Genomic DNA, 114,520 nt, shown 5'->3' on the forward strand with positions numbered 1-114,520 from the left:
GACCAGAGGTCTTGGAGTTCCGGCTATCGAAGGTGGGTTTCCCCATTCGGAAATCCGCGGATCAAAGCTTCTTCGCAGCTCCCCACGGCTTATCGCAGCGTAGCACGTCCTTCATCGCCTCTCAGCGCCAAGGCATCCACCGAACACCCTTAAGGCACTTGATTGCTCTCATTATCAATGTCCACACACTCGGCAGAATGTTGTCCGTACGATTGCCTTGCGGCACGCGCCCTCGATGAACGCTACGTACAGCCGGACATTGACTAGAAAGACCAGCTTGCTTCGTAAGATCGTTCCGATAGCGAGGCGGTCAAGCTTCGCTAAAAGGATCATTTTACAACTCGCATTCAACCTCACGGCTGAAAGCGAGCGCCGAAAATGATCCGGAGATAATGAAGGATCCGCGCAACAATCTGCTGCACGACCCAACTCGGATCGATCTCCTCTTTACGATGTCAGAAAACACGCATCTTGCTGTCTATCCAGACTAGCAGGATGCGAAGTGATGTTTCGCGGACGACGGTACAAGATCTCGGTGATCAAACCATCTGGTGGAGCCAGACGGGATCGAACCGACGACCTCATGCTTGCAAAGCACGCGCTCTCCCAGCTGAGCTATGGCCCCGTAACCAGAAGACGAATGCTCACTCGATGAAAGTGGTGGGCCTGGGAAGACTTGAACTTCCGACCTCACGCTTATCAAGCGCGCGCTCTAACCAACTGAGCTACAAGCCCCTAACGCATATCCCGTCAGGGACCGTGGGATCCTGCTTGATACAGGCCCAGCGCGTGTTCGTCCGCGAAGAAAGAGAAACGAAGACGGCGAAATCCCGCCAATGCAGCTCAACGATCTGGCGATCTGTTGGCCACTGATGTTTCTAAAACGATCCGATAGTGAGCGTGAGCTCGCTGAAGGATCATCCTTAGAAAGGAGGTGATCCAGCCGCAGGTTCCCCTACGGCTACCTTGTTACGACTTCACCCCAGTCGCTGACCCTACCGTGGCCGGCTGCCTCCCTTGCGGGTTAGCGCACCGTCTTCAGGTAAAACCAACTCCCATGGTGTGACGGGCGGTGTGTACAAGGCCCGGGAACGTATTCACCGTGGCGTGCTGATCCACGATTACTAGCGATTCCAACTTCATGGGCTCGAGTTGCAGAGCCCAATCCGAACTGAGACGGCTTTTTGAGATTTGCGAAGGGTCGCCCCTTAGCATCCCATTGTCACCGCCATTGTAGCACGTGTGTAGCCCAGCCCGTAAGGGCCATGAGGACTTGACGTCATCCCCACCTTCCTCGCGGCTTATCACCGGCAGTCTCCTTAGAGTGCTCAACTAAATGGTAGCAACTAAGGACGGGGGTTGCGCTCGTTGCGGGACTTAACCCAACATCTCACGACACGAGCTGACGACAGCCATGCAGCACCTGTGCTCCAGGCTCCGAAGAGAAGGTCACATCTCTGCGACCGGTCCTGGACATGTCAAGGGCTGGTAAGGTTCTGCGCGTTGCGTCGAATTAAACCACATGCTCCACCGCTTGTGCGGGCCCCCGTCAATTCCTTTGAGTTTTAATCTTGCGACCGTACTCCCCAGGCGGAATGCTTAAAGCGTTAGCTGCGCCACTAGTGAGTAAACCCACTAACGGCTGGCATTCATCGTTTACGGCGTGGACTACCAGGGTATCTAATCCTGTTTGCTCCCCACGCTTTCGTGCCTCAGCGTCAGTACCGGGCCAGTGAGCCGCCTTCGCCACTGGTGTTCTTGCGAATATCTACGAATTTCACCTCTACACTCGCAGTTCCACTCACCTCTCCCGGACTCAAGATCTTCAGTATCAAAGGCAGTTCTGGAGTTGAGCTCCAGGATTTCACCCCTGACTTAAAGACCCGCCTACGCACCCTTTACGCCCAGTGATTCCGAGCAACGCTAGCCCCCTTCGTATTACCGCGGCTGCTGGCACGAAGTTAGCCGGGGCTTATTCTTGCGGTACCGTCATTATCTTCCCGCACAAAAGAGCTTTACAACCCTAGGGCCTTCATCACTCACGCGGCATGGCTGGATCAGGGTTGCCCCCATTGTCCAATATTCCCCACTGCTGCCTCCCGTAGGAGTTTGGGCCGTGTCTCAGTCCCAATGTGGCTGATCATCCTCTCAGACCAGCTACTGATCGTCGCCTTGGTGAGCCATTACCTCACCAACTAGCTAATCAGACGCGGGCCGATCTTTCGGCGATAAATCTTTCCCCGTAAGGGCTTATCCGGTATTAGCACAAGTTTCCCTGTGTTGTTCCGAACCAAAAGGTACGTTCCCACGCGTTACTCACCCGTCTGCCGCTGACGTATTGCTACGCCCGCTCGACTTGCATGTGTTAAGCCTGCCGCCAGCGTTCGCTCTGAGCCAGGATCAAACTCTCAAGTTGGACTTGAACTTTGAACCGGCTGATCACAACGTTTGACGAGGTCCCACCATTATCGACCGAAGTCGATGTGCTGCCCGCGATTCACATCGCTGGCAACGATGGTGTTTCCTTTAAACGTGTACCGCCGAAGTCTTTCGTCCGGTCTCGATCAGAAAAGCCGAAGCTTTTCGGAAGCGAGACCCGCAAGGACTCCGCCGTCCACGTTTCTCTTTCTTCATCTTCACTTGTCAAACAGCCCGAGACCGTGGAGGTCTCAACCTTCCTGAGAGGAAGGGTTCCGACACCCTTACCGACGATGGATGAACTCCAACCGACTGGTGTCGGCTGTTGTGTCACTCAACAAGGTGAGGAGCATCAGTGGCGCGTTCGCTCGCCTTGGTCAGTGACCCGGCGGCGCCGCGCTCAGTGGTTGGGGTTATAGGCCCCACCTTCCGGCCTGTCAACGCCAATCGTCAACAAATCGTCGCACAGTGGAGCAGCGATAAAACATCCGCGATTCCAGCCAGTTAGAAGGCCGCCGGGCGCGTCGGACGAGCCCACCCGGCAAAAAATCTGAAAAAAAGTTTGCCCGCCGGCGGGCTCCGGAAGGCGCCTTGGGGCCCCTCCCCGGACCCCTTCCTCGCCGCCCCCGCAACCCTGGGCAGGCGTGCCCCGTTCCCAGTCTGAGGGCTCCCGGCCAAACGCCCGCTCCCCCGCTGGATGGGACCCTGTCCCCGCCCGGCCCGAGCTCCGCCAGTGGTCGCACGGAGGGGTCTTTACGGCCCGGCGTTCAGGAAACTTTTTCCATATTTGGCGCCGTACTTGAGCCACAATCCCGCGGCGTTCTGATAAGAGACAAGCTTGAATCGCGGGGATGCCTGTGGGGGCTGCCGGCGATTTTCATGGGGTCAGAGGAAGGCGATCTTGCAAATGACGCGACCTTCCTTCGGCATTCGAAAGACATCGAGAGAGCTTTACCCGTCCAGCTGTTCGTAATTTCGGCCGCCCCATCAAGGGGCGTTCTGGGCGCGGACGGCTGTGCGGCTTGCCTTTTCCGGCGATCCCCGTTCAAGAGGGCAGCCGGGACCAGGTTCGAGAACGGGCATCTTGGGTCGTTGAATTGGGGGACTTGGGTTGAACCACAGGACGTCACGCGGCGCTTACGGGCGTGAGACCGGGATCATCGATCTCGGCCACGAGCCGCCGCTGTCCGTCGATGGTTCTGAAGCCGCCGTGATCGACCGCCGCCGCGTCTCGGTGCAATGGTTCAGCGGGACAATTTTGACCGGACTTTGCGGCGCAGCCCTGATCGGCGGCGCCGTTTTCGCTTCGCTCGACGGCGAGATGACCTTCGCCAAGGTGCCGGAGCGGGTCGAAGGCGCGCTGCGCGGAGCATTCGGCGCCGCCGATCGCGCCGCCACGCTGCACAAGAGCGACCGCCTGCCGCCGCCGAGCGAATCCACGGCCTCGCGCAACGTGATGCGCGTCTCGACCGTGGCCCGCGTCGGCAACCGTGACGTGATGCGGGTGCGTCCGTTCGTGCGGATCGCCGGCAATCTGTCGATGACGACGAGCGATCTGTCGGCGAAGATCCCGCCGTTCAACGCCCAGCGCCTGCTGACCGATGTCGGCTCCGATCCGAAGACGGCGTCCGACGATCCCAACAATCCCGAAGCCGTCGAGCCCGACGCGGAAGTGTCTTTCGTCACCAAGGACCTGTCGCCGGTGCTGCCGAAGGCCAAGATTTCCGCGGTGGTGGCGCTCGACGACATCCTGATGCGGGTGCGCGATGCCGCCAATTGGCGCGGCAATGGCGGGGTGCGCTACGCCTCGCTCGCCAATGCGGCCGCCGACATCTCCGGCGCGACCGGTCCCTCCGAGATCAGAACCGCCTACGCCGCCGAGGTCTCGCCGTCCGATCCCTATGCCGGCTTCGAGACGCGCGTGGTGCCGGAAAACGTCACGCTGCTGCCCAAGACCAAGGAGCAGATCACCGGCGGCAATCCCAACGGCGAACGCGTCCACATGGTCAGGAAAGGCGACAGCGTCGCTGGCGTGTTGCGCGATCTCGGTGCCAACGCCGACGAGATCAAGGCGATCACCGCGACGCTCGGACCGCGCGGGCGCGACGGCGGCCTCAAGGAAGGCGAGAAGCTTCGCATCCTGATGGCGCCCGCAAGCCCCGGCGCCCGCCTGCAGCCCTATCGCGTCGTGGTTGCAAACGACACGATGGTGGAAGCGATCGCGGCGCTGTCCGATCTCGGCAAATACGTCGCCGTCGACGTCTCCAGCATGAACACCGTCGCCGATACTGCGGCCAACGCCAGCAGCGACGACGATGATGACGATGACGGCTCCGGCGTGCGGCTCTACCAGAGCATCTACGAGACCGCGATGCGCAACAAGGTCCCGATGCCCGTCATCGAGGACATGATCAAGATCTACTCCTACGACGTCGATTTCCAGCGCAAGGTGCAGCCCGGAGATTCCTTCGACGTGTTCTACGCCGGCGAGGACGAGGGCGTGACGTCGAGCGAAAAGAACGAGGTGCTGTTCGCCTCGCTCACCGTCGGCGGCGAGACCAAGAAATACTACCGCTACCAGAGCCCCGACGACGGCCTGGTCGACTATTACGACGAGACCGGCAAGAGCGCGAAGAAGTTCCTGGTCAGGAAGCCCGTCAACAACGCCATCATGCGTTCCGGCTTCGGCGGCCGCCGCCACCCGATCCTCGGCTACGTGAAGATGCATACCGGCGTCGACTGGTCGACCAGCTACGGCACGCCGATCTTCGCCTCCGGCAACGGCGTTATCGAGAAGGCGGGCCCCGAGGGCGGCTACGGCAAGTACATCCGCATCAAGCATTCCAACGGCTACGAGACCGCCTACGGCCACATGTCGGCCTTCGCCAAGGGCATGGAGGTCGGCAAGAAGGTGCGGCAGGGCCAGGTGATCGGCTTCGTCGGCTCCTCCGGCCTGTCGACCGGCCCGCACGTCCATTACGAGATCCTGGTCAACGGCCGCTTCGTCGACCCGATGCGCGTGAAGCTGCCGCGCGGCCGTTCGCTGGAAGGCCCGATGCTGGCAAGCTTCGAGAAGGAGCGCGACCGGCTCGACGGCATGATGAGCGGCCGCGGCGGCGCCATCGCCCGCATGTCGGACGCGACCGGCGGGCCACTGCAGGTCACCAACCGGTAAATCGGCAGCCCGCCGGCATCGGCCGGCATTTTCAAACGGAATTTCAAACAGGAACGCTGCGCAGCCGGGCCGCTTTCGCGGCGTTTCAACGTCAAGTTTCGTTTGCCAAAGCCGCAGGACGGGCGAATACTTTCCAAAAAACGGGAGGTCACGCCATGAAGAGCAGGCTCGCCTGCGCAGCCCTGGTTGCTGCGCTGTTCTCCACAACGAGCGCATCGGCCGACGGCTGGGAGGTCACGAGGCTGGTGCCGGGCTCGGCGTTCCACGGCGTGCACGGGCTCGGTGTCGACAAGGCCGGCCATTTGTTTGCCGGCAGCGTCGCGGGCGCTGCGCTCTATGAGGTCGACATCGCCGGCGGCAGCGCCAAGGTTGCAATCCCGGCACCGGTCGGGATGGCCGACGACATCGCATTCGCACCCGACGGCACCATGGCCTGGACCGGCTTCCTCGCCGGCGATCTCTATGCGCGCAAGGGCGACGGACCGATCAGGAAGCTCGCGTCCGGGCTTCCCGGCATCAACTCGCTCGCCTTCCGCAAGGACGGCAGGCTCTACGCCACCACCGTCTTCCTCGGCGATGCGCTCTACGAGATCGACGTCGAGGGTGTCAAACCGCCACGCCAGATCATGGAGAAGATGGGCGGCCTCAACGGCTTCGAGTTCGGTCCCGACGACAAGCTCTATGGTCCGCTCTGGTTCAAGGGCCAGGTGGCAAGGGTCGACGTCGACAAGGCCGAGCTGACCGTCGTCGCTGACGGCTTCAAGATCCCGGCCGCCGTGAACTTCGATTCCAAGGGCAACCTGTTTGTGATCGACACCGCGCTCGGCCAGCTCGTCCGGGTCGATCCCAAATCGGGCGCCAAGACCATGGTCGCGCAGCTGAAGCCCTCGCTGGACAATCTCGCCATTGACGACAAGGATCGCATCTACGTCTCCAACATGGCCGACAACGGCATCCAGGAGGTCGATGCCGCGACGGGCCAGGCCAAGCAGATCATCATCGGCAAGCTCGCTTTGCCCGGCGGGCTCGGCGTCACCTCGGAGAACGGCAAGGACACCATCCACGTCGCCGACTTGTTCGCCTATCGCACGGTGGACGGGGCGACCGGCGAGGTCACCGAGAAGGCGCGCATGCATGCCGCAGGCACAACGCTCGAATATCCGATGAGCGCGACGGCAAAGGGCAACGACGTGGTCCTGTCGAGCTGGTTCACCGGCACCGTGCAGGTGATCGACGGCAAGACCGGCGCGACGCGCGAGATGCTGCACGACTTCAAGGCGCCGCATGACGCGGTCGTGCTCGCGGACGGCAGCATCCTGGTGGCCGAGCTCGGCACCAAGTCGCTGGTCAAGGTGAGCGGCGAGCACGGCAAGGACCGCACCACGCTGATCGGCGCGCTCGAAGGCCCGGTCGGGCTCGTTCGCGGGAAGACCGACGAAGTCTACCTGACCGAGGCGTTTGCGGGCCTCGTCTCCAGGATCGACAGCAACGGTGAAAAGACCGTCATCGCCAAGGAGCTGAAGATGCCGGAAGGCATCGCAAGAGGTCCCGAAGGCCAGCTCATCGTGGCGGAGGTCGGCGCCAAGCGGCTGATCGAGATCGCACCGGAGAGCGGCAAGATCACCGAGATAGCCGCCAATCTCCCGATCGGCCTGACCGGCGCACCCGGCGGTTTGCCGACACATGTCCCCACCGGCGTCGCCGTCGGCGCGAGCGGCGCGATCTACTTCAGCTCGGACGTCGAGAATGCGATCTACAAGGTGGTGAAGAAATAGCAGAGGCGTGCACCGGCCTGGCCCGGGAACCGGCACGCCGGTTCCCGGTTAGACGCTGACCGAAGCCAGCAGGAGGATCGCCCATGACGCGCCTCTCACGCGACGATGTCGTCAAGGCCGTGGACCGTGCCGATGACGTGACCATTGCCCAGATCATCGGAACCGGCGCGACCGCCGAAGAGCTCGCTGAAGCCCAGGCCTGGCTCGCCAATGACGAGCCGATGATCAACGATCTGCGCCCGCTGGCGCAGGGCCGGGTGCGCGAGCTGGTGGATATACTTTCGGAGCTGGAGGAGGACGAGGAGGACGGCATTGAGCCGGGGCCGGCGGCGGCAGGCGGGTGAGGATGGGCGGGCCAGGGAGGCGAAATCGCCCGCACACCAGAGAGCTGAAGGCTTCGAACTCTCTGTTGGACACCGAGGGCGGGACCAAGCGCCGGTCGAGAGAGTACTGAAAGCAGCAACATCTCCAATATCTCAGTCTATCTCTCGGTCTGCCCATGCTGCGCCCGACAGCCAGCCGACGTACATCCGACCGACATTGCCAGCTAAAGCTGAAGGTTCTGGACTCGAAGCTTTCCTGGGAAGGATGAATAGGCATCGAGCACTTTTGCGCAGCGTTGGACCAGGCAATCAATTGGTACAACTTAAGAGCAGATTTCTGCAACAAGCTATATCGGCTTCTGAAGCTTCTCAGCTATGCCCATGCGCTTGATAATCGCAGCTTCTGGATGCTTCGGTCTTTCTATGAACTTTACGAATGCACGAATAGCATCCGCAACCGTATGCGCGGACGTGAACTCCGTGAACTTCTTTGATTCTTTGATGATGATGCCAATGTTGATCTCAGGATTCGTCAGCTGCTCAACGGTAAATCCAATTCCGAGTCCAGCCTCTTGATTACATTGAAATAGGCCGAAGCTCTTCTCCGGTGCCGGTGAGACACAATTTGGATCCAGTCCCGATTCACCAATTGCGTTCGCCAAAGCCGCCAGTTGCTGCACTTTCGAGAAACCAGAGCGACTAAATCGATCGACGATCATGTCGCCGAATTGATGAAATTTTTTGGGAATGCCTGCCGCCTTTAGATTGAACTGCGCGTCACCGGCGGCGTCAGTGCTGGACGGCTCCGTTTCGAGCCATCGGATCGCAGCTATACGTGAAATCGAAAACGCAGTCTTGTTGACCTCGTCGTTCTGATTGCCACCCAAGAGCCTGATTTGCTTGGTCGCTGGCATGTCCTCCGAAAAGAACGCGACGTGCCCGCTCGTATTGGTATTCTCGCCCGGCGTTAGAACGACGACCGCACCCACGGGAATCTTTGACGATCCAAGGGGAACGCTTTGGCCCCATTGCTTCCAATGTGCCGCGAGCGCAGCTCCTTTGGGTACTGTATCTCCATGGCCGCTCTGCTTGATGCAAAAGGCCGCAAACGCCCCGCACCAATGGGGTAAGCCTCCCTGTACTGGACCGAAATCCGTAGCCGCAAAGTAACTCTTGATCCGCGGCGCCGAACTAGCTTCAGAAACCCCATTCTGCATTTCTTGTTCTGCAAAGGGCAACCAAGGCGCTTCACCCGGATTTGCCTGGGGCAATTCATCAGGCGCAACCTGCTTGATCAAATCAAATGCTTTCTTCAACTCGCTGTTCAGCAGGGCCTCTGTAATCGCGACGAAATCAGGAATCGTATCGTCTTCGTCCAGAGCACTGAACTGCTCTCGTGCCTTGAGACTCGCAAACTGATTGTGAGTCAGGGCGTCGCTAACTTTTTTTGTGGCGTCCGTTTGGCTTTTGCGTATCATCAGCGCAGCGTTGACGTCCGCCAGATAGGCATGGAACAGGTCCAGATAGCTGGGTATGAACGGATCATCGCCTTCGGTCGGGCTTTGCTCACTCATCGCTTTCGCATCTTTCCTCATGCGATGCCCGGCGGCGTAGACTTGAAGCATTGGATAATCAAAGTCCTTAGGACCATAACCGTCTGATATCGGCGTTCCTTCTGTCAGAAAATCGTTCCATTCAGAAGATGAAACCCTCAAAGGGCCGACTGCATCGGAGCCCGATACAGGCCCAGGATTCTTGATCTTGGTTTCGATCTGCGCACGAGCTATCAAGAAATCTGCAGACACGAACCAGGGTGCACTCTTCGGAACGACATTGAAGCTTCGTTCTACCAGAATGCACTGCCTCACGAAGTCCTCAGGATCTATCTCCGGCCGTTCTGGATCAGGCACTTCGTCGACGTTCGATCGTTGCAACCAACCGTCACCCTGACCAGGCGGCACAATGACGTTCAACCAAACATTTGCGGGATCGCTATCAACTTTCTTGCCCGTCGCCAGCAAGACTTTTCCCGGTCCGAAAACAGAAAAGACCTGGGCATCGATCGCGGGATTTGAACGGACAATGGTCAGTACCTTGGTTTGATAGGCCATTTCGCGCCCTTTCAATTCGACGCTAGAGCATTCACCAAATCGGAAGTCAGCTGATCAGATAGATCCGCCGTCAATGGATCTGCCGCGTTCTTGCTCTTAAGAACCAGCTTTGAGTCCAGGATGGTTCTCACATCGCAATCCGATTCCTCACATCCTTCATGCTCGGATTGGTCGGGAGCTGCTTGTTCTTGGGCAACTTGCTATTCATCAACTCCGAAACGCTGGTGATACCTTGTGGAAAACTCTCTGCTTCATACAGGTTCTCGAATTGCTGAGTCGCACATTCCTTCCTTGATTGGATGAGCCCTAGCTGTCTCGGGTTCAGCTTCCCTGTGACCTGTGTCGTGGTATCTCCGGTGTCGCGCAGGCTCTGTTGATAAGCGGCAATACGTGCGTTGGTCTTTGTCGTCACATGAAGAACTTCAGACTTTGGAGCACAAAGTTTCTTCAGAATCCCTTGGACGAAGCCGATGCTGTGCACCTTGGGATTAAAATTCGCGATGATGGCTTCGTGCGCGGGGTCAATTTTGGGATCCGTAGTCCCGCTTGGCGTCACTCGATCTCGGGCGCTATGTGCTTCCGCGATCGTGCTTGTCGAGACCAGCGGCTGGCGCCTACCAGCAGCCGCAGCACCGGCCTGCTCAAATACCGTGACTGTGGAATTGATGTTCGCCGAGATGGTCATCGGCATGCAGATCGTCAAATATGACCTTAACGCGTGGACCGCGATAGGCTTGTTGCTAATGGCCAATCCAAGGAGATCCTCTCGGAACTTGCGGCGGTTGACGAGGACGACGGACTGCACCGTCGTATGATCGACCTGAAGCAGCAACGAGTTGAGGTTCTTTACGGTATCATTGGCCAATCCGAAGGCCGCCGATATCGCCGCCAGCCCCACGGCGCTGACACCGGTTACGTTTGGATTGGTGAGCGCATCGACTGCGAAGCGGACAGCGCCAATCTCAGCAAGTACGGCAGCATTCTCACGTCTTTTCGCGTCGAGCCATGCCAAATAGGAATCGCAGCGGGCATCGATATCATTCAAACCCGCTTGAACGATGATTGGCCAGTAGTTAGCCGGAATTGCTTGTTGCGCGCAGCTGGGCACGTCAGGACCGACGTAAGAGTTTGCTTGGCGACACAGGTAGTCCAGATAAATGTTCTGGAGCTCGGCGGCTGAGGCCGTATCCGCCGTGTAGAGTTGAGTACCAATGCCATCACGAAAATAAGTCCTGTCGTTTGGATCGCAGCCCGCAAGGGCTAGCCCCAGACACACGAACGCAACGATTCCCCAAACGCTACGCATCGACGCAATCCCGTGAGACAAATGAAACTTTTGGCGAGCCCCGATAAAATTGCTCAAGACGATTCACGCGCCCCCAACCAACGAAGCATCGCGTGGATGGCAGCTGGCAGCTCATTGCGTGATCGATCTTGCGCACGACCTGTCTCTCACTGTTCGGGCGTTGGCGGTTCAACGGTCCAAGTCGCCTGCTCTTCATGTGCCTCCGCCGCCACGTTCAGATTGGCGGTGACGATTGCGAAAGCGCGTTGCACGTCGTCGACCACATCCCGCCGCCGCGTATTGATATTGCGGACCAGAACCCGCCAACGGCCGTCTCCGCTGCCACCGGCGGCTTCCCGCCAGAAGCGCAGAATGAAAACCTGATCCGAGAGCGGCTGTTGTGAGCTCATGGCCGAGCCTCGCATGGTGCGAACTCGGGAGGATTGCGCGAACGTTCCGGGATGGTCGCCGCCTGGTCACAGCGGCTCGCGGCGAGAATTCCGCAGCGATCGCCCCGCGATCACGGCAGGATCACGATGCGGCCGGGCAAGGCAGAGTCCCGCCGGCAATGGCCATGCCAAGCCCTGGTCAGGCTCGCGATAGAAAACGGATACGACTGCGGCGCCTAGTTTGCAGCGCGCCGCCTCTCGTCGCGGCTCATCAGCTGTACGCGCAAATGCTGGGCGTCATCGGCGTTATGCAGATTCCTGATCTCGTCAATGACCGCACGCGTTGCTGGAAGCGGAGAAATTCCCAGCTCCTGCTGGATCATGGCGATCCAGTGATCGTAGTACCTGATGGCGTCGATACGCCTCTCATCGAGTGCAAGCAACGTCAGGAGATGTCGAACCAGTTCCTCGCGATAGGGATCAAAGCGCAGCGCGTGACGAGCGAGCAGGATCGCATCATGATAGTGGCCACAAAGTCCCAGATGACGAACGATGGTCATTGCCGACTGCACAAAAAGGGAATGCAATCGCTCGCGCTCCTCCAATATCCAGTCGGCATCTTCGCCATCCAGGAATGGCCCCTCGTAGCGGTACAGGACGGCGAGGACCTGCTTCATCCAGGAGGGATCCACAGGCGCTTCAGCGCCGCTGAGAGCCGCCTGCGCCGCTTCAAGCAGGGCCCAGGTGTCGACGTCCAGCCAAGACGTCCTCTCGAGAATAGTCTCCGAGCCGACGGTCCTGAGGCCATAGCCCTCTCGGTACTCCGGCGCCGACGCGAGCAGTTTTCGCAAACGCCAGATCGCGGAGTTCACGGCTCGGCGTCCTCTGTCCGTATCGAGCTCCGGCCAAAACAGGTCGATAAGTCGCTCGCGACGGTGCGGACGGTCCGGAAAGGTGAAAAGGAAGCCGGCCAATCTCCGTCCTGCTGGACCGAGATCCAACCAAATCTGCTCGTTACCGCGCGTAACCCGGCTGGCCCCCAGCAAACTAACGGTCAACACCGCCGCCCCTCCACGCAAAACACAACAAAAATTGCCTGTGGCGTTAAGTCATCGCAGCTCGAAATTGCGAGCTCAGTCTAAAATTGTCGGTTGCTCAAAGACTCGCGTGAAATCCTTGAGCACTCGACCGCGGGAATGCCGCGCCGACCGAGATGGAATTATGGCAACGGAGCCTATGGTTGTTCAACACCAATTTGCACCCTGAACGGATAACCGCAGTGCGTGTGGCTTTTCAACGACACAACACTGCATTGATACCCGGCCTCTCTTGCAAAAGCGAAAGCCCTCTCCGCGGCAGCGGAGAGGGCTCTGCAATATCCGAATGCCCGATCCAGGGTCAGTTCAGCTTCCGCTTCGGCACCGGCGTCTCGAACTGCGCAATCTCCGCGGTCTGCGGCGCCTTGCCGTTGAAGGTCAGCACGTTGCCTTCGGACGAAATCGCGACGTTGTCGCCGTCCCTGACGTCGCCGGCGAGGATCATCTCGGCGAGCGGGTCCTGGAGGTAGCGCTGGATCACCCGCTTCAGCGGCCTTGCGCCGTAGGCGGGATCCCAGCCCTTGGCAGCTAACCAGTCGCGGGCGGCGGCATCGAGGCTGAGCACGATCTTGCGATCGGTCAGGAGCTTCTGCAGACGTGCGAACTGGATCTCGACGATCCGGCCCATCTCGCTGCGCTGCAGACGGTGGAACAGGATGATCTCGTCGACGCGGTTGAGGAATTCGGGGCGGAAGTGCGCCCGCACCATTCCCATCACCTGCTCGCGCACGGCCGCGGTGTCCTCGCCCTCCGGCTGGTTCACCAGATATTCCGAACCGAGGTTGGAGGTCATGATGATCAGCGTGTTGCGGAAGTCGACGGTGCGGCCCTGGCCGTCGGTCAGGCGGCCGTCGTCGAGCACCTGCAACAGGACGTTGAAGACGTCGGGATGCGCCTTCTCGATCTCGTCGAACAGCACGACCTGGTAGGGCCGGCGCCGCACCGCTTCGGTGAGCGCACCGCCCTCGTCATAGCCGACATAGCCGGGAGGCGCGCCGATCAGCCGCGAGACCGAGTGCTTCTCCATGTATTCGGACATGTCGAGGCGGACCATCGCGGTCTCGTCGTTGAACAGGTATTCCGCGAGCGCCTTGGTCAGCTCGGTCTTGCCGACGCCGGTCGGGCCCAAGAACATGAACGAGCCGGTGGGGCGGTTCGGGTCCTGCAGGCCGGCGCGCGAGCGGCGCACGGCGGTTGCGACCGCACGCACGGCCTCGGCCTGGCCGACGACGCGCTTGCCGAGCTGCTCCTCCATCTTCAGGAGCTTCTCCTTCTCGCCTTCCAGCATCTTGTCGACAGGCACGCCGGTCCAGCGCGAGACCACCTGCGCGATGTGGTTGGCGGTGACCGCCTCCTCCATCATCTCGCCAGCGTTCTCCTTGGCCTCGATGTCCGCGAGCTGCTTCTCGAGCTGCGGGATCCGTCCATAGGCCAGCTCGCCGGCCTTCTGGAATTCGCCGCGGCGCTGCGCGTTGGCGAGCTCGACACGAAGTGCGTCGAGCTCGGCCTTCAGCTTCTGGGCGTCGGAGAGCTTGCTCTTCTCCGCGCTCCAGCGCGCCGTCAGCGCCGCCGACTTCTCCTCGAGCTCGGCGAGATCCTTCTCCAGGGTCTGGAGCCGGGACTTGGAGCCGGGATCGCTTTCCTTCTTCAGCGCCTCCTGCTCGATCTTGAGCCGGATGATCTCACGATCGAGCGAATCCAGCTCTTCCGGCTTGGAATCGACCTGCATCTTCAGCCGCGCCGCGGCCTCGTCCATGAGGTCGATCGCCTTGTCGGGCAGGAAGCGGTCGGTGATATAACGGTTGGACAGCGTCGTGGCGGCGACGAGCGCGGAATCGGTGATCCGGACGCCGTGATGCTGCTCGTACTTGTCCTTCAGCCCGCGCAGGATCGAGATGGTGTCCTCGACCGAGGGCTCGCTGACGAAGATCGGCTGGAAGCGCCGCGCCAGCGCGGCATCCTTCTCGACGTGCTTCTGGTACTCGTCGAGCGTGGTCGCGCCGATGCAGTGCAGCTCGCCGCGGGCGAGCGCGGGCTTGAGCAGGTTGGAGGCATCCATCGCGCCGTCGCCCTTGCCGGCGCCGATCAGCGTGTGCATCTCGTCGATGAACAGGATGAAGGTGCCCTCGCTCCCTGTCACTTCCTGCAGCACGGCCTTCAGCCGCTCCTCGAACTCGCCGCGGTATTTCGCGCCTGCGATCAGTGCGCCGAGGTCGAGCGAGAGCAGCTTCTTGTCCTTCAGGCTCTCCGGCACGTCGCCGTTGACGATACGCAGCGCGAGACCTTCGGCGATGGCGGTCTTGCCGACGCCGGGCTCGCCGATCAGGACGGGGTTGTTCTTGGTCCTACGCGAGAGCACCTGGATGGTGCGGCGGATCTCCTCGTCACGGCCGATGACCGGATCGAGCTTGCCGTCGCGCGCGGCCTGGGTCAGGTCGCGGGCATATTTCTTCAGGGCGTCATAGGCGTTCTCGGCGGTGGCAGAGTCGGCCGTGCGGCCCTTGCGCAGCGCCTCGATCGCCGCGTTGAGGTTTTGCGGCGTGACGCCGCCCTTATTGAGGATGGTGCCGGCCTCGCTGGTCTTCTCCAGCGTCAGCCCGAGCAAAAGCCGCTCGACGGTGACGAAGCTGTCGCCGGCCTTCTCGCCGGCCTTTTCGGCGGCATCGAAGGTGCGGGCCAGCTCGGGCGCGAGGTAGATCTGCCCGGCGCCGCCGCCGGAGACCTTCGGCACCTTGTTGAGGGCGTCCTCAGTCGCCTTCAGAATTGCACGGGAATTGCCGCCAGCGCGGTCGATCAGACCGGCGGCGAGCCCCTCATTGTCGTCCAGCAGGACCTTCAGCACGTGCAGGGTGGAGAACTGCTGGTGCCCCTCGCGCATCGCGAGCGACTGCGCGGACTGGATGAAGCCCCTGGAGCGTTCGGTATATTTCTCGATGTTCATCTTTTCTGTCCCTCGGCCTGCCCTCGGGGCCCTCTAAGGCACCCCAAACGGCATCTTCATTGGGTTTCCAATTACCGCATTGACGTTTCTCAACCGGTAACGGTCGTCTCTTGCCGGCGTTGCCGCCGGCCTGAGCCAGATGTGGGAAGCACGTTGCGGATGCGAAAGAGGCAACTTCACAATTTCGTGCGCACGGGGGCGGGCTTGGCGGTGGCAGGCCGAATCCCTTAAGTAGCGGCATGACAGCCAGCCATACCGCCGAGATCACCGGCCTCTACCGCTATCCCGTCAAGGGCCTGACGCCGGAACGCCTGCTGCGCGCCCCTTTGCGGGTGGGCCAGACGCTGCCGGCCGACCGCCGCTACGCCATCGAAAACGGCCCGAGCGGGTTCGACCCCGAGGCGCCCGAATGGCGGCCGAAAATCCAGTTTCTGATGCTGGCGCGCAATGAGCGGCTGGCCGCGCTCGACAGCCGGTTCGACGACCAAACCAACGTGCTGACCATCCGCAAGGACGGCCAGATCGTCGCCAGCGGCGATCTCGAGACCGCCACCGGGCGCGCCGCCATCGAGGCCTATTTCCGCGACAACTTCCAGCCCGAGTTGAAGGGCCCGCCCAAGGTTCTGTCCGGCCGCGACCACAGCTTCTCCGACGTCGCCCGCAAGGTCGTCTCCATCATCAATCTCGGCAGCGTCCGCGCCATCGAGACCATGCTCGGCGGCGTCGCCGTGCATCCGCTGCGCTTCCGCGCCAATCTCTACGTCAAGGGCTGGCCGGCCTGGTCGGAGCTCGACCTCGTCGGCCAGACGCTCGCGATCGGACAGGCCCGGCTGAAGGTGATCAAGCGCATCGTCCGCTGCCCGGCCACCAATGTCGACCCTGAGACCGCAAAGCGCGATCTCGAAATACCACCGACGCTCTCGCGCCATCTCGGCCACATGGACTGCGGCATCTATGCCGAGGTGATCGCCGATGGTGAGGTCGGCATCGGCGATGTCGTGGCGATGGAAGAGCCGAGACTGGTGTGAGCTTGCGCTGGCTCAACACGTTCCGTCATTGCGAGCGCAGCGAAGCAATCCAGAGATCTATCCGCTGAGACAGTCTGGATTGCTTCGTCGCTTCGCTCCTCGCAATGACGACGACTCTCAATTCGGCATCACGTAGGCATAGATCCGGCCGCGCGAGACCGGGGCTTCGCGGACGCGGTTGCCGTTGTTGCCGGAGATCATCATCGGATTGCCCTGCGCGTCGACGCCGGTGATGATTCCGACATGGCCGCCGCGGCCGCCGCGCGACATCACGGCGATGGCGCCGACCTGCGGACCGGAGATGCGCGTGCCGTAGCGCGCGAACGAGCTCGCCATGTCGGAGCCGGTGCCTCGATGGCCGGTATGCTCCAGCACCATGTTCATGAAGCGCGCACACCACAGGCTGCCGCGCCCGGTCGGATTGCCGCCGATATAGCGGCGCGCCTCGGACACGAGGCCCGATCCGCCACCGAAGCCGCCGCTTGCGACGAGCGCGTTGCCGGCCACGCCGCCATTGTTGGCGCTGGGATCGTAGCTCGCCTGGGTGTCGGCGAAACCGCTCGCCTGCAATTGCGCCGCGCTGCGCTCGAAGCGCGAGCCTCTCGCATGGTGGCGATGATAATGATGTCTGGCGTGGTGCACGTACACGTGCCGCTCTGCGCTATGACGATGATGCGGCCGCGCCGAGGCCGGAGAAACGAACGCGGCGACCGCCGCGAAGAGAAGCGCCAGCGCGACAACACAACGCAACAGGCGATACGCAAACAACTCAACCATTCTTCATCCCTAGTTGACACCCCCACTTCCCGCCGGCCCGTGCAACGACCGACATCCGTTTGGCCGTTAAGCCGCCCGATGTGGCGAGAAAAAGACGCGATGTCGGCGAATAGCTGCGATGATTTTGTGGTTGTGCTCGGCTGCTGCTGCCGCATTGCCGACAACAGCGTTAACTGCGATCCTGAAGCACGGCTTGAAACAGAGGGAAACGGTTAATGCCCCACGCCACGACCAGGGACGGCGTCCGCATTTATTTCGAGGAGGCGGGCCAGGGAACGCCGATCCTTTTTCTGCACGAGTTCGCGGCCGACTACACCAATTGGGGGCCGCAGATGCGCTACTTCTCGCGTGGCCATCGCTGCATCACCTATTCGGCGCGCGGCTACACGCCCTCGGACGTGCCTGACGGCGAGGTCTACACCTTCACGCATTTCTACACCGATGCGCTTGCCGTGCTCGATCATCTCGGCATCGAGCGCGCCCATCTCGTCGGCCTGTCGATGGGCGCCTATTCCTCGCTGCAGATCGGGTTGAACGCGCCGCAGCGCGCGCTGTCGATGACGCTGGCCGGCGTCGGCTCCGGCTCGGAGCTCGATAACCTGGAGGCCTGGCGCAAGCAGTGCCGCGCCGATGCCGAGCAGCTCGAGACGCTGGGCTCCGCCGAGGTCGCAAAAGTCACGCGCGAGGCGCCGAGCCGGATTCCGTTCCTGGTGAAGGACCCGCGCGGGCACGCCGATTTCTACGCCGCGCTGGCGCGGCACGATGCCAAGGGTTCGGCGCGCACGATGCGCGGATTCCAGGGCGGCCGTCCCTCGATCTACACGATGACGGAGGCGATCGCGAAGGCGGCAACGCCGGCGCTGATCATCTGCGGCGACGAGGACGATCCGTGCATCGGGCCGAGCCTGTTCCTGAAGAAGTATCTGCCCGCGGCGGGGCTGACGATGTTTCCGAAATCCGGCCACGTGCTCAATCTGGAGGAGCCCGCGCTGTTCAATGAGAATGTCGAGCGGTTCGTCACGCTGGTGGAAGCGGGGCGCTGGCCGGTGCGGGATCCGCGGTCGCTGGCGGCGCATTAGCTGTCATTCCGGGATGCGCCGAAGGCGCAGGCCCGGAATCCATCGGGCTGCAGGCGCTGTTGGACGATGGATTCCGGGCTCGATGCTTCGCATCGCCCCGGAATGACGACGGGGACTACTTCCCCCCGCCTCTGCTCAGCAAGAACACCGCCTGCTCGCCGAACATGTTCCACACCCACCAGGGCAGGTTCAGCGGCACCGGGCGGCCGTAGAGATCGAGCGCGACCGAGCGCTCCATCTTGACGTTGATCTCGTCGCAGAGCTGCACGAAATCCTTGATGGTGCAGAAATGGATGTTGGCGGTGTCGTACCAGGTCGCCGGCAGATTCTCCGTGCGCGGCATGTGGCCGCCGATCAGGAGCTGGAGCCGCATCTTCCAGAACCCGAAATTCGGGAACGAGACGATGGCGCGGCGGCCGATGCGCAGCAGATTCTCCAGCACGACCTTCGGCTGCCGCGTCGCCTGCAGCGTCTGCGACAGGATCACGTAGTCGAAGGCATCGTCGGGATAATTGACGAGATCGGTATCGGCATCGCCCTGCACCACCGCGAGCCCCTTGGCGACGCAGCGGTTGACGCCCTCGCGGGACAGCTCGATGCCGCGGCCGTCGATGCCGCGGGTCTCCAGCAGCTGAAGCAGATCGCCGTCGCCGCAGCCGACGTCGAGCACCTTCGAGCCCGGCTTGACCATTTCGGCGACCAGCAGATGATCGGCGCGAAACTGGCCCGACGGCGCGGCCGCAACGCCGTTCAGCGGCAGCACTTCCTGGACGGACATCGCTAGCGGTCCTCGAGGCTGAGCCCGCGGGCCTTGCCTGCCGATTGCAGGAAGGCGCGGGAGATGTCGAAAAATTCGGGCACGTCGAGCAGGAAGGCGTCGTGGCCGCGATCGGTCTCGATCTCGGCGAACGACACCCGCGCGCTCGAAGCATTCAGCGCGTGCACCAGCGCGCGCGATTCCGAGGTCGGGAACAGCCAGTCGCTGGTGAAGGAGACTACGCAGAAGCGGGTCTTGATGTCGGCGAAGGCCTTGGCCAGCACGCCGCCGTGATCGGCGGCGATGTCGAAATAGTCCATCGCGCGCGTCAGATAGAGATAGGAATTGGCGTCGAAGCGCTCGACGAAGGACGAGCCCTGGTAACGCAGATAGGATTCGACCTGGAAGTCGGCGTCAAACGAGAAGGTCGGCAGCTCGCGGTCCTGCATGCGCCGGCCGAACTTGCGATGCAGCGCCGCGTCCGAGAGATAGGTAATGTGCGCCGCCATCCTCGCCACCGCGAGCCCGCGATGCGGATGGATGCCCTGATCGGCATAGCCGCCACCGTGCCAGTCGGGGTCGGCCATCACGGCCTGGCGGCCGAGCTCGTGGAAGGCGATGTTCTGCGCCGAGTGCCGCGTCGCGCAGGCAATCGCCAGCGCGGAGTACACGCGCTCCGGATAGGCCGCGGTCCATTGCAGCACCTGCATGCCGCCCATCGAGCCGCCAACGACGGCAAACAGCGTGTCGATGCCGAGCCGGTCGATCAGCATCGCCTGCGCGCGCACCATGTCCGGAATGGTGATGACGGGGAAGTCCAGGCCCCAGACCTTGCCGGTGGCGGGATTGATCGAGGCCGGCCCGGTCGAGCCCATGCAGCCGCCGATCACGTTGGAGCAGATGATGAAGTAGTGCTTGGGATCGATGGGGCGGCCGGGGCCGACCAGCGTCTCCCACCAGCCGGGCTTGCCGGTGACGGGATGCACGTTGGCGACATGCTGGTCGCCGGTCAGCGCATGGCAGATCAGCACGGCATTGGAGCGATCGGCGTTGAGCTCGCCATAGGTCTGATAGGCGACCTGGAACGGCGAGAGATCGACGCCGCAATCGAGCCGCAGCGGCTGCTCGGAGCCGAAATGCGCAACCAGCGAGCTTGGATGGTCCACTTCGTGCGACCGCTCGTCGGCGCTGATCGCAGGACTTGGTATCGACTTGACGCTACCCATCTCGGACATCGACCTCGTTTGCGACTGGCTGCTCGACCGCGCCGCTGACATCAGGCCATGAAAAACCCGGCCTGAACGATAGGTTCGGCCGGGATCGGAAGCGTCCCCGGCCTGTTTAGCGAGTTTTTTAACGTGGCTGCAAGCCGGCCGGCTCAAATGACCACGGAACGGGCAAAAGCTACCGTCTTGGGCGGTTTTCGTCAAGTCGCGGCCCGGATCGGCCCAATTCGCCTCAGTCGCGTCGCCCGCAAAGCACGTCATTTCTCTTTGCTTTCGCCGCCACGACTGCCTAATCAGGACATCCCCCATCGGAACGATCGACGACCAGACATGTCCCAACGTCCGCCCGCGCCACCATCGCTGCAGGAACTGCGCAAGGAGATCGACGCGATCGACGAGGGCATGCATCGCCTCCTCATGCAGCGCGGCGACATCATCGACCGGCTGATCCAGGTGAAGCAGACCCAGGAGGTCGGCTCGGCGTTTCGGCCTGCGCGGGAGGCTTCCATGATGCGCGAGATCGTGCAGCGTCATCGCGGCATCCTGCCGCTCGACACGGTCGAGAGCATCTGGCGCGTCATCATCTCGACCTTCACCTATGTGCAGGCGCCGTTCTCCGTGCATGCCGACATCTCGGTGAGCGAACCGGCGATGCGCGATTCCGTGCGCTTCCATTTCGGCTTCACGGTGCCTTACGTCGCGCATTTCAGCGCGCAGGCCGCGGTCGAGGCGGTGGCGAAATCCAAGGGCGACCTGGCGCTGGTCTCGGCGACCTCCAGCCGCACGCCGTGGTGGCTGGAGCTGGAAGCCGACGGCGCGCCCAAGATCATCGCACGGATGCCATTCGTCGAGCGTGCCGACCATCCGGCCTCGCTGCCGGTGTTCGCGATCTCGCGCGTCGCCGACAGCGCCCTGGTGACAGAGGTCGAGACCTTCAGCGTGCGCGTCTCCGGATGGAACGCCGAGGTCGCCCGCGCGCTGTCGCCGCTCGCCGAGATCGTTGCGGTGCCCGATACCGCCTTCGACGGCGCGGCGCTGCTGGTCTCGGTCACCAGCGCGACCAGCATCGACAAAATCAGGGCTGCCCTGATCGAGGCGGGGGCCTCGGTTCGCTCTGTGGCCCTCGTCGGCAGCCACGCAACGCGCTATACGGTGCCCCCGACCGGGCCGAAATCGTAAATCGCGAGCCGCCCAGCCTATCCGGAGTCCAAGATGTCCCGCCCCGTGCCGAATCCCGGCATTCTCGATATTGCGCCCTACACGCCCGGCAAGAGCCCGGTGCCGGAGCCGGGCCGCAAGGTGTTCAAGCTCTCCGCCAACGAGACGCCGTTCGGGCCCTCGCCCAAGGCGATCGAAGCCTTCAAGCGCGTGGCGGATCATCTGGAAGACTATCCGGAAGGCACCTCGCGCGTGCTGCGCGAGGCGATCGGCCGCTCGTTCGGGCTCGATCCCAACCGCATCATCTGCGGCGCCGGGTCGGACGAGATTCTCAATCTGCTCGCGCACACCTATCTCAGCCAGGGCGACGAGGCGATCTCCACCACGCACGGCTTCTTGGTCTACCCGATCGCGACCATGGCGGTCGGCGCCAGGAACGTCATCGCCAAGGAGACCAACCTCACCGCCGACGTCGACGCCATCCTGAAGGCGGTGACGCCGAAGACGAAGCTGGTTTGGCTCGCCAACCCCAACAACCCGACCGGCACCTATCTGCCATTCGACGAGGTCAAGCGGCTGCGCGCCGGCCTGCCCTCGCACGTGCTGCTGGTGCTGGACGCCGCCTATTGCGATTACGTCTCGCGCAACGACTATGAGATGGGGATCGAGCTCGTCGCCACCACCGAGAACACGGTGGTGACGCACACCTTCTCCAAGATCCATGGCCTGGCTGCACTGCGCATCGGCTGGATGTTCGGGCCCGAGCACATCATCGACGCGGTCAACCGCATCCGCGGTCCCTTCAACGTGTCGACGCCGGCGATGTATGCCGCGGTCGCCGCGATCGAGGACACCGCGCATCAGGCGATGTCGAAGCAGTTCACCGAGACCTGGCGCAACTGGCTCACCGAGGAGATCGGCAAGCTCGGGCTGAAGGTGACGCCGAGCGTCGCCAATTTCGTGCTGATCCATTTCCCGACGGACAAGGGCAAGACCGCTGACGACGCCGACGCCTTCCTGACCAAGCGTGGACTCGTGCTGCGCGGCCTGAAAAACTACGGCCTGCCGCATGCGCTGCGCATGACGATCGGCACCGAGGAGGCCAACCGCCTCGTGGTCGACGGCTTGCGCGACTTCATGGGCGGCAAATGAGCGCGCAGGCGCACTTCCAGCGCGTTGCGCTGATCGGCTTCGGCCTGATCGGCGGCTCGATCGCGCGCGCTGCGAAGCTCCAGGGGCTGGCCGGTGAAATCGTCACCACCGCACGCTCCGAGAAGACGCGCGCACGCGTCGCCGAGCTCGGCATCGTGGATCAGGTCGTGGCAACCAATGCGGAGGCCGTGAAGGATGCCGATCTCGTCATCCTCTGCATTCCCGTCGGCGCCTGCGGGCTCGTGGCGCAGGAGATCGCGCCGCATCTCAAGCCGGGTGCGATCATCTCCGACGTCGGCTCGGTCAAGGGCGCGGTGGTCAGGGACATGGCCCCGCACCTGCCGAGCGGCGTTCATTTCGTGCCGGCGCATCCGGTGGCGGGGACCGAGCATTCCGGCCCGGATTCCGGCTTTGCCGAGCTCTTCATCAACCGCTGGTGCATCCTGACCCCGCCCGACGGCACCGACGCGGCGGCGACCGAGCACCTGCGCGCGTTCTGGGCCGCCATGGGCGCCAAGGTCGAGGTGATGACGCCCGATCATCATGATCTCGTGCTCGCCATCACCAGCCACCTGCCGCATCTGATCGCCTACACCATCGTCGGCACCGCCGACGAGCTGGCGCAGGTGACGGAATCCGAGGTGATCAAATTCTCCGCCGGCGGCTTTCGCGATTTCACCCGCATCGCGGCCTCCGATCCGACGATGTGGCGCGACGTCTTCCTCGCCAACAAGGAGGCCGTGCTGGAAATGCTCGGCACCTTCACCGAGGATCTCGCCAAGCTCACCCGCGCGATCCGTCGCGGCGACGGCGAAGCGCTGTTCGACCACTTCACCCGCACCCGCGCCATCCGCCGCGGCATCGTCGAGATCGGCCAGGATTCCGCCGCGCCCGATTTCGGCCGGCCGCATGCGGCGCTGAAGAAGCCGTAGCTCCTGTCATTCCGGGGCGCCCGAAGGGCGAGCCCGGAATCCATTGCATCGCCCCGGAATGACGAGAGAGGCTTCAATACAGCGGCGGGATCTGACCGACCTTGACCGGGCCGAGCAGCACGGCGCCGTCGACGAATTTCAGCGGGAAGCTCCGCGCCTTCTTGCCTTCCAGCGTGCTCTCGGTGCCGATCGAATTGATGCCGGCGGCAACGCCGGCATTGGCGTTCTGCTTGATCACCTTGCCGAGGCCGGGCACGGCGCGGTCGAGTGCGCCGAACAGATTGTTGAGGTCCTGCGACTTCACGCCGGGCGCGAGGCGGTCGAGCGTTGCCTGCGGCACGCCCTCCTCCAACATCTTCTCGATGCCGAGCGCCGGGATCACGCGCTCGAGGCCGGTCACCGTCATCTGCAATTCGCCGTCGAGCCGGCCGTTGGGCGACAGACCGAGCGTGCCGGCCGCGACCGCGATCATCTCGCCCTGCTGGATGCGCGACTGCACGATCTCGATATGACCGCCGGCGGCCTGGATCTCGCGGAAGCGCTGCGGCCACGGTTTGGGCGTGAGGTCGGAGAGGCCCGTGATCTTGGCGCGGGCGTCCGCCTCGAACGGTTCGGCGAGCAGCGGATGCACGCCCTGGATGCTGCCCTGCGCGACATGGAGCACGGTCTCGATCACGGGATGGTCCGATGGTGATCCGTCGGCGAGACGGCCATGCAGCTCGACCTGCTTGGCGCGCGCAAGCGGCACCTGCACGCTGCCATCGAGACGGTTGAGGCTGGGCTCGTCGAACACGATGGAAGCGCGATCCGGCACCGCCGGCAGGCCCGCCACGCTGACGCGGCCCTTGCTCCAATTCACCGTGAAGGTGTTTTGCGTGACGCCGTCGATCAGCGTCGCGGGCGCGGAGAATTCGGCGATGATGCGCTTGGGGTCGTAGACCTGGGCCACGACCAGGATGTTGTCGAGCTTGGCCGTGAACGGCGTCTTGCTCGCATTCTGCGAAACCAAGGCGACGCTGGCACCGGTGCACTGGACCTCGAAGCGGAACGGGAAGCCGGCGATCGAGCGCTTGGCACAATCGTAGATGCGGCCGGCCTTGGCCTCCTGCGCTCGCCAGGCGTCGGCGGCGATTTCGGCCTGCGATGCTGCATAGAACCAGAAGCAGCTCCAGCCGACGGCAAGGACCAGGACGAGAACGGGGGCGATGAAAAGGCCCCAGCGGGAGCGGCGGCCTGTGGCAACGGGCATATTGGACATGCGGCGACCCTTTGACGCCAGATTCAGGCAAATGTAAGCGGGGCCGGCCTGCGACGAAAGGCGCAGAAATCGCTTCGCTTGGGCGCAGGGTTCTGGTAGCCGTGCCCGAAATGTCGGAAATCACACTTCCCTCCGTCACCACAGCCACGGGCGACCTCTGGGTGTTCGGCTACGGCTCGCTGATGTGGCGGCCGGGCTTCGACTTCGAGGAGCGCGTCCCGGCGCGGCTGGTCGGCGAGCACCGCGCGCTCTGCGTCTATTCCTTCGTGCATCGCGGCACGCCGGAGAAGCCGGGCCTGGTGCTCGGGCTCGACCGGGGCGGCGCCTGCCGCGGCATCGCCTTCCGCGTCGCCGAGAAGAACCGTGCCGAGGTGATCGCATATTTGCGCGCACGCGAGCAGGTCACCTCGGTCTATCGCGAGGTGATGCGCTCGGTGTGGCTGGAGAACGATGCGCGCCAGCGCGTCTCGGCGCTCGCCTACGTCGTCGACCGCGGCCATGTGCAATATGCCGGCCGCCTCTCGCTCGCCGAGCAGCACCGCCACGTCGTCCAAGGCCACGGCCAGTCCGGCGCCAACCGCGACTACGTCACCGCGACGGTGAAGGCGATCGAGGCCGAAGGTTTTCGCGACACGCAGCTGCATCAGCTTGCATCGATGCTGCATGGTGATGCGCATTCGCTGCACGCGGCGGCTCCGAACGAAGATCGCGAAAGCCGCTAGCCCGTCGGCGCGTAGCTCGGCGCCGAGCCGATCAACTGCTCCTGCTCCTTCCGCCCCGCTTCGACGAGACGACCGGTCGCGTCCTCGATCGCCGCTTGCACGCGCGCGAGAAACTCGTCCTTCGTCAGGCCCGGCGGCAACGGCTCGAGAAACTCCACCACCAACGTGCCGGGATAGCGCATGAAGGTGCGGCGCGGCCAGAACAGGCCGGAATTGAGCGCGATCGGCAGGCACGGCACGCCACAGGAGGAATAGATCTGCGCAAAGCCGGTCTTGTAGTCGGGCGGCGCGCCCGGCGCGCGGCGCGTGCCTTCCGGAAAGATCACGAGCTGCTTTCCGCTGCGCACCGCCTCGCGCGCGCGGCGCGTCATGTCCAGAAGCGCCTTCACGCCGGCGTTGCGGTCGATCCCGATCATCCCGGTCTTGACCAGGAACTGGCCGAACACCGGGATCTGCATCAGCTGGCGCTTGAGGATGAAGATCGGCCGGTTGAAGAAACCCGGCAGCACGAAGGTCTCCCAGAACGACTGATGCTTGGCCACGATCAGCAGCGGTCCTGTCGGGATCTTCTCGACCCCGCGGAATTCCACCTTGATGTTGCAGACCACCCGCATCAGGACCAGCGTCGCCTTGGCCCACCATTGCGCCACCGTGAGCATGGCGCGCGGCGGCAATGCAAAGGTCGGCAGCGCAACGATCGCGAGAAGGACCAGCACGGCATAGAACAGCACGTTGAACACGAGCGAGCGCAGGAAAATCAGAAACATCGATGGTCCGATCAATTGGCCTGTGCGGTGGCGGGCCGCTTCGGTTGCTGACCTGCAGGCTGCTCCGACATCTCGGGCCAAAGGTCAATCCCGAAATCCTCCAGCCGCACCCTGAGCTCGGCCGCAACGTACTTGACGTATTCGGACAAGAGCAGCCGCAGCGTCGAGCCCGAAGTCCACCACGGCTCCTCGCGCCATTTTTCGCCGACCACCGCGAACGGGATCAGCGTCGTCCGTGGCATCGCATGCGAGAATTCCACCAGCGCGCGCGGCATGTGATAGTTCGAGGTGACCACGATCAGGGATGTAAATCGGCGCCCCTCGGCCCAGCGCCGCGCCTCCGCCGCGTTGCCACGGGTCGACAGCGCGGTGCGGTCGAGATCGACGCAGCAGGTCATGAAGGACTGGTTCTCCGGCAAGGTCCGGGAGATGTCGCTCGCCGTCGAGGTCGGATGCACGCCGGAGATCAGGAGCCGCCTGCCGTAGCCGGCAGCCAGCAGCTCCATGGCGTCCGATACCCGCGAGGAGCCGCCGGTCAGCACCACGATGCCGTCCGCCTTGCGGTCCGGCACCGCCTCGGCGCCGCGCAATTGCGACAGGAATGCAACGAACCCCGCCGCCGCGCCGACGAAGGCGAGCGCGATCGTCGACACGATTGTCGCGCGCAGCCAGCCGCGCGGCAGTTTCGGCGATCGATCGTCGGTCGGCGAGGTCATGCGATGTCGGTGATCCCTTCCCGATGTGATTTTATGACGTTTTGAGGCGAAGTGGAGTCCGGTTATCAAGCCTAGTCGACGTCATTCAACGTCGCGAACAGCGTCTGGCGCGAGGCGACCGCGGTGATGCCGCCGATCAGCACGGCCTGGACCGCGAGCACGATGTAGCCGGACGGGCGCAGCGAGAAGGTGCCGAGCAGCGCGGCGAACTGGTCGCCGACCGGCGTCCCGGAAAACCAGCCTGCGATGGACTCGGAGAAGCCGAACATCAGCATGGCGGCACCGCCGCCGATCACGCCGCCCTCCAGACCCAGCCTGAGGAAATGACGTAGGAAGTGGTTGGCGATGTAGCGGTCGCCGGCGCCGACGAAATGCAGGACCTCGACGATCGGACGGTTCGCCGCCATGGCGCCGCGCGTCGCGAACGACACCGAGATGATGGTTGCGACGATGACGAGCGCGAGGATGCCGAGGCCGGCCAGCACGGTGGCGTTCGTCATCAGGCGCATGCGCTCGATCCAGGCGCGGTGATCGTCGACGCTGGCGCCCGGCGCGACCTGCGTGACGCGCGCGCGCAAGGCGCCGAGATCGAGCGGCGTGCCCGGCTGCACGCGCGCGATGATCACGCGCGGTACCGGCAGATCGTCCATCGACAGGCCGGTGCCGAGCCAGGGCTCGAGCAGCTTGCCGCTCTCCTCCCTGGTGAACGGCTTGACCTCGACGATGCCGGCCTGCGCGCGCATCGCCTCCGCCACGGCTGCGGTGTCGCGCTCGAGGTCGCGGCCGGCCTGCGGACGAATCTGGATCGTGATTTCGCTTGCGACATCCGACTGCCATTCGGCGGCGGAGGCGCTCACCAGCAGCACCGTGCCCGTGGCCATCGAGGCGAGGAACGTCATGATGGCGACCACCGCAACCAGCGCTCTGCCGTGGATCGAGGCGCGCGGCACGATCGGCGACATGTTGCGCGCCTTGGCCGGAAGCTGCGGACGCTCCTGTCCGAGATCGACCAGCACGCCGCGCTCGTCCAGCCTACTCATAGACGTGCAGCCGTCCCTGGTGCAGCACCAGCCGCCGTGCTTCGTACTGGTCCATCAGGCCGATGTCGTGGGTGGCGATGATGACGGCGGTGCCTGATTTGTTGAGCTCGATGAAGAGTCGCAGCAGGCGTCGGCCGAGCGTCGGATCGACGCTGCCGGTCGGCTCGTCCGCGAGCAGCAGCTGCGGCCGCGAAATCACGGCGCGCGCGATCGCCGCGCGCTGCTTCTCGCCGCCCGACAGGATCGGCGGCAGCGCGTCCATGCGATCGCCGAGGCCGACCCAGCGCAACAGGTCGATCACCTCCTTGCGGTAGCTCGACTCGCTGCGGCCCATGACGCGGAACGGCAGCGCGACGTTCTCATAGGTCGTCATGTGATCGAGCAGGCGGAAATCCTGGAGCACGATGCCGATGCGCTTGCGCAAATCCGCGATCTCGTCCTTGCCGAGCTGCGAGATGTCGTGGCCGAACAGGTTGACCAGACCGCGCGTCGGCCGATGCGACAGGAACAACAGGCGCAGCAGCGACGTCTTGCCGGCGCCGGACGGTCCGGTGAGAAATTGGAAGGAATGCGCGGGAATCTGGAAGCTGAGGTCGCGCAGGATCTCCGGCCCCAGACCGTAACGCAATCCGACATTTTCGAACCGAACCAAGCTCAGCTCCGTTCGAGAGGGGGCGCGGGTCGCATTGCGACGCTCCGCCATACGCGATCAACGGGTTTTGCCGCCGTTATGGTTTCCGGTTCGTTAACGGTCGCCCTATAGCATAAAGGGCGCCCGGTTCTCCGCGACCATGGCATCGTCAAGACCTTCGTTCATGCATCAAGGCTCGTCCATGCATATCGTCTGCCCCCATTGTATGACATCCTACGCCATCAAGCTCGCGAGCCTTGGGGCGAACGGGCGGGCGGTCCGCTGCTCCCGTTGCAAGGAGACCTGGATCGCCCATGCCGAGGACGCCATCGAGGAGGCATCCGTTCCGGCCATGGCCGCGGCGAGCCGAGCTGACGACCAGTCCGACCTCGCCGAACAATGGAACTCCTATGCCAAGGACGACGGCGCCACTGATGCACCCGTCGTCGATAGCCCCTCGATCGCCAGCGACTGGCCGGACGAGCACGCCCGCGAAACCGAGGACGAGTGGTCAGCAGCGGCCCGGCAAGCCGAAGAGGAGGTCGCCGGCGCGCAGCACCAGTCCTGGTTCCGCGGCCTGTTCCCCCGCCGCGGCGCGCGGGTGAGCCGTCCGGTCGCCCCCGCGGCTCCGCGCAAATCCTATCTTGGCCCGCCCACCGCCTGTGCCGCGATGGGCGCGCTAGTGCTGGCACTGGTGATCTGGCGGGGCGACGTGGTGCGGCTGCTGCCGCAGACGGCGGCGTTCTACCAGATGGTCGGGCTCGAGGTGAACCTGCGGGGCCTCGCCTTCAAGGACGTCAAGCTCTCCAGCGAGACCGTGGACGGTAAGCAGGTGCTGGTGATCGAGGGCGTGATCGTCGGCGAGGGCAAGAAGCCACTCGACATTCCGCGGTTGCGCTTTGCCGTGCGCGACGCCCAAGGCGCGGAGATCTATGCCTGGAACGCAGTGCTGGAGCAGACCGTGCTGCGGCCCGGCGAGCGCGCCTTCTTCCGCTCGCGCCTGGCCTCGCCGCCGCCGGAGGGCCGCAACATCGACGTTCGTTTCTTCAACCGGCGCGACATTGCCGGCGGCAGCGTATAATCGCCCCCGCAAGGGCGTTTGTCCCAAGGTTGGTCTCATGCCGAAAATCCTGATCGCCGACGACGAGGATTCGATGCGCACGCTGGTGGCGCGCGCCATCGCCATGGACGGCCATGAGACCGTCACCGCCCAAGACGGCGCCGAGGCACTGGAGATCCTGACCCGCGAGGATGGCGCCTTCGACCTGTTGCTCACCGACATCCAGATGCCGGTGATGGACGGCATCGCGCTGGCGCTTTCCGCCGCGCGCGATTTCCCTGACCTGACCATTTTGCTGATGACCGGCTTTGCCGACCAGCGCGAGCGGGCCTCGAACCTGAACGCGCTGGTGCATGACGTCGTGACCAAGCCGTTCTCGGTCGCGGATATCCGTACGGCGGTTGCCGATGCGCTGGCCGCGAAGAAGGGTTAGCGTCCCAACGACAGCCGCTTCGCCGTTGAAGGACTGGCGCGCAAAGCCTCCATCGTCATTGCGAGGAGCCCTTGCGACGAAGCAATCCAGAATGCCTCGGCGGAAAAACTCTGGATTGCTTCGCTTCGCTCGCAATGACGAGGACGTAGCGGGCTATCCTCTCAAAACTCCTTCAGCAGCCGCTCGAGATAGTCGAGCTCGATCTGCGGCCGCGAGGGATCGCCGAGACGACGGCGGAGCTCTTCGAGAATGCGGCGGACACGCTGGGTGTCGATCTCGCCGGGAATCTTGACCGTATAATCGTCGCCATATTCGCGCCCATGAAGCGGCCGGCCGAGCGGATCGGTCTGGTTGCCGCCGCTCTGCTGACGGCCGGCGCGCTGGCCGGGGCCGTCGCCCTGGCCGTCGCCATCGCCCTGCTGCATCGCCTCGGCCATCTTCTGCGCACCCTTGCGCATCGCGTCGAGTGCCTTGCCCTGCGAGTCCACGGCGCCGTCGGCATTGCCCTCACCGAGCTTTGATCCGGCATCGCCCATGGCACCGTCGGCTGCGTCCAGACTGCCGTCGTCATCACCCTGGTCGCCGTCCTGATCGCCGTTCTGGCCGGGCTGGCCCTGATCGCCTTGCTGACCCTTCTGGCCCTTCTGTGCCTGCTGGCCTTTCTGCCCCTTCTGGGTGAGGCCGCGCTTGGCAAGCTCGTCCTGCAGCTTCTTCAGCCGGTCGCGCAGCCCCTGCTGGTCCTGCTGCAGCTCCGACATGGACTGGTCGCCCTGCTGCTGCTTGCCGCGCGAGCGGTCGCGCCGGGAATCCTGGCCCTGCTTGAACGTCTTGTCGCGCAATTGCTGCTGCTTGCGGATCATGTCCCCGAGCTCATTGAGCGCCTGCTCCATGTCGCTCTCGCCGGACTGGCCCGGTTGCGCCATCTGAAGGCCTTCCAGCATCTGCTGGAGCTGGTCGAGCAACTGCTTGGCGGCATCCTTGTCGCCGGAGCGCGACAGGCGCTCCATCCGGTCGATCATGTTCTGCAGATCCTGCTGACGCAGGACCTTGGTGTTCGGATCGAGCGGCCGCGCCAGCTGCTGCGGGTCATTGTTGTTACGGAACTGCTCGGCGAGCTGACGCATGAAATCGTTCAGTGCCTGACGCAGATCCTGCGTGAGCTTCTTGATCTCCTCGTCGCTCGCGCCACGCTCCAGCGCCTGCTTCAGCGCGTCCTGGGCCGCGCGCAACGCCTTCTCGACGTCGGAGATCTTGCCGTCCTCGATCGTCACCGCAAGCGCCCACAGGCTCGCCACGACCTCGCGCAGGGCATCATCGGTACGCGCGGCCTCGAGCTGTCGGGCCACGCTGTGCAGGCCGAGATATTGTCCGGGCTCCGGCGTGAACATCTCAGGGGCGATCATCAGCCCGTCGAGCGCGGCATATACGTCCGAATTCTTGTTGGCATCGAGCGCGAGGATGCGGCGCTGCTCGATCAATGCACGGGCCAGCGGCTTGGTGAAGAGCCGTTCGGGCAGGCGCATGTTGAACGGCTCGCTTGCGGCCTCGTTGCCGGCCTCGTCCTTGGCCGTGAGAGTGAGCGTAACCTCGGCGCCGGCATAGGGATCCTCGCTGAGATCCTTCACGGATTGCCCGACGCCGTTGCGGGTGCGCGCATTCGGCAGCGCGAGCGGGAATTGCGGCGGCTGGAACAGCGGCCGGGGCGCCGTCCTGCTGTCGCCGTCGCCGGCAGCGGCCTTCGCAGCATCCTTGGTACCGTCTTTGCCGCCATCTCGGGCGTCGGTCGACCGCGTGGCGAATTTCGCCTCGGCGCCGGTGACGCCGTAATCGTCCTCGATCTTGTAGGAGAGCTGGAGCGCGCCGCGCGCCTGGCGCTCGGGGTCCTTGGCGAGCGCGATCGTCGGCGGACGGTCCGGCGTGGCGGCGAAGGCCCATTGCGGCTGGCCGGAGGGTGCCCGGACATGGGCGGTGCCGTCGCCGGTAATCGCGAAATGCTTTTCGTTGGTCCCCTTCGGGCTGGCTTCGGTCGGGGCGACCTCCTTGAGGCCGCCGGAGACGACGACATCCAGGTTGCCGCCGGAGGAGCGCACGATCAGGGTCGAGCCGGCGGGAACGGCGAGCGGGCCGCCGGCGGGCAATGCCGCAGCTTCCTTGTTGGCGGCCGACAGGATGACCGGGGGCTTGCCGGTGTAGAGCGGCGGCGTGACCCAGGCATCGACGCGAACATTGGCCGGCGCCAGCACCCCGTTCCAGTCGAAGGCGGCGCCAAGGCGCATCGTACGCTCGTCACCCGCGGCGAAGAAGGTCGCAACCAGCATCACCATGACGAGGGCACGCAGCGCCCAGGGGTCGTGAAGCGCGAGTCGCGGGTGCGGCACACCGGCGCGGATGCGCTTGATGGAGGCGAGCGTCCGCTCGCGCTGCGCCTGCCACAGCGCCAGCGCGACCGGGTCCTGCGAGGTCAGCGTGTCCGTGAGCGCGGTAGCCGGGCGGTGACGGATGCCGGAGCCACGGTCGAGCCGGGCGAGCGCTTCCTCGCGGCTCGGCCAACGGAAGCGAATCAGCGGGAACAGGGCGGCCGCCGCGATCGCGGCAAAGAGGGCGAGGCCGACGGCCCTGGCCATGAACGGCAGCGCCAGCCAGAGGCCGGCCCAGGACACCACCAGGAACAGGCCGACGACGGTCAGAAGGCGCGCCGCATTGGGCCAGGCACGCTCCCATGCGATGGCATAAGTTGCCCGATCAAGGGCCTGCGCCAGCTTCAGCCGCGACAGCGCATCACTGCCGCGGGTCGGGTCTGACGGCTCGGGGGTGAGGCCGTTCAATCAACTCTCCAGGTTGCCCGGTAGAGAAGAGCCTATCACAACGGCAGCACTGAGGCATCCGTTCCTGTACGGGAGCGCCTCCTTTTCCCGCATAACACGAGGACGTGACTGGCCGGGTGCAACCCCGTAATTTCCGCGCGCACAATCTCGAGGGAAATGAAGGAAACGCCATGGACAAGAAGATGCACGACAAGGGCCTGGAAGTCCGCAAAGCGGTGCTGGGCGAGGCCTATGTCAACAATGCCCTGAAGAACGTCGACGATTTCAACCGCCCGTTCCAGGAGATGCTCAACGAATATTGCTGGGGCACGGTGTGGGGCCGCGAGGAGCTGCCGCGCAAGACCCGCAGCATGCTGAACATCGCCATGATCGCGATCCTCAACCGCCAGCACGAGTTTCGCGCACATCTCAAGGGCGCGCTGACCAATGGCGTCACCCGCGAGGAGATCCGCGAGATCCTGATGCAGGTCGCGATCTATGGCGGCATGCCCGCCGCGGTCGACAGCTTCCGCATTGCGCGCGAGGTGTTCGCGGAGATCGACGGGAAGGCGTGAGACAGGCTAACCGCTCTGAATCGTATTGCTCCGTCATTGCGAGCGAAGCGAGGCAATCCAGACATCCTCCGCGGAAACATTCCTGGATTGCTTCGTCGCTTCGCTCCTCGCAATGACGACGGGAGGAAAGAACACCATGGACATCGGATTCATCGGGCTCGGAAACATGGGTTTCCCGATGGCGCGGCGGTTGATCGAGGCGGGACACAAGCTCGTCGTGTTCGACACGCGCAAGGAGGTCATGGACAAGCTGGTCGCGCGCGGTGCCAGTGCCGCGTCGTCGCCGAAGGACGTCGCCGATCAGGTCGAGACCGTGATGGCGAGCCTGCCCTCGCTGCAGGCTTCCCTGGACGTTGCCACCGGCGCTGGCGGCGTGATCGAAGGCAAGCGCGCCAAGCGTTTCGTCGATCTCTCAACCGTCGGCTCGGCGATGGCCGCGAAGATTCACGGCCTGCTCGCCAAGCGCGGCATCGTGCAGATCGACTGTCCCGTCTCCGGCGGCGTCGGCGGCGCCGAGAAGGGCACGCTGGCGGTGATGGTGTCGGGCCCGAAAACCGAGTTCGAGCAGCTCGAGCCCGCGCTCGAGGTGATCGGAAAAGTGTTCTTCATCGGCGAGAAGCCGGGCGCGGCGCAGACCATGAAGCTCGCCAACAATTTCCTGTCGGCCACCGCGATCGTGGCGACGTCGGAAGCCGTGGTGATGGGCGTGAAAGCCGGGCTCGATCCCGCCGTGATGATCGACGTCATCAATGCCGGCTCGGGCATGAACACCGCCAGCCGCGACAAGTTTCCGCGCGCGGTGCTGCCGCGCACGTTCGACTTCGGCTTCGCCACGGGGCTGATGGTGAAGGACGTGCGGCTGGCGCTGGAGGAGATGAAGCAGCTCGGCCTGTCGATGGAGGTTGCCGACGCCGTGGGGCGGCTGTGGGAGACCGTGATCAGCGCGGAAGGCGCCGAGTCCGATTTCACCGCGGCGATCAAGCCGATCGAGAAGAAGGCGGGCGTCGTGGTGGGCGGAGCGAAGGGCGGATTGGCGGGAAAGTAGCCGTCCCACACTCTCCCCGTCGTCCCGGGGCGCGCGAAGCGCGAGCCCGGCACCCATCACCACAGGCGGATGTGATTACGAGGACTCGGAGTTACAGCTTCGCCAAGCAACCACTCCCCGTGGTTATGGGTCCCCGCCTTCGCGGGGACGACACCGAGGTTGAGTGGACGTCGTCACCTCAAAGCCACGGCGCCGGCGTATCCATCGCGATCAGCTGCTCGACCTCGATGCGCGGGCGCACCACGGCGTATTGGTCGCCCTTCACCAGCACCTCGGGCACCAAGGGCCGGGTGTTGTAGGTGCCGGCCTGCACCGCGCCATAGGCGCCCGCGGTCATGATGGCGAGGAGATCGCCGGGCACGGGCGTCGGCAGCGTGCGGTCGAGCGCGAGATAGTCGCCGGTCTCGCAGACCGGGCCGACGACATCGGCCTTGATGGTGGCGGCGCCCTTGGCGGGCTGCTTCACCGGCAGGATGTCGTGATGCGCCTCGTACAGCGTCGGGCGAATGAGGTCGTTCATCGCCGCATCGATGATGACGAAGTTCTTGCCGTCGCCGTGCTTCACATAGATCACCTTCGTCACCAGGATGCCGGCATTGCCGACGATCATGCGGCCCGGCTCGAACATCAGCGTGCAGCCGAGATTGTGGCTGACGCGCTTGACCATGGCGGCATAGGCGGCCGGCGCCGGGGGCGCCTCGCGGTCCATGTAATAGGGAATGCCGAGACCACCGCCGAAATCGACGTGGCTGATGTCGTGGCCGTCCGTCCGCAGCGTCTGCACGAATTCGGAGAGGATGCGGAACGCGGTCTCCATGCCGGAGAGATCGGTGATCTGGCTGCCGATATGCACGTCGGTGCCGGTCACCTTGATCCCGGGCAGCTTCGCCGCGCGCGCGTAGACCTCGCGGGCATGGACGATCGGAATGCCGAACTTGTTCTCGGACTTGCCGGTGGAAATTTTTGCGTGCGTGCCGGCATCGACGTCGGGATTGACGCGGAGCGAGATCCGCGCGGTTTTGCCCATCTCGACCGCGAGGCGCGACAGCAGCTCGAGCTCCGGCTCGGATTCGACGTTGAGGCAGAGGATGTCGGCGGCGAGCGCCGCGCGCAGCTCCGCTTCCGTCTTACCGACGCCGGAGAAAACGATCTTGCTGGCGGGAATGCCTGCGGCCAAAGCGCGCTTGAGCTCGCCGCCCGAGACCACGTCGGCGCCGGCGCCGAGCTTGGCCAGCGTCCGCAACACCGACTGGTTGGAGTTCGCCTTCATGGCGTAGCAGACCAGCACCTTCTCGCCGGCAAAGGCCTCGGTGAAGACGCGGTAGTGCCGCTCCAGCGTTGCGGTCGAATAGCAATAGAACGGCGTGCCGACGGTGGCTGCCAGCTCGGACAGGTTCACCGCCTCGGCGTACAGCACGCCGTTGCGATAGTCGAAATGGTTCATGGCTTAGGCTCGGTTGTCCCGGCTTATTTCCTGCCGGGAGGTTCGTCCAGGAGCGGGTCGAGAATAAACGGTTTCTTCCGGCCCTTGGGCGCTGCGGGCGCGGCATCCGCGCCGGCAGTCGGGTCGAACAGGCTCGGCGTCTTCTGGGCTGCGGTCTCGGTATCGACGGGCGCGGCGCCGGCGGCCGCAGGCGCGTTGGAGGCGGTCGGCGGCAGATCCAGCGGGCCCTTGCGGCCGCAACCGGCAAGCGCGAGCGCCGTCAGGCTCAAGACAATGATGGCCCACCCCGAGCCGGCCGGGCGAAACTTTGACGTCACGACGAATTCCCCACTACGCGCGGCGCACCATACAGAGATTGGCGCGTTCTGGCGAGAGCCGGATGACCATGAAACATAAGCGAAATTTTGCCTTCAGCCCAATTTTTGCTCTTTTTCCAGCCGCTTCGCCCAGGCCTTGGCCTGGGACGTCACGTTCTTCGGCGCGGTGCCGCCGAAGCTGGTCCGGCTCTTCACCGACGATTCGACCGAGAGCACGCCGAGCACGTCCTTCGTGATCTTGGGCTCGATCGCCTGCATCTCCTTGAGCGGCAGCTCGTGCAGCGCGACGCCCCCCTCCGCGGCCTTGGCGACGATGCGGCCGGTGACGTGGTGGGCCTCGCGGAACGGCATCTTCAGCGTCCGCACCAGCCAGTCGGCGAGGTCGGTCGCCGTGGAGTAACCCTCGCCCGCGGCCGCCTTCATCTTGGCTTCGTCGGGAACGAGATCGCGGACCATGCCGGTCATGGCGCGGATTGCCAGCGACAGCGCGGCAAAGCCCTCCATGGCGCCCTGCTTGTCCTCCTGCATGTCCTTTTGATAGGCGAGCGGCAGGCCCTTCATGACGATCAGGAGGCCGTTGAGCGCGCCGATGACGCGGCCGGTCTTGGCGCGCACCAGCTCGGCGGCGTCAGGATTGCGCTTTTGCGGCATGATCGAGGAGCCGGTGGTGAACTTGTCGCTGAGCCGGATCATGCCGACCAGCGGCGAGGTCCAGATCACGATCTCCTCGGCAAAGCGCGACATGTGCACGGCGCAGATCGAGGCGGCCGACAACGTCTCCAGCACGAAGTCGCGGTCGGAGACGGCGTCGAGCGAGTTCGCCATGGGGCGGTCGAAGGCAAGCGCCTTCGCGGTGGCGTGGCGGTCGATCGGGAACGAGGTGCCTGCGAGTGCAGCCGCGCCCAGCGGCGATTCGTTCAGCCGCTTGCGGGCGTCCTGGAAGCGGCCGCGATCGCGCGCGGCCATCTCGACATAGGCCAGCAGGTGATGGCCGAAAGTGACGGGCTGCGCCGTCTGCAGATGCGTAAAGCCGGGCATCACGGTTGCGGCCTGCTCCAGCGCACGCTCCACCAGCGCCTGCTGGAACGCCGCGAGCGCGGCATCGGTCTCGTCGATGACGTCGCGGACGTACAGGCGGAAATCAGTCGCGACCTGGTCGTTGCGCGAGCGCGCGGTGTGCAGCCGTCCGGCGGCGGGGCCGATCAGCTCGGACAGGCGGCTCTCGACATTCATATGGATGTCCTCGAGCGCGCGCTTGAATTCGAAGCCGCCGTTGCCGATCTCTGACAGGATTGTGTCTAGACCCTTGCCGATATTTTTCGCATCAGAAGCCGTGATGATGCCTTGATTGGCCAACATCGCGGCGTGGGCCTTGGACGCGGCAATGTCCTGGGCGTAGAGGTAACGATCGACGTCGATGGAGACGTTGATCTCTTCCATGATCTCGTCGGGACGTTCCGAGAACCGGCCGCCCCACATCTTGTTGCTCATGATCCCCTGCTCACGCCTGATTTGCCGCACGTTTGCCGGCCACGGCCAGCCGTATTAAGAGGCCCCTGATAGCCATATCTGCGACCGGATGACAAACGATATGCTCGACCAGAAGCCCTCCGCCACGCGCCGCATCCCCATCGTCATCGCCACCGTGGCGATCAGCGGGCTGGCCGGCTTCGCCGCGCTGTACGGGTTCGGCCTGAGCCGGGCGCCTTCAGGCGATCCGACCTGCAAGGCGGCGGTGGCGACGGCGCAGAAGATCGCCCCGCTCGCCCATGGCGAGGTCGCGGCGCTGACCATGGCAAGCGCCCCGCTGAAACTGCCCGACCTCGCCTTCGAGGATTCCGACGGCAAGCCGAAGAAGCTGTCCGACTTCCGCGGCAAGACCCTGCTGGTGAACCTCTGGGCGACCTGGTGCGTGCCTTGTCGAAAGGAGATGCCGGCGCTGGACGAGCTCCAGGGCAAGCTGTCGGGCCCGAATTTCGAGGTGGTGGCGATCAACATCGACACCCGCGACCCGGAGAAGCCGAAATCCTTCCTGAAAGAGGCCAATCTGACCCGGCTCGGCTATTTCAGCGACCAGAAAGCCAAGGTATTTCAGGATCTTAAAGCCGCTGGACGGGCGCTGGGCATGCCCACCTCGGTGCTGGTCGACCCGCAGGGCTGCGAGATCGCGACGATCGCGGGGCCGGCGGAATGGGCGAGTGAGGACGCGCTCAAGCTGATCCGGGCGGCGACCGGCAAGGCCGCCGCGTCGCTTTGAAGCTCAGGCGGTGACGTTGAGATTGCCGCCGACGCCAGCGCCGACATTGGCGAGCGAGGGCTGGCCGGCGCCGAGCAGGGTCAGGACGGTGGATTTCTCCATATCCGCGTTCTGCTTGGTCAGCGTCGCCGCAATATTCGACTGCAGCGCGCCTTGCTGTGCGGCCAGCATGGTGCTGACCATTGCCATCATGTCCATTACGCGAACCCTCGTACCGGCCGTAACCTAGGCGCGAGAGGTTAACGGGAGATGAGCGCAGAGGTGTCCCGGACGCGGCGCGGCATGCAATGACGCGACGCTGAGCCGGGACCCATGCTTCTGCGTGCACGCGGCTTCGGGGCCCCGGCTCTGCAGGTACCGTAGGGTGGGCAAAGGCGCACTTGCGCCGTGCCCACCATCTGTCCGCAATTGGATTTGAAGCCGTGGGCACGCTTCGCTTTGCCCACCCTACGGCGCCGGAAATGGGTCAGCGCGTCGGCACCGGCTTGGCGCCGCGGTAGTCGTAGAAGCCGCGCTGGGTCTTGCGGCCGAGCCAGCCGGCCTCGACGTATTTCACCAGCAGCGGGCACGGGCGGTACTTGGAGTCGGCCAACCCCTCGTGCAGCACCTGCATGATGGAGAGGCAGGTGTCGAGGCCGATGAAATCGGCAAGCTCCAGCGGACCCATGGGATGGTGGGCGCCGAGCTTCATCGCGGCGTCGATCGCCTCGACGTTGCCGACGCCTTCATACAGCGTGTAGATCGCCTCGTTGATCATCGGCAGCAGGATGCGGTTGACGATGAAGGCCGGGAAATCCTCGGAGACCGCGACCTGCTTGCCGAGCTTGCCGACGAATTCCTTGGCGGCCTCGAAGGTGGAATCGTCGGTGGCGATACCGCGGATGAGCTCGACCAGTTCCATCAACGGCACCGGATTCATGAAGTGAATGCCGATGAAGCGTTCCGGGCGGTCGGTGGCGGCGGCGAGGCGCGTGATCGAGATCGAGGACGTATCGGAAGCGACGATCGCCTCCGGCTTCAACACGGCGCAGAGCTCATGGAAGATCTTGCGCTTGACCTCTTCCTTCTCGACCGCGGTCTCGATGACGAGATCGCAATCGGCGAGGTCGTCCAGCTTCTCGGCCAGCTTGATACGTGCGACCGCCTTGGCCTTGTCGTCCTCGGTGACGGCCTTCTTGGAGACCTGTCGCGCCAGATTGCCGTTGATGGTGGCCATGCCCGACTTGAGGCGGTCGGCCGAAACGTCGTTGAGCACCACGTCGAAGCCGGCGAGCGCCGCGACATGCGCGATGCCATTGCCCATCTGACCCGCGCCGATCACGCCGACCTTCTTGATCACTGCCGCCATAATGTCATCCACCGGAACGGCGCGCTGATCGCGCCCTGCCTATCCCCTGAGCCGGGAGGTCTGATTGACCAGAAGCCTGATTTAATCAGAACCTTGGCTCGAAACCTAGATTGGATCGCTTCGAAGGCGTGCCCCACGCGAAAGAAAACGCCTCAAAAATGAAACACCGGCCGGAGTTTATACCTCCGGCCGGTGTTTTGTACGGCTTTTACTTGCCGAGCTTGGCGAGTTCGTCCGTCAGCTCAGGAACCGCCTGGTAGAGGTCGGCGACCAGGCCGTAATCGGCGACCTGGAAGATCGGCGCGTCCTCGTCCTTGTTGATCGCGACGATCACCTTGGAGTCCTTCATGCCGGCCAGATGCTGGATGGCACCGGAAATGCCGACCGCGACATAGAGCTCGGGGGCCACGACCTTGCCGGTCTGGCCGACCTGCCAGTCGTTCGGCGCATAGCCGGCGTCGACCGCGGCGCGCGAGGCACCGACACCGGCGCCCAGCTTGTCCGCGAGCGGCTCGATGTATTTGGCAAAATTCTCGCGGCTCTGCATGGCGCGGCCGCCGGAGACGATGATCTTGGCCGAGGTCAGCTCAGGACGATCGCTCTTGGCGACTTCCTCACCGACGAAAGTCGACAGGCCCGGATCGGCCGCCGCCGTCACGGTCTCGACCGGGGCGCTGCCGCCCTCGCCCGCTGCGGCGAAGGTGGAGGTGCGGACCGTGATGACCTTCTTGGCGTCCTTCGACTTCACCGTCTGGATGGCGTTGCCGGCATAGATCGGACGCTCATACGTATCGGGCGCGACCACCTTGATGATCTCCGACACCTGCATGACGTCGAGCAGAGCGGCGATGCGCGGCATCACGTTCTTGAAGCGCGAGGTCGCCGGCGCGACGATCGCGTCATAGCCGGACGCCAGCGACACGACCAGCGCAGCCAGCGGCTCGGCGAGATCGTGCGCGTAGAGGTCGCCATCCGCGAGCAGCACCTTCTTCACGCCGGCGAGCTTGGCGGCGGCGTCCGCCGCGGCCTTGGCGTTCTGGCCGGCGACCAGCACCTCGACATCCGCGCCGAGCGCGGCTGCCGCGGTCAGGGCCTTGTTGGTGGCGTCCTTGAGCGACGCATTGTCGTGTTCGGCAATCAGAAGCGTCGTCATCAGAGCACCCCGGCTTCGTTCTTGAGTTTCGACACCAGCTCGGCGACGTCCTTGACCTTGACGCCGGCCTTGCGGCCCGCGGGCTCAGCCGTCTTCAGAACCTCGAGGCGCGCGGCGATGTCGACGCCGTAATCGGCGACCGTCTTCTCGGCGATCGGCTTCTTCTTCGCCTTCATGATGTTGGGCAGTGAGGCGTAGCGCGGCTCGTTGAGGCGGAGATCGGTGGTGACGATCGCCGGTCCTTTCAGCTTCACGGTCTGGAGGCCGCCATCGACTTCGCGCGTCACCTTGAAGTCGGAGCCTTCGACCTCGAGCTTGGAGGCGAAGGTCGCCTGCGACCAGCCGAGCAGCGCGGCCAACATCTGGCCGGTCTGGTTCGAGTCGTCGTCGATCGCCTGCTTGCCGAGAATGATCAGGCCCGGCTGCTCTTCTTCCGCAACCTTCTTCAGGATCTTGGCGACGGCGAGCGGCTCGACGGTGCCTTCCGCCTTCACCAGGATGCCGCGATCGGCGCCCATGGCCAGACCGGTGCGGATCGTCTCGGATGCCTGCGCCGGTCCGATCGAGACCACCACGACCTCGGTGGCCTTGCCGGCTTCCTTCAGGCGCAGCGCTTCCTCGACCGCGATTTCGTCGAAGGGGTTCATGGACATCTTGACGTTGGCGAGTTCAACGCCCGATCCATCGCCCTTGACGCGGACCTTGACGTTGTAATCGACCACCCGCTTTACCGGCACTAAGACCTTCATCGATCCTCTTTCACTCAATTTGGGAAGGGGGTTATCAACTGGCGCGGAACCTAAAGGCCTGATCTGCCCCGGTCAACGCGCGAACGGGTCTAATTTTGGCCTCCTGAAATGCGGGAGCGCGATGGGTCAGCGGTTCTGGCCGGGAACCCAGAGCACGTCGCCGGAACCATTGCCGTTCACGGCCCGGCTGGCCACGAACAGAAAGTCGGACAGGCGGTTCATATATTGGATGCCAGCCGCGCTGACCGGCTCGCCCGGCTGGGCCGCCAGTTCCACGATCAGGCGTTCCGCCCTGCGGCATATCGTGCGCGCCACATGCAGATGGGCCGCAGCCGGCGTGCCGCCGGGAAGCACGAAGGAGGTCAGCGGCGCGAGCTTGTCGTTGAGCGTGTCGATGTCGCGCTCGAGCCGCTCGACCTGGCTCGCCACCACCCGCAGCCGCTCCGCCTTGCCTTTGTCCTTGTCTTGGCGCTCCGGCACCGCGAGATCGGCACCAAGATCGAACAGATCGTTCTGGATCCGGCCGAGCATCGCGTCGAGCTCGGGCATCTCCCCGATGTGGACCCTGACCACACCGATCGCGGCATTGGTCTCGTCGACGGTGCCATAGGCCTCGATGCGCAGATCGTATTTGGGACGCCGCTCGCCGGTTCCGAGCGCCGTCGTGCCGTCGTCACCGGTCTTCGTGTAGATGCGATTGAGTACGACCATGCTGGTCTCCTTGGTCTTAGGGCATGATCTTGTCGGAAAACCGCTGCACACTTTTCCGGATCATGCCCTATCGTCCCATCGCCCAGACTGCGAGCATCGCGATGATGATCGCCACGAACTGAAGCAGCACGCGCCAGCGCATCAGCTTCTGCGAGGTGTTGGGCGAGCCGCCGCGCATCATGTTGATGAGCCCGAGCAGCAGTACCAGCGCCACGGCGCCGGCGGCCGCCGGCAGGATGAAAGTACTCAGGAGAGATGCCATTTGAGGCTAGATAACACCGTGCGCGCCGGTCCGCCATGGTGCCGCGACAGCCTCCGGCGTCATTCCGGGGCGATGCGAAGCATCGAGCCCGGAATGACAAGCGCGGCGCTTCGCGAACTGGCTTTTGGGCCAATAATATCAGATGGTAGCGCGATGATTTCCGATTTGCGCCCATTGCCTGTTCTCCCGATCTCTCCCTGCGCGCAGGGGGAGAGAGCAGTGCTGTAGGTGCCGCGTGAAAGCGGTCCGCTACATCTACTGCGTGCTGGAGGACGCGTTCTATACGTTCCTGGCCGACGACGGCTGGGCGATCGCAAGCCACATCGCGCTGTCGACGCTGATGGCGCTGTTCCCGTTCCTGATCGTGCTGACCTCGCTCGCCGGCTTTTTCGGCTCCAAGGAACTTGCCGACCAGGCCGCCAGCCTGATGCTCCAGATCTGGCCCAAGCAGGTCGCCGATTCGATCTCGGGCGAGGTTCATGACGTGCTGACCACCACCCGCACCGGCATTCTGACCATCGGTGCGGCGCTGTCGGTCTATTTCGCCTCCAACGGCGTCGAGGCGCTCCGGGTGGCGCTCAACCGTGCCTATGCCGTGGTGGAGATGCGGAGCTGGTACTGGCTGCGGCTCGAATCCATCGTCTATACGCTGATCGCAGCTTTCACCGCGCTCGCCATGGCGTTCCTGATCGTGCTCGGTCCGCTGATCATCGAGGCCGCGCGGCGCCACATTCCATTGTTCGTGGAATCCAACGAAAGCATTCTCACCTGGCTGCGCTACGGCATCACCATCAGTGCGCTGGTGGTGGCGCTCATCATCCTGCACGTCTGGCTGCCGGCGGGGCGGCGCAGCTTCGTCCAGATTCTGCCCGGCATCGTCTTCACCATCGTGGCGTCGCTGATATCAGGCATCGTGTTCGGACAATATCTGGCGCGCTTCGCCAACAATTACGTGACGATGTATGCGGGGCTCGCCTCGGTGATCATCGCGCTGGTGTTTCTGTACTTCATCGCCGCGATCTTCGTTTACGGCGGCGAGTTGAACGCCGCGATCATCAAGTCGCGGCTTCCTCACGGCGTGTCGCTTCAAGCAGCGCAGTCGCTAGCGCCCGCGGAGACACAGGCTTGACCAGGAAGGCGTCGGCCCCGGCTTCGCGCGAGGCGGCCTCGTCCTCGCCGCGGCCGGACACGCCGATGATCGGGATCTGAGCCAGCGGCGTCGGCAGCTTACGGATCCGCCGGATGGCCTCGATGCCGTCGATGCCCGGCAGCACCATGTCCATCAGCACCGCGTCGAACGCACCCTGCTCCAGCCGCTTCACGGCGTCCTCGCCGCGCCCGATGAACTCGGCATGATGGCCGAGCTCGGTCAGGATGGTGTTGAGCACGACGCGGCCGAACGGGTTGTCCTCGACGCTGAGCACGCGGAGCGCAGCAACCACCTCCGGCTCGCTGCCGTCCTTTGCCTTGCGGGTCTTGCCCGGTCCCGCCGCGTCCAGCGACACCGTCAATGTGAAGGTGGCGCCGCCACCGCGGCGCGGCGCGACGGTGATGTCGCCGCCCATCGCCCGCGCCAATTGCTTGACCGAGGAGAGGCCCAAGCCGGCGCCGCCGAAGCGTGAGGCAATGGTGACATTGGCCTGGGTGAAGGGGCGGAACAGCCGCTTGATCTCGGCCATGGTCAGGCCGATGCCGCTGTCGGACACCGCAAAAGCGACGCCGACCTTTCCTTTGCCCTTTGCTTTCCCTTTGGCGGGACGCCAAGGCTCGACCGCGAGCGCCACGCCGCCCTGGTCGGTGAATTTCACGGCGTTGTCGATCAGGTTCTCGAGCGCAGCGCGCAGCCGGACGGAATCACCGACCACGAGCGCGGGGATCTTCTCGGCGATCTCGACCTTGGCCTGGAGACCTTTCGCCGCGGCGCGGCCGGCCAGCGAATCGCCGGCGGTGCGGGCGAGCGCCTTGAGATCGAACAGGTCCTGCCGCGGCGTGCTGCCGCCCTTCCCGGTTTTGGCAGCATCCACGAACAGCGTGGCGAGGCTCGCCAGATGCTCGGCGCCGGCCTTGATGGTGTCGGCCCAGCGCCGCTCCCGCTCGCCGAGATCGGAGGTCGCGAGCAGGTCGCTGATCGCGAGAATGCCGGTCAGGGGGGTGCGGACCTCATGGGCAAAAGCGGCCAGCGCCGCCTGGACGACATCCGGCGCAACCGCCTTGGTGCTGCGCTTGCGCACCCGGCCGGCCGGCCCGGCCCGCTTCCGAAGCGGCCGCCGCCTGGATGTCCGGGTGGTGCGCACTGGACGCGTCTTCGCCGCCATGAATCCCCTTCGAAGTACCCTCTTCGAACCCCGCGCGGCCAAGCATGGCACGGAGGAACGCCCGGAGTCACGGCGACGTTGAGCTAACCCCCAGAGAAACTTAACCTAATCCCACCAGCTGGCGGATCGCGGCAGGCGTGAGGCCGGCCGCGCGCAATTCGCGCAGCCCGGTCGAGCGACCCGATTTCGACAGCTTCCGACCCGCCTCATCGCGAATCAGCCGGTGATGGCGATAGGCCGGCTCGGGCAGGCCGAGCAGGACCTGGAGCAGGCGGTGCACCGCGGTGGCGTGAAACAGGTCCTGCCCCCGCACGATCTCGCTGACGCCCTGGAGCGCGTCGTCGACGACAACCGAGAGATGGTAGCTGGTCGGCGTCTCCTTGCGGGCCAGGATGACGTCGCCCCAGGCCTCCGGCCGCGCCGGGACGATGCCGCGCTCGCCATCCGGCCCCTCGCCGAGTTCGTTCCAGCTCAGACCGGCGACGCGGCGGCAGGCGGCCGCCATGTCGAGCCGCAGCGCATAGGGCGCGCCCGAGGCGATCAGCTGCGAGCGCTCGTCGGCCGAGAGTGATTTGGCGGCGCCCGGATAAAGCGGCGCGCCGTCGGGATCGCGCGGCCACGGCCCGTCGACCTCGCGCGCCGCCACCAGCGTTGCGATCTCGGCGCGGCTTTCGAAGGCGGGATAGACGAGACCGAGCGCCGAGAGCTTTTCCAGCGCGGCGCGATAATCGGCGAGATGTTCGGACTGCCGCCGCACCGGTGTCTCCCAGGCAATTCCGAGCCAGGCGAGATCCTCGTAGATCGCCGTCTCATAGTCCGGCCGGCAGCGCGTCGCGTCGATGTCCTCGATCCGCAGCAACAGAAGCCCGCCGGTCTCTCGCGCGCCATCGAAGTTGAGCAGCGCGGAATAGGCGTGGCCGAGATGCAGGAAGCCGTTCGGGCTCGGGGCGAATCGGAAAACGGGTGGCATTGTGCGATAGATCTCGTCATGGCCGGGCTTGTCCCCGGCCATTCCCGTTCTTCGGTACCACAGACCGATCGTGTCAACCCCACGAACAAGCGCCACGACCACCGCTCATGCTACACAGTGCCTCGCGGTGAGAAAGACGTGGATCGCCGGGACAAGCCCGGCCATGATGCCGGAGAGAGCCCGCCAAATACCATGACCATCCACCTCGAAACCCAGTCCGATCTCGAAGAGGCCGTTCACGCGCTGATCAAGCGCGATCCGCGTCTCAAATCCGTGCTCGAGATCGCGGGCATGCCGGCGTTGCGGCGGCGCGAGCCGGGTTTTACGGGGCTCGCGCACATCGTCTGCGGGCAACAGCTCTCCACCGCGAGTGCCGCGGCGATCTGGGGACGGCTGTCGGCGGCGTTCGATCCGTTCGATCATGAGGCAGTGCGCCGCGCCCGCACCGACCGGCTGGGACGGCTCGGCCTCTCCGCCGCCAAGATCAAGACGCTCAAGCATCTCGCCCGCGAGATCGCCGCGCAACGGCTGAACCTCGACGTGCTCGCGGAGGAAGATGCCGACGCGGCGCACCACACCCTGATCGCGCTGCCCGGCATCGGCCCCTGGACGGCCGACGTCTACCTCTTGTTCTGCCTCGGCCACGGCGATGCCTGGCCGGCCGGCGACCTCGCCGTGCAGGAAGGCATCCGCATCGGGCTCGGCCTCAAGGCGCGGCCGACGGAGAAGCAGATGGCGCCGATCGCCGAGCCCTGGCGTCCGCTGCGCGGTGCTGCGGCGCATCTGTGGTGGAGCTATTACCGCGCGGTGAAGAAGCGCGAGGGCGTGCTCGCGGGCCAAGCCTGATCATGACAGATGCGGTGTCCCGGACGCGGTGCGGCACGAAGTGACGCGCCGCAGAGCCGGGACCCATGTGTGTCGCGAGATGGATGCATGGGCCCCCGGATCAGCAGCGCGACCCTGCGTGCTGCGCTACGTCCGGGGCACCAGACCCTAACCGCGCAGCCGCGCGCGGTCGGTCCGGGCGCATTCGGCGACGAATTCGATCACGGCGCGCACCGCCGGCAGCTCGACGAGGTCGGGATGGGCCAGCAGCCAGAGGTCCGCGACGCTGGCGAGCTTCTGCGGGGCGACGCGCACGAGATCGGAATAGGCTTCGGCGACGAAGCACGACAGCGCGGAGATTCCGATGCCGGCGCGGACCGCCGCCAGCATGTCCCCCTGGGACGAGCAGCGCATCGCCACCCTCGCCTGCCGCGTGACGACGTCGCTCCAGCGCGCAAGCTGCGCATTGGACGTCTGATCGGCGAAGCCGATGACGCTGTGCTCCTTCCAATCGCCGCGCCGTTCAGGTAGGGGCCGCCCGGCGGCATAATCGCGCGAGGCATAGAAGCCCGTGCCGAGACGGCCGATCTTGCGGCCGACCAGGTTCTCCTCGCCGCTGTCGAAGGGCCGCAGCACCACGTCCGCCTCACGCCGGCGCACGCTCGCCGGAAACGGATGGGTGATGATCTCGAGCTGGATATGATCGTGCGCACGCAGGAAGGCAGGCAGACGCGGCATCAGCCAGTGCGAGGCGAGCGTCGCGCCGATCGACAGCTTGACGATGCCGCGCGCCTTGTGTCCACCCGCGGCGACTGCGGTCTCGGCCCGCAGCGCTGCGGCCGCCATGGCCTCGGCGTGCTCGCGCAAGGTCCGCCCATCCGCGGTCAGCGCCAGGCCGTCGGCGGCGCGCGCCACCAATCGGGTGCCGAGCTGGGCTTCAAGCGCCGCGATCTTGCGGCTGACGGTGGGATGGCTGGTGTGCAGCCGGCGGGCCGCGGCGGTGAAGCTGCCGGTATCGGCGACCGCGACGAAGGTCTTGCAAAGGTCCCAATCCATCGGCGGCCTTGTTCATACCTGAATGATGATCCGTTCATTATTGAACGGTCCGGCCGCGCCGTCCAACCTTATAATGGGATCAAATCCGCGGCCCCGGGCGGCCCATCCGCCCGCGCGACAATCAAAACGGAAACGCCTCGTCATCCGCCCGCCGGCGGGGCCGCGTTTCGGGAGGACATGATGGCACTGCCCACTCTCTTGAAGGATTCGCTCGAGCTGCCCGTGGTCGGCTCGCCGCTGTTCATCGTCTCCGGCCCGGAACTGGTGATCGCCCAGTGCAAGGCCGGCGTCGTCGGCTCCTTTCCCGCGCTCAATGCCCGCCCGGTCGAGATGCTTGGCGAATGGTTGAGCCGGATCGAGGACGAGCTCGGCGAATACAAATCGCGCAATCCCGGCAACAAGGTCGCGCCCTACGCCGTCAACCAGATCTGCCATGCCTCCAATGACCGGCTGATGAAGGACATGGAGACCTGCGTCAAGCACAAGGTGCCGATCATCATCACCTCGCTGCGGCCGCCGGCGGAGATCGTCGAGGCCGCGCATTCCTATGGCGGGCTGGTGTTCCACGACGTCATCAACGTCAAGCACGCGCGCAAAGCCGCCGAGCAGGGCGTCGACGGCCTGATCCTGGTCTGCGCCGGCGCGGGCGGACACGCCGGCACGCTGTCGCCGTTCGCGCTGGTGCGCGAGGTCAAGCAATGGTTTGGCGGCGCCATCCTGCTGTCGGGCGCGATCAGCGACGGCTATGCCATCGCCTCGGCGCTGACGCTGGGTGCAGACCTCGCCTATATGGGCACCCGCTTCATCGCGACGCAGGAAGCCAATGCGGATGAGACCTACAAGTCGGCGCTGACGCAGCACGCCGCGCACGACATCGTCTACACCAACCTGTTCACCGGCGTGCACGGCAACTATCTCGGCCCCTCGATCGCAGCCGCCGGCCTCGATCCGGACAATCTCCCCGCCGCAGACAAATCGAAGATGAATTTCGGCTCCGGCGGCAACATGAAGTCCAAGGCGTGGCGCGACATCTGGGGATCGGGCCAGGGCATCGGCCAGATCACCGATGTTCCTTCCGTGGCGGAGCTTGTCGGCCGCATGAAGCGTGAATTCGATCAGGCGAGAGAAGATTTCCTGATGCGCGTCAGCGCCTGAAGGCGTGGTCCGACAACAGGATTGGACTGGCAACAAAAACGGGAGGACATCATGAAGCTGGCAGCCGCATTGATCGGCCTGTCCCTGCTGGCGCTCGCCGGCGGCGGCGCCCATGCCGAAGGCACGGACGAGATCCGCATCGGACAGACTCTGCCCTATAGCGGCCCGGCCTCCGGCTTCGGCGCGATCGGCCGGACGCAGGAGGCGTTCTTCGAGAAGATCAATGCCGAAGGCGGCATCAACGGCCGCAAGGTCAAGTTCATCACGCTGGACGACGCCTATTCGCCGCCGAAGACGGTGGAGCAGACCCGCAAGCTCGTCGAGCAGGACGAGGTGCTGATGTTGTTCGGCTCGCTCGGCACCGCCACCAACAGCGCCGTGCAGCGCTACCTCAACGGCAAGAAGGTGCCGCAGCTGTTCGTGCTTTCGGGCGCGACCAAATGGGCCGATCCGCAGAAATATCCGTGGACCATGCCCGGCATGGCCGCCTATGAATCCGAGGGCGTCGTCTACGCCAAGCACGTGCTGCGCACCAAGCCGGGCGCCAAGATCGCCATCCTCTCCCAGAACGACGATTTCGGCCGCGACTATGTCGCCGGCTTCAAGCGCGCGCTCGGCGACAAGGCCGCCGGCATGATCGTTGCGGAAGCAACCTACGAGACCAGCGCGCCGACGATCAGCTCGCAGCTCTCGACCCTGAAGTCATCGGGCGCCGACGTGCTGTTCGGTGTCGTGCTCGGCAAGTTCACCTCGCAGATGATCAAGGGCGTCGCCGAGATCGGCTGGAAGCCCGAGCTGTTCTTCGTACCGACCTCGGCCTCGTCGATCTCGTTCCTGGAGCCGGCCGGACTCGACAACGCCGTCGGCCTGATCTCGTCGAGCAACCAGAAAGACACGATGGACCCGCAATGGGCCAGCGATCCCGGCGTGAAGGAATATTTCGCCTTCATGAAGCAGTACATGCCGAATGCGGACCTCTCCAACTCCAACTATGCGGCCGGCTACCACTACGCGACGCTGCTGATGACGGTGCTGAAGGGATGCAAGGATGATTTCAGCCGCGACAACATCCTGCGTCAGGCCGCCTCGCTGAAAGAGGTGAAGCTGCCGCTGCTGCTGCCCGGCATGTCCGTCACCACCGGCCCCGACGACTATCTGCCGTTCCAGCAGCTGCAGCTGCGGCGCTTCAACGGCAAGAGCTGGGTCGGCTTCGGCGACGTGCTGGACGACCGCTAGCCTCGAACGGAATAGGACAGACCATGATCATCAGCGGCGAACGCCGGATCGGCTATGACGAGATCCAGGCGCGCATCAAGCGCGCGGCGAGCGGGCTGCGCACCCTCGGCCTTGCCGAAGGCGCGCCGGTTGCCATGATGCTGCGCAACGACTTCGCCTTGTTCGAGGTGGTCGCGGCCTCGGCCGCACTGGGCAGCCCCGTGGTGCCGATCAACTGGCACCTGAAGGCCGAGGAGGTCCGCTATATCCTGACCGACAGCGGCGCGAAGATCCTGATCTGCCACGCCGACCTGCTGCCGCAAATCCACGGCGGCATTCCGGAGGATGTCCGCCTGCTCGTGGTCGCGACACCGCCCGAGCTGGCGGCGACTTTCGCCATTCCCCATGAGCTGACCGAGGTCCCGGCGGGCCTCACCGATTGGGACCGCTGGCGCGACGGCCACACCGAAACTCAGGAGCCGCCGCGGCGTGCCGCGGCCATGATCTACACCTCGGGGACAACAGGCATGCCGAAAGGCGTGCGCCGCATGCCGATGCCGCCGGAGCAGGCCGCCGCCTCCGAACGGGTCGGCGCGATCGCCTATGGCATCAAGCCGCGCGAGGACCAGGTCGTGCTGATCAACGGCCCGATGTATCACTCGGCGCCGCATTCCTATGGCATGATGGCCTTCCGCAACGGCTGCACCATCGTCCTCCAGCCCCGCTTCGATGCCGAGGAGCTGCTGGCGCTGATCGAGCGCCACCGTGTGACGCATATCCACATGGTGCCGACCATGTTCGTGCGCCTGCTGCGCCTGCCCGATGCGGTCAGGCAGCGCTACGACCTATCATCGCTGCGCTTCGTCGTGCATGGCGCGGCGCCCTGCCCGCCCGAGGTGAAGCGGGCCATGATCGAATGGTGGGGACCGGTCATCAACGAATATTTCGGCTCGACCGAGACCGGCATCCCGGTCTGGCACTCGGCGGAAGAAGCGCTGAAGAAGCCCGGCACGGTCGGCCGCGCCATCGAAGGCGGCATCGTCCAGATTTTTCGTGACGACGGCAGCCTCTGCGACGTCAATGAGGTCGGCGAGATCTACATGCGCCAGACCGCGGTGCCCGATTTCGACTATCACGGCAAGGCGCAGGCGCGCGCCGAAGCCGGGCGCGACGGGCTCGTCAGCGTCGGCGACGTCGGCTATCTCGACGAGGACGGCTATCTGTTCCTGTGCGACCGCAAGCGCGACATGGTGATTTCGGGCGGCGTCAACATCTATCCCGCCGAGATCGAGAACGTGCTGATCGCCATGCGAGGGGTGCGCGATTGCGCCGTGTTCGGCATTCCCGACGCGGAATATGGCGAGCGGCTGTGCGCCTGCATTGAGCCGGAGAAAGGGGCGCAGCTCTCCGCCCCCGCCGTGCAGTCTTTCCTGCGCGAGCGACTGGCCAACTTCAAGGTGCCGAAGGAGGTCAAGTTCCTGGATGCGCTGCCCCGCGAGGCAACCGGAAAGATCTTCAAGCGCAAGCTGCGCGATCCCTATTGGGCGGACCAGAGGCCGGGCGGCGCTTAAGTCGTTCTCCCGCCGCGGCCCGCGCGTGGAATGCCGGGGCATATTCCGTCCGGGCAGGGCCGCATGCCGGCCTCGCTCGGGTTCGCGGCTTTTGGCGGGCGGCGAAACCGTATAGCGTTCGATCTCTGAGGAAACGCCGCGAAGACGGCCATGAGGTCGCGCATGCTGGACCGGACGCAGGATATTTCCATCGCCGTACAGGCCTGGCTCGACGACTTCGAGCGCACCTTAAGCAGACCTGATCCCGCGACGCTGGACCCGCTCTTCCTCGCCGACGGCTTCTGGCGCGACGTGCTGGCGCTGAGCTGGAACCTGCAGACTGTCGCGGGCCGCGATGCGATCACGCAGGAGCTGACAGCGCGCGCGCCCAAGGCGGCGCCGACCCATTTCAGGATCGCTCCGAACCGGGCGCCGCCGCGCTGGGTGACGCGCGCCGGCACCAACAGCATCGAAGCGATCTTCCACTTCGAGACCGCGATCGGCCGCGGCAGCGGCATCGTGCGGCTCATCCCTGACACGGCCGACGGCGACCGCCTGAAGGCATGGACGCTACTGACCGCGCTCGACGAGCTCAAAGGCTTCGAGGAACAGCTCGGCACCTCGCGCCCGCGCGGCCAGGCCTATTCGCGTGACTTCCGCGGGCCGAACTGGCTCGACCAGCGCAACGCCGCGCGCGCCTATGCCGAGCGCGATCCGGTCGCGCTGGTGGTCGGCGGCGGCCAAGCCGGGCTCGCCATTGCGGCGCGGCTGAAGCAGCTGCAGGTCGATACCCTGATCGTCGATCGCGGGATGCGGATCGGCGACAATTGGCGCAAGCGCTATCACGCACTGACCCTGCACAACCAGGTGCAGGTCAATCACCTGCCCTACATGCCGTTTCCGCCGAACTGGCCGGTCTATATCCCCAAGGACAAGCTCGCCAACTGGTTCGAGGCCTATGTCGACGCCATGGAGCTGAACTTCTGGACCGGCACCGAGTTCGAGGGCGGCGCCTATGACGAAGCGAAGGGCCATTGGAACCTCACGCTGCGGCGTGGCGATGGCAGCAAGCGGACCATGCATCCGCGCCATGTCATCATGGCGACCGGTGTCAGCGGCATCGCCAACATTCCGGACATTCCGGCGCTCGACAATTTCAAGGGCACGCTGCTGCATTCCAGCCGCTACGAGGACGGCGAGAATTGGACCGGCAAGCGCGCGATCGTCATCGGCACCGGCAACAGCGGTCACGACATCGCGCAGGATCTTCATTCCAGCGGCGCCGAGGTGACGCTGGTGCAGCGCTCGCCCACGCTGGTCACCAACATCGAGCCGTCGGCGCAGCTGGCCTATGCGACCTACAATGAGGGCACGCTCGAGGACAACGATCTGATTGCGGCCTCGATGCCGACGCCGCTCGCGAGGAAGACGCATGTGATGCTGACCGAGCAGTCGAAGCAGCTCGACAAGGAGCTGCTCGACGGCCTCTCGCGCGTCGGCTTCAAGCTCGATTTCGGCGAGGCCGGCACCGGCTGGCAGTTCAAATACCTCACCCGCGGCGGCGGCTATTATTTCAACGTCGGCTGCTCCAACCTGATCGTCGAGGGCAAGATCGGGCTCAGGCAGTTTTTCGACATAGAAAGCTTCAACGCCGACGGCGCGCGGATGAGGGACGGCTCGATCATTGCCGCCGACCTGATCGTGCTCTCGACCGGTTACAAGCCGCAGGACTATCTGGTGCGCAGGCTGTTCGGCGATGGCATCGCCGACCGCGTCGGCCCGATCTGGGGTTTTGGCGACGGCTTCGAGCTGCGCAACATGTATGCGCGCACCAAGCAGCCCGGCCTCTGGTTCATCGCGGGGAGCCTTGCGCAATGCCGGATCAACTCGAAATATCTGGCGCTGCAGATCAAGGCGATCGAGGAAGGGATTTTGCCAAGGGCTGTGGCTACGCCGCTGAGCACAGCTTGAGCAACACCGTCATTGCGAGCGTAGCGAAGCAATCCAGAATTTTTCCGAGGAGACAGTCTGGATTGCTTCGCTGCGCTCGCAATGACGACGCGGATGCAGACGTGCACGGCAGAAGCAACTAAAGGAAAGGACCACCCATGCCAGCCATTCTCGGCAGCGGCGAGCACCGTTACCGCGTCGTCGACAACTTCGCGAAATTGCCGGACGGCTGGCAGCTCACCGACGTCGCCTCGGTCGCGGTCGACAGCAAGGACCGCGTCTACGTCTTCAACCGTGGCGCCCACCCGATGGTGGTGCTGGACCGCGAGGGCAATTTCCTGCGCAGTTTCGGCGAAGGCCTGTTCTCGCGCGCGCACGGCCTGCACATCGATGCCGACGACAATCTCTATTGCACCGACGACGGCGACCATACCGTGCGCAAATGCACCACCGACGGCAAGGTGCTGCTGACGATCGGCATCCCCGCAAAGCCGGCACCGTTCATGAGCGGCGAGCCGTTCCATCGCTGCACCCACACCGCACTGTCGCCGAAGGGCGAGATCTACGTTTCCGACGGCTATGGCAATGCGCGCGTGCACAAATTCACACCCGATGGCAAGCTGATCAAGAGCTGGGGCGAGCCGGGCACCGATCCCGGCCAGTTCAACATCGTGCACAATATCGCGACCGATGCCGACGGCTGGGTCTATGTCGCCGATCGCGAGAACCACCGCGTCCAGGTGTTCGACGGCGAGGGCAAGTACGAGACGCAGTGGAACAATCTGCACCGCCCCTGCGCGCTGTGCTGCTGCGGCGGGGCCAAGAGCCCGACCTTCGTGATCGGCGAGCTCGGCCCCGGCCTCGCCATCAACCGCAATGTGCCCAATCTCGGGCCGCGGCTGTCGATCGTGGACGCCAGGGGAAATCGCATCGCGCGGCTCGGCGGCGAGGAGGGGCCGGGCGTCGCCAGCGGAAAATTCCTGGCGCCACACGGCATCGCGCTGGACTCGAAGGGCGATATCTATGTCGGCGAGGTCGGCGTCACCAATTGGGAGACCAGCTTTCCGGACCAGGAGATGCCGGCTGCGGTGCGCGCGACGCGCTGCCTGCAGAAGCTGGAGCGGGTAGCGGAATGAGGCAACGGCGCCGGCCCGGCGGTTCCGGGCCAGGCCTTGCCCGGCCCTCCGAATCACGGCGTTTTTGGGCACTTCGCCACCCCGCCGCCGCATTGGCCGCGGCTGAATAAGTCGCTCAACGGGCTTCACAATCCCGTCACGCTGCATGTAGTATGTCAATACATGCTGCTTCGCAGCGTACATTGGAGGCCGGGAGCGTTACTTGAACGCACATGTCTCGCAAGGCAGTTGGCCGGTGTTGGTGCTGAATGCGGACTTCCGGCCGCTGAGTTACTACCCACTGTCGTTGTGGTCGTGGCAAGACGCGATCAAGGCGGTGTTCCTCGACCGCGTCAACATCGTCGCACATTACGATCAGGCGGTTCGAAGTCCTACGCTGGAAATGCAGCTGCCCAGCGTCGTCTCGCTCAAGTCCTTCGTTAAGCCGACCACCCACCCCGCCTTCACCCGCTTCAACGTCTTCCTGCGCGATCGTTTCGCCTGCCAATATTGCGGCTCGCCCGAAGACCTCACCTTCGATCACATCATCCCGCGCAGCAAAGGCGGCCAGACCACCTGGGAGAACGTGGTCGCGGCGTGCTCGCCATGTAATTTGCGCAAGGGCAACCTCACTCCGGCGCAGGCAAAAATGTTTCCGCGCCAGACCGCGTTCGCACCAACCGTGCACCAGCTCCACCGCAACGGTCGCCTCTTCCCGCCTAACTATCTGCACGACAGCTGGCTGGACTATCTCTACTGGGATACGGAGCTGGATCCGTAAGGGCGAGCTGGCGCGCTCTGCTCTCCTCGCTGCAACGCCAGCGTCACGCAGAGGCAGAGAGAGCCGATCGTCGCGTCGCGCCGTGTCCATCCCCAGCGCTTAGACTAGCAGGCCGGCGCGGGCCGCTCCACCTCGGCTGGATGCGGGCCATCGCGGAGCAAGGAACCCGAAGCTCCCCACGACCGTTCAGACCGTGGCCAGGCACGCTCGCCTGCGCACGTTCCGCCACAAATGAGGGAAGGCCATGCCCACACCCGAGCACGATCACGTCTACAAGCTCCTGGACCTCGTCGGATCGTCCGAGACCTCGATCGAGGATGCGATCAAGAACGCCATCAGCCGCGCCTCGAAGACTGTTCGCGAGATAAGATGGTTCGAGGTCGTGCAGACGCGCGGCCATGTCGAGAACGGCGCCGTGCGTCATTTTCAGGTGACGCTGCGCGTCGGCTTCACGTTGGAAGGATGAAGCCTTAGGCTGGAGCGTGGTTAACATCCGCTGACGCGAATGAACCAAGATATATCGATGGTTCCCCCGGTCCAGTACAGACCCCGCACAATCATCGCGGATATTGCAATAGGCCGTTAAGGCGAAAGTGAGAGGTTTGCTCCGATTTGGAGCAAGCCTGATGGTCACGAGCCGCGAACTCGGCAAGACGCGCCTTCCGCTCTGGGCGGCCGGATTCGTCGTGTTGATTTGCGTGACCATCCTCGGCCTGAGTGCCTGGCGCGAATGGGAGGCGCGCAACGCCGATCTGAGGAACGCCGAGATCGACGTCGCCAACGTTGCTCATTCGCTGATCCAGCATGCGGACGACACGTTCGAGCTTGCCGACACGATTCTTGTCGGGCTGGTCCACCGGCTCGAACTCGACGGGACGGGTCCGGACACGATTACGAAGCTCCAGGCCTATCTGCCGACCCGCAAATCATCGGACCGCATCCGCGGCATCTTCGTCTATGATGGGACCGGCCGCTGGCTCGCCACGACGGAGCGCCTCGACTTCTCCAAGCTCAACAACAGCGACCGCGAATATTTCCAGCGCCATCGCGATTCTCCGGACGCGGGCACGCTCATCGGGCGGCCCATCAAGAGCCGCTCCGGCGGCCAGTGGATCATCACGGCATCCCGCCGGATCAACGATTCCGACGGCGGCTTCGCCGGCGTTGCCCTGCTCACGATTGACGTCAGCTATTTCGTCAAGTTCTACGAGCGGTTCGACATCGGGCCGAACGGCTCGGCATCTCTGCTCAACGGCAGCGGCATCATGCTGGCGCGCAGCCGCGACGAAAGCGGCGCCTTCGTCGGACGCGACCTGTCCGATGCGCCCTTGTTCAGAAGCTGGAAGAGCCGCCCCGCCGCGGCGGTTTATTATTTCAAATCGCCGCTCGATGGCGTGGCGCGGCTGAGCTATTACCAGCGCAGCAGCCGCTATCCGCTGATGGTGCTGGCGAGCAAGTCGCAGGACGACGTACTCGCCCCCTGGCGGCGCGCAGCAGCAACACGCATGAGCTTCGTTCTCGGACTCGTGCTCTTGATCGCGGTGATCGGCTACTATCTCGTCCGTCAGCTACTACAGCGGCAGCGCACGGCACAGGCCCTGGTCGCCAAGGAAGCCAATTTCCGCCTGCTGGCCGAACAATCCAGCGACATGGTAACCCGCATCGGGCTCGATAACCGGCTGCTCTACGTCTCTCCCTCCTGCGCGCGCATCACCGGCTGGTCGGCCGAAGAACTGCTGGGCACCTCGGCGCTGGCCGGCATTCACGCGGACGACATGGAACGGGTTGAGCAGGCCATCGCCGCGCTGAAGAAAGGCGAGGCTGAGGAAGCGCGGTTCGTCTATCGGCAGCGTCATCGCGACAAGGGCGAGATCTGGGCTGAGGCGGCCCTGCACGTGACCGTGGCGTCCGACAGCGGCGTGATCGACGGCGTCGTCGCGGTCGTGCGCGACATGACCGAGCAGAAGGATCTTCAGGACAAGCTCGCCTCGCTGGCAACCACCGACGGTCTCACCGGCCTCGCCAACCGCCGCGCCTTCGACGACCGCCTTGCCGACGAATGGGCGCGGGCTCGCCGCGACGGAACGCAGCTCTCGCTGCTGCTGATCGATGTCGATCATTTCAAGAAATTCAACGACCTCTACGGGCATCTGGCGGGCGACGCCTGCTTGCGCGCGCTGGCCCGGATTCTATCCGCCCAGGCCAGGCGTCCAGCCGACCTCGCGGCGCGCTATGGCGGCGAGGAATTCGCCGTGCTGCTGCCGAACACCGGCCCCGAAGGCTGCGCCGAGGTTGGAGAAGCGATTCGCCAGGCGTTGCACGATCTCGCCATGCTGCATGCGCAAAATCCGCCTTCCCGGCTCGTGACTGCGAGCGTCGGCGGCGCCGCGGCTCTTCCGTCCCAGACTGCGATGGATTCTAGCACGCTGGTCGCCGCCGCCGACCGTGCGCTCTACGCCGCCAAGGAGAGCGGCCGAGACCGGCTGGTGATGTCGGGCCAGGTGATCCCATGGCCCGCGAAAACCGCGTGAGCTGACGGCCGGATTTGCCGCTCGCGATCCGGCAGGATATGACCGTAGGCACGGCTCGATACTTGGCCGGTCCGAGAGATTCTGCTGTGACCGATGCGATCAAGCTCGTCCTGTTCGACATGGACAACGTCCTGTGCGACTACGACAGGGGCAAGCGCGTCGCATGTCTCGCCGAGCTTGCGGGATCGACCGGCCAAGCCGTCCACGCCGCAATCTGGGACAATGGCTTTGAAGCGCTCGGCGATTGCGGCACGCTCGATGCCTCCGACTATCTGCGCGGCTTCGGCGAACGGATCGGCTGCCCGTAATAGTTGCACAATGTCATTCACTCCCTCTACCTCGCCCTCGCTTGCACACCGATTTCCGAATGGCTACATCCAGACGCGACATTGGCTTGCCGCCGATCTCGGGAATTCAGTTGCGTGCGGTCCTTCCGCGTCGTGAGGGGATGTGGACGACACAGCGTTGAACGTGAGCATGGCGGCAGACATTCCCGGGCGCGGCCCGGAGGCGCTCGCGCGATTGCGCGCGATGACGATCGACATCTGCGAGGTCATTCCGCATACCGCGGAGGACGATTTTCATGTCACCACCGTGACGATGATGACTCGCAACGCGTTGCTGATCGACACGCGTGCCACCGACCAGGATTATGACCGCTCGGCCGCACACGTCGCCCGCGGCGTCATGGATCATTTTCAGATCACCCTCTGCCTTGAGGGCGAGATGAAGTTCGGCTCGGGCCGGCGCGAGGTCACGCTGCGGCCCGGCGACATCGTCCTCATCGACATGGCGCAACCGAACCGGACCGCGCTGCGCGCCGCGGGCGGCCGCACCCACCTGATGACGATCGTCCTGCAACGCGCGATGCTGGCACCGCGGCTCGCCCATCCGGATGCGGCGACGGCAACTCTGCTGCCCTCGGACCATCCTCATGCCCGCCTGCTCGCCAGCCACTACGCCGCGCTCGCCTTGCGCTCCGGGCCCGGGACAGCCACCGCGACCGGCCATGCCGAGGCCACGGTCGAGGCGATCGCCGACCTCGTCGCGGCCGCAGCCGGCGGGACGGCTGAAATCGTCGCGAGCCTCGAGCGCGCCGAGCGCCATCTTTACATCACGCTGATCAAGCGCCACATCGCGAACAATCTCGAAACCGATGCGCTCACCGCGGAAGAGCTCTGCCGCCATTTCCAGATCTCGCGCGCGACCCTCTACCGGCTGTTCGAGGCCGAGGGCGGACTTGCCCATTATGTGCGGGAGCAGCGGCTCAATCTCGCGTTTCGGCGGTTGATATCGCCGTCCGCGCAGGACGGCCCCCTGATCGAGCTCGCCGTCGACATGCGCTTCAGCAGCGATTCCACCTTCATTCGCGCATTCCGCCGCAAGTTCGGCCTGACGCCGGGCGAACTCAGGGAGTTGGCCGACGCCTGGCTGCGTGAGACCGGAGCGGTGCCGGCCGTCGACACGGTGCTGCATCAACTCGCGCGGCGGCGCGGATCGCGGCCGTAGCGGGATTTGTCGCCCGCGTTCCGGCGGGATATGAGTGCACTCACGGCCGATGTTCGGCCAATCCGCGAGTGCCGCCGTGACTGACGTCATCAAGCTCGTCCTGTTCGACATGGACAACGTCCTATGCGATTACGACAGGGGTAAGCGCGTCGCATGTCTCGCCGAGCTTGCGGGGACGACCAGCGAAGCCGTCCACGCGGCAATCTGGGACAGTGGCTTTGAAGCGCTCGGCGATTCCGGCACGCTCGAGGCCGCGGACTATCTGCGGGGCTTCGGTGAGCGCATTGGCTATCCGTTGTCGCTCGACGAGTGGGTCGAGGCGCGGCGCCGCTCAATGCAGGCGGATCGCGCGATGCTGGAGATTGCTGGGCGCTTGCGGCAAACCGTCGATATAGCGGTCCTGACCAACAATACCACGCTGGTCGCCGACCACATCGACACGCTGCTGCCAGACCTGCGTCCACTGTTCGGCTCGCGGATCTATGCCTCGGCCCAATTCAAGACGGCCAAGCCGGACCCGCGCTGCTATCGCCTCTGTCTTTCGGATCTCGACGTGAGGCCGGAAGCCGTCCTGTTCGTCGACGACCTCGCGGCCAACGTCGCCGGCGCGCGAAAGGCGGGCCTGTTCGCGCATCATCACACGTCCGTGCAGGCTTTCAGGCAGGCTCTTTCGGAACATGGACTGCTTCATGGATGAACAAGCGTAGGGTGCGGAAGCGCGCGCAAGCGCTAATGGCCGCCCTACGGATTCATGGCACTACGCCAGATGGCACGCCACGAAGTGCCCGCCCGCGCCCTCCTTCAACACCGGCGCGCTTTCCGCGCAGCGCGGCTGGGCGATCGGGCAGCGGGTGTGGAAGTGACAGCCGGAGGGCGGCTTCATCGGGCTCGGCACGTCGCCCTTGAGGCGGATGCGCTCGCGCTTCAGCTTGGGATCGGGCACCGGCACCGCCGACAGCAGCGCCCTGGTGTAGGGATGCTGCGGGTTGCGATAGAGATCGCTGGCCTTGGCGAGCTCGACGATGCGGCCGAGATACATCACCGCGACGCGGTCGGAGATGTGCTCGACCACCGAGAGGTCGTGCGCGACGAAGAGATAGGTCAGGTTCAGCTCGGCCTGGAGGTCTTCCAGGAGGTTGATCACCTGCGCCTGGATCGACACGTCGAGCGCGGAGACCGGCTCGTCGCAGACGATCAGCTTCGGTTCCACCGCAAGCGCACGGGCGATCACGATGCGCTGGCGCTGGCCGCCGGAGAATTCGTGCGGATAGCGGCGCATGTGCTCGGCCTTGAGCCCGACCTTGACCAGGAGGCCCGCAACGCGCTCCTCGCGCTCTTTCGGGGAGGAGGCAAGATTGTGGATGGTGAAGGCCTCGCCGAGAATGGCGCCGACTGTCATGCGCGGATTGAGCGAGGCGAACGGATCCTGGAACACCAGCTGCATGTTGCGCCGCATGGCGCGCAGATCGTTGCCTCCGAGCTTGCGCACGTCCTGGCCGTCGAAGACGACCTCGCCGTCGGTCGGCTCGATCAGGCGCAGCACGCAGCGCCCGGTCGTCGACTTGCCGCAACCGGATTCGCCGACCAGGCCGAGCGTCTCGCCGCGGTTGACCGAGAACGACACGCCGTCGACCGCATAGACAGTGCCGACCTGGCGCGACAGCAGGCCGCCGAGCACAGGAAAATGTTTCTTCAGGCCGCTGACGCGGAGCAAGGGCTCGCTCATGACGCGGCTCCCAGGTTCGGATCGCCGAGATGACAGGCCATGCGGTGACCGGGCGCGATCTCGCGCAGCAGCGGCTCCTTCTCGGTGCAGACATTCATGGCGAACTTGCAGCGCGGCGCGAAGCGGCAGCCGACCGGCGGGTTGATCAGGATCGGCACCGAGCCGCCGATCGCCTCGAGCCGCGTCTTGTGCTCGCTGTCGAGATCGATGCGCGGGATCGAGCGGATCAGGCCTTGCGTATAGGGGTGACGGGGATCGCCGAAGAGATCGTCGACGGGCGCCTCCTCCACCACCTTGCCGGCATACATCACGACGACCCGCTGCGCGGTCTCGGCGACGACGCCCATGGCATGGGTGATCAGCATCACCGCCATGCCGAAGCGGTCCTTCATGTCCTGCAACAGGTCGAGGATCTGTGCCTGGATGGTGACGTCGAGCGCGGTGGTGGGCTCGTCGGCGATGATCAGCTTCGGCTTGCAGGCAAGCGCCATCGCGATCATCACGCGCTGGCGCATGCCGCCGGAGAACTGATGCGGATAATTGTGCACGCGGCCTTCGGCATTGGGGATCTGCACCAGCTTCAGCATCTCGATCGTGCGCTCGAGCGCCTGCTTCTTGGTCACCGCTTCGTGCCGCCGCAGGCTCTCGGCGATCTGCTCGCCGATCGTGAGCACCGGGTTGAGCGAGGTCATCGGCTCCTGGAAGATGAAGCCGATCTCCTTGGCGCGGATCTCGTCGAGCTGATTGCTGGTCAGCGGCACGAGATCGCGCCCCTCGAAGATGATCTGGCCTGCCGCGATCCGCCCCGGCGGCATCGCGATCAGCTTCAGGATCGACATCGCGGTCACGGTCTTGCCGCAGCCGGATTCGCCGACGACGCAAAGCGTCTCGCCCTTGTTGATGGAGATGTCTACGCCGTCGACGGCCTGGAGGATGCCGTCGTCGGTGGAGAAGTGGGTTTTCAGGCCCTTGATCTCGAGCAGCGGCGCCATCAGATCACCCGTCGCGCATCGAGCGCGTCGCGCAGACCATCACCCATGAAGTTGATGGCCACCACCGCGATGAAGATCGCGCCGCCCGGGAACAGCGCCCAGTGCGGGCCGATGTCGAGAAAATCCTTGGCATCAAACAGCAGCCGGCCCCAGGTCGGGGTATCCGGCGGGAAGCCGAGGCCGAGGAAGGACAGCGTCGATTCCGCGATGATCGCGGCGGCGACGTCGATGGTGCCGGCGATGATCACCGGGCCGACCGCATTGGGCAGGATGTGCCGCACCACCTGCCGCACCGGGCTGGCGCCGAGCGCGCGCGCGGCTTCGACGAACTCCTTCTCGCGGAGCGACAGGAACTGGGCACGCACCAGCCGCGCCACCGGCATCCAGCGCAGGCCTCCGATCACGAGCACGATCAGGATGAAGATGCCGCCTTCGGGCCCGAACACCTGCTTCAGCCCGTCGCGGAACAGATAGATCAGCAGCAGGAGCAGCGGCAATTGCGGCAGCGACAGGAACAGATCGGTGAGCCACATCAGCCCGTGCCCGAGCGCGCCGCGCGACATGCCGGCGAGCGCGCCGATCAGCGTGCCAATGATGACGGCGACCAGCATCGCGGCGAGCCCGACCGCGAGCGAGATGCGGCCGCCGTAGATCATGCGCGCCAGGATGTCCTGGCCGAGATCGTCGGTGCCGAAGGGATGAGCGAGCGACGGACCCTGCAGGCCCGCGACGATGTCGATCTCGTTGATCTTCACGCGCCACACGAACGGCCCAAGCAAGACGGCGAGCACCAGGATGAGGAGCAGGACAGCGCTGACCACCGCGAGCCGGTGGCGGCTGTAGCGTCGCCATGCTTCGCGCCAGGGCGAATAGGCGCGCCGCTCAGCGGAGGGAGATGCGAGGGTCAAGCCAGCCATAAAGGACGTCCGCGATGAGATTGAACAGCACGACCAGGCACGCGAAGACGAAGGTCACGGCCATCACCACCGGCGTGTCGTTGGAAAGGATGGAGGAGATCAGCAGCGAGCCGATGCCGGGAATGCGGAAGATCTGCTCGGTGACGATGGCGCCGCCGAACACCGCGGGCATCTGCAACGCGATCAGCGTCACCACGGGGATCATGGCGTTGCGCATCACGTGCTTGACGATCACGGTGGCCTGGCCGAGGCCCTTGGCCCGCGCCGTGGTGACGTAGTCGAGCCGGATGACGTCGAGCATCGCCGAGCGCACGAAGCGCGTCATCGACGCCGCCTGGAACAGGCCGAGCACCGCCACCGGCATGATCGCCTGACGGATCATCTCGAGCACCCAGCGGATGCCGGTCGCCTTGATGTCGGTGGTGTAGACGAAAGGCAGCCAGTCCAGCGTGACCGAGAAGATCAGGATGAACAGGATGCCGGTGAAGAAGGTCGGCAGCGAGAAACCGACGAAGGCGAGCGTATTCGCGATCTGGTCGAACAGCGAATACGGCCTGGTCGCGGCGTAGACGCCGACCGGAATCGCGATCAGCAGCGCCAGGATCTGCGCCGAGCCGATCACGTAGAGTGTGGCCGGCAGGCGCTGCAGAATCAGCGTGTCGACGTTCATCCGGCTGACGAAGGAGAAGCCCCAGTCGCCGTGCAGCATGGCGTTGAGCCAGTGCAGGTACCGGAGGTAGATCGGATCGTCGAGACCAAACTTGGCCCGGAGCGCCGCCTGCACTTCGGGCGGCACGTTCGGATTGGTGGCCAGTTCCGAGAACGGATCGCCGGGCGCGAGCGCGAGCACGACGAACAGCACCAGCGAAATCGCCAGCAGGCTCGGAACGGCAATCAGGAGGCGACGCAGGACATACTGACTCATAGGGAAGAATCCCGTTTAGCCTGCGCTCATGCCTCCCGGTACCAGTCCTGAATGTTGTCGGTCCGATTGGCCCAGCCCGAGAGCGCCGGCCGCAACGTGTTGGAGCAGGCATCCACCAGCAGGCGATGCATTACCGGAATGAACACGGTGTCCTGCCACAACAGGTCGTTGCACTTGATGTAGAGCGCGGCGCGCTTGACCGGATCGGTCTCCGTCTCGGCCGCAGCAATGGCGTCATCATACTCCTTGTTGACGTAGCGCGGGAAGTTCTGCCCCTGCCATTTGTTCTCCTTGGTGGCCACATTGGCGGAGATGTAGCGGCGCATGTGCAGGGCCGGATCCGGCTGCGTCATCGGGATCTGGAACTCCTCGATGTCGGCATAGAACTTGGGGTAGGTGTCCGGGTTGGCGACGTCGGACGAGAAAAAGACCGAGGCAACGACCGATTTCAGTTCCACGTCGATGCCGGCCTTCTGGCAGGCCTGCTTGACGATGGCCTGGGTCTTCTGGCGCGGACCGTTGGTCGAGGTCTGGTACAGAAGCTTGAATTTCTTGCCGTCTTTCTCGCGGATGCCGTCGGCGCCGACCTTCCAGCCGGTGTCATCGAGCATCTTCGACGCCTTCTCGACGTTGAACTCCCACGAGGTGTTCTTGGAGACGAACTTCTCGGGACCGTTGAGGTAGTTGGCCGTGGTGCGTCCGGCCCGGCCGTAGATCGCTTTCTTGACGGACTCGCGGTCCACGAGCAGGGCGAGTGCCTTGCGCACGTTCGGATCCGACAGGATCGGGTGCTTGGTCTTGATCGAGGATCGCTCGCCGTCGATCTCGACGTTGGGGTCGGTGAAATTGATGGCGATGAACTCGATGTCGCCACCGGTGGCATAGACGGTCTTGCCCTTGCCGCCCTTCTCCAGACGCAGCAGCACGTCGTCTTCGACCTGCATGTTCCAGGCGAAATCGAATTCGCCGGTCTGGATCACCGCGCGCGCCGCCGAGACGGCATCGCCGCCGCCCTTCATCTCGATGGTATCGAAATGCGGACGATTGGGCATGTGATAGTCGGGATTGAGCTCGCCACGGACCACATCGCCCGGCTTGAACTCGACGAATTTATAGGGACCGGTGCCCACCGGGGACAGATTGTTCGGCGCCTCGCGGGACTTCGAGCCCTTGTAGTCGGCAAACAGATGCTTCGGGATGACGCATCCATAAGCCCCGACGAACGCGTTGGCCCAGAACGGCGTCGGGGTCTTGAACAGGATGCGAATCGAAAGATCGCTGACCTTCTCGACCGTGATGTCACCATAGGTGCTGATGCTGACGGCAGCCGTGGCAGGATCGCTGGCGTATTGCCAGGTGAACACGAAGTCGTCGGCAGTCAGCGGTTTGCCATCATGCCATTTGACTCCCGGCTTGATTTTCCAGACCACCGACTTGGCATCGGCGGCGAGACCGCCGTTTGCAACCGAGGGAATCTCCGCAGCGAGGATGGGGTTGAGATTGCCGTCGGCGTCCCAGCTCGCGAGCGGTTCGTAGAAAACCCGCGATCCGTCCTGGTCCTTGGTGCCGGTGGCGAAATGCGGATTGAGTAGCGTCGGCCCCTGCCACCACAGCACCTTGAGAGGCCCGCCGCCCCCGCGCTTGGTCGGCTTGTAGACCGCCGGGCTCTGCGCCATGGCAACGCCGCCGAGCGCGAGGAGCTGGTTGGCAAGGGGAGCGGTGAGACCGACCGCGGCGAGACGCTTGACGAAGGCGCGGCGGTCCATCCGCCCGTCCTTCACCTGACCGATCATCGAACGCAGCTCTTTGTCCAGCATGGTTGTCCCCCGTCTGGTTCCGGCATGGATGCAGGCGGCCGCTCGCGACCGCCGGGTTTGGCTGGCGGTAGATGGCACACCGAATGGGGTGCACGTCAACTGGGACCGTGTGTATGCAAACGGTCTTCTGGCTGTCCGTTGGGCAAAATTGCGCTCCGCAGCCCATCCGTTCGGCAATCCAGCAGCAAAATCTGCTGGATTGCGCGCTGCACTGCGGAAAATTTGTTCGCTGGATCAGACGAAGTATCGAGGCCGATTCTACGCCACGGACATGTCGAGCGGCGGCGCGACGTGATCCGGCAACGGACAGACGTAAGGTGTCCTGGCCGTCCGCTTCTGAAGATCGGTCTTGGCGGCCTTGATCAGCTCCGGTTCCGTCAGCGCCTTGATGCCGAGACCGGCCATGGCCTTGGCCGCCTGCACCATGGCCTTGTGCGCGTGCGGGCTCTTGCCCTGCGCCACCACCTGCCAGGTGTGGAAGGGCGTGCCGATTGCAACCGTCGGTGCGTGCACCTGCACCGTCGGCACCACCCAGCTCACGTCGCCGACATCGGTCGAGCCGACGAGCGGGTTGCGCTTGGCATCGAGCGGCACCAGGAAGTCGGCCAGCGGCCGATCGGTCGGCTCCATGCCGATCGCGTAGTAGACGGAGGCGATGTCCTTGTCGCTCAAGGTCGCACGGATCTGGCCAGCAAAGCTCTTGTCCGCATCGTCGAAATGCGGCGGTCCGAGCTCTTCCATCACCTGGTGCAGCGCCTGCTCCAGCGGCCCGTTCGGCAGGATGTTGGAGACCGCGGAGATGATCTTCATTTCGACCTTGGTCTCGGTCATTAACGCCGCGCCTTGCGCGATCTTGGACACGCGCTCGACCAGCTCGTTCATGCCGGGAAGATCGCGCGCGCGGATCGAATAGCGCACGCGCGCATGGGCCTGCACCACGTTGGGCGCGATGCCGCCGGTGTCGAGCAGCGCGTAGTGCACGCGCGCGTCGCTCGGCATGTGCTCGCGCATGTAGTTGACGCCGACATTCATCAATTCCACCGCATCGAGCGCCGAACGGCCGAGATGTGGCGAGGCCGCCGCATGCGAGGTGCGGCCGGTGAAGGTGAAATCGGCGCGCGTATTCGCGAGCGACGGCGTCACCGCCACTTCCCAGAAGCTGTGCGGATGCCAGGTGATGGCGATGTCGGCGTCTTCGAACGCGCCGGAGCGCACCATGAAGGCCTTGGCGGCGCCGCCTTCTTCCGCAGGGCAGCCGTAATAGCGCACGCGGCCGGGCACCTTGTTCTCCGCCAGCCAGTCCTTCACCGCCGTCGCGGCGAGCAGCGCGGCGGAACCGAGCAGGTTGTGACCGCAGCCATGGCCATGGCCGGCGGTCTCGATCGGGCGATGCTCGGCGACACCCGCCTCCTGGCTGAGGCCCGGCAGCGCATCGTACTCGCCCATGAAGGCGATGACCGGACCGCCCTCGCCCCACTCGCCGATCAGCGCAGTCGGGATGCCGGCGACGTTCTCGGTGATGCGGAATCCCTGATGGCGCAGCTCGGCGAGATGCTCGGCGGCGGACCGCGCCTCGGTGTAGCAGACCTCAGGCATGCCCCAGACCCTGTCGCTGAGGTCGATGAAACGTTCCTTGATCGTATCGATGCCACGCCAGATGTCGCTGCGGTTGTCCATGCTTGTCGTCCGTGATCCCTTGGTCAAACGAAGCGGCAATGGTTAGCAGCTTCACTGCACGGCGCCTAGCACCGCGCCGGACAGCAGCCATGCGGTGGCGGCCGGATGACATGACGTCCCGTGCAAGAGGTGTTTCCAGGCCTTTCGAAAATTTCACGCAGCGTTCTCCCGAATAGTTGGGAACGAGGCTTTCAAGACCGCCTGCTCCGGCCTAAATTAGGCGTGCTTCGCGCGTCGCTCCGCCAGCCTTGCCGGAGCGATGCTCTCAGCCAGGAGAACTCCATGTCCACCCTGACCGAATGGAGAGTGCCGCCGGCGAACCAGCCGCGGGCGAGCGACTACGGTTTCGATCTCGACCGCGCGCTCGGCTCCGTCGTCGGCCTGCACGCCATCATCCCCCCGGACGCCTTCAGTGCCGAGACGCTGGGCACCGAACGCGCCGGCAACGGCGTCGTGATCGACGACGGGCTGGTGCTCACGATAGGCTATCTCATCACCGAGGCAGAATCGGTCTGGCTGCACCGCGCCGATGGGCGCGTGGTGGAGGGCCATGCGCTCGGCTTCGATTCCGAGACCGGGTTCGGGCTGGTGCAGGCGCTCGGCCAGCTCGACATTGCGCCGCTGCCGCTCGGCTCGTCGGCGGCGACGCGGATCGGCGACCGCGTCGTGGTCGGCGGCGCCGGTGGACGCACGCGCTCGGTTGCGAGCCAGGTCGTGGCCAAGCAGGAATTCGCCGGTTACTGGGAATATCTGCTGGATGAGGCCATCTTCACCTCTCCCGCACATCCGAACTGGGGCGGCACGGCGCTGCTCAACGAACGCGGCGAGCTGATCGGCATCGGCTCGCTCCAGCTCGAGCGCGAACGTGACGGCAAGGCCGAGCACGTCAACATGATCGTGCCGATCGACCTCCTGAAGCCGATCCTGGACGATCTGCGCAAGTTCGGCCGCGTCAACAAGCCGGCACGGCCCTGGCTCGGGCTCTTCTCGACCGAGATCGACAACCGCGTGGTGGTGATCGGGATCTCCGCCAATGGCCCGGCCGCCCGCGCCGAGCTCAAGACCGGCGACGTCATTCTCGCCGTGAACGGCGACAAGGTGACGAGCCAGACCGCCTTCTACAAGAAAATGTGGGCGCTCGGCGCCGCCGGCGTCGACGTGCCGCTCACCGTTCATCATGAAGGCGTCACCTTCGACGTCACGGTGACGTCGACCGATCGCTTCAAGCTCTTGAAGGCGCCGAAGCTGCACTGATCCCAACGGCTTTGAGGAAGCGGGCGATGACCGAGGCCGTGGTGGACGACATCGTGGCCGTGCTGCCGCCGCTGCTCAACGCGCTGGAAGCACTCGGCTTCTTCCAACGGCATCTGCATCCGCCAGCCTTCGCCTCGGTGATGGATGCGATCGGCACGCCGGACGAGGCGCTGCAGACGGCGCACGCCGCAATCGGGGATTGGCCGGAGCAGTTCGCTGGCCTGCGCGAGCGGCTCGATCGCGCCTGCGGCGAGACGCTCGCTGCCTTTGCCGGCATCCGTGAGGTCGAGCGTGGCCATGGCGATCTCGTCGCGGTGTTCCGCGCTCTGCGCCATGTCCCGCGCGCGCAGGAGGCGCTTTATCCGCTGGCGGTTAAGTTTCCGCCCGTGAGCGGCTTCTTCCTCAACGCCGCCAATCGCGACAATGCGGATTTGTTGTCGAAGCTCGAAGCCGGCGCGAGCGAAGATACCGGCATTTTCCACGACCACAACGAGCCCGGCAGCCGCGGCGGCTTTTCGGTCTATGTCCCCGAATATTACACGCCCGAGCGTGCCATGCCGCTGGTGATGGCGCTGCATGGCGGCAGCGGCAACGGCCGTGGCTTTCTGTGGAGCTGGCTCCGCGACGCCCGCAGTCTCGGCGCGATCCTGGTGGCGCCGACTGCGACCGGGCCAACCTGGGCGCTGATGGGCGACGACACCGACACGCCGAACCTCATGCGCATCCTCGAGGTGGTGCGCAGCCGCTGGAGCATCGACCCCTCGCACCTGCTGCTGACAGGCATGAGCGATGGCGGCACCTTCTGCTACGTCACCGGCCTCGACGGCGCCTCGCCTTTCACGCATCTCGCGCCTGTTGCGGCGACCTTCCATCCGCTGATGGCGGAAATGGCCGACGCAACGCGCCTGCAAGGCCTGCCGGTCTTCATCACTCACGGCAAGCTCGACTGGATGTTTCCGGTGCAGACCGCACGGCAGACGCAGGCGGCACTCTCCGCCGGCGGTGCCGACGTCACCTATCGCGAGGTCGACGACCTCAGCCACACCTATCCGCGCGAGATCAATGCGGAGCTGATGGAGTGGCTGAATGGAGAATGAACAACCTCTCCTTAGATGCGCCGCATGGTCGCGGAACCATCACTCCGGGCCGACGTTATTGCCCGTCACCGGAGGTTCGCCATGCAGACTTTTTTTGGAATGATCCTGGGCGCGCTGCTGCTTGCGTGCGGCGTCTACATCTATGATTCCATGCAGACGTCGTCGGTCGCCAAGGGTGAGGTCGCGACGACCAACCGTACCATCGTGAACTGGGACGTCGCCAAGGCCGATTGGGATGCGCTGCGCGATCGCGCGCACAAGGACTGGGTCCGCATCTCGTCGAAGTAATTTCGTCCGATCGACATGAACAAGGCGCCGTCGCGAACTCCGCGACGGCGCCTTTCTGTTGCGTCCTGAAATATCGCCGGCTCAGTTCATCTTGGCCTTGCGGGCGTCGGCAATGACCTGCTCGAACTCGGCCATGCTGAGCGCGCCGGGTACGCGATACTTGCCCACGATGAAGGACGGGGTGCCGTGGAAGCCGAAAGCTTCAGCCTGCTCGTTGTTGCGCTTGAGGATGGCGTCGACGTCCTTGGCGTGCCCGGTGAGATCGCGCTTCAATCGGTCCATGTCGACCCCGGCGGCCGCCAGCAGCTCGTTGATGCGCGGCTCGGTCAGGCGCGAGCTGACGCCGATCATGGCGTCATGGGCCTGGTGGTACTTGCCCTGGAATTTGGCGGCCAGCGCGCTCCGCGCCGCGGTGACCGAAACCGGCCCGAGGATCGGCCAGTCCTTCATCACCAGCCGCACCTTGCCGTCATCCTGGACGACCTGGCGCAGCTCGGGCTCGAGCTTGCGGCAATAGGGACAATTGTAGTCGGACCATTCGACGATGGTGATGTTGCCGTCGGGATTGCCTGCGACGGGCGTGTCGGGATCGCGCAGCACCTTGGCCTCGGTCAGCACCTCGTCATCGCCGGCCGCCGCGCGCGCCCGGACGATGCCACCCACCGCAAGAGCACCCGCTCCGATCAGCGTCAAGGCTGCGCGCCGCGTCGGCGCAAGGCCACTCTTCCCAAATCCGGTCATATCTCGTCCCGTTCCGGCCCCATCTTGCGGATATACGCCCGCGGACCGGCCATGTTACGGGTCATATAGAATGCCGCGGGCGCGATTGCCACGCGAATCGCGCCCGGCTCAACTAGACCGCCGGGCGAGGCAGCATCGCCATCAACGTCCCGCTCATCGTGGCGATCAGCGTGGTCTTGCCGTCATGCTCGGCGTAGGCCTTTGCCTCGCAGAAGGTCAACGTACGGCCGGGCTTGACCACTTCGGCCTTGAAGACGAAACGCTCGCCGCGGGCGGGCGCGAGCAGCGTGGTCTTGAATTCGACGGTGAGGATACCGGCCTCCGGCGGCATTAGGCTGAAGGCCGCAATGCCGCAGGCGTTGTCGAGCCCCGCCGCGATGATGCCGGCATGGATGAAACCGTTCTGCTGTGTGAGGGCCGGTGCATGCAGCATCGCCAGCTCGACCTCGCCCGGTGCGAGGCGGACGATCACGATGCCGAGCGTGCGCATGGCCGGCTGGCCATCGAACATGGCGATGGCCGCCGCGCGGTAGCCCGGATTTTTCGGCTCGAAGGCTGTCATGGCTCACACCTCGGCAGGTTCCGCAAGATGCCTCGAGGCTGCTTCGCGAATGGCATCGGCGAACGGCGCGGACTTCCGCAATTGACGGTCCATGTGCACGCCGGTGATCTCGCATGTCGCGGCGAGCTCGCCAGTCTCGGCATTCGTCATGTCGCGCCGGAAGCGGATCGACTTGTCCCTGATCTCGAGCAGATGGCTGCGGATCTCGACGATGTCGCCGGCGAGCAGCTCGCGCTTGTAGGCGATGTTCTGCTGCACCGCGGCCATGCCGCGGCCGGAGGAGCGCAAATAGCTCGGCGTCAGGCCAATGCGAGCGAACAGATTCCAGTTGGCCTCGTCGAACTTGCCGACATACCACATGATGTTCATGTGCCCGACATGGTCGCATTGCCATGGATAGACCGTGCCGCGATAGGTTGCCTCCTGCTCCATCGCAATTCCTCCCGCAATTTCGTCCTTGATCGTTGATACGGTAGCGTATCAAACCCGTGTCGCGTTAGCAATACGGCACCGTATCAAGTCCGGGTGAGGCTTCCTTCATGAGCGACGGCAAGGGCGATGTCTGGGTCGAGGCTGGATTTGCCGAGCTCGCCCGTGCGGGGGTGGAGGGCGTGCGGGTCGAGGTGCTCGCCAAGAACCTCGGCGTCACCAAGGGCGGGTTCTACCGGCGCTTCGCCGATCGCGCCGCGCTGCTCGAGGCCATGCTGGAAGCCTGGCGCAAGGGCCGCATCGCCGCGATCGCGCAGCAGACAAGCCTTGACGGGCAAGCGCCGCGCGAACGGCTGAAGGCGGTGATCCAGCTCTATTCCGAGCGGCTCAATCCGGAAGGCATGGCGATCGAGCTTGCGATCCGGCAATGGGCCCGCTCGGACGAGAACGCCGCTGCGGCGGTGGCGAGCGTCGACGCGGCGCGGCTCAAACACGTCGGCGACCTCTATCGCGCCACCGGCCTTGCGACCGAGGAGGCCGACGCGCAGGCCTTCCTGTTCTACTGCTTCATCTTCGGCCAGAGCCTGTTGTTCGTCGAGAGCGGTCCGCGCAAGCGGTCGCAGCTCGTGGCGAAATCGGCCGAGAAGCTGCTCGACTGAGCCAGATCCGGACCCGAAGGGCCGCGTAAGCGTCAAGAGTGCAGCGGTTTTCCGAAAAGATCGTGCGCCAAAATACAGGCGAAAAGGCCGGAGCGTTGCTCCGGCCTTCGTAGCATTCGAAGCTCAGGCGGCGCCCTTCAGCTTCTTGGTGCATTCGCTGTAATAGCCGCCGCCCTTCTGGATCCACTTCAAGCCGCCGTTGCCGTTGGTGGTCTTGTTGGCATTGTACTGGTCGACGCAGGTGTGCAGGCGCGCCTTGCCGGCGGGCTCCTTGGCATATTTCGGATCGACCGCGTTCGGGTAGATCGCAGGTCCGGCCGGCAGGGCCGGCGCCGCCGCGGCGGGCGCCGCCTCCTTCTTGGCCTGCTTCGGCTCCGCGGGAGCCGTGGGCGCTGCCGCGGTCGGCGCCGCGGCGGGCGCCGCATCGGCACCGCATTGGGCCTTGCGGAAGTCATTCCACTTCATGGTGCCGAGCGAGCCGTCCTTCTTGGCGGCCTGGTACTTCGCGCTACACTCCTGCGCGGTCAATGCCTGCGCCGGCGCGCTCGCCAGCAATGCCGCGACACCCGACGCTGCGATCGCACACAACAATTTCGTCTGAATGGTCATCCTTGGGTCTCCTGCTTGGTCTTCCCTGACGGAAGTGAATTGAGGATTGCTATCCTAGCGTGCCGAACGCTTGCGACAAGGATGCGATGCCTTGCGCCGGCAAAATATAGTGATCCCGCCGCTTCACTCATTCATGTCGCGTTCAGCAACACGAGCCGACGTTTCAGCCCTTCGCAATTCTCGCAAGCAGAGTGCACCACATGACCTTCACGTCCCGCCTCGCCGCCGTCGCGCTCGCCTCCCTGCTCCTCACCGGCACCGCCTTCGCGCAGACCACCGCACCGGCCGCCAAGACCGACACTGCCGCCACTGTCCCCGACAAGAAGGCAACGAAGGAGCGATCGGCGGAATCGCTGGAATGCTCGAAGCAAGCGGACGCCAAGGGATTGAAGGGGAAGGAGCGCAAGAAATTCCGTCGCGAATGCAAAAAGGAGGCGAAGGCCGGCAGCGCAGTCGCCGCTCCCGCAGCTCCCGCCGCCGACAAGAAATAAGCCCGTCACGCTTCCTTCCGAGCATCCGCGGAAGGCGTCGCGCATTGCGGCATGACGAGCCTGCAATTGTGCGGCTCGGGCGGATTTGCGATAAGGTGGCGTGAAGCAAATCACCGCCTCCCTGTCGTTCGAATGGCCGAGCCGTGCCAAGATCCTGAGCACGGTGGAGACGCTCGTCATCGGCACCGCCGGCGGCCTCGCGTTTCTGCTCGCCGGCCTGCCCGGCGGGCTGATCTCCGGCTCGATGATCGCGGTCGGGATCGCCGCAATTGCCGGCCGCCAGCTGAGCCTGCCGCCGATCCTGACCCAGACCGTGCTGGTGCTGCTCGGCATCTCGCTGGGCTCGGTCGTCTCGCGCCATTTGCTTCAGCAGGTCAGCGCCTATCCTCTCACGATCGGCCTGCTGGCGCTCGCCACCTTCTGCTCCACGTTCGGCTCGAGCTATTACCTCCAGCGCATCCATGGCTGGGACCGCACCTCGGCTTTCCTGGCCGGCAGCCCCGGCGCGCTGTCGCAGATCACGATCCTGGCGGTCGAGCGCGGCGCCGACCTGCCGGGCATTGCGGTGGTGCAGACCATGCGCGTCATCATCCTGACCGCCGCGCTGCCGATGGTGCTGGCGATTGCAGGCGTCGCGCCCTCGGCTGCGCCGTCGCTGGCGACGACCATCGCCTCGCCGCTCGATCTCCTCGAGCTGGCCGCCGCGTCGCTGGCGGCAGCGCTCGTGTTGCGGCTGATCAGGTTTCCCGCGAGCTGGATGTTCGGCGCGATGATCGCCTCCAGCGTGCTGCATGGTGCCGGATGGGTCGAGGGCGGCCTGCCGGATTGGGTGCGCGGCGTGGCGCTGATCGGGATCGGCGCACTGATCGGCAGCCGTTTCGCGCGGATGCGGATCAAGACGCTCGCCGGCCACCTCAGCGCGGCCCTGGGCTCGTTTGCCGTGGCCATCGCCGTCTCCGCCATCTTCGTCGGCATCGTGGCGCTCACCACCCAGGTCAAATTCTCAGACGTCGTCGTCGCCTTCGCGCCGGGCGCGATGGACGCGATGCTGGCGCTGGCCTTGACGCTGCACATCGACCCGATCTTCGTCGGCGCCCATCACCTGTCGCGTTTCGTCTTCGTGACGATCGCAACGCCGGGCATCGTGCATCTGTTCGGGCGCACGCAGGACGACGTGGACGATTGACGGGGCGCGGCTCTCGTAGCGGAGCTCCGCTTCCGTAGGGTGGGCAAAGCGAAGCGTGCCCACCATCGACTGGCATGAATGACGATGAATGGTGGGCACGGCGCGCGAAGAGCGCGCCTTTGCCCACCCTACGGCAGTTGTGTGCGCTTCGCCGTCCGCACGAATCCCCACGCGGCGATCGCGGCCATCAAGAGCGAGATCAGCACGTTGTAGCCGGCGAGCGAGAGGCCGAGGAAGCGCCACTGCACCTCGTCGCAGCGCACCACCTTCACGGTGTCGAGCTTCGACAAGAGATCGGCGGCGCTGCCGAGATTGACGACGGGCCCGGAGCAGTCGGTCGGCCCCTTCCAGAACCCCCACTCGACCCCGGAATGGTAGGCCCCGAGACCGGCATTGACGAGCGTCGCCAGGGCGAGGATCGCGAGCCCCGCCAGCAGCAGCGGCCGCGGCGCGCCGCTCCGCGCCGCCAGCGCCGTGAGCGCACCGAGCGGTATTGCGAGGTAATAGGCGTAGCGCTGCTCCAGGCACAATGGACAGGGCAGGATCTCCAGGACGAGCTGGAAGAACCAGGCGCCCGCAATCGTGGCTGCGCCGATCAGCGTGACCAGGACCGCGGCGGTCAGCGCGGGGCTCGTGGCGGCCGGCTTGAACGCAGGTATGGCGGCACTCTCGGTGGTCACGGCAGCCTCTTTGGCATCTCTCGCGCCCAAGCCTCTAGCCCCGGCCCATGCGGCTGTCGAGAACGGCTGACATCACTTTGGCGCGGGTTGACCCCGCCCCGTCCATGGCTATAGTCCGCCGGCTTCGCGACGCCGCCTATGGGGCCGACCGAGGGCCCCTGTGGCGGAACTGGTAGACGCGCTCGACTCAAAATCGAGTTCCGCAAGGAGTGCTGGTTCGATTCCGGCCAGGGGCACCACGATAAAAACACTAATAATAACTATGCCTTAAGCCGTTGGTTTCGATTCCGGATTTCTCCGGAAAATTTTCGCGATGCATTGAAACCACAAGTAAAAGTTGCTCCAGCCGTCCGTTTGTTGGCATTTTTGTCGGTATCGGCCGAACAAACGTTCACGCGAATTTCGCTATTCCCGACGAGGGAATTGAGCAGATGGCCCGCAGGAACGACGGCTGAACTTTCCACTCGATATACGTACCAATCGCCGCTGGATATTGTGAACAGATCGGTCTCCCGGTGCACGGGGGCTTTGTCCCTCCGCGTCACATGCGCGGAAACGCAGAAGCAGGGCATAGGACTTGTCGAACATCAATCTCAAGCTTCTCCATACCTTCCTGCTTGCAGCTGAGCACGAAAGCTTCCGGAAGGCCGCCGAGGAATCGAACCGGTCTCCTTCTGCGGTCAGCATGCAGATCCGCGACTTGGAGGAGCAGATCGGCGTTCTCCTTTTTCGCAGAACGCCGCAGAAAGTATTGCTGACATCTGAGGGGCGAATTCTGTTCGAGCAGGCAAAGCGCGCCCTCCAGGAAGTTCAGTCCGGGCTGGATTTGCTGAGCGAGTCAGCACAGTCCCGCAGCCGTCACATTCGCATGGCCTGCGTTCCGACGCTCGCGTCCGGATGGCTGCCCAACATCCTGGCGACATTCAAGGTCCGCTATCCGCGGAGCCAGGTCCAGCTCATGGAGCTCTCCACGACACCTATGCTTGAACTCCTCAAGCGGCAGGATGTCGAGTTCGGTATTGGTCCGCAAGTCCCCGACATGGGGGACTATGAGTTCGAGCCGATGCTTGAGGACCCCCTTTTTGCCTGCGTACCGCCGGTGTTCGACGAGGGGCAAGCAAGCACGGGATTCGCCGATCTGGTGGACAAGCCGGTCATCCTGCTGTCGAAAACGACAGCCGTGCGAGGGTTGATCGACGAGACGCTGGAGACGCTCCACGTCCGGCTCGATGTTCAATTTGAAGTTCAGGCCGCCACGACGGCGGTGGCACTAGCCGCGTCCGGCCTCGGCATCGCGATCGTGCCACGAGTCGCGCTGGTGCAGGCTGGCGTGCAGCGGTTTCGTGTGGTCCCGCTCTCCGATCAAATCAAGCTTCGCCAGATTGGCTTGATTACCACGCGCAGCTCGGTCAGGCGCCCGAACACCGAGCAGCTGATCTCTTTGATCCGCTCAAGTCTTTCCCAGCTGCGCTGACGCCCTCCCGCTCAGAGCAGCTTCAGGAGCGCATCCACGACCTGACTGGTCGTCGCATTGCCGCCGATGTCCCGTGTCCTCAGCGCTGCATCCTCCAACCCGGCGCACACGGCAGCTTCCATCCTGTCGGCACCAAGGCGCAGCCGATCATCGCGATAGCGCCGGTCCAGGCGTCTCAGCATCAGTATCGCAGCCAGGATCGTTCCATAGGGATTGGCCAGCCCCTTTCCTGCTATGTCGGGCGCCGAGCCATGCGAAGCTTGAAAGAAGCCGATTCCATCACCGACTTCTTCCGACGGAGACATGCCCATGCCGCCGACCGTCGCGGCACCGAGATCGGAAATGATGTCGCCGAACATGTTCTCGGTGACGATGACGTCGAAATGCGATGGCTTGTTGACGAGATGAACGGTCATCGCATCAACAAGGACGTGCTCGGCTTCAATGTCGGGATAGTCCTTGGCCACCTCGTCGAAGACGGAACGGAAGAACGCATATGTGCGCAGGACATTGGCCTTGTCGCAACAGGTGACCCGGCGCCGGCCGTCCTTTGGCGAGCCGTTACGCGATCTGGCGAGGTCGAACGCGAACCGGACGATACGCTCGATACCTTTCCTAGTCTGAACTAGCGTGTCGACTGCGACTTCCTCCCTCAGCAGCGCACCCGCGCCGCGCGCGGCGTAGAGCCCCTCGCTATTCTCCCTGACGATGACGTAATCGATCGACCCCGGATGCCCGAGCGGAGACGGCACGCCCTTGTAGAGCCTAATGGGCCGCACGTTGGCATACAGATCCAACTTGAAGCGAAGTGAGAGCGTGAAATCAAGTCCGGCTTCGGTTCCGTCAGGGTGAACCACACCGGGAATGCCAGCCGCACCATGGAGAATGGCGTCCGCCGCGCGACAGCCCTCGAACGAGGTCGCCGGAAAGGAGTCTCCCGTTTCGAGAAAGTGAGTGGCACCCGCCGGGTATTCCACGAACTGGAGCGTGCCGGTCCGGACACCAGCCTGCAGCACCGCAACCGCCGCACGAGCGACTTCCGGTCCGATGCCATCTCCGTGCACGACCGCAATTTTGTAACTGTCCTTCATGATACTCGCTCGGTTGATTGTAGTGGTCTCGTCTCTTCCCTCGCAGCCACGAATGCGCAAGGTCACGCATCGGCGCGCCACGTTGGGTGAAGCGTCGATCAGATGTGTATCGTCACGACTGATCGCGAAGCCGACAGAATGATCGGTCAGTCCAGCTTGATCCAGACTCCCTTCGTGTTGAGGTACTCATCGAGCTGTTCGGTGCCGCCTTCACGGCCATATCCACTCATCTTGTAGCCGCCGAAAGGCAATGCAGGATCGATCGCGTGATAGGTGTTCACCCAGACCGATCCCGCCCGAAGACTGCGCGAAATGATGTGGGCCTTGCTCACGTCACGCGTGAAGACACCCGCCGCAAGCCCGTATGGTGTCGCATTGGCGCGCTCCATGGCTTCATCGAGCGTGTCGAACGGCAGTGCGGAAATGACCGGACCAAAGATTTCGTCACGGGCGATCTGCATGTCGTCGGAGACGCCGGCGAACACGGTCGGCTCGACGAAGTTGCCCTTCGCGAAACTCCCCTCTCTCAGTCTTCGGCCTCCGGTCACGACCTTCGCGCCCTGGTCGCGTCCGCTGTTCAGGAAGCCTTCGACCTTGTCGAGCTGTCGCTCGGAAACGAGGGGTCCGATCTCCGTCATGGGATCAGCTCCGTCGCCGATCTTGAGGGCCGAAGCGAACTTTCCGAGCCGTTCGACCAACTCGTCGTGGATCGCTCGCTCGACGAACAAGCGGGAGCCGGCGATGCAGATCTGGCCCGAATTGGCGAACGCTGCCATCGCGGCAATCGGGACAGCCTTGTCGAGGTCCGCGTCGGCGCAGACGATGACCGGCGACTTTCCGCCAAGCTCGAGGGATACCCGTTTGAGATTGCCGGCCGACGCTCGGATGATCGCCTGGCCAGTGGCAGTGGATCCCGTGAAGACGATCTTGTCGACACCGGGATGTTCGGCCAAAGGCGCGCCGGCCTCGTGGCCGGTCCCGGTCACGACGTTGACGACGCCGGGCGGCACACCTGCCTCGTTCATCAAATCCGCGATCAGCAGGGGCGTTAGCGGCGCCTCTTCGGAAGGCTTGAGCACGATGGTGCAGCCGGTCGCGAGCGCAGGTCCGATCTTCCAAACCGAAGCAGCGGTGGGCGCGTTCCAAGGGATGATCGCGCCGACCACGCCGACCGGCTCCTTCCGCGTGAACGAAACTATGTCGCCGGGAAGCGAATTGTCGATCGTCTGCCCATGAATCGCCGTCGCCATGCCGGCGTAGTATCTGAGCATGCCGAGCACGCGAAGCTTGTTCGCCCGCGTCCTGACGATCGGCATACCCATGTCGGCGGTGTCGGACCGACTGATCTCCTCCCAATGCTTCTCGAACAGATCGGCAATGCGCAGGAGCAGAGCCTGTCGCTCGAACGGTTTGAAGCGGCTCCACGGTCCCACGAAGGCGCGCCGGGCGGCGGTAACGGCAATGTCGATGTCGCCAGCATCGCCACGCGGGACACGGCCGATCACTTCGCCAGTCGCGGGATTGCGCGTCTCGAGGACTTTTCCCGAGCGGGCCTCAACCCACGCGCCATCGACGAACATCTTGCGAGTTCGGCCATCTACGGGAAATCGGATATCGGTCATTGTCATTGGATCGGTCGTCCCTGTCTCAACACTCGTTCTCGGTCTAGGCTGCCGGCTTCGTCTTTCGAAGGAGCCGCGCCAGGTCGGAAATATAGGCTTGGCCATGGCCGCTCTCGACCACAGCCGCGATCGCAGTGCCGACACCGTCTGCGATCACTTTGGATGCGCCGGAGTTGCTCGCCATCATCCGGTAGTAGGAGATATCCTTTAGCGCATTATCGATAAAGAACGGGATCGTGCCGGTATCGCCCGTCACGACGCCTCCTTTGGCAAGGACGTCGACGAAGACCGCCGGATCGACGCCTGCATCGGCGGCCTGCGCCGCGGCCTCGCCAAGCAGCGCCATGAAGCCGATCGATACATAATTATGGAGCAGCTTGAGCCGGTGGCCGAAACCCACCGGGCCGACATGTTCCACTCTCTCGGTGAAAGAGGCAAGAACCGCGCGGACGCTGCGAAGGTCGGCTTCGTCGCCGCCAACCAGAAGGTTCAGCGTTCCTTCTTCCGCGTGCCTGGCGGTGCGCGTCATGGGCGCATCGAGAAAGCGTCCACCCGCCGCCTCGACCGCGGCGGCCATCCGCAATGTCGAGTCCGGCAGCGCCGTCGAGCAATCGACAATGATGGTGCCCTTACGGAGGCCAGACAAAACGCCCGCTTCGCCCGTCAGGATTGCTTCGACCTGAGGCGAACCCGTTACGCAGAGGATGATAACATCCGATGCGCTCGCGACCTCACCGGGCGTCTTGCAGGCCGCGGCCCTGAGGCTGAGGAGATCGTCAACGGGTTGATTGCCCGGATGGTCGAGAAAGGCCAGAGGAAAGCTGCCCCGCGCCAGGACATTCTTTGCGATTCCATGGCCCATCAGACCTACACCGACAATTCCGACTCTCAGCTTAGTCATCTCATTCATCGTTCATGCAAGCCTCTCGTGAATGGCGGCGTAGATGATCTGTTGCTCTGTCGCCTGATCGCGTCGACGATCTTCCCGCGCTTGGCGGCCACGATCCGATGGACAGCGCCAGCAATTCTGGCAGGTAAGAGCGGATCACGACGCTAGCCGAGCCCGCATCCGCAGATGCTCCGCGCGGCTCATCTGGTCGGCGCAACGTTGCGGCACCGACCCGTGGCGGCGCGACCGGATTTGAAGGCCGACCCGAGCCGTGCTCTTGCGCTGGATAGGCCGCTTGCAACCATCGTTTCCTCGCCTGCGACAGGCTTCCTTCTTGATGGCGCAAGATGAGCGGCGTCGTCCGGTTCCATGCAAGGCGCTTTTTCTGACCTCCCGTTTGGTTTTTCTGATCTGCCGGCCTTTCCCCCGGTGGTCGGAAAACCCACGGGTTTACTTCCGGCATGCCGAGGCACGTCGCCGGTCCAACGAGCGCCGCAGTGTCACCCGGACATCGGCCCGTGAGAAAAACTGACACCCCGTTCAGAATTACTGCGCTACGCCAGCATTGCTTCAGCACTCTGCCGAGAATTAGATCCACAAATATCAATCATAACGAAGCCAAGTCGACTTGGCGGACAGACGGGGGAACCGCGATGAGTCAGACCACCACCTATGCCGGTGCCGCCGGCGCTGCCAAGTCGGCGATCGAGACTTCGACCATTCGCGCCATCTCCTGGCGACTGATCCCGTTCCTGGTGCTGGCCTACTTCTTCTCCTACCTCGACCGCGTCAATCTCGGCTTTGCCGCGCTGACCATGAATGCGGACCTGAAATTCTCCCCGTTGGTGTTCGCCTGGGGCGCCGGCATCTTCTTCATCGGGTATTTCATCTTCGAGGTGCCGAGCAATCTCGCGCTGGAGAAATTCGGCGCCAGCCGCTGGATCGCCCGGATCATGGTGACCTGGGGCATCATCTCGGCGCTGATGGCGATGGTCAGCGGCGAGACCAGCTTCTACATTCTCCGCTTTCTGCTCGGTGTCGCCGAGGCCGGTTTCTTCCCCGGCATCATCCTCTATCTCACCTATTGGTACCCGGCCGAGTACCGCGGCCGCTTCATCGCGGCCTTTGCGATCGCGGTCCCCGTATCCACCGTGATCGGCGCACCGATCTCGGGCTTGCTGCTCGGGCTCGACGGCCTCATGGGGTTGAAGGGCTGGCAATGGCTCTTCATCATCGAGGGCATTCCGTCGGTGCTGCTCGGCATCGCCACCTGGTTCTATCTCACCGACAAGCCGGAGAAGGCGGATTGGCTCTCGGCCGAGCAGAAGACCTGGCTCAAGGCCAAGCTTGATTCGGAGGTTGCAGCCAAGAAGGCGGTCAAACATCTGTCTCTTGGCGAAGCGCTGACCTCGCCGAAGGTGATCACGCTGAGCCTGATCTATTTCGGCTTCGTCGGCGCGCTCTATGGCATGCAGTTCTGGCTGCCGCAGATCGTCAAGGCGTTCGGCCTCACCAACGCCCAGACCGGATTCGTCACCGCGATCCCGTATCTGTTCGGGACCATCGCCATGATCCTGTGGGCGCGGCATTCGGATGCCACGCGTGAGCGCGTGTTCCATGTCGGCGCACCGCTGATCCTGACTGCTGTTGCGCTCGCCGTGTCCTCCTATCTCACCGATCCCACGCTGACGATGGTGGCGCTGACGGTAGCCGCGATCGGCGTGTTCTGCTGCTTCGGCGTGTTCTGGACGTTGCCGACCGCATGGCTCTCGGGCACTGCGGCCGCCGGCGCCATCGCGCTGATCAACTCGATCGGCAACCTCGCAGGCTTTGGCGGTCCTTATCTGATCGGCTGGGTCAAGGAAGCGACGGGGCAAACCTCGACCGGCCTGCTCGTGCTTGCGGTCCTGCCGCTGATCGCCGGGGTCCTGGTGTTCATCGGCGGCCACGACAGCAAGCACGAGTTCGGCGAGCCGGGACGGTAGCCCTTCCAGCATCGCCCGGTAGATCCTAGCCCCATTCCCAACTTGGGGGATGGGGAGTCACGACGACTGCGGTCAGGAGCGATGAGGGCTCGACTGGAGTGCCCCGATCCTTTGCTAGACCTGGACCGAAGTTAGCTTTTTCAGGCAGCGCAACGCAAATGACGACCGGCTGTGGCGGATGCCAGGGATGCGATAGAGCTTTTCGCGCAGGAAGCGTTCATAGCCGGCGGTGCTTTCGACCGCGACCTTCACAATGTAATCGTAATCTCCGGTGGTGAGATAGGCCTCGATCACCTCCGGCAAATTCGTCAGCATTTGGCCAAAGCGTTCGAGCATCTCCTCGTCGTGACGATCGAGCGTCAGCTCTATGATGACCGTTTCGGGCAGGCCAAGCTTGTCCTGATTGAGCAGCGCGACGTAGCCATCGATATAGCCCTGCGTCTCGAGACGCTTCAGCCTGTTCCAGCATGGCGTGGTGGAAAGCCCAATCCTGTCGGCGAGTTGCGCCGTCGTCAGGCGTGCATCCTGCTGCAAGGCGCGCAGGATCTTGCGATCGATCTCGTCTAGCCGAAGCGCATCCTTGCGCGCGGCCTTGACCGGCCTCGAGGCACGTCCGATCGGCACCATACCAAGAACTCCATTCTGGCTCTACGGCTTATATGTGGAATATCCTTATCGCATATCCAGCCTATACCCAGATCAAAAGAACAACAATCCTGGTCTTTGCCAGTACGATGTACTTACAAAATGAGACGTATGCGGTGTTTTTTCTCGAACTCCAGACCAGCGATATGCACGCCGCACTCGGCCGCCTGCTGGACCAGACCCGTGTCGCGGGGCTGCGGCTTGCCGCCGTCAGCGCGCGCGTGGATTCGAACGCCTGCCGCATCTCGGCTTCCATAGATATCGATGACCGCGACGTCGTCGACCGGCTCGTTCGCCGCGTTGGTGCGTTATTCTGCATCGATGCAATCGAGGTGAGAGGTGAAAGCCAATGCCCGACCCCGACCTCATCCATGACATGATCCCGCAAGGCGAGGCGGCTCAATCCGCCGAGCATCCGCCACTGAGGCTGCACGTGCCGGAACCAGCGGTGCGCCCGGGCGGCACGCCAGATTTCTCGAACATCCGCATTCCGCGCGCAGGCCAGGTCAATCGTCCCGCAGTCGACGTGGACGCCGAGACGATTCGTGATCTCGCCTTCTCCGTCATTCGCGTGCTCAATCGCGATGGCGAGGCCGTGGGTCCCTGGGCAGGCACCCTCTCGGACAGCGAATTGCTCGAGGGCTTGCGTCACATGATGACGTTGCGTGCGTTTGACGCGCGGATGCAGACAGCACAGCGTCAGGGCAAGACGTCGTTCTATATGCAGCATATGGGCGAAGAGGCCGTGAGTTGCGCCTTCCGCAAGGCGCTTCTTCCGGGCGACATGAATTTTCCGACCTATCGCCAGGCGGGGCTTTTGATCGCCGGCGGCTACTCGCTGGTCGAGATGGCCTGTCAGATCTACTCCAACACGCACGATCCCCTGAAGGGGCGCCAGCTACCGGTGATGTATTCCTCCAGGGAGCACGGCTTCTTCTCGATCTCCGGCAATCTCGCCACCCAATACATCCAGGCGGTCGGCTGGGCGATGGCGTCTGCGATCAAGAACGACACCAGGATCGCAGTTGCGTGGATCGGCGATGGGGCAACTGCCGAATCCGACTTCCATGCCGCACTGGTGTTCGCCTCGACCTATCGCGCGCCGGTCGTGCTCAACATCGTCAACAATCAATGGGCCATCTCGACCTTCCAGGGCATCGCACGCGGCGGCTCCGGCACGTTTGCGGCGCGCGGTCTCGGCTTCGGCATTCCGGCACTACGTGTCGACGGCAACGACTACCTTGCAGTCCATGCGGTGGCGAAATGGGCCTGCGAACGCGCACGCCGCAACCTCGGCCCGACCCTGATCGAGCACGTAACCTATCGCGTCGGTGCGCATTCTACTTCGGACGACCCAGCGGGCTACCGGCCGAAGACAGAATCCGAAGCGTGGCCGCTCGGAGATCCCGTGATCAGGCTGAAGAACCATTTGATCGTCCGCGGCGCCTGGTCGGAGGAGCGGCACAAGCAGGCTGAGGCGGAGATCCTGGACACAGTCGTTTCGGCCCAAAAGGAAGCCGAGAGCTACGGCACGCTCCATTCCGAGCAACGTCCTTCGGCGCGTGACATGTTCGAGGGCGTATTCGCGGATATGCCGCCACATCTGCGCCGTCAGCGCCAGGAAGCCGGAGTCTGAACCATGACACGGCGGACCATGATCGAGGCGATTCGCGACGCGATGGATGTGATGATGTCGTGCGACAACGATGTCGTCGTGTTCGGCGAGGATGTGGGCTATTTCGGCGGTGTGTTTCGCGCCAGCCAGGGTCTACAGGCGAAATACGGAACGAGCCGTTGCTTCGATACCCCGATCAGCGAGCTCGGCATCGTCGGCATCGCGGTGGGCATGGCAGCTTATGGCCTGAGACCCTGCGTCGAAATCCAGTTCGCCGATTACATGTATCCGGCTTACGACCAGATCGTCTCCGAGGCCGCGCGGCTACGCTATCGGTCGAATGGCCAGTTCACCTGCCCGCTCGTGGTGCGCATGCCGACCGGCGGCGGCATCTTTGGCGGGCAGACGCACAGCCAGAGCCCGGAAGCTCTGTTCACCCATGTCTGCGGCATCAAGACCGTCGTGCCATCGAACCCGCACGACGCCAAGGGTCTGCTGATCTCCGCCATCGAGGACCCCGATCCCGTGATCTTTCTCGAGCCGAAGCGGCTCTATAATGGTCCATTCGACGGGCATCATGACCGGCCGGTGACGCCGTGGTCGAAGCATGATCTCGGCGAAGTCGACGACGGACATTTTGCAATTCCGCTCGGTAGCGCCGCGATCCGCCGGCACGGCGAGGCCGTCACCATCCTCGCCTACGGCACGATGGTTCATGTCGCCGAGACCGCCGCGACCGAAGCCGGTATTGATGCCGAGATCATCGATCTTCGCTCGCTGCTGCCGCTCGATCTCGACACCATCGAAGCCTCGGTCAAGAAGACCGGACGCTGCGTGATCGTGCATGAGGCAACGCTGACCTCCGGATTCGGTGCTGAGCTCTGCGCACTGGTCCAGACGCGATGCTTCTATCATCTGGAAGCCCCCATCGCGCGGGTCGCCGGCTGGGACACGCCCTACCCACACGCACAGGAATGGGACTACTTTCCGGGCCCGGCGCGAGTCAGTCGTGCGCTGATCGAAACGCTGGAGGCTTGAAATGGCCGAGCGCGTGGTCAAGCTGCCCGACGTCGGCGAAGGCATTGCGGAAGCCGAGCTCGTGGAATGGCACGTGAAGGTCGGCGACGTCGTGCGCGAGGACGCCGTGCTCGGCGCAGTCATGACCGACAAGGCGACGGTGGAAATTCCCTCGCCCGCCGAGGGACGGGTCATCTGGCTCGCCGGCAGTGTGGGCGACGTTCTCGCCATCGGCTCGGACTTCGTTCGGCTGGAGGTCGACGGCAAGAGCGCGCACGCGACGGAAGCGGTGAAGCTCGCATCGTCCGCGGCAAGCGCTTCGGCCAAAAAGTCTGATCATGCCGCAAGCGCCCCGCGCGTGCCGGCGAGCGAGCCGCCCAATGCGCGGAGGACGCAGCCATCGGCGGCGCTACTCCGCCACGCAAGCGATCGACCTTTGGCCGCCCCGGCGGTTCGGCTCCGCGCGCGGGAAGCAGGCATCGACTTGCGTCAGATTCGCGGAACGGGCCCGGCCGGGCGGGTCACCCACGATGATCTTGACGCCCATTTGGCGCGCGGTGATATCGGAACGACAGCGACGCCGTATCCCGCGCAAACCGCGGTGACCGACGTCAAGATCGTCGGCTTACGTCGCAAGATCGCCGAGAAGATGTCGATTGCGAGCTCGCGCATTCCGCACATCACCTATATCGAAGAGGTCGATGTCACTGCGCTCGAGGATTTGCGCGCGAAGCTCAACAGCCAGAAGCAGCCGGGCAGGCCCAAACTGACATTGTTGCCGTTCCTGATGCGCGCCATGGTGCGCGCGATCACCGGGCTGCCGCATCTCAATGCCCATTTCGACGACGAGGCCGGGATCGTTCACCAGCACGCGGGCGTTCATATCGGGATTGCCACGCAAACGCCGACCGGCTTGGTGGTCCCCGTCGTCCGGCATGCGGAAGCGCGCGACCTTTGGAATTGCGCCGCCGAGGTCGCGCGGATCGCGGAAGCGGCGCGAAACGGCAGCGCCACCCGCGACGAACTCACCGGCTCGACCATCACGATCACGTCGCTCGGCGCGCTGGGCGGGCTCGCGACGACGCCCATCATCAATCATCCGGAGGTCGCAATCGTCGGTGTCAACCGCATCGCCATCCGTCCGCATTGGGATGGCGCCGTCTTCGTTCCGCGTCAGATGATGAATCTGTCGTCCAGCTTCGATCACCGGGTGATCGATGGGTTCGATGCAGCCCAGTTCGTGCAGCGGATCAAGACACAGCTGGAGACACCGGCCATGATCTTCATTGACGCATAAGACAATGACCGAAATCACCTGCAAGCTCCTTGTCATCGGCGCGGGCCCCGGCGGCTACACCTGCGCGATCCGTGCCGGCCAGCTCGGCATCGATACGATCATCGTCGAGGCCGAAAAGCCGGGTGGAACCTGTCTCAATGTCGGCTGCATTCCTTCCAAGGCCTTGATCCATGCGGCCGGTGAGTATGAAACCATTGCGCGGGCCGCCGATGGCAAGAATGCCTTTGGCATTTCCGCTGCGTCGCCATCACTCAACTTCGCGAGGACCATCGCCTGGAAGGATGATATCGTCAGGCGCCTGAACGGCGGCGTGGCTGGTCTACTGAAAAGAGCCGGCGCCAGATACGTGGCTGGTCGCGCTTCCTTTCGCGACGGCAAGACCGTCGAGGTCGAAACGCCATCCGGCCGGCAGGTGATCCGTGCCGAAACGGTGGTGATCGCGACGGGCTCCGAGCCGGTTGCGCTGCCGTTCCTTCCCTTCGGAGGCCGCGTGATCTCCTCGACCGAGGCTTTGGCGCTCACCGAAATCCCGAAGAAGCTTGTCGTGGTCGGCGGCGGTTACATTGGCCTCGAGCTCGGCACTGCGCTCGCGAAAATGGGCGCAGCCGTCACGGTCGTCGAGGCTGCGCCGCGCATTCTCCCGCAATATGATGTCGACCTAAGTGAGCCCATCGCAAGGCGCCTGACCGCGCTCGGAGTCACGGTTCTGACGGGCGCAAAGGTGCAAGCACTCGGCACGGAAAGCGCGGCGCTGGCGATCGAGACCGCGAGCGGGGAGCAGACGTCACTCGAAGCCGACAAGATCCTTGTTACGGTTGGCCGCAGACCCGCGACAAGCGGCTTCGGGCTCGAGATTCTCGATCTCGACATGGATGGACCTTTTATCAGAATCGACGACCGATGCCGTACCTCGATGCACGGCGTCTCCGCGATCGGAGACGTCACGGGAGAGCCGATGCTGGCGCATCGCGCCATGGCGCAAGGCGAAATGGTGGCTGAGATCGTTGCCGGTCGCCGTCGCGCCTGGGACCGCATTTCGATCCCGGCGATCTGCTTCACTGACCCCGAGATTGTCACGGTCGGCCTGTCGCCCAACGAGGCGAGCAGCAGGGGTTTCGACGTCAAGACGGACCTCTTCCCGTTCAAGGCCAACGGCCGCGCACTGACGCTGGATCGGGAAGACGGCTTCATCCGAACCGTCGCGCGAGCCGACAATCATCTCCTGTTGGGAATCCAGGGCGTTGGCGCCGGCATCGCCGAGCTCTCGGCAGCCTTCGGTCTTGCGCTGGAGATGGGCGCGCGCCTGGAGGATGTCGCCATGACCATCCATGCGCATCCGACCCAAGGCGAAGCCTTTCACGAGGCCGCGCTGAAGTCGCTGGGACATGCGATTCATATTTAGGCGTATAGGAACTCCCATGCCCCGCGCCGTGGCGGCGCCTCCCGTCGGGGGAATTGTGGAGTCCGGAACGGCATAGGCGTGCCCGCTGGCGGAAGAAGGCGTTCGACACCCGCTGCAAGCTGCCGGCACCGTGGTAATTCGGCATTGTTTTCTTCGGAATGCCCTCTCAACGGCAGCCAATGCGGCACAAACCCGCAAAGATCACCCGATGCCAATCGGGAGCTGTGCATGTCCCAGTCAGTACACGTTCGGGCCTTTCGCGACCTTGTAGGCGACCGAGGCGTCGTTGACGACCCAGAGGGGATCGCTACCTACACAACGGATCAACGCCAGCTCTTCACGGGGTCGACGTTTGCCGTGCTGAAGCCGGCCACGACACAGCAAGTCGCTGACGTGGTACGGCTGGCGGCGCACCACGGGATCGGAATCGTTCCGCAAGGCGGCAACACCAGCTATTGCGGCGGCGCTACGCCGGAAGCGTCCGGACGCCAGATTATCGTGAGCCTTGAGCGGATGGACAGGATCCGCGAAATCGATCCCGTGTCCATGAGCATCTCTGTCGATGGCGGCGCCATCCTGAAGAACGTCCAGGACGCCGCGGCGGCTGCCGGCCTTCTGTTGCCGCTCAGCCTCGGCGCGGAAGGCAGTTGCCGGATCGGGGGCAACATCGGCACGAACGCCGGCGGGCTGTCAGTCGTCAGGTACGGGATGACGCGCGATCTGCTGCTCGGGATCGAGGCGGTGCTGGCGGACGGCACGGTCGTCTCCGACATGCGCAAGCTGCGGAAGAACAACACCGGCTACGACGTCAAGCAGTGCTTCGTCGGAAGCGAGGGGACTCTCGGCATCGTCACCGGCGCAGTGTTGCGTCTCGCGCCCTTGCCGACCCGCCGCGCGACTGCCTGGCTGAAGCTCGCGAACGGGGCACCGCTCGCCGAGCTTCTCGCATTGGTCCGCCGCGAATCCGCAGACCTGCTGACCACGTTCGAATTCATGGCGGCCAGATCCATCGCGCTCGCGACCGAAGCAATGACCGACCCGCCCTCCCTTCGAACAAGCCCAGCAGGCGCCGTCCTCGTCGAGATCGCCTCTTCCTCACGGCATATCGATCTGGACGAACTGATGGAAGCCATTCTGGCCGAGGCGATCGAGTCCGGCTGGATCGATGACGCATTGCTGGCGCAGAGCGGATCACAGCGGACCGCGATGTGGCGGCTCCGCGAGACCATCCCCGAGGGCGAGAAGCGCCGGAACGGATCGGTCAAGCACGACATCTCGGTGCCGCTTTCCTCCATTCAGCGCTTCCTGGATCTGGCCGGCTCGCAGGTGCGATCGTATGACGCCGACCTCGAACTGTCCGTCTACGGCCATGTGGGCGACGGCAATCTGCACTACAACGTGCTCGTTCCTCGCGATGTCGACCGGCTGGACTTCACCAAGCGGATCGAAAGCAGCCTCTCGCTGCAACTCTACGACACGGCCGCGGCGCTCGGCGGCACGTTCAGCGCGGAGCACGGCGTCGGTCGTTTCAAGAAGCACCTTCTGGAGCAGTACGGCGATGTCGGGCGTATCGCGGCGATGCGCCGGATCAAGACTGCCTTTGATCCGGCGGACATCATGAACGCCGGCGCGGTCGTTCGTCCGTTGGGAGAGAAGTCTGCCCGTTGAACTATGGGCCGGCGAGCTAGCGATGCTTTCCAAACGGTGGGGCTTCGGCCGATGCACCTCGATCAGCCAAATCGTCCTGTGTCCATAAAGAAAGAGCCACTCCGAAGGAGTGGCTCGAGTTGGGGAGGAAACGCTCCTTGGGGACTGTAGGGTCTGACTTCCGGCTCGATCTTCAGATCGCGGAGATATCCAGCTTCGAGCCGTCGGTCAGACGCGACAGCCGGAACGGTGCGGGATCGACGCAAGGCGTGTCGTTGACGACGAGCTGTGCGGCCAGATAGCCGAGCCCCGGGCCCAGACCGAAGCCGTGACCCGAGCAGCCCGCTGCGAGGACGAGGCCCTTCACCCCGTCCACCTGCGACACAACAGGCACTGCATCGGGCGTGCAATCGACGAAGCCGCCCCAGGCGCTATCGATCTTGATTTCCCCGAGTTGGGGGAAGGTTTTCCGGACACTCTCCACCACTTGGCTCACCAGCCATTTCAAGGGCGGAGGATCCAGCACGCGATTCTGTTCGAAGATCCGATCGTCGTCGGTCAGCAGCGCCGACATCGAATCCGGCCCCGAAACGAACGATCGGCCGACGCCGAGCCTGACGTTCTTCAGCCGACGCAAGAACTGAGGCATGAATTCCCGGCTGTACCGGATAGCCTGGGGCGTGATTTCGAGGTTCGCCTTGCCGCTGATCGCAAGCGTATAGCTGCCGTCCAGTCGGCGCGTGATCGTGCAGTAGGGTGTCGAGACCGCCTCGCCGATGTTGATTGTCGGGGTAGAACGCAGCGCGGTCTGCCGGATGCTCGCCTGGGGGAAACTGATCCCGAGCGGCCGAAGCAAGCGCGACGACCAGGCGCCGGCGGCGCACAGCACCGCGCTGGTTCTGATATAGCCCTTCTCCGTCTGCACGCCCGCGATCTTGCCGTTGGCCAGGTCGAGCCCCCGCGCGGCGCATTCCTGGTGGATTGTGGCGCCCAGAGTTCTGGCCCCCTCGGCGATAGCCGGCGCGGCGAGCGCAGGCTCGGCCTTGCCATCGCGGTCAGAATAGGTCCCGCCGACCCATTTGCCGCGCGCTTCGGGGACGCGCTCGGCCACCTCCGCCCGGCTCAGCACGCGGGTGTCGACGTCGTACTCCCTGGCGACCTCGCGCCACTTTTCCCAGCCGGCGAGCACGGCCTCGTCGTGGGTCGCATAGACGAGACCGCAGCGTCGAAATCCGAGGTCTCGATTGATATCGCGCGTGAGCTCGTCCCATAGCCGCATGGAGATCACCGAGAGCGGCAATTCGCGCCGGTCGCGGTTCTGCTGGCGGCACCAACCCCAGTTTCGGCTCGATTGCTCACAGGCGACGTGGCCCTTCTCGAGCAGCGCCACAGAGAGGCCGCGCTTCGCCAGGTAATAAGCGGCCGTAGAACCGAGGATGCCGCCGCCGACGATGACGACGTCGGCCGCGGCCGGAAGACGCTCATCGCTGTGAATGCGCTCGACGTGGGGCGACATGCTCCAACGACCCTCGGCTGCCAAGAATGCGGAAGCAAAGTTCCGATCAGCCCTTTGTTGCATCGTGCGCGCGATAGAATGTGCTGAAATCATCTCGGGCTTCGCAACATGTACGGTTTTTGGCCGCTTGAGCGATACGAGCTGCTCAATGGCTTGGCCGACGGCGATAGGCGTTTGTTCCGATCGCAGGCAGACGTCTAGCCTTCGAGGTCGTGAGCGGTGCCGGCATCCATGGATGTGCCGGGTTCGAGCAGCACGACCTCACAGATGTCGTCCAGCGCGACGGGGCAATGTTCGACCCCGTGGGGGACCACGATGAACTCGCCTTGCTCGACGATCTCGTCCCGATCGCGGAATTTCATCAGCAGGCGGCCCTTGTGCACCAGGAAGAGCTCGTCACTGCTCCTGTGAAAGCGCCAGGCGAACTCGCCCGCAAACTTGGCGAGCTTGATTTGCATGTCATTGATCTGCCCGGCGATCTTCGGAGACCAGGTCTCCTTGAGCTGCCCGAACGAGCCGGCCAGGTTCGTCTTGTGGAGCGGCGAGAGATGCCGATTGAGCGCGGCCACGTCCCGAATGATGGCTCCGAGCTGGCGAGCGACGTCCTTGTCGTCCGCAGGATACTTGCCGTCCAACGCTGCCGTGCCGATGGTGAAGCCGGCGGCGCCCGCGTCCTTCAAGGCGGCGATCCGCTCGGGCGTATCAATCGAGCCGGCCACATAGACGGGCTTGGACACCGCCGCGCAGACCGCTTTGATGAGGGACGGGACGTCTTCCTTGGAGCGATAGGCGAGCAGGTCGAGGCCGTGCACGCCCTCCCGCACGGTGAGCGCCTTGGCGCTTTCAACGATCTCCTCAATGCTCCCTTCGAGCACGCTCGGGTGACCCGTGATACGACCCGGGAAGGGACAGTATTGAATGTTCGTGCCGGCAAGGATCGGCAGGACGTCGTCAACACGTGTGCCGCCGAGCAGGACGTCAACGCCGATTTCGATTGCCGCCTTCGCCGAAACGATCTCACTCTGCTGGTCGAGTGAAACGACTTCGAGATAGGAGGTCGCGCCATCTGCCTTGATGGCCTGGTTGAGCACTTTGAGCCGGTCGATCGGCAGGCCGACGTCCTTGAAGCCAATGTGACGAACGCCGAGGCCCAAGGCGGTCTTGAGCTGTTCCGAAGCGTCCTCGACGGTACGATCGTTGCGCGTAAGCATGAAGATGAAGCGAAGGCCCATTAGACTATCCTCCTTTGGTTTTAATCTGCGCGGCGACGAGCCTTCGCGCGTAGGCCAGCGCGGTCTCGAAACTTCCAATATCGGCGATGCCTCGGCCTGCAATGTCGAACGCCGTGCCGTGGTCAGGGCTTGTACGGACGAACGGCAGGCCGAGTGTGATGTTGACACCCTTTTCGAGGCCGAGATATTTCACGGGGATCAGGCCCTGATCGTGATATTGGGCGACGACCACATCGAAGCGGCCCTTGCGGGCCTGCATGTAGACGGTGTCGCCGGGCCAGGGGCCGCTGGCGTCGATGCCCTCGGCGCGTGCCGCCGTGATTGCGGGACCAATGATCCGGATTTCCTCGTCGCCAAAGAGACCGCCTTCGCCGGCATGGGGGTTGAGCCCCGCGACCGCAACGCGCGGTGCCGCGATTCCGAGGGCCTTCCCACCCTCGTTTGCGAGCCGAATGGCCGACATCTGCGCGTCGAAATCCGCTTCGTCGATGGCTTTGCGCAGCGACGTGTGGATCGTGACGAGAACCGTGCGGATATCGTCGTTGGCCAGCATCATCGCGACGCGCTTCGCACCACCATACTCGGCGAGAATCTCGGTGTGCCCGGGATAACCAATGCCCGCGCTTGCCATCGCTTCCTTGTTGATCGGTGCGGTGACGATGCCGCTGACCTTGCCGGTTTTGGCTGCCGCGATGGCGGCGACGACGGCGTCGAAGGAAGCTTGGCCGGACATGGCGCTGACGCTCCCGAGCGAAGGTGGCGCGATGATCTGCGTCGCTTCGACCACCTCGATGGACCGCGGCTCGAAGCGCGCCTCTTGAGCTTCGGCGATGCGCTTGACCTTGAGGCCGAGACCCAGACGACGGACGATATTCTCCATCACGACCGAACTGCCGAAGACGACTACGCTTTCACCGCCCTTGGCCAATGTCTTCGCCACGATCTCCGGGCCGATGCCTGAGGCATCGCCCATGGTGATGGCGAGGGGAGCGATTTGGGTCATTACAAAACCTTTTCTGACACCGATGCGCAGGCGCGAAGCCGCGCGACCGCACGACGCAGCGTATCGTCGTCGCCAAAGCCGCCTGCCTTCATGGCGATGAGCAGCTCTCGTCCGTTCGCGAGGGACGCGCGGCCAAGCGGAAACCCCGGCTCGAGCTCCTGCAGAATCTCGAACGCAGAGATGTCCAGGCCAACGAGGATCGCTTCCATTGTTTCCCCGCCAGTGGCCATCACCACGTCGAAATGCTCGTCGACGATCTTTCGTGCCGCAGCCTGCGCAATGTCGCGCAGGATAGAACTGGGATCGTCGATACGTTCCAGCGGCGCTCGTAACAAGGCAACACCGCGCCCTCCCCCGACCTGATCGGCCTGACGATGGCTGCGCGGGTTCGCGCTGCCGACAACGACAAGAATCTCGCGGCTCCCGGCCATCGTCACGTCAGACGCAACCTGAACCGGCGCAAGCCGCTTGGCCAGAGCCAGAGCCATGCCCGGAGAGCCAAGCCACAGGATCGACTCCGGATCCGGCAATGCAGCAATCTTTGCGTCGAGCTCGTCCTGTGTCGCAGCATCAAGGATGACGACATTGCCGATGGAGGACGGGACAAGCTCAACCAGCCGCGAGTGTCGCGCCGGATGGACGGGATCGCGACCATAGCCGGTCTCCGCGACCGGGATGCCATCGACAAGCTGAACGCCGCTGACGGTCGTACGCCCTGCGCCCGGAAATGCAGGTGCGAAGACCAGCAGCTTGCGGCCGCTTGCGGTGAACGCCGCTTCCATCTCGGCCTTCACATGCCCGCGAAGAGTCGAGTCCACGGTCTTGTAGAGGACGTCCCGTGAAGCGAGTTGCTTGGCAAGGTCTGACACTCGCCCTGCGGCTTGCAGCGAAGCGACCGACCGCGATCCACTATCGACCGCTACGATCGCCGCCTCCTCTGGCGGCAGTCGGTGTCGGCCAACGACGGCGCGGAAGCCCCGCTGCACAAACGGAGCGGCCCCATCCGCGGCGCTGGTCAAGTCGTCCGCAAGAATACCGATTAAGTGTTGGCCATTGGTTCGCATGGGTCAATTATGCAAACCAAGTCCAGCATGAAAAGCGTTAGTTTCTGCGCATGATTGGTGATATGAAATCACCAATGAAGCGATCAGAAGTCCCTTCCCTGGACGACTTACGTGCGTTCGAGACCACGGCACGCCTCGGGTCTGTCCGCTTGGCCGCAGACAGCCTCGCCTTGACCCACGGGGCCGTGAGCCGCCGCATTACCAAGCTGTCCGAAGATCTTGGCTTCAAACTCTTCGAAAGAAGCGGACGTGGCTTGCGCCTCACTGCCGCGGGAGAGGCGCTCAACCTCACGCTCGGCCGGTTCTTCACGGAGTTGGCCACAACCGTCGAGAGCTTGCGGGCTGCCAACGCTCGGCAGAATTCCCTCGTTCTCTCATGCGAGCCCTCAGTGGCTATGCGCTGGCTTATTCCACGACTTGCGAATTTTCAGGCCGTCCATCCCGACATCGCTCTCCATCTCTCTGTCGCCGGCGGCCCTGTCGAGTTTCGCCGCGACCGGATCGATCTCGCCATTCGCCGGCTCGACTTTGCGCTTCCAGATGCCTGGCATGTCCGGCGCCTTTTTCCTGAAAAGGTAGGACCGGTCATGAGTCCTCAACTCGAGTCGGCGTTTGCTTCCGGGGAGTACATCGCCTTGGGATCAAAGACGCGGCCGGACGCCTGGTCGCGCTGGCTTTCCGTCCACCCGTCAGTGCGCCGCCCCACGGAGATTCGCTTCTACGACCACCACTTCCTGATCGTTGAAGCCGCATCAGCCGCGTTGGGTGTTGCCCTCAGTCCGTGGGTCCTTGCGACCGACGGCATCGATCAAGGGCGGCTCATCGCTCCTGCCGGTTTCGATCCCGACGAAAGCCATTACGGGCTCATCTGGACGGGAGAACATGAACTGTCGGGGGCAGCACGCCATCTTGCTCAATGGCTGCAAGAACAGTGCAAGAGCTTCATTTAAAGCGCGATGCCTCAGCGTTTCGGAGCCGATATTGAGCTATCGGTAAAATCCGAGAACTGCCTTCGTCTCGAGATATTCCTCCATGCCCTCGATGCCGTATTCGCGGCCGTTGCCGGAGCGTTTGTAGCCGCCAAAGGGAGCATTGGGGTCCCAGTCGGGATGGTTGAGATGCACTTGACCCGACTGGATCCGCCAGGCGACGGTCCGCACCATCTCCATATCGGTGCCCTGCACATGGGCGCCAAGTCCGTAGACGGTGTCATTGGCGATCGCGATCGCCTCGTCCACGGTATCGTAGGGAATGATCGCCAGCACCGGGCCGAAGATCTCCTCCTGCGCGATCCGCATGTCGCGACGGACGTTCGAGAAGATGGTCGGCCGCGCATAGAAGCCAATTTGAAGGTCGTCGGGCCGACCTCGCCCGCCGATGACGAGCTTGGCGCCTTCATCCAGGCCGACACCGATCATGGTCTGCACGCGCTCGAACTGCGGCCGATTCGCGATCGGGCCATGGGTCGTGCTTTCCGCAAGCGGATCGCCCACCACCAATTCGGAAGCGGCCGCCGCCGCCAGGATCTCGACCTTGTCCAGCTGTGAGCGGGACACAAGCATGCGCGTCGGAGCGCTGCAGGATTGGCCGAGATTGCGGAAGGCGGCGCCGACGCCGAGCGGAATAGCACGGCTGAGATCGGCGTCCGGCAAAATAATGTTCGGCGACTTGCCGCCGAGCTCCTGGGCGACGCGCTTGACGGTGGGCGCCGCCGCCTGCGCGACGAGAACGCCGGCCCGGGTCGAGCCGGTGATCGAGATCATGTCCACCTGCGGATGCGACGCCAGACGAGCGCCCACGATCGGACCTGTTCCATTGACGAGGTTGAAGACGCCGGGCGGACAACCGGCATCGTCCATCACCTCAGCGAATAGCAAGGCGCTCAGCGGCGATAATTCGCTCGGCTTCAACACCACGGTGCAACCAGCCGCGAGCGCGGGGCCGACCTTGGCTGTGATCTGGTAGAGAGGCCAGTTCCAGGGGGTGACGAGACCGCAGACACCGATCGCCTCGCGCAAGATCGCGGTGCTGCCGCGTGGGGTGACGAAGGGATAGTTCGCAAGGTTGTCGCGGGCGACACGGATATGCTCGGCCGCCAGCGGCACCTGGGCTCGGCGCGCATAGGTGATGGCAGCTCCCATCTCGCACGTGAGGACCTGCGCGAACAACTCCAGCCGCCGGAGGAGCAAACCATGAACCCGGTCGAGCAGCGCCGCTCTTTCAGCGGGCGATGTCATGGACCAGCCGGCGAAGGCTCGTCTGGCAGCTGCTATGGCGCAGTCCGCATCATCGTCATCGCCGAGCGCAATCTCGGCGATCGACTGCTCCGTCGCCGGATTGACGACGGTTGCTGCTGCCACGACTGATCCGACCGGCTTCCGCCATCCTCCGTCGATGTAGAATTTTCCGAGGAAGCCGGCTTCCGTCAGGTGTCGAAGGGGCGAGGTCATTGGAAGCGATCCTTTCGACAGCCTACCAGCCGCGCATCCGTGGCCATCGCGCCGCGATCGCGTCGCTGCCGGCGGAGATGACGTTGTACAGTTCGTGTTGCGACGCCGTCGCACAGGCGTGATTGGGCAAAATGCGGACCTTCGCGCCGATCGGAAGATCGGGCAAAGCGCGCGCCGACCCGGGTCTGACGGCGAGGATCCCGTGCTCCTGGCTCGCTTGCGAAACAATCAGGTCGGGAAAGACCGTGCCCGCTACGTCGCAGACCAGACCGTATCCGTGGTCGACACGCTGCGCCGCGGTGCCGCGGTCGCGCGAGAGGGCCATCCAGCCCGCATCGACCAAAATCCAGCCCTTCTCGGGCTTCTTCCCGATCACGGTGGCGAGCACCGAGATCGCGATGTCGTCGGTCGTGCAGACACCGACGCCGTGCATGACCAAATCAAAGAACATGTAGACGCCGGCTCGCATTTCCGTGACGCCGGTCAGGTCTTCGGTAAAATGGGCTGTCGGCGTCGAGCCGACGCTGACGACAGGGCACTCATGTCCCGCCGCGCGCAACCTCTCCGCCGCAGCGACGGCCACGGCCCTCTCGTTTTCCGCAGCCGCGACAAGGGCCGCGGGCGTGCTGAGGCCGTAGGATTCGCCGGCATGGGTGAGAATGCCTACGAGGTCGACGCCTGCCTTGGCCACGGCGGCCGCGACGGCGGTGAGCTTGGGATCCTCGGCGGTCAGCCCGCCACGGTGACCGTCGCAGTCGATTTCGATGAAAGCAGACGGCGCTACGCCGGCGGCACGAGCGGCCGCGCCGAGGATGATCGCCTGCTCCGGCGAATCGAGCAGCACCTTGAGGTCGATGCCTGCTTTTCGCAGACGCATCGCTCTTTCAGCTGTCTGGGGCGCCAGACCCACGGCATAGGTGATGTCCCAAAATCCATGCTGCGCGAAGTACTCCGCCTCCGCCAAGGTTGAGACAGTGATTGGTCCCGCCCCCGATGGATAGACGCGTTGGGCGACGTCAATGGATTTCGCCGTCTTCATATGGGGACGCAGCACGACGCCTTGCCGGGCCATACGAGAGGACAGGCGCGCCAGATTGCGATCGAGCCGGTCCTTGTCGAGCAGGAGCGCCGGTGTTGCCAGCGCACCAATCGTTGCGGCCGTCTCGCCCGGCCCGGCGTTCGGGACATCCGTCCTGTCCATCTCCACGTGTAGCATCCCGATATCCCTTAGCCGAATGACTGGTTGGCGAGCCCGAACATGCGGGCCGGTCCAGTCCATGTAGCCGGCGTCCCCAGCACCATGGTGGTGGCATCACTGACCTGCTGCAGCCCGATGCTTTCGAGCCATTCCCCGAGCTGCGAGGAGGCCGGAGTATCGATCCGGACGAAGACAGGCCCGAGCCGCGCGATCGCGAACTCGATCAGCGCGCGTGCATCGGTCGGGCTCTCGGCCACCACGGGACCGATGACATACCCTCGGCCGAAGAGCCGAGAGATGGCGTAGCCGCAATGTATGCCGTCACGCAGCAGGACATAACCGTCACCGCTATCGAACAGCCGATTCAGCAACTGCCGCCGCTCCAACCCGGTAGCGGTGCGGTCGAGCCGCGCGATCGCTTCGAACTCCGATGCGGCCATCGGTCTGAGGAGGCCCGATCGCGGCGTCTCGTGGCTTTGGCGTGGAATTCCCTGATGCTGATGGATGATCCCGGTCGGCAGAAAGCCGCGGCGGCGATAAAGCGTGATGCCTTCGGCCGTCGAATTCAACGCGATCGTCCGTGGGCGCGCGGACGCCAGCAACGCATCCATCAGCCGCGCCCCATAGCCGCGGCCCTGAGCGGCCTTCTCGACGATGATCATGCCGGCGGACGCATGAGTCTCGCCGTACGGCCACCAGGCCGCGGTCCCGATCACCGTCCCAGCGCGTTCCAGAACAAAGCCATGACCCAGCTGCAGCGCAACATCCCAATCCTCGATCCGGTACGGCCAAGACATCTCCTGCGAGAGCTTCAGGGCGCCTACCAGATGCGCTCTGGCGAAAGGAAGCAGGGCCACGTCCTCGTTGTCGCGATGTCCGGCTGGATAAACTGCGGCTGTCATGATCGGTCGACGTCTCTTGCTCGGGTTGCAGGCCTAATCGCCAGCGCCTGACAGCGCGAGGCCATCTCATGATCCCCGCGCAGTTCGCAGCGTAACTTGGGTCCGACAGCATTACGCAGCGGACTGCCGCAAAGTTCGGCATAGAATTTCATTGATGATGCGGCAGCAGGATCAATCTGCTGTCCCGCTCGGAAGACTGCGAAACGACACGGATCCGGCCCGCTTGCGCGCCAGTGATCATCCGCTCATGCTTATAGAGGCCCTCCGCCTGGACCTGCGAACGAAGCTCGCGAGTTCGGCCTTCTAGGGTCGGCGCCATCGTACTCCCACCCTTGCTGCCACAAATTGGGCGATCATGATCATGCGAACTCTCCGCGGAGCATGAGCAAGATGCGCTCGAAGTCGCCGGGATCATGTGGCTTAAGGAGCGCAGCCTGCCGAGGCAGGTGCACATCCCAGAGACGCGACAGCCAAAACCGGAATGCCGCGGCGCGCTGCATCGCAGGAAGCACCTTGTGTTCGGAGGAAGTCAGCGGCCGGACGCTCTCATAAGCATCCAGGAAAGCGGCGGCTCGCTCGACATTGGCGCGGCGGGTGAGGCCATCGACGCACCAATCGTTGAGACACACTCTATATCGAACAGAAACGTGTCGCACCCGGCGAAATAGAAATCGATGACGCCGGACAGGCGCCCCCTCTCGAACAACACGTTGTCGCGAAACAGATCGGCGTGGATCGGCCCCGTGGGGAGTTGCCTGTAGCTCGAGGATAAAGCGAGCTCGTTCTGAAAGACCAATTCAGTCGAGAGCAGCGAGCGCGGTCCGGCAGGGAGGCGGCCGCCGAGCACCGGTACGACCTCGTTCCACCATTGAAGGCCGCGCGGATTGGCCTGCTGTCGTTGGTAATCGCTCCCGGCCACGTGCAAACGCGCCAGGAACTCGCCGACCGAACGGCAATGGGCCGCCGTGGGCTCTGTTTCGCTTGCACCAGGAAGCCTGTTGACGACCACCGCGGGCCGCTCTTTCAGCATGTGAAGGATCACGCCCCGTGCGTCAGCAACCGGATCCGGGACGGGCATGCCTCGTACCGCAAGATGCTTCATAAAGTACAGGTAGAACGGCAGATGCTCGGATGTAAGGCGCTCGAACAAGGTGAGCACATAGGCCTCTTCATCCGTGTCGACGAAGTAGTTCGTGTTCTCAATTCCGCCGGTGATCCCACGAAGGGAACGAGGCGCGGCGAGTCCCAGCGCTCGGAAGAACGACGTCACCTCGTGGAATGACAACTCCGTAAACACGGCCATGGTTGAAGCAGTCCTCGATCCCAAGCGGCCGTTCAGCTGGTCGCAATCTGGGCGATGTAGTTCTTGACTGCCTGTGCGTCCGGCGGAAGGACTTTGACGCGCCTCGGCAGTTCTTCCAGGCCCTTGAACCGGTCCGGAAGATGCGGCTCGCGACCCAACGCTTCCTTGATCGTCGCAGCGAATTTGATTGGCAGTGCAGTTTCGAGCACGATCATTGCCTCCCGGGGTGAGGTGTGTGCGCGCGCGACTGTGACACCATCCGCCGTGTGTGGGTCGATCACGGCGTGGTAGCGCTCCCACATGGCTCGGATCGTCGCCAACCGGTCGGCATGGCTGCTCTTGCCGCTTCGAAAGCCGAAACTGGCGGCCGCCTCCGCGAAACGGGGATCTCCACTCAGATCGAACCCGCCGTGCTCCCCGAGCTGACCATCAAACAGCGCCTTCGTCCGAGCGGCGTCGCGACCGACCAAGTCAAAGACGAAACGCTCAAGATTCGATGCCTTGGAAATGTCCATCGAGGGGCTCGATGTTTCGAGCGTATCAGCCCGGCTCCGAACGCGATACACGCCGGTGCGGAGAAATTCGTCGAGCACGTCGTTCTCGTTGGTCGCAACGACGAGGCGGCGGATCGGAAGCCCCATCATGCGCGCAACATGGCCGGCGCAGATGTTTCCGAAATTGCCTGAAGGCACGGTAAAGCTTACGCCTGCCGGTTCCCGTTCGGACGCCTGCAGGTAGCCGGAAAAGTAGTAGACGACCTGAGCAAGCAGTCTCGCCCAGTTGATCGAATTGACCGCACCGAGCTTGTATCGCCGTTTGAACTCGAGATCGCCGGCCACACGCTTGACGATGTCCTGGCAATCGTCGAAGACGCCATCGATCGCGATGTTATGGATGTTGTGGTCCTGGAGGCTGAACATCTGAGCTTGCTGAAAGGCGCTCATCCGCCCGCGGGGCGACAGCATGAACACCCGCACCCCTTTCTTGCCGCGCATCGCGTATTCTGCGGCGCTCCCGGTGTCGCCACTGGTCGCGCCAAGAATGTTCAATTCCTGATGCCGTCGCGCCAATTCGTACTCGAGCAGATTGCCGAGCAGCTGCATGGCCATGTCCTTGAACGCCAGCGTGGGACCGTTCGACAATTCCTGGAGATAAAGCCCCCTCTCTAGCTTCCGCAGCGGCGCGATGTCAGGCTTTCCGAAGATCGCTGGCGTGTAGGTCTTTTCGCAAATTGCCTTCAGGTCGGCCGGGGAAATATCGCTGACATAGAGTGCCAGAACTTCTAAAGCCAAATTGTGATACGGCAAGCTACGCCACGCATCGAGCGTCGCGCGATCTACGCGCGGGTAGCTCTCAGGTACGTACAGCCCGCCATCCTGAGCGAGACCCTCAAGCAGTACCTCGCAGAACTGCTTGCGGCCTGAATGGCCACGCGTCGAAATGTAGTGCATCGATCTTCTTTCGAGAGGCGCGAACGCCCGGAATTCAGGGGTCGGGTGGTAAGCTGCGGACGTCCATCAGCGGCTGGCGCGCCACAGAGCCATTCGGTCACGCATGCGATAGCTCTGGATGAAGGCCGGCATGAACCACGGATCCCCACGATAGAACGGGATGAAGGCCGGAGGGCGGAAGTCGAAAGCCGTGCGTGCCCGCTCCTCATGCCCCAAGAGCTTATGGGCTGCATGCATACCGATCCATGGGGCCCAAACCACGCCCGAGCCGCAAAAGCCGGTGGCATAGACAATGCCGTCCTTCTCGAAGATGCGAGGAATCATGTCGCGGTTCATCGCCACGTTGCCGAACCAGCTGTGCGAGAGGCGAACGCTCTCCAGCTCTGGAAACAGATTGATCAGGCCCTTGCGGAGCAGCAGCTTGGGGGCGACTGGATCGCCGACGCGGGAGCTGTCGCGGCCACCGAGCAGAATGCGTTTGCCGTCCGGCGAAGGCCGGTAATAGAAGCCGACCTCCCGATTTTCGATGATCATCATGCGTTTCGGCATCAGCCGCGCCATGACCTCGGGGGCGAGCTCCTCGGTCGCAATGATCCGGCTGCGGACCGGGACCAATCTGCGGCGCAGGAAGGGCACGGCACCATCGGTGTAGCCGTTGGTACAAACCAGCACCTGACGCGCCGTCACCGTGCCCGCCGCGGTGACGACGCGGAATTCGGCACCATCTCTTTCGATCGAAATCACGGGCGTCCGCGGGTGGACTACCAATCCGGAAGCGAGCGCGACCCGCAGCAGTTCGGCGTGGAATTTGGCCGGGTGCAGCCCGCCGATATCCATCCGAACCGTGCCGCCGCGATAGACATCCGTCCCGATGTACTTGCGCTGCTCGGCATAAGGAACCGCATAAGCCTCGATCTTCAGCTTGTTCGCCAGCCTCTCAGCAGTGCGCGCCATGGCTTCGTATTGCTCATAGCCGAAGGCGCCCTTGAACTGCCCCACCGGCTGGAAGTCGCAGGCGAGGCCTTCCGCCTTGACGAAATCATACAGGAACTCGCGTGCGGCCCTGCCTTCGGCCTCGATCGCCAGCGCCCTCTCTTCACCGAACCGTCGCGTCAGCGCCGCGTAATCCGGACGAATGGATCCGCTGGTGATTCCGCCGTTGCGCGTCGAAGCTCCTTCGCCCGGATCCATTGCATCAAAGGCTGCAACCGAGCGCCCCTCGCGCGCGAGCACCAAACCAGCCGACAGCCCGGCGTAGCCCGCGCCCACAATCAGCACGTCGAGCTTCGTGGGCAAGGGTTGCGGAGGCAGCGGCTTCAGCGGGGCGGCTTCCCACCAGTATGGCGTCGCCTTCTCGTCTACTCTGGGCGCATGCATGGCGTTTGCTTTTCTAAAGTCTTGTCGTGTTCAGCCGAGCCTTGGCTCGAGCTGATCAGATGTGGTCGTTTCGAACGTCGAGGGCATCTCGCAAGCCATCGCCGATGAAGTTGAAGCTCGTCACCGCGATCGTAATCGCGGCGCCGGGAATGATGGCGAGCCATGGAGCGCTCGCCAGGTATTGCTGGGCGCCGTTGAGCATGTTGCCCCAGCTCGGCAGCGGCGGCTGGATGCCGTAGCCGAGGAAGCTGATATAGGCTTCCAGAAGGATCGCGCGGGCGACCGCCAGGCTTGCGGCGACGATGATCGGGCCCATGGCATTGGGCAGGACCTCGCGGAACATGATGTGCCTTCGGCTCAGTCCCACCATGCGTGCAGCCTGGACAAACTCGCGCTCGCGCAACGAGCGGACCTCGGCTTCGACGATTCTGGCGGTCTCCATCCAGCTCGTGGCGGCTATGATGACGGTGATCATCACCGGGCTCGGCCGCAGCATTGCGGCCAGCGCCAGCACGAGGAAGATCGAGGGATAGGAAAGAAAGCCGTCCACCGTGCGCATCAGCGCAGCCCCGACCCAGCCGCCGCGATAACCTGCGGTCACGCCGACCAGGGTGCCGATCAGCGTCGATAGCAGCATCGCGGAGAATCCCACCAGCAGCGAGACGCGCCCGGCCATCAACAGCCGTGCGGCCAGGTCACGACCCAAAGGGTCGGTGCCGAAATAGTGGTGACCAGTGAGAGGTGGCGCAAAGCGGGCGCGCAAATCGATCTGGAGCGTGTCGTAAGGTAAGGCATAAGGGCCAATGGCGCACGCCAGCACAAGCAGGGTGATCATCGCGATCCCGACGAGTGCCAGATGATGGCGCATGAAGCGCGCCACCGCACGGCTGTGCCACCAGCGAGTAGGAGCTGCGTGCACGACGATGGCGGTCATATCTGCTGCCTCCTGGTAACAGGGGTGAGCCGGCGGGCTCAGCCCAGGCGAATGCGCGGGTCGACGGTTGCGATGACGATGTCTGCGATCAGGTTGCCCAACACGACCAGGATGGCCGAGAAGATCAACAGGCCCATCACCATTGGGTAGTCACTGTAGCCAAGGCTATCGAGAAACAGCCGCCCCATTCCCGGCCAGGTGAAGACCGTCTCGGTCACCAATGCGCCAGTCAGAATGCTGGGCAATTGCATCCCGGCCAGGGTGATCATCGGCAACAGGGCATTTCCGACGACGTGCTTCAGCAGGATGCGTCGCTCGCTCACACCCTTGGCGCGGGCGGTCTTGACGAAATCCTGACTCAGCGCGTCGAGCGTGGCCGTGCGCATGTAGCGGCTCCACACCGCGACATGAACCAACGACAGCACCAGGCTCGGCAGGATCAGATGGTGCAGATAATCCAGCACCGAGCCGTCGCCGATCGTGTACATGTTGCCTGCGGGAACCCAACCGAGCTTCAGCGTAAAGATGTAGATGCCGATGAGGCCGAACCAGAAGGTCGGGACCGACAGTGCGACCATGGCCCCGACCGTCGCGCAGTAATCGAACAAGGAATAACGATGAGTGGCGCCGCGGATGCCGATCCAGGCGCCGGCCGCGATCGCAAATGCGGTGGACGTGCCCATCAGCAGCAGCGTCGCCAACAGATGTCGGCCAATCACCGACAGCACTGCAGAGCCATCGCGGAACGAGTGTCCCCAGTCGCCCCGGATCAGCCGCCAGGCCCAATCCAGATACTGAATCCACAGCGGTCGGTCCAACCCAAGCTGCGCTGCGAGGCGCTCGAGGTCTTTCTGCGTCATGCCGGGATCAAGCCCAAACTGAGCAAGCGGTCCCCCCGGCATGAGGTTGAGCACCGTGAAGCCGATGATCGAGACAATCACCAGCAGCACGAGACTTTGCGAAAGGCGATTGATCAGGAAGGCGGACATGATGAGTCCTCCATTAGCGTGACAGCATCGAAGACCGTCCTTGTGCGTCTGATCGGCGCGACATCAACTCGCCCAGTACCAGGCCAGTGCGTTCCAGGATTCGGTGCGCGTATTGCCGTTGGGCACGAAACCGTTGATCCCCTTCTTGAGGCCTTCGACCGCATTGCTCTGGTACAGCGGCAGGAAGGGCAGATCACGACGGACAATTTCCTGTATCCGATGGTAGATCGCGCGCCGGGCTTCCGGATCGAAGGTCCGTGCACCCTTGTCGAGCAGGGCGTCGACCTCCGGATTCGTGTACTGCGCATTGTTCGAGCCGCGCCCACCCTTCGCTGCGATCGATCGCGAGTGCAGGCGGTTGGTCACGTCGGGGTCTGCGCCGATCAGGTAGGTGCTGCCGACGATGACGGAGTCGAATTTTGACTGTCCCCAGAACTCGCCCCACATCACCGCGGCTGGCAGGTTCGATATCTTCATCTCGACGCCCAGCTGGGCAAAGGTCTGCTGCAGGAATTGCTGCACCTGTTCGCGGAGGGGATCGCCGGATGTGGTCGAATTGGTAAAGGACAGACGAACGCCATTCTTGGTGCGAATGCCGCCCGCTCCCGGCGCCCAGCCGGCCTGATCGAGAATCTTGCGCGCGCGATTCAAATCGAATTGGTGCAGCGGCAGATTGGCGTTGAAGTAGAAGGACTGCCGCGGCATGAAGGTCTCCGTTGGAGCCGGCACGCCGTAATAGAGTCCCTGAATGATCGCTTCCTTATCGATCGCCGCGTAGAGCGCCTCGCGAACGGCAAGCTCCTTGAACTGCGGTCGCTCGAGGTTCAGGTAGAAGGACTCGAACGCGGTTCTCGGGACGAGAGTCACGACGCGGTTCGGCAGCGTCTTGGCTTCTCCGTAATGGTCAGGAGTGATGTAGGGCTGACCAACCAGATCCACGTCGCCGCTCTTGAATTGCGTGTAGAGCACGGTGAGATCGGGAATGTACTTGAACACCAGCTTCTCGATATGAGGACCTTCACCGAAGTATTCGGTGTTGGCCACGAGTTCGAGATGATCGCCGGCGACCCGCTGGCCCCATTTGAACGCGCCGGTGCCGACCGGAGCCTGGTTGAACGCGGCGTTGTTCGGATTGGCCTCCTTCTCGAGGATGTGCTTGGGCACGATGAAGGTTTCGGTCAGGAACGACAAATACGGCGCAAAGGCCTCTTCCATACGCCACGAGATCTCCGTGGGCGAGACCACCGTGATGTCGCGCACGAGAGAATGGCCGGACGTGCGCCAACTCCGGAAATTGGGGTTCACAATCAGTTCGAGCGTGAACTTCACGTCCTCGGCGCTGAAAGGCTTGCCGTCGTGCCAGCGGACATCGTCGCGCAAACGAATGCGCCATTTGAGACCGTCTTCAGAAATGCCGCCGTTCTTCTGGTTCGGCACTTCCAATGCAAGGTTGGGCTGAATGACGCCTTGAGGATCGATGCGGAAGAGCGCGTCGAAAACTGAGAAATGCACACCATCGTCGACTTCAATGTGGGCCATCAGCGGGTTAAAGACGGTCGGCTCCTGTCCAAGCCCGACGATCACGCGGCCGGTTGGCTTCGCCGGAGTGGTGCGCGCGAAGGCCGACTTGCCCAAGAGATTGGGCGCGAAGAGGCCGGCAGCTCCGCCAATTGCCACCATGCGCAGGGCATCGCGCCGCGAGTAGTTCGATGTGGTCGCAGAACGCTTGGTCATAACGTCTCTCCTTGCCTGTGGTGTCCGACGCGGCTTTCATCTTGGGACATGCTCCCGGGCTGCTCGCCGGGGATCGCTGCCACCAGTTCTCGGGTGTAGCTGGATTTGGGGTCGAGGAAGATCTGGGACGGCGGTCCGCGTTCGACGATCTGTCCTCGATGCATGACGGCAATTTCATCGCAGATCTGGCTGGCGACGCGCAGATCATGGGTGATGAAGATCATCGAGACGCCCGTCTCGCGCTGTATCTGATCCAGCAGCTTCAAGATCTGGGCCTGGATCGATACGTCGAGCGCGGAGACGGCTTCGTCGGCAATCAGCAGCTTCGGCTTGAACATCAGCGCCCGCGCGATACCGATGCGCTGACGCTGCCCGCCGGAGAACTCGTGCGGATAGCGGTCGAAGGCTCCTGAATCGAGGCCGACATGGGACAGAAGCTCCCGCGCCCGCTCGGCAGCCTCGCTGTATGGCGCCCCATGCGCGACGGGCCCAACCGTGAGAATATGTCCGACCGTCGATCGCGGATTCAGCGAGGCAAAGGGATCCTGGAAGATCATCTGGATCCCGGGCCGCAGCGATCGAAACTCGGCCTCGGAAAGCCCAGCGATGTCGCGCCCTTCGAACAGAATCGAGCCGCTGTCGCACGCCATGAGCTTGATCAGCAGCCGACCGAGCGACGACTTGCCCGAACCGCTCTCCCCCACGACGCCGAGCGTGCGGCCCGACGTGAGGTCGAAGCTGACCCCATTGACCGCGGGCACGATGCGCTGCGTGCGGAAAAGCGCGCTGCCGCTGCGATAGGTCTTTGCGAGGCACTCGACCTTGAGAATGGCCACTGGCTCAGCAGCTTCCAAGGGCAAGCGGTTTTTGCCGGTCAGGTGCGGGACGGCTGCGATCAGGCGGCGCGTATAGAGGTGGCTGGGCGACTTCAGCACCTGCTCGGCACTGCCCTGCTCCACGCAATGGCCTTTCTCCATCACCACAACGTAATCGGCGATCTCAGCCACGACACCGAAGTCATGAGTGATGAACATGACGCTCATCCCCTTGCGGCGTTGAATGTCGCGGATCAATTTGAGGATCTGCGCCTGGGTCGTCACGTCCAGGGCGGTGGTCGGCTCGTCTGCAATCAGGATAGAGGGTTCCAGTGCCAGAGCCATGGCGATCATCACGCGCTGCCGCTGTCCGCCTGAAAGCCGGAATGGATACTGGTGATACATAAGCTGCGGATCCGGCAGACCCACTTCAATCAACAGGTCAATCGCCCTGCTGCGACGAGAGGCCGGCGTTCCCACGTCGTGCGCAGCCATCACCTCCTCGATCTGCGCGCCCACGGTCATCAGCGGGTTGAGCGCCGAGAGAGGGTCTTGAAAGATCATTGAAACGATGCGGCCGCGCAGGCTACGGAGCTTGTCGGGCGAGAGGCCCACCATGTTCGTCCCGTCCAGGTGGATCGCACCCGAGGAGACCCGGATCGCTTTCGGTAGAAGCCCCATGATCGCATTCGCGGTGACCGACTTGCCCGATCCGGATTCCCCGATGATACAGAGAATCTGTCCGCGTTTCAGATCGAATGAGATGTTCTCGACGGCGTATGCCCGCTCCATTCCTTCCGGCAGACTCACGGTCAGCTCGCGCACCGACAGCGCGACATCGACGGGGCTTGCCACCTGGATGCCAGAGGCCATGAGCGCATCCTCCTTTTTCAAGCCAGTGCCGTCATCTTGCTGCGGCCGGCGCCTTCGGCTCCTTGCGCCTCCACGCTCCTTGGACAGGTCAATAATTCGCCGCTCAACTTGCCATTCCTTCATTGGAGGCTGCGACATGGTTCAGGCCTCTTCGCGCAAGAAGCAAGAGCTGTTGCTCAGAGCGCCGCGCCGACCCGTTCGGCCACCTCGATCGAAGCGAAGCTCCTTCATGGCTTGATCCCTTCCGCGAAGGCCTGCTCCTGGACAAGGCTCATGCAAGTTGCCTCTTTGGACTTCGATCATCGATCGGTTGGTTCTGCCGATCTTGACGATGTCGATCACCCCGGAGTCGCCGAAAGCCGGCATCGAAGCAGCAGGAACTTCTGAAAACGAAGTCCGATTTGGCATTTCAGTCTGCGCCGCGAGGCCCGCCGCGGCCCAACCAGGAGGGCGCGCAATGGATTGCGGGAGCGCGAGCGTCGGTCTCGCCGCCTGCAAGTGCGGTGCAAGCAAAGTATTTTCGCAACAATTGCCTGTGTCAAAGACGGTAAACCGCAGGATATTCGGTCTCACGACGAAAGTCCGCCGGGGCTGCGGTAATTCCTCGGTTACGCTGCGGCAACCACCGGAGATCCCTGTCCGATGAGCGCGCCGCTCCTGCATATCGAATCCAGTCCATCCCTACCTCGTGAGGCAGACGTCGTGGTCATCGGCGGCGGCGTCGTGGGCGTGTTCACGAGCTACTATCTCGCTCGTCGCGGGCTCAAGGTTGCTTTGCTTGAAAAGGGCCGCGTCGCCGCCGAGCAGTCCAGCCGCAACTGGGGATGGTGCCGCCAACAGAACCGCGATGCGCGCGAGCTACCGCTTGCCACCAAGAGCCTGGATCTCTGGGAAAGGGTTGCCGGAGAGACCGGTGATGATACGGGTTTTCGCCGCTGCGGACTCTTGTATCTGTCGAACGACGAGAATGAGCTGGCCGGCTGGGCAAAGTGGCGAGACTTCGCCAGGACCGTCGGGGTCACGACGCACATGCTCAGTGCGCAAGAAGCGAGCGAGAGAGGCAGGGCGACCGGTCGCAAGTGGAAGGGCGGCGTCTTCTCGCCCACAGACGGCACGGCTGATACTTCAAAGGCCGTCCCCGTCGCCGCGCGCGGCATCATGGCGGCGGGTGGCACCGTGCACCAGCTTTGCGCGGCTCGCGGCATAGAACTCAGCGCCGGCCGGGTCAGCGCAGTGGTGACCGAGGCGGGCACCATCCGGACGAAGACAGCGGTCATGGCAGGCGGTGCATGGGCTTCGTCGTTTTGCAACCAGCTCGGCATTCGCTTCCCACAGGCATCCGTACGCTCTTCCATTCTGTCACTGGCCCCGGGCCCAGCCGGCCTGCCTGACACCTTGTACGCCGGGCTCGTATCGGCGACGCGACGCGGCAACGGCGGATACACGTTGGCAATCAGCGGGCGCGCGCGAGTCGATCCGACGCCGCAGCAGTTCAGGTTCGGCCGCGAATTCCTGCCCATGTTCGCCCGCCGGTGGCGAAGTCTCAGCCCTGGGGCCTTTGAAGGCTTGAGGCAGGGTCATGAATCTCTGGCGAAGTGGCGGCTCGACGCGGTGACCCCGATGGAGCTGAACCGGACGCTCGATCCTCCCCCTGACATGAGGCAGATTCGGCTGACGCATCGACGAGCCTGTGAGCTCGTGCCGGAACTCCAGCACGTCGCAATCTCAAACGTTTGGGCCGGCTACATCGACAGCACGCCGGACGGCATTCCCGCAATCGGTGAAGTTGAATCGATTCCAGGTTTCATCCTTGCGGCGGGGTTCAGCGGCCACGGTTTTGGAATTGGCCCAGGCGCGGGTCATATGATCGCCGACATCATCACGGGCAGTCCGCCGATCGTCGACCCGCGCCCCTACAGGCCGGAGCGGCTGAAAATGAGCGCCTGGGGCAAGGTCAGCGAGTTCTGAATTGCAGCTTCCGCCTCGGTGGGAAAAGGTGCTGGTTGATGCTATGACAATGCATATGACGCTGAAATCTCAAAGCCCTAACGCCGTTATCGGTCCCATCTGATGGCATTGCTATGAAGCTCGATAAGATCGACATCAGGATTTTATGCGAACTGCAGAAGAACGGGCGGATTTCCAACGTCGAGCTCGCCGAGCTGATCAATCTTTCCCCAAGCCCATGCCTGATGCGGGTCAAGAGACTCCAGACGGAGGGCTTCATCACCGGCTATTCCGCCCAGATCGATGTTGCCAAGCTTGGACAAACTCTGACTGTGTTCGCCGAAATCACCCTGAAGAATCACCGGCAGATCGATTTCGCACGCTTTCTCACGACGATCGAAAAGATCGATTCCGTCGTCGAATGCCATCTCGTTTCCGGCGGGTACGACTATCTCGTCAAGTTCATCACGGCGGGGATCAGCGAATACCAGGCCGTCATGGAACGGCTGGTCGAGATGGATATCGGCATCGACAAGTACTTCAGTTTTGTCGTGCTGAAGTCCCCGATCGTGAAATCCCATCTGCCGCTCGAAAGCATATTCAACGGCTGACGACAGGCGCAGCGATTATCCTCTCATCGCTGCGCGGACGTCCCTATCTTCCAGCGTCTGGTCCAGAGTAGTCCTCGTCCGCTCGATGATGCCGTCGATGTCCGCATCCGTGCAGCAGAGCGGCGGCGCGTAGCCCAGCACGCCCTGGGCAAAGGCGCGGATGACGAGGCCGTTGTCCCATGCACGGTCGAAAATACGGCGCGCTGGATCGGCTTCCGCCGGCAGCGGCGTCTTGCGCTCCTTGTCAGTGACGAGCTCGATTGCGGCGAGCATGCCGCGCCCCCTGATATCGCCGACGAGCGGATGATCGGCAAGCGAGCGAAGCCCTTCCATCAGGCGGTGCCCGGCCTTCCGGCCGTTTTCCAACAGGCCGTTTTCGTAAAGGTCAAGGCACGCGAGCCCGACGGCTGCACTGACAGGATGTGCGGAATAAGTGTAGCCGTGGCCAACGGCCGCCTTGCCGGCGCCGTCTGCAATGGTGTTGTAGACGCGGTCGGACATCAGAACGGCGCCCATCGGCACATAGCCCGACGTCAGGCCTTTTGCCGTGGTCATGAGATCCGGCACGACGTCATCCTCTTCACAGGCGAAGAGCGGACCGACACGGCCAAAGCCGGTGATGACCTCATCGGCAACGAACAGAATGTCGTGCTCCCTGCAAACAGCGTGCATCGCTTTCATCCAGGACGGCGGCGGAACGAGGACGCCTCCCGACCCCTGTACCGGCTCGACATAGAAGGCCGCGACACGTTCGGCGCCGAGTTCGGCGATCTTGGCCCGCAGAGCGGCGACCGATGCCGCAATGATCGCCTGGGGATGCGAACCGACGGGATTGCGATAGGCGTAGTGCGATGGGATCTTGTGCTGCCAGTCGTATGGTACCCCGAAGCCCGCATGAAAGGCCGGCAGCGCGGTCAAGCCAGATCCCGCCGTCGACGATCCGTGGTAGCCGGATTCGACGGAAATGAACTGATCCTTCTGTGGACTCCCCTTGGCATGATAATAGTACCGAATGAACCGGATCGTGCTGTCGACGGCATCGGAGCCGCCCAAGGTGAAATAGACATGGTTCAAATCGCCAGGCGCCAGTTCAGCCAGCCTTGCGGCCAACCTGATCGCCGGTTCGGAGCCCAATCCGAAATAACCCGTCGCATAAGGCAGCTCGCGGAGCTGCCTCAAAGCCGCTTCGACGATGCTGTCCTGTCCGTAACCGGCATTGACACACCAGAGACCCGCAAAACCGTCCAGCAATTGACGGCCCGAGACATCGGTCAGCGTCGCGCCCTTCCCTGACTTCAGCACGCGGACGCCGGTCGCCTCGTGGCTGCGATAGGACGAGACCGGGTGAACCAGATGCGCGCGATCGAGTTCAATCAGCGAGTTGTTCAACATGTCGCCCTCCAGATCGACCGCAATGCTTGTGCGGCACTCCCGATATCTTCGGAGCTCAACGTAAGACGCCCAGGACAGCAGTTGCTCCCGGCCATGACATGGGCGGAAAGCGTTTTGACTTTGATTGACGATCGGCGCCGCATCTTATGCCGGCATCGGCCTGAGCCAGGCATTGGCGCTCACGTTGAGGGTGCCTTTTCGCACAACTCTCTGCCACAGCTCCGATCCGATACGACACAATCTGCTCCCGGTCGCCGCGACAGCGGTGCTTTATCCGGTCGTCTGCCCGCTATGATCCCTGTCGTACCGGAACACGGTGCGTGAGGACCGAAAAGGATCGAGCCATGGCAACGTTTAGACCCAAGTACATCACCTTCGACTGTTACGGCACGCTGACCAATTTCGACATGGCCGGCGCGGCAAGGAGGGTCTATGGCTCTCAACTTTCTGCCACGACGATGGCAAGTTTCACCAAGGATTTCGCTGCCTATCGCCTGGACGAGGTTCTTGGCGCATGGAAGCCGTACTTCGAGGTCGTGCATAATTCGGTAGAGCGCGCGTGCAAGCGCAACGGTATCGCATTTCGGCCGGAAGATGCCCAGCGCATCAATGACGAGATCCACACATGGGGTCCACATCCAGACGTCCCGGCGGGTCTGGCCAAAGTTGCCAGGGAGATTCCGCTGGTCATCCTGTCGAACTCCATGAAGAACCTCATCATGTCGAACGTGGAGAAGCTCGGCGCTCCGTTCCACATGGTCATCACCGCGGAGGAGACCGGCGCCTACAAGCCGCACATGAAGGGCTTTGAGTACATGTTTGACAAGCTGGGCTGCGGCCCGGAAGACATCACCCACGTCTCATCCTCCTTCCGCTACGACCTGATGACGGCCTATGACTTGGGCATCAAGAGCAAGGTCTGGGTGAACCGAGGTCACGAGCCCGCGAACCCCTTCTATGAATACACCGAGGTCGCTGACATCGGAGGGCTTGCCGCGGCCGTCGGCTTGGAGCCTCTTCGCAAAAGCGCATGAGCGCAGTTCCTTTCGGCCTTTCACGACTTGCGTTGTGACGGAAAAAAGGGGGCGGTTCGACCGCCCCCTTTTCT

The 114,520-nt window shown here is 63.9% G+C and carries 100 protein-coding genes, 3 tRNA genes, 2 rRNA genes, 1 pseudogene and 1 riboswitch (1 of these 107 cut by a window edge); of the genes and pseudogenes, 46 read left to right on the plus strand and 60 right to left on the minus strand.

Annotation, left to right across the window (positions count from 1 at the left end; translation table 11 throughout):
* From XI05_RS25790 to XI05_RS25805, 4 genes are all read right to left on the minus strand, one after another.
* Positions 1-164, minus strand: a 23S ribosomal RNA gene (locus XI05_RS25790) (it extends 2,683 nt beyond the left edge of the window).
* 385 nt (positions 165-549) lie between these two features.
* Positions 550-625, minus strand: a tRNA-Ala gene (locus XI05_RS25795).
* A gap of 33 nt (positions 626-658) precedes the next feature.
* A tRNA-Ile gene (locus XI05_RS25800) sits at positions 659-735 on the minus strand.
* A 192-nt stretch (positions 736-927) separates the two neighbouring features.
* Positions 928-2,416 (minus strand): 16S ribosomal RNA (locus XI05_RS25805).
* The 16S and 23S rRNA genes sit together here with 2 tRNA genes alongside, the layout of an rRNA operon.
* Positions 2,417-3,529: 1,113 nt before the next feature.
* Here XI05_RS25805 and XI05_RS25810 point away from each other — a divergent pair.
* The 3 genes from XI05_RS25810 (at position 3,530) to XI05_RS25820 (ending at position 7,712) form a co-directional block, all read left to right on the plus strand.
* Complete coding sequence (locus tag XI05_RS25810; RefSeq protein WP_271507052.1) at positions 3,530-5,593, plus strand: M23 family metallopeptidase; 2,064 nt, start codon at positions 3,530-3,532, stop codon at positions 5,591-5,593.
* 155 nt (positions 5,594-5,748) lie between these two features.
* The gene (locus XI05_RS25815; protein ID WP_271507054.1) at positions 5,749-7,368 is read left to right on the plus strand and encodes an SMP-30/gluconolactonase/LRE family protein; all 1,620 of its coding nucleotides are present in this window, start codon (positions 5,749-5,751) and stop codon (positions 7,366-7,368) included.
* Positions 7,369-7,451: 83 nt separating this feature from the next.
* Positions 7,452-7,712 (plus strand): hypothetical protein, encoded by a 261-nt coding sequence (locus tag XI05_RS25820; protein ID WP_271507056.1) that lies wholly within the window; start codon positions 7,452-7,454, stop codon positions 7,710-7,712.
* Between the two features lie 326 nt (positions 7,713-8,038).
* Here XI05_RS25820 and XI05_RS25825 read toward each other — a convergent pair whose 3' ends face one another.
* The 5 genes from XI05_RS25825 to clpB form a co-directional block, all read right to left on the minus strand.
* On the minus strand, positions 8,039-9,802 hold the full coding sequence (locus tag XI05_RS25825) for a CHAP domain-containing protein (RefSeq protein WP_271507058.1): 1,764 nt from the start codon (positions 9,800-9,802) through the stop codon (positions 8,039-8,041).
* Between the two features lie 127 nt (positions 9,803-9,929).
* Positions 9,930-11,165, minus strand: coding sequence for a hypothetical protein (locus tag XI05_RS25830; RefSeq protein WP_271507060.1), 1,236 nt, complete (start codon positions 11,163-11,165; stop codon positions 9,930-9,932).
* Between the two features lie 89 nt (positions 11,166-11,254).
* Positions 11,255-11,497, minus strand: a complete 243-nt coding sequence (locus XI05_RS25835; RefSeq protein WP_271507063.1) for a hypothetical protein — start codon at positions 11,495-11,497, stop codon at positions 11,255-11,257.
* A gap of 215 nt (positions 11,498-11,712) precedes the next feature.
* On the minus strand, positions 11,713-12,450 hold the full coding sequence (locus XI05_RS25840) for an AfsR/SARP family transcriptional regulator (protein ID WP_271507065.1): 738 nt from the start codon (positions 12,448-12,450) through the stop codon (positions 11,713-11,715).
* Between the two features lie 424 nt (positions 12,451-12,874).
* Positions 12,875-15,514, minus strand: coding sequence for an ATP-dependent chaperone ClpB (gene clpB / locus XI05_RS25845; RefSeq protein WP_271507067.1), 2,640 nt, complete (start codon positions 15,512-15,514; stop codon positions 12,875-12,877).
* A gap of 239 nt (positions 15,515-15,753) precedes the next feature.
* Between clpB and XI05_RS25850 the strand changes: the two genes are divergently transcribed.
* Entirely contained in the window at positions 15,754-16,542 is a 789-nt protein-coding gene (locus tag XI05_RS25850) for an MOSC domain-containing protein (RefSeq protein ID WP_271507069.1), read from the plus strand.
* A 117-nt stretch (positions 16,543-16,659) separates the two neighbouring features.
* Here the strand turns inward: XI05_RS25850 and XI05_RS25855 are convergent, their stop codons facing one another.
* Positions 16,660-17,319, minus strand: coding sequence for a TIGR02594 family protein (locus XI05_RS25855; RefSeq protein ID WP_271507070.1), 660 nt, complete (start codon positions 17,317-17,319; stop codon positions 16,660-16,662).
* A gap of 215 nt (positions 17,320-17,534) precedes the next feature.
* On the opposite strand from XI05_RS25855, the gene XI05_RS25860 reads away from it, so the two are divergent.
* Positions 17,535-18,398, plus strand: a complete 864-nt coding sequence (locus XI05_RS25860) for an alpha/beta fold hydrolase (RefSeq protein WP_271507073.1) — start codon at positions 17,535-17,537, stop codon at positions 18,396-18,398.
* Positions 18,399-18,513: 115 nt separating this feature from the next.
* Here the strand turns inward: XI05_RS25860 and metW are convergent, their stop codons facing one another.
* Positions 18,514-19,176, minus strand: a complete 663-nt coding sequence (gene metW, locus XI05_RS25865) for a methionine biosynthesis protein MetW (protein ID WP_197950253.1) — start codon at positions 19,174-19,176, stop codon at positions 18,514-18,516.
* A gap of 2 nt (positions 19,177-19,178) precedes the next feature.
* Entirely contained in the window at positions 19,179-20,381 is a 1,203-nt protein-coding gene (metX, locus tag XI05_RS25870) for a homoserine O-acetyltransferase MetX (protein WP_271507289.1), read from the minus strand.
* A 94-nt stretch (positions 20,382-20,475) separates the two neighbouring features.
* Positions 20,476-20,555: riboswitch (SAM riboswitch) on the minus strand.
* Positions 20,556-20,711: 156 nt separating this feature from the next.
* On the opposite strand from metX, the gene XI05_RS25875 reads away from it, so the two are divergent.
* The 3 genes from XI05_RS25875 to XI05_RS25885 are packed head-to-tail and all read left to right on the plus strand — an operon-like array spanning position 20,712 to position 23,623.
* Positions 20,712-21,560 carry a chorismate mutase gene (locus XI05_RS25875; protein WP_172789425.1) on the plus strand — a complete coding sequence of 283 codons (849 nt, stop codon included), beginning with the start codon at positions 20,712-20,714 and terminating at the stop codon, positions 21,558-21,560.
* 33 nt (positions 21,561-21,593) lie between these two features.
* Positions 21,594-22,691, plus strand: coding sequence for a histidinol-phosphate transaminase (gene hisC / locus XI05_RS25880; RefSeq protein ID WP_260381121.1), 1,098 nt, complete (start codon positions 21,594-21,596; stop codon positions 22,689-22,691).
* Positions 22,688-23,623 (plus strand): prephenate/arogenate dehydrogenase family protein, encoded by a 936-nt coding sequence (locus tag XI05_RS25885; RefSeq protein WP_271507076.1) that lies wholly within the window; start codon positions 22,688-22,690, stop codon positions 23,621-23,623. The genes hisC and XI05_RS25885 overlap by 4 nt, the downstream gene beginning before the upstream one ends.
* A 73-nt stretch (positions 23,624-23,696) precedes the next feature.
* On the opposite strand, the gene XI05_RS25890 is transcribed toward XI05_RS25885, so the two are convergent.
* Complete coding sequence (locus tag XI05_RS25890) at positions 23,697-24,881, minus strand: DUF2125 domain-containing protein (protein WP_271507078.1); 1,185 nt, start codon at positions 24,879-24,881, stop codon at positions 23,697-23,699.
* A gap of 110 nt (positions 24,882-24,991) precedes the next feature.
* Between XI05_RS25890 and XI05_RS25895 the strand changes: the two genes are divergently transcribed.
* Complete coding sequence (locus XI05_RS25895; protein WP_271507079.1) at positions 24,992-25,603, plus strand: gamma-glutamylcyclotransferase; 612 nt, start codon at positions 24,992-24,994, stop codon at positions 25,601-25,603.
* On the opposite strand, the gene XI05_RS25900 is transcribed toward XI05_RS25895, so the two are convergent.
* The 4 genes from XI05_RS25900 to ftsE all read right to left on the minus strand — a co-directional run bounded on the left by XI05_RS25900 (position 25,600) and on the right by ftsE (position 28,778).
* A complete protein-coding gene (locus tag XI05_RS25900) occupies positions 25,600-26,370 on the minus strand; it encodes a lysophospholipid acyltransferase family protein (protein ID WP_271507080.1) in 771 nt (256 codons plus the stop codon). The two genes, XI05_RS25895 and XI05_RS25900, sit on opposite strands and share 4 nt — an antisense overlap.
* 11 nt (positions 26,371-26,381) lie before the next feature.
* The gene (locus tag XI05_RS25905) at positions 26,382-27,086 is read right to left on the minus strand and encodes a YdcF family protein (RefSeq protein WP_271507082.1); all 705 of its coding nucleotides are present in this window, start codon (positions 27,084-27,086) and stop codon (positions 26,382-26,384) included.
* A gap of 71 nt (positions 27,087-27,157) precedes the next feature.
* Positions 27,158-28,126, minus strand: coding sequence for a cell division protein FtsX (locus XI05_RS25910; RefSeq protein WP_271507085.1), 969 nt, complete (start codon positions 28,124-28,126; stop codon positions 27,158-27,160).
* A complete protein-coding gene (ftsE, locus tag XI05_RS25915) occupies positions 28,119-28,778 on the minus strand; it encodes a cell division ATP-binding protein FtsE (protein ID WP_018646542.1) in 660 nt (219 codons plus the stop codon). The genes XI05_RS25910 and ftsE overlap by 8 nt, the downstream gene beginning before the upstream one ends.
* A 181-nt stretch (positions 28,779-28,959) precedes the next feature.
* Between ftsE and XI05_RS25920 the strand changes: the two genes are divergently transcribed.
* Positions 28,960-29,838, plus strand: coding sequence for an MJ0042-type zinc finger domain-containing protein (locus tag XI05_RS25920; protein ID WP_271507086.1), 879 nt, complete (start codon positions 28,960-28,962; stop codon positions 29,836-29,838).
* Between the two features lie 37 nt (positions 29,839-29,875).
* Positions 29,876-30,250: a response regulator gene (locus tag XI05_RS25925; RefSeq protein ID WP_025033579.1), complete on the plus strand. Its 375-nt coding sequence runs from the start codon at positions 29,876-29,878 to the stop codon at positions 30,248-30,250.
* Between the two features lie 161 nt (positions 30,251-30,411).
* On the opposite strand, the gene XI05_RS25930 is transcribed toward XI05_RS25925, so the two are convergent.
* Positions 30,412-33,075 carry a TIGR02302 family protein gene (locus XI05_RS25930; protein ID WP_271507088.1) on the minus strand — a complete coding sequence of 888 codons (2,664 nt, stop codon included), beginning with the start codon at positions 33,073-33,075 and terminating at the stop codon, positions 30,412-30,414.
* Between the two features lie 170 nt (positions 33,076-33,245).
* Here XI05_RS25930 and XI05_RS25935 point away from each other — a divergent pair, with 170 nt between their 5' ends.
* Together XI05_RS25935 and XI05_RS25940 are read left to right on the plus strand one after the other, a co-directional pair.
* Entirely contained in the window at positions 33,246-33,629 is a 384-nt protein-coding gene (locus XI05_RS25935) for a carboxymuconolactone decarboxylase family protein (RefSeq protein ID WP_028134137.1), read from the plus strand.
* 136 nt (positions 33,630-33,765) lie between these two features.
* On the plus strand, positions 33,766-34,674 hold the full coding sequence (locus XI05_RS25940; protein ID WP_271507090.1) for an NAD(P)-dependent oxidoreductase: 909 nt from the start codon (positions 33,766-33,768) through the stop codon (positions 34,672-34,674).
* Positions 34,675-34,852: 178 nt separating this feature from the next.
* On the opposite strand, the gene lysA is transcribed toward XI05_RS25940, so the two are convergent.
* From lysA to argH, 3 genes are all read right to left on the minus strand, one after another.
* The gene (lysA, locus tag XI05_RS25945; protein ID WP_271507092.1) at positions 34,853-36,118 is read right to left on the minus strand and encodes a diaminopimelate decarboxylase; all 1,266 of its coding nucleotides are present in this window, start codon (positions 36,116-36,118) and stop codon (positions 34,853-34,855) included.
* 23 nt (positions 36,119-36,141) lie between these two features.
* Positions 36,142-36,435: an LPS translocon maturation chaperone LptM gene (lptM, locus tag XI05_RS25950; RefSeq protein ID WP_271507094.1), complete on the minus strand. Its 294-nt coding sequence runs from the start codon at positions 36,433-36,435 to the stop codon at positions 36,142-36,144.
* 93 nt (positions 36,436-36,528) lie between these two features.
* A complete protein-coding gene (gene argH, locus XI05_RS25955) occupies positions 36,529-37,926 on the minus strand; it encodes an argininosuccinate lyase (protein WP_271507096.1) in 1,398 nt (465 codons plus the stop codon).
* Positions 37,927-38,026: 100 nt separating this feature from the next.
* On the opposite strand from argH, the gene tlpA reads away from it, so the two are divergent.
* Positions 38,027-38,692 carry a thiol:disulfide interchange protein TlpA gene (gene tlpA, locus XI05_RS25960; RefSeq protein WP_271507290.1) on the plus strand — a complete coding sequence of 222 codons (666 nt, stop codon included), beginning with the start codon at positions 38,027-38,029 and terminating at the stop codon, positions 38,690-38,692.
* A 3-nt stretch (positions 38,693-38,695) separates the two neighbouring features.
* On the opposite strand, the gene XI05_RS25965 is transcribed toward tlpA, so the two are convergent.
* From XI05_RS25965 to XI05_RS25990, 6 genes are all read right to left on the minus strand, one after another.
* Positions 38,696-38,890, minus strand: coding sequence for a hypothetical protein (locus tag XI05_RS25965; protein WP_172789441.1), 195 nt, complete (start codon positions 38,888-38,890; stop codon positions 38,696-38,698).
* Positions 38,891-39,158: 268 nt separating this feature from the next.
* Positions 39,159-40,040 carry a 3-hydroxybutyryl-CoA dehydrogenase gene (locus XI05_RS25970; protein WP_172785967.1) on the minus strand — a complete coding sequence of 294 codons (882 nt, stop codon included), beginning with the start codon at positions 40,038-40,040 and terminating at the stop codon, positions 39,159-39,161.
* A 208-nt stretch (positions 40,041-40,248) separates the two neighbouring features.
* Entirely contained in the window at positions 40,249-41,193 is a 945-nt protein-coding gene (locus tag XI05_RS25975; protein WP_271507098.1) for an electron transfer flavoprotein subunit alpha/FixB family protein, read from the minus strand.
* Entirely contained in the window at positions 41,193-41,942 is a 750-nt protein-coding gene (locus XI05_RS25980; protein ID WP_260381133.1) for an electron transfer flavoprotein subunit beta/FixA family protein, read from the minus strand. Before XI05_RS25980 ends, XI05_RS25975 begins: the two co-directional genes overlap by 1 nt.
* 126 nt (positions 41,943-42,068) lie before the next feature.
* Positions 42,069-42,653, minus strand: coding sequence for a cob(I)yrinic acid a,c-diamide adenosyltransferase (locus XI05_RS25985; RefSeq protein WP_271507100.1), 585 nt, complete (start codon positions 42,651-42,653; stop codon positions 42,069-42,071).
* A gap of 67 nt (positions 42,654-42,720) precedes the next feature.
* On the minus strand, positions 42,721-42,915 hold the full coding sequence (locus XI05_RS25990; RefSeq protein WP_028178512.1) for a twin transmembrane helix small protein: 195 nt from the start codon (positions 42,913-42,915) through the stop codon (positions 42,721-42,723).
* 235 nt (positions 42,916-43,150) lie between these two features.
* On the opposite strand from XI05_RS25990, the gene XI05_RS25995 reads away from it, so the two are divergent.
* The gene (locus tag XI05_RS25995; protein ID WP_271507102.1) at positions 43,151-44,044 is read left to right on the plus strand and encodes a YihY/virulence factor BrkB family protein; all 894 of its coding nucleotides are present in this window, start codon (positions 43,151-43,153) and stop codon (positions 44,042-44,044) included.
* Here XI05_RS25995 and XI05_RS26000 read toward each other — a convergent pair.
* Together XI05_RS26000 and gluQRS are read right to left on the minus strand one after the other, a co-directional pair.
* Complete coding sequence (locus XI05_RS26000; RefSeq protein ID WP_271507104.1) at positions 43,971-45,230, minus strand: ATP-binding protein; 1,260 nt, start codon at positions 45,228-45,230, stop codon at positions 43,971-43,973. The two genes, XI05_RS25995 and XI05_RS26000, sit on opposite strands and share 74 nt — an antisense overlap.
* A gap of 100 nt (positions 45,231-45,330) precedes the next feature.
* Positions 45,331-46,200, minus strand: a complete 870-nt coding sequence (gene gluQRS, locus XI05_RS26005; RefSeq protein WP_271507292.1) for a tRNA glutamyl-Q(34) synthetase GluQRS — start codon at positions 46,198-46,200, stop codon at positions 45,331-45,333.
* A gap of 192 nt (positions 46,201-46,392) precedes the next feature.
* Between gluQRS and XI05_RS26010 the strand changes: the two genes are divergently transcribed.
* Positions 46,393-47,046, plus strand: a complete 654-nt coding sequence (locus XI05_RS26010) for a DNA-3-methyladenine glycosylase family protein (RefSeq protein WP_271507294.1) — start codon at positions 46,393-46,395, stop codon at positions 47,044-47,046.
* Positions 47,047-47,193: 147 nt separating this feature from the next.
* On the opposite strand, the gene XI05_RS26015 is transcribed toward XI05_RS26010, so the two are convergent.
* Positions 47,194-48,081 carry a LysR family transcriptional regulator gene (locus XI05_RS26015; protein ID WP_271507107.1) on the minus strand — a complete coding sequence of 296 codons (888 nt, stop codon included), beginning with the start codon at positions 48,079-48,081 and terminating at the stop codon, positions 47,194-47,196.
* Positions 48,082-48,261: 180 nt separating this feature from the next.
* Between XI05_RS26015 and XI05_RS26020 the strand changes: the two genes are divergently transcribed.
* From XI05_RS26020 to XI05_RS26070, 11 genes and pseudogenes are all read left to right on the plus strand, one after another.
* A complete protein-coding gene (locus XI05_RS26020; RefSeq protein ID WP_271507109.1) occupies positions 48,262-49,236 on the plus strand; it encodes an NAD(P)H-dependent flavin oxidoreductase in 975 nt (324 codons plus the stop codon).
* 51 nt (positions 49,237-49,287) lie between these two features.
* Positions 49,288-50,472, plus strand: coding sequence for an ABC transporter substrate-binding protein (locus XI05_RS26025; protein WP_271507111.1), 1,185 nt, complete (start codon positions 49,288-49,290; stop codon positions 50,470-50,472).
* Between the two features lie 23 nt (positions 50,473-50,495).
* Positions 50,496-52,022 (plus strand): acyl-CoA synthetase, encoded by a 1,527-nt coding sequence (locus tag XI05_RS26030; RefSeq protein ID WP_271507113.1) that lies wholly within the window; start codon positions 50,496-50,498, stop codon positions 52,020-52,022.
* 162 nt (positions 52,023-52,184) lie between these two features.
* Entirely contained in the window at positions 52,185-53,972 is a 1,788-nt protein-coding gene (locus tag XI05_RS26035; protein ID WP_271507115.1) for a flavin-containing monooxygenase, read from the plus strand.
* Between the two features lie 137 nt (positions 53,973-54,109).
* Positions 54,110-55,087: a peptidyl-alpha-hydroxyglycine alpha-amidating lyase family protein gene (locus XI05_RS26040; RefSeq protein WP_271507117.1), complete on the plus strand. Its 978-nt coding sequence runs from the start codon at positions 54,110-54,112 to the stop codon at positions 55,085-55,087.
* Positions 55,088-55,289: 202 nt separating this feature from the next.
* Positions 55,290-55,847 carry an HNH endonuclease gene (locus XI05_RS26045; protein WP_025033554.1) on the plus strand — a complete coding sequence of 186 codons (558 nt, stop codon included), beginning with the start codon at positions 55,290-55,292 and terminating at the stop codon, positions 55,845-55,847.
* Between the two features lie 244 nt (positions 55,848-56,091).
* A complete protein-coding gene (locus tag XI05_RS26050; RefSeq protein WP_271507119.1) occupies positions 56,092-56,313 on the plus strand; it encodes a dodecin in 222 nt (73 codons plus the stop codon).
* Positions 56,314-56,473: 160 nt separating this feature from the next.
* Positions 56,474-58,378 carry a sensor domain-containing diguanylate cyclase gene (locus XI05_RS26055; protein ID WP_271507121.1) on the plus strand — a complete coding sequence of 635 codons (1,905 nt, stop codon included), beginning with the start codon at positions 56,474-56,476 and terminating at the stop codon, positions 58,376-58,378.
* 58 nt (positions 58,379-58,436) lie between these two features.
* Positions 58,437-58,683, plus strand: a pseudogene (locus tag XI05_RS26060) (HAD family phosphatase); the annotation flags it as partial.
* Positions 58,684-58,855: 172 nt separating this feature from the next.
* On the plus strand, positions 58,856-59,887 hold the full coding sequence (locus XI05_RS26065; protein ID WP_271507125.1) for a helix-turn-helix domain-containing protein: 1,032 nt from the start codon (positions 58,856-58,858) through the stop codon (positions 59,885-59,887).
* A gap of 49 nt (positions 59,888-59,936) precedes the next feature.
* Positions 59,937-60,584, plus strand: coding sequence for an HAD family hydrolase (locus XI05_RS26070; protein WP_333940004.1), 648 nt, complete (start codon positions 59,937-59,939; stop codon positions 60,582-60,584).
* Between the two features lie 60 nt (positions 60,585-60,644).
* Here XI05_RS26070 and XI05_RS26075 read toward each other — a convergent pair whose 3' ends face one another.
* The 6 genes from XI05_RS26075 to XI05_RS26100 all read right to left on the minus strand — a co-directional run bounded on the left by XI05_RS26075 (position 60,645) and on the right by XI05_RS26100 (position 67,941).
* Positions 60,645-61,613, minus strand: coding sequence for an ABC transporter ATP-binding protein (locus XI05_RS26075; protein WP_172785984.1), 969 nt, complete (start codon positions 61,611-61,613; stop codon positions 60,645-60,647).
* Positions 61,610-62,605 carry an ABC transporter ATP-binding protein gene (locus XI05_RS26080; protein WP_172785985.1) on the minus strand — a complete coding sequence of 332 codons (996 nt, stop codon included), beginning with the start codon at positions 62,603-62,605 and terminating at the stop codon, positions 61,610-61,612. The genes XI05_RS26075 and XI05_RS26080 overlap by 4 nt, the downstream gene beginning before the upstream one ends.
* Positions 62,605-63,522: an ABC transporter permease gene (locus XI05_RS26085; protein WP_172785986.1), complete on the minus strand. Its 918-nt coding sequence runs from the start codon at positions 63,520-63,522 to the stop codon at positions 62,605-62,607. Before XI05_RS26085 ends, XI05_RS26080 begins: the two co-directional genes overlap by 1 nt.
* Complete coding sequence (locus tag XI05_RS26090) at positions 63,488-64,447, minus strand: ABC transporter permease (RefSeq protein WP_172785987.1); 960 nt, start codon at positions 64,445-64,447, stop codon at positions 63,488-63,490. The genes XI05_RS26085 and XI05_RS26090 overlap by 35 nt, the downstream gene beginning before the upstream one ends.
* 26 nt (positions 64,448-64,473) lie before the next feature.
* Positions 64,474-66,264, minus strand: a complete 1,791-nt coding sequence (locus tag XI05_RS26095; RefSeq protein ID WP_271507129.1) for a peptide ABC transporter substrate-binding protein — start codon at positions 66,262-66,264, stop codon at positions 64,474-64,476.
* 258 nt (positions 66,265-66,522) lie between these two features.
* Positions 66,523-67,941, minus strand: coding sequence for a M20 family metallopeptidase (locus XI05_RS26100; RefSeq protein ID WP_271507130.1), 1,419 nt, complete (start codon positions 67,939-67,941; stop codon positions 66,523-66,525).
* A gap of 282 nt (positions 67,942-68,223) precedes the next feature.
* Between XI05_RS26100 and XI05_RS26105 the strand changes: the two genes are divergently transcribed.
* From XI05_RS26105 to XI05_RS26115, 3 genes are all read left to right on the plus strand, one after another.
* On the plus strand, positions 68,224-69,195 hold the full coding sequence (locus XI05_RS26105) for a S1C family serine protease (protein ID WP_271507132.1): 972 nt from the start codon (positions 68,224-68,226) through the stop codon (positions 69,193-69,195).
* A 26-nt stretch (positions 69,196-69,221) separates the two neighbouring features.
* Positions 69,222-70,292 carry a phospholipase gene (locus tag XI05_RS26110; protein ID WP_271507134.1) on the plus strand — a complete coding sequence of 357 codons (1,071 nt, stop codon included), beginning with the start codon at positions 69,222-69,224 and terminating at the stop codon, positions 70,290-70,292.
* 81 nt (positions 70,293-70,373) lie between these two features.
* Complete coding sequence (locus XI05_RS26115) at positions 70,374-70,580, plus strand: hypothetical protein (RefSeq protein WP_172785992.1); 207 nt, start codon at positions 70,374-70,376, stop codon at positions 70,578-70,580.
* Positions 70,581-70,661: 81 nt separating this feature from the next.
* Here XI05_RS26115 and XI05_RS26120 read toward each other — a convergent pair whose 3' ends face one another.
* The 3 genes from XI05_RS26120 to XI05_RS26130 all read right to left on the minus strand — a co-directional run bounded on the left by XI05_RS26120 (position 70,662) and on the right by XI05_RS26130 (position 72,315).
* Complete coding sequence (locus XI05_RS26120; protein ID WP_271507136.1) at positions 70,662-71,321, minus strand: DsbA family protein; 660 nt, start codon at positions 71,319-71,321, stop codon at positions 70,662-70,664.
* A gap of 112 nt (positions 71,322-71,433) precedes the next feature.
* Positions 71,434-71,883 (minus strand): PaaI family thioesterase, encoded by a 450-nt coding sequence (locus XI05_RS26125; RefSeq protein ID WP_271507138.1) that lies wholly within the window; start codon positions 71,881-71,883, stop codon positions 71,434-71,436.
* 3 nt (positions 71,884-71,886) lie between these two features.
* Positions 71,887-72,315, minus strand: coding sequence for an acyl-CoA thioesterase (locus XI05_RS26130; RefSeq protein WP_271507140.1), 429 nt, complete (start codon positions 72,313-72,315; stop codon positions 71,887-71,889).
* Positions 72,316-72,422: 107 nt separating this feature from the next.
* On the opposite strand from XI05_RS26130, the gene XI05_RS26135 reads away from it, so the two are divergent.
* Positions 72,423-72,971 carry a TetR/AcrR family transcriptional regulator gene (locus XI05_RS26135; RefSeq protein ID WP_172785996.1) on the plus strand — a complete coding sequence of 183 codons (549 nt, stop codon included), beginning with the start codon at positions 72,423-72,425 and terminating at the stop codon, positions 72,969-72,971.
* A gap of 123 nt (positions 72,972-73,094) precedes the next feature.
* Here XI05_RS26135 and XI05_RS26140 read toward each other — a convergent pair whose 3' ends face one another.
* A complete protein-coding gene (locus XI05_RS26140) occupies positions 73,095-73,580 on the minus strand; it encodes a hypothetical protein (protein WP_271507142.1) in 486 nt (161 codons plus the stop codon).
* A gap of 200 nt (positions 73,581-73,780) precedes the next feature.
* Here XI05_RS26140 and XI05_RS26145 point away from each other — a divergent pair, with 200 nt between their 5' ends.
* Positions 73,781-74,071, plus strand: coding sequence for a PsiF family protein (locus XI05_RS26145; RefSeq protein ID WP_271507144.1), 291 nt, complete (start codon positions 73,781-73,783; stop codon positions 74,069-74,071).
* Positions 74,072-74,171: 100 nt separating this feature from the next.
* Positions 74,172-75,257: an AbrB family transcriptional regulator gene (locus XI05_RS26150; protein ID WP_271507146.1), complete on the plus strand. Its 1,086-nt coding sequence runs from the start codon at positions 74,172-74,174 to the stop codon at positions 75,255-75,257.
* Between the two features lie 128 nt (positions 75,258-75,385).
* On the opposite strand, the gene XI05_RS26155 is transcribed toward XI05_RS26150, so the two are convergent.
* Complete coding sequence (locus XI05_RS26155) at positions 75,386-75,937, minus strand: disulfide bond formation protein B (RefSeq protein WP_271507148.1); 552 nt, start codon at positions 75,935-75,937, stop codon at positions 75,386-75,388.
* 154 nt (positions 75,938-76,091) lie between these two features.
* Here XI05_RS26155 and XI05_RS26160 point away from each other — a divergent pair.
* Together XI05_RS26160 and XI05_RS26165 are read left to right on the plus strand one after the other, a co-directional pair.
* Positions 76,092-76,176, plus strand: a tRNA-Leu gene (locus tag XI05_RS26160).
* A gap of 338 nt (positions 76,177-76,514) precedes the next feature.
* Positions 76,515-77,411, plus strand: a complete 897-nt coding sequence (locus XI05_RS26165) for a LysR family transcriptional regulator (protein ID WP_212256254.1) — start codon at positions 76,515-76,517, stop codon at positions 77,409-77,411.
* Positions 77,412-77,422: 11 nt separating this feature from the next.
* Here XI05_RS26165 and XI05_RS26170 read toward each other — a convergent pair whose 3' ends face one another.
* The 3 genes from XI05_RS26170 to XI05_RS26180 form a co-directional block, all read right to left on the minus strand.
* On the minus strand, positions 77,423-78,502 hold the full coding sequence (locus tag XI05_RS26170; RefSeq protein ID WP_271507150.1) for an isocitrate/isopropylmalate dehydrogenase family protein: 1,080 nt from the start codon (positions 78,500-78,502) through the stop codon (positions 77,423-77,425).
* Between the two features lie 146 nt (positions 78,503-78,648).
* Entirely contained in the window at positions 78,649-80,130 is a 1,482-nt protein-coding gene (locus tag XI05_RS26175) for an aldehyde dehydrogenase family protein (protein WP_271507152.1), read from the minus strand.
* 37 nt (positions 80,131-80,167) lie between these two features.
* Positions 80,168-81,025, minus strand: coding sequence for an NAD(P)-dependent oxidoreductase (locus XI05_RS26180; RefSeq protein ID WP_271507154.1), 858 nt, complete (start codon positions 81,023-81,025; stop codon positions 80,168-80,170).
* 641 nt (positions 81,026-81,666) lie between these two features.
* On the opposite strand from XI05_RS26180, the gene XI05_RS26185 reads away from it, so the two are divergent.
* Entirely contained in the window at positions 81,667-82,998 is a 1,332-nt protein-coding gene (locus XI05_RS26185) for an MFS transporter (protein ID WP_271507156.1), read from the plus strand.
* A 114-nt stretch (positions 82,999-83,112) separates the two neighbouring features.
* Here XI05_RS26185 and XI05_RS26190 read toward each other — a convergent pair whose 3' ends face one another.
* Positions 83,113-83,625 carry an Lrp/AsnC family transcriptional regulator gene (locus XI05_RS26190; protein WP_271507158.1) on the minus strand — a complete coding sequence of 171 codons (513 nt, stop codon included), beginning with the start codon at positions 83,623-83,625 and terminating at the stop codon, positions 83,113-83,115.
* 32 nt (positions 83,626-83,657) lie between these two features.
* On the opposite strand from XI05_RS26190, the gene XI05_RS26195 reads away from it, so the two are divergent.
* The 6 genes from XI05_RS26195 to XI05_RS26220 all read left to right on the plus strand — a co-directional run bounded on the left by XI05_RS26195 (position 83,658) and on the right by XI05_RS26220 (position 90,642).
* Positions 83,658-84,023 (plus strand): hypothetical protein, encoded by a 366-nt coding sequence (locus tag XI05_RS26195; RefSeq protein WP_271507160.1) that lies wholly within the window; start codon positions 83,658-83,660, stop codon positions 84,021-84,023.
* Positions 84,020-85,279, plus strand: a complete 1,260-nt coding sequence (locus XI05_RS26200; protein ID WP_271507295.1) for a 3-methyl-2-oxobutanoate dehydrogenase (2-methylpropanoyl-transferring) subunit alpha — start codon at positions 84,020-84,022, stop codon at positions 85,277-85,279. Before XI05_RS26195 ends, XI05_RS26200 begins: the two co-directional genes overlap by 4 nt.
* 3 nt (positions 85,280-85,282) lie before the next feature.
* Positions 85,283-86,296 carry an alpha-ketoacid dehydrogenase subunit beta gene (locus tag XI05_RS26205; protein WP_271507162.1) on the plus strand — a complete coding sequence of 338 codons (1,014 nt, stop codon included), beginning with the start codon at positions 85,283-85,285 and terminating at the stop codon, positions 86,294-86,296.
* Between the two features lies 1 nt (position 86,297).
* The gene (locus XI05_RS26210) at positions 86,298-87,572 is read left to right on the plus strand and encodes a dihydrolipoamide acetyltransferase family protein (RefSeq protein ID WP_271507163.1); all 1,275 of its coding nucleotides are present in this window, start codon (positions 86,298-86,300) and stop codon (positions 87,570-87,572) included.
* Positions 87,573-87,576: 4 nt separating this feature from the next.
* Positions 87,577-88,974, plus strand: coding sequence for a dihydrolipoyl dehydrogenase (gene lpdA, locus XI05_RS26215; RefSeq protein ID WP_271507164.1), 1,398 nt, complete (start codon positions 87,577-87,579; stop codon positions 88,972-88,974).
* A gap of 228 nt (positions 88,975-89,202) precedes the next feature.
* Complete coding sequence (locus XI05_RS26220; protein ID WP_271507165.1) at positions 89,203-90,642, plus strand: FAD-binding oxidoreductase; 1,440 nt, start codon at positions 89,203-89,205, stop codon at positions 90,640-90,642.
* A gap of 172 nt (positions 90,643-90,814) precedes the next feature.
* Here XI05_RS26220 and XI05_RS26225 read toward each other — a convergent pair whose 3' ends face one another.
* The 4 genes from XI05_RS26225 to XI05_RS26245 form a co-directional block, all read right to left on the minus strand.
* Positions 90,815-92,137 carry an NAD(P)/FAD-dependent oxidoreductase gene (locus XI05_RS26225; protein ID WP_271507167.1) on the minus strand — a complete coding sequence of 441 codons (1,323 nt, stop codon included), beginning with the start codon at positions 92,135-92,137 and terminating at the stop codon, positions 90,815-90,817.
* A 197-nt stretch (positions 92,138-92,334) separates the two neighbouring features.
* Positions 92,335-93,369, minus strand: a complete 1,035-nt coding sequence (locus XI05_RS39560; RefSeq protein WP_333940005.1) for a cupin domain-containing protein — start codon at positions 93,367-93,369, stop codon at positions 92,335-92,337.
* Between the two features lie 4 nt (positions 93,370-93,373).
* Entirely contained in the window at positions 93,374-94,372 is a 999-nt protein-coding gene (gene pdxA / locus XI05_RS26240; RefSeq protein ID WP_271507170.1) for a 4-hydroxythreonine-4-phosphate dehydrogenase PdxA, read from the minus strand.
* Positions 94,372-95,436 carry a four-carbon acid sugar kinase family protein gene (locus XI05_RS26245; protein WP_271507172.1) on the minus strand — a complete coding sequence of 355 codons (1,065 nt, stop codon included), beginning with the start codon at positions 95,434-95,436 and terminating at the stop codon, positions 94,372-94,374. The genes pdxA and XI05_RS26245 overlap by 1 nt, the downstream gene beginning before the upstream one ends.
* A 74-nt stretch (positions 95,437-95,510) precedes the next feature.
* Between XI05_RS26245 and XI05_RS26250 the strand changes: the two genes are divergently transcribed.
* Positions 95,511-96,386 carry a LysR family transcriptional regulator gene (locus tag XI05_RS26250; RefSeq protein ID WP_271507175.1) on the plus strand — a complete coding sequence of 292 codons (876 nt, stop codon included), beginning with the start codon at positions 95,511-95,513 and terminating at the stop codon, positions 96,384-96,386.
* A 36-nt stretch (positions 96,387-96,422) separates the two neighbouring features.
* On the opposite strand, the gene XI05_RS26255 is transcribed toward XI05_RS26250, so the two are convergent.
* The 10 genes from XI05_RS26255 to XI05_RS26300 all read right to left on the minus strand — a co-directional run bounded on the left by XI05_RS26255 (position 96,423) and on the right by XI05_RS26300 (position 109,462).
* Positions 96,423-97,886 (minus strand): aldehyde dehydrogenase family protein, encoded by a 1,464-nt coding sequence (locus tag XI05_RS26255; protein WP_271507177.1) that lies wholly within the window; start codon positions 97,884-97,886, stop codon positions 96,423-96,425.
* A gap of 22 nt (positions 97,887-97,908) precedes the next feature.
* Entirely contained in the window at positions 97,909-99,087 is a 1,179-nt protein-coding gene (locus tag XI05_RS26260; RefSeq protein ID WP_271507300.1) for an alanine racemase, read from the minus strand.
* Positions 99,088-99,113: 26 nt separating this feature from the next.
* Positions 99,114-99,881 (minus strand): GNAT family N-acetyltransferase, encoded by a 768-nt coding sequence (locus tag XI05_RS26265; protein WP_271507302.1) that lies wholly within the window; start codon positions 99,879-99,881, stop codon positions 99,114-99,116.
* A 634-nt stretch (positions 99,882-100,515) separates the two neighbouring features.
* Positions 100,516-101,289, minus strand: coding sequence for a homoserine kinase (locus XI05_RS26270; RefSeq protein ID WP_271507179.1), 774 nt, complete (start codon positions 101,287-101,289; stop codon positions 100,516-100,518).
* 32 nt (positions 101,290-101,321) lie between these two features.
* The gene (gene thrC / locus XI05_RS26275) at positions 101,322-102,740 is read right to left on the minus strand and encodes a threonine synthase (protein ID WP_271507181.1); all 1,419 of its coding nucleotides are present in this window, start codon (positions 102,738-102,740) and stop codon (positions 101,322-101,324) included.
* Positions 102,741-102,806: 66 nt separating this feature from the next.
* Positions 102,807-104,117, minus strand: a complete 1,311-nt coding sequence (locus XI05_RS26280; protein ID WP_271507183.1) for an NAD(P)/FAD-dependent oxidoreductase — start codon at positions 104,115-104,117, stop codon at positions 102,807-102,809.
* A 55-nt stretch (positions 104,118-104,172) separates the two neighbouring features.
* Positions 104,173-105,051, minus strand: a complete 879-nt coding sequence (locus XI05_RS26285) for an ABC transporter permease (RefSeq protein WP_271507185.1) — start codon at positions 105,049-105,051, stop codon at positions 104,173-104,175.
* 38 nt (positions 105,052-105,089) lie between these two features.
* Positions 105,090-106,040, minus strand: a complete 951-nt coding sequence (locus XI05_RS26290; protein WP_271507187.1) for an ABC transporter permease — start codon at positions 106,038-106,040, stop codon at positions 105,090-105,092.
* A gap of 63 nt (positions 106,041-106,103) precedes the next feature.
* The gene (locus XI05_RS26295; protein ID WP_271507189.1) at positions 106,104-107,774 is read right to left on the minus strand and encodes a peptide ABC transporter substrate-binding protein; all 1,671 of its coding nucleotides are present in this window, start codon (positions 107,772-107,774) and stop codon (positions 106,104-106,106) included.
* On the minus strand, positions 107,771-109,462 hold the full coding sequence (locus XI05_RS26300) for an ABC transporter ATP-binding protein (RefSeq protein ID WP_271507304.1): 1,692 nt from the start codon (positions 109,460-109,462) through the stop codon (positions 107,771-107,773). Before XI05_RS26300 ends, XI05_RS26295 begins: the two co-directional genes overlap by 4 nt.
* A gap of 642 nt (positions 109,463-110,104) precedes the next feature.
* Between XI05_RS26300 and XI05_RS26305 the strand changes: the two genes are divergently transcribed.
* Positions 110,105-111,430 (plus strand): NAD(P)/FAD-dependent oxidoreductase, encoded by a 1,326-nt coding sequence (locus XI05_RS26305; protein WP_271507191.1) that lies wholly within the window; start codon positions 110,105-110,107, stop codon positions 111,428-111,430.
* A gap of 113 nt (positions 111,431-111,543) precedes the next feature.
* Positions 111,544-112,020 carry an Lrp/AsnC family transcriptional regulator gene (locus XI05_RS26310; protein ID WP_027544593.1) on the plus strand — a complete coding sequence of 159 codons (477 nt, stop codon included), beginning with the start codon at positions 111,544-111,546 and terminating at the stop codon, positions 112,018-112,020.
* A 15-nt stretch (positions 112,021-112,035) separates the two neighbouring features.
* Here the strand turns inward: XI05_RS26310 and XI05_RS26315 are convergent, their stop codons facing one another.
* Positions 112,036-113,412 (minus strand): aspartate aminotransferase family protein, encoded by a 1,377-nt coding sequence (locus XI05_RS26315; RefSeq protein ID WP_271507210.1) that lies wholly within the window; start codon positions 113,410-113,412, stop codon positions 112,036-112,038.
* A gap of 344 nt (positions 113,413-113,756) precedes the next feature.
* Between XI05_RS26315 and XI05_RS26320 the strand changes: the two genes are divergently transcribed.
* On the plus strand, positions 113,757-114,446 hold the full coding sequence (locus XI05_RS26320; RefSeq protein ID WP_271507211.1) for a haloacid dehalogenase type II: 690 nt from the start codon (positions 113,757-113,759) through the stop codon (positions 114,444-114,446).
* Positions 114,447-114,520: the final 74 nt, after the last annotated feature.

Source organism: Bradyrhizobium sp. CCBAU 11357 (genome assembly GCF_028128865.1).
Taxonomy (GTDB): Bacteria; Pseudomonadota; Alphaproteobacteria; order Rhizobiales; family Xanthobacteraceae; genus Bradyrhizobium.

Coding starts and splice junctions, on each gene's coding strand:
- XI05_RS25815 (WP_271507054.1), top strand. CDS start 5,749: ATGAAGAGCAGGCTCGCCTGCGCAGCCCTGGTTGCTGCGCTGTTCTCC.
- XI05_RS25820 (WP_271507056.1), top strand. CDS start 7,452: ATGACGCGCCTCTCACGCGACGATGTCGTCAAGGCCGTGGACCGTGCC.
- XI05_RS25825 (WP_271507058.1), bottom strand. CDS start 9,802: ATGGCCTATCAAACCAAGGTACTGACCATTGTCCGTTCAAATCCCGCG.
- XI05_RS25835 (WP_271507063.1), bottom strand. CDS start 11,497: ATGAGCTCACAACAGCCGCTCTCGGATCAGGTTTTCATTCTGCGCTTC.
- clpB (WP_271507067.1), bottom strand. CDS start 15,514: ATGAACATCGAGAAATATACCGAACGCTCCAGGGGCTTCATCCAGTCC.
- XI05_RS25850 (WP_271507069.1), top strand. CDS start 15,754: ATGACAGCCAGCCATACCGCCGAGATCACCGGCCTCTACCGCTATCCC.
- XI05_RS25855 (WP_271507070.1), bottom strand. CDS start 17,319: ATGGTTGAGTTGTTTGCGTATCGCCTGTTGCGTTGTGTTGTCGCGCTG.
- XI05_RS25860 (WP_271507073.1), top strand. CDS start 17,535: ATGCCCCACGCCACGACCAGGGACGGCGTCCGCATTTATTTCGAGGAG.
- metW (WP_197950253.1), bottom strand. CDS start 19,176: ATGTCCGTCCAGGAAGTGCTGCCGCTGAACGGCGTTGCGGCCGCGCCG.
- metX (WP_271507289.1), bottom strand. CDS start 20,381: ATGGGTAGCGTCAAGTCGATACCAAGTCCTGCGATCAGCGCCGACGAG.
- XI05_RS25875 (WP_172789425.1), top strand. CDS start 20,712: ATGTCCCAACGTCCGCCCGCGCCACCATCGCTGCAGGAACTGCGCAAG.
- hisC (WP_260381121.1), top strand. CDS start 21,594: ATGTCCCGCCCCGTGCCGAATCCCGGCATTCTCGATATTGCGCCCTAC.
- XI05_RS25885 (WP_271507076.1), top strand. CDS start 22,688: ATGAGCGCGCAGGCGCACTTCCAGCGCGTTGCGCTGATCGGCTTCGGC.
- XI05_RS25890 (WP_271507078.1), bottom strand. CDS start 24,881: ATGTCCAATATGCCCGTTGCCACAGGCCGCCGCTCCCGCTGGGGCCTT.
- XI05_RS25895 (WP_271507079.1), top strand. CDS start 24,992: ATGTCGGAAATCACACTTCCCTCCGTCACCACAGCCACGGGCGACCTC.
- XI05_RS25900 (WP_271507080.1), bottom strand. CDS start 26,370: ATGTTTCTGATTTTCCTGCGCTCGCTCGTGTTCAACGTGCTGTTCTAT.
- XI05_RS25905 (WP_271507082.1), bottom strand. CDS start 27,086: ATGACCTCGCCGACCGACGATCGATCGCCGAAACTGCCGCGCGGCTGG.
- XI05_RS25910 (WP_271507085.1), bottom strand. CDS start 28,126: ATGAGTAGGCTGGACGAGCGCGGCGTGCTGGTCGATCTCGGACAGGAG.
- XI05_RS25920 (WP_271507086.1), top strand. CDS start 28,960: ATGCATATCGTCTGCCCCCATTGTATGACATCCTACGCCATCAAGCTC.
- XI05_RS25925 (WP_025033579.1), top strand. CDS start 29,876: ATGCCGAAAATCCTGATCGCCGACGACGAGGATTCGATGCGCACGCTG.
- XI05_RS25935 (WP_028134137.1), top strand. CDS start 33,246: ATGGACAAGAAGATGCACGACAAGGGCCTGGAAGTCCGCAAAGCGGTG.
- XI05_RS25940 (WP_271507090.1), top strand. CDS start 33,766: ATGGACATCGGATTCATCGGGCTCGGAAACATGGGTTTCCCGATGGCG.
- lysA (WP_271507092.1), bottom strand. CDS start 36,118: ATGAACCATTTCGACTATCGCAACGGCGTGCTGTACGCCGAGGCGGTG.
- argH (WP_271507096.1), bottom strand. CDS start 37,926: ATGAGCAACAAGATGTGGGGCGGCCGGTTCTCGGAACGTCCCGACGAG.
- tlpA (WP_271507290.1), top strand. CDS start 38,027: ATGCTCGACCAGAAGCCCTCCGCCACGCGCCGCATCCCCATCGTCATC.
- XI05_RS25965 (WP_172789441.1), bottom strand. CDS start 38,890: ATGGACATGATGGCAATGGTCAGCACCATGCTGGCCGCACAGCAAGGC.
- XI05_RS25970 (WP_172785967.1), bottom strand. CDS start 40,040: ATGGCGGCAGTGATCAAGAAGGTCGGCGTGATCGGCGCGGGTCAGATG.
- XI05_RS25975 (WP_271507098.1), bottom strand. CDS start 41,193: ATGACGACGCTTCTGATTGCCGAACACGACAATGCGTCGCTCAAGGAC.
- XI05_RS25980 (WP_260381133.1), bottom strand. CDS start 41,942: ATGAAGGTCTTAGTGCCGGTAAAGCGGGTGGTCGATTACAACGTCAAG.
- XI05_RS25985 (WP_271507100.1), bottom strand. CDS start 42,653: ATGGTCGTACTCAATCGCATCTACACGAAGACCGGTGACGACGGCACG.
- XI05_RS25990 (WP_028178512.1), bottom strand. CDS start 42,915: ATGGCATCTCTCCTGAGTACTTTCATCCTGCCGGCGGCCGCCGGCGCC.
- XI05_RS26000 (WP_271507104.1), bottom strand. CDS start 45,230: ATGGCGGCGAAGACGCGTCCAGTGCGCACCACCCGGACATCCAGGCGG.
- gluQRS (WP_271507292.1), bottom strand. CDS start 46,200: ATGCCACCCGTTTTCCGATTCGCCCCGAGCCCGAACGGCTTCCTGCAT.
- XI05_RS26010 (WP_271507294.1), top strand. CDS start 46,393: ATGACCATCCACCTCGAAACCCAGTCCGATCTCGAAGAGGCCGTTCAC.
- XI05_RS26015 (WP_271507107.1), bottom strand. CDS start 48,081: ATGGATTGGGACCTTTGCAAGACCTTCGTCGCGGTCGCCGATACCGGC.
- XI05_RS26020 (WP_271507109.1), top strand. CDS start 48,262: ATGGCACTGCCCACTCTCTTGAAGGATTCGCTCGAGCTGCCCGTGGTC.
- XI05_RS26025 (WP_271507111.1), top strand. CDS start 49,288: ATGAAGCTGGCAGCCGCATTGATCGGCCTGTCCCTGCTGGCGCTCGCC.
- XI05_RS26030 (WP_271507113.1), top strand. CDS start 50,496: ATGATCATCAGCGGCGAACGCCGGATCGGCTATGACGAGATCCAGGCG.
- XI05_RS26035 (WP_271507115.1), top strand. CDS start 52,185: ATGCTGGACCGGACGCAGGATATTTCCATCGCCGTACAGGCCTGGCTC.
- XI05_RS26040 (WP_271507117.1), top strand. CDS start 54,110: ATGCCAGCCATTCTCGGCAGCGGCGAGCACCGTTACCGCGTCGTCGAC.
- XI05_RS26050 (WP_271507119.1), top strand. CDS start 56,092: ATGCCCACACCCGAGCACGATCACGTCTACAAGCTCCTGGACCTCGTC.
- XI05_RS26055 (WP_271507121.1), top strand. CDS start 56,474: ATGGTCACGAGCCGCGAACTCGGCAAGACGCGCCTTCCGCTCTGGGCG.
- XI05_RS26065 (WP_271507125.1), top strand. CDS start 58,856: ATGGCGGCAGACATTCCCGGGCGCGGCCCGGAGGCGCTCGCGCGATTG.
- XI05_RS26070 (WP_333940004.1), top strand. CDS start 59,937: ATGTTCGGCCAATCCGCGAGTGCCGCCGTGACTGACGTCATCAAGCTC.
- XI05_RS26075 (WP_172785984.1), bottom strand. CDS start 61,613: ATGAGCGAGCCCTTGCTCCGCGTCAGCGGCCTGAAGAAACATTTTCCT.
- XI05_RS26080 (WP_172785985.1), bottom strand. CDS start 62,605: ATGGCGCCGCTGCTCGAGATCAAGGGCCTGAAAACCCACTTCTCCACC.
- XI05_RS26085 (WP_172785986.1), bottom strand. CDS start 63,522: ATGGCTGGCTTGACCCTCGCATCTCCCTCCGCTGAGCGGCGCGCCTAT.
- XI05_RS26090 (WP_172785987.1), bottom strand. CDS start 64,447: ATGAGTCAGTATGTCCTGCGTCGCCTCCTGATTGCCGTTCCGAGCCTG.
- XI05_RS26095 (WP_271507129.1), bottom strand. CDS start 66,264: ATGCTGGACAAAGAGCTGCGTTCGATGATCGGTCAGGTGAAGGACGGG.
- XI05_RS26100 (WP_271507130.1), bottom strand. CDS start 67,941: ATGGACAACCGCAGCGACATCTGGCGTGGCATCGATACGATCAAGGAA.
- XI05_RS26105 (WP_271507132.1), top strand. CDS start 68,224: ATGTCCACCCTGACCGAATGGAGAGTGCCGCCGGCGAACCAGCCGCGG.
- XI05_RS26110 (WP_271507134.1), top strand. CDS start 69,222: ATGACCGAGGCCGTGGTGGACGACATCGTGGCCGTGCTGCCGCCGCTG.
- XI05_RS26115 (WP_172785992.1), top strand. CDS start 70,374: ATGCAGACTTTTTTTGGAATGATCCTGGGCGCGCTGCTGCTTGCGTGC.
- XI05_RS26120 (WP_271507136.1), bottom strand. CDS start 71,321: ATGACCGGATTTGGGAAGAGTGGCCTTGCGCCGACGCGGCGCGCAGCC.
- XI05_RS26125 (WP_271507138.1), bottom strand. CDS start 71,883: ATGACAGCCTTCGAGCCGAAAAATCCGGGCTACCGCGCGGCGGCCATC.
- XI05_RS26130 (WP_271507140.1), bottom strand. CDS start 72,315: ATGGAGCAGGAGGCAACCTATCGCGGCACGGTCTATCCATGGCAATGC.
- XI05_RS26135 (WP_172785996.1), top strand. CDS start 72,423: ATGAGCGACGGCAAGGGCGATGTCTGGGTCGAGGCTGGATTTGCCGAG.
- XI05_RS26140 (WP_271507142.1), bottom strand. CDS start 73,580: ATGACCATTCAGACGAAATTGTTGTGTGCGATCGCAGCGTCGGGTGTC.
- XI05_RS26145 (WP_271507144.1), top strand. CDS start 73,781: ATGACCTTCACGTCCCGCCTCGCCGCCGTCGCGCTCGCCTCCCTGCTC.
- XI05_RS26170 (WP_271507150.1), bottom strand. CDS start 78,502: ATGAAGGACAGTTACAAAATTGCGGTCGTGCACGGAGATGGCATCGGA.
- XI05_RS26175 (WP_271507152.1), bottom strand. CDS start 80,130: ATGACAATGACCGATATCCGATTTCCCGTAGATGGCCGAACTCGCAAG.
- XI05_RS26180 (WP_271507154.1), bottom strand. CDS start 81,025: ATGACTAAGCTGAGAGTCGGAATTGTCGGTGTAGGTCTGATGGGCCAT.
- XI05_RS26185 (WP_271507156.1), top strand. CDS start 81,667: ATGAGTCAGACCACCACCTATGCCGGTGCCGCCGGCGCTGCCAAGTCG.
- XI05_RS26190 (WP_271507158.1), bottom strand. CDS start 83,625: ATGGTGCCGATCGGACGTGCCTCGAGGCCGGTCAAGGCCGCGCGCAAG.
- XI05_RS26195 (WP_271507160.1), top strand. CDS start 83,658: ATGTGGAATATCCTTATCGCATATCCAGCCTATACCCAGATCAAAAGA.
- XI05_RS26200 (WP_271507295.1), top strand. CDS start 84,020: ATGATCCCGCAAGGCGAGGCGGCTCAATCCGCCGAGCATCCGCCACTG.
- XI05_RS26205 (WP_271507162.1), top strand. CDS start 85,283: ATGACACGGCGGACCATGATCGAGGCGATTCGCGACGCGATGGATGTG.
- XI05_RS26210 (WP_271507163.1), top strand. CDS start 86,298: ATGGCCGAGCGCGTGGTCAAGCTGCCCGACGTCGGCGAAGGCATTGCG.
- lpdA (WP_271507164.1), top strand. CDS start 87,577: ATGACCGAAATCACCTGCAAGCTCCTTGTCATCGGCGCGGGCCCCGGC.
- XI05_RS26220 (WP_271507165.1), top strand. CDS start 89,203: ATGTCCCAGTCAGTACACGTTCGGGCCTTTCGCGACCTTGTAGGCGAC.
- XI05_RS26225 (WP_271507167.1), bottom strand. CDS start 92,137: ATGTCGCCCCACGTCGAGCGCATTCACAGCGATGAGCGTCTTCCGGCC.
- XI05_RS39560 (WP_333940005.1), bottom strand. CDS start 93,369: ATGGGCCTTCGCTTCATCTTCATGCTTACGCGCAACGATCGTACCGTC.
- pdxA (WP_271507170.1), bottom strand. CDS start 94,372: ATGACCCAAATCGCTCCCCTCGCCATCACCATGGGCGATGCCTCAGGC.
- XI05_RS26245 (WP_271507172.1), bottom strand. CDS start 95,436: ATGCGAACCAATGGCCAACACTTAATCGGTATTCTTGCGGACGACTTG.
- XI05_RS26250 (WP_271507175.1), top strand. CDS start 95,511: ATGAAGCGATCAGAAGTCCCTTCCCTGGACGACTTACGTGCGTTCGAG.
- XI05_RS26255 (WP_271507177.1), bottom strand. CDS start 97,886: ATGACCTCGCCCCTTCGACACCTGACGGAAGCCGGCTTCCTCGGAAAA.
- XI05_RS26260 (WP_271507300.1), bottom strand. CDS start 99,087: ATGGACAGGACGGATGTCCCGAACGCCGGGCCGGGCGAGACGGCCGCA.
- XI05_RS26265 (WP_271507302.1), bottom strand. CDS start 99,881: ATGTCTTGGCCGTACCGGATCGAGGATTGGGATGTTGCGCTGCAGCTG.
- XI05_RS26270 (WP_271507179.1), bottom strand. CDS start 101,289: ATGGCCGTGTTTACGGAGTTGTCATTCCACGAGGTGACGTCGTTCTTC.
- thrC (WP_271507181.1), bottom strand. CDS start 102,740: ATGCACTACATTTCGACGCGTGGCCATTCAGGCCGCAAGCAGTTCTGC.
- XI05_RS26280 (WP_271507183.1), bottom strand. CDS start 104,117: ATGCATGCGCCCAGAGTAGACGAGAAGGCGACGCCATACTGGTGGGAA.
- XI05_RS26285 (WP_271507185.1), bottom strand. CDS start 105,051: ATGACCGCCATCGTCGTGCACGCAGCTCCTACTCGCTGGTGGCACAGC.
- XI05_RS26290 (WP_271507187.1), bottom strand. CDS start 106,040: ATGTCCGCCTTCCTGATCAATCGCCTTTCGCAAAGTCTCGTGCTGCTG.
- XI05_RS26295 (WP_271507189.1), bottom strand. CDS start 107,774: ATGACCAAGCGTTCTGCGACCACATCGAACTACTCGCGGCGCGATGCC.
- XI05_RS26300 (WP_271507304.1), bottom strand. CDS start 109,462: ATGGCCTCTGGCATCCAGGTGGCAAGCCCCGTCGATGTCGCGCTGTCG.
- XI05_RS26305 (WP_271507191.1), top strand. CDS start 110,105: ATGAGCGCGCCGCTCCTGCATATCGAATCCAGTCCATCCCTACCTCGT.
- XI05_RS26310 (WP_027544593.1), top strand. CDS start 111,544: ATGAAGCTCGATAAGATCGACATCAGGATTTTATGCGAACTGCAGAAG.
- XI05_RS26315 (WP_271507210.1), bottom strand. CDS start 113,412: ATGTTGAACAACTCGCTGATTGAACTCGATCGCGCGCATCTGGTTCAC.
- XI05_RS26320 (WP_271507211.1), top strand. CDS start 113,757: ATGGCAACGTTTAGACCCAAGTACATCACCTTCGACTGTTACGGCACG.